This window comes from Oerskovia sp. NPDC060338 (assembly GCF_042726295.1).
GTDB lineage: Bacteria > Actinomycetota > Actinomycetes > Actinomycetales > Cellulomonadaceae > Oerskovia > Oerskovia merdavium.
Map to the genome: position 1 here is coordinate 331,651 of NZ_JBHXCQ010000002.1, position 114,151 is coordinate 445,801.

Sequence of the window (114,151 nt, forward strand, 5' to 3'; positions counted from 1 at the left end):
GGACTCGCAGGTCGTGGCCTACGCCGTGACCCAGACGGGCGGCCAGATCGAGCAGCTCGGCGACATCTTCGCCGACTCGCTGCACGGCATCGCGATCGCCAAGGACGACACCGCGCTCGCGCAGGCCGTCCAGGCCGCGGTCCAGAAGCTCATCGACGACAGCGACTACACCACGATCCTCGACGCCTGGGGCAACGCCTCCGGTGCGGTGACCACGGCCGAGCTCAACCCCGTGGTCTCCTGAGCTGATCCCCTGACAGAACAGAGGTAGCCATGGCCCAGCCGCCCAGCACCCCATCGCCCGACGGACCGCCGAGCGGGGGCTCGTCGAGCCTCGGCACGGCGTCCGCGCCTGCCGACCGGATACCGGAGCGCATCCACGCGGTCCCGGTGCCCCGGCCGGGACGCTGGGCGGCGGCCGTGGTCCTCCTCGTCCTGGCGGCCATGGCCGTCCACGGCCTGGTCACGAACGAGAAGTTCCGGTGGGACGTCGTCTGGCTCTACCTGCGGGACGTGCAGATCATGCGCGGCGTGGGCTGGACCCTGATCCTGACGTTCTCCTCGATGGCCATCGCGGTCGTGCTCGCGGTGATCCTCGCGGTCATGCGTCGCTCGGACAACCCGGTCATGCGGGCGACGAGCTGGTTCTACATCTGGTTCTTCCGCGGTACCCCGATCTACACCCAGCTCGTGTTCTGGGGTCTGATCTCGGTCCTGTACCCCAAGCTGAGCCTGGGCATCCCGTTCGGTCCCGAGTGGTTCGTGTTCGACACCGCGGACCTCATCACCGCAGCGCGCGCCGCGATCCTGGGCCTCGCGCTCAACGAGGCCGCGTACCTCGCGGAGATCGTCCGCGCGGGCCTGGGCTCGGTGGACCCGGGCCAGGCCGAGGCCGCGAAGGCCCTCGGCATGAAGGACGGCAAGATCCTGCGGCGCATCATCCTGCCGCAGGCCATGCGCGTGATCGTCCCGCCGACGGGCAACGAGACCATCTCGATGCTCAAGACCACGTCGCTGGTCCTCGCCGTGCCGTTCAGCCTGGACCTGACGTTCGCGTCGAACGCGATCGCGAACCGCATCTTCCTGCCGATCCCGCTGCTCATGGTCGCGGCGATCTGGTACCTGCTGATCACGAGCATCCTCATGGTCGGCCAGCACTACATCGAGCAGTACTACGGGCGCGGGTTCGGCTCGTCGACGGGCACGAGCCGCCGTCGCAAGCCGGGCAAGGGCCCCACGAAGCCGAGCAAGCAGGAGGCGATAGCGGCGTCGGGCACGACCGCGAACGCCGACCCCTTCCTGGAGGTGACCCCGTGACCGCGGACGCTCTCGACCACCCGTCCGGCGCTGCGACCGCGGCGTCAGGCCCGACGGCGGCACGCGCCGACGCGTCCGTCGCACCCATGGTGGAGATCGACGGGGTGCACAAGATGTTCGGCGACGTGCACGTCCTCAAGGGCGTGGACCTCGAGGTCCCCCGGGGCTCGGTGTGCGTCGTGCTCGGGCCCTCGGGCTCGGGCAAGTCGACGCTGCTGCGCTGCATCAACGAGCTCGAGGACCTCACGGCGGGTCGCATCTACGTCGACGGCGACCTGATCGGGTACCGGGAGGTCGAGAAGAACGGCAAGAAGCGGCTGCACCGCCTGCACCCCAAGGTCATCGCGGCCCAGCGCTCGCGCATCGGCATGGTGTTCCAGCGCTTCAACCTGTTCCCGCACATGACGGCCCTCCAGAACGTCATGGAGGCCCCCGTGCAGGTGCGCGGGCTCTCGCGCGCCCAGGCCAGGGCGCGCGCGGAGGAGCTGCTCGCCCGGGTCGGCCTGTCCGACCGCATGGACCACTATCCCTCCCAGCTCTCGGGCGGCCAGCAGCAGCGCGTCGCGATCGCCCGCGCGCTCGCGATGGACCCCGAGCTCATGCTGTTCGACGAGCCGACGTCCGCGCTCGACCCCGAGCTCGTCGGTGAGGTCCTCGCGGTCATGCGCGACCTCGCCGAGAGCGGCATGACGATGATCGTCGTGACGCACGAGATCGGTTTCGCGCGCGAGGTCGGCGACCACGTGGTGTTCATGGACGACGGGGTGATCGTCGAGCAGGGCGACCCCCGCGAGGTGCTCACGAACCCGCGCGAGGAGCGGACCCGGGAGTTCCTGGCGCACGTGCTGTAGCCGTCCGCGTCTGCCGAGAAGTGAGCAGTGGCCCCTGGATCTCTCGATCCAGGGGCCACTGCCTTCGCACGTCCTCCCTCGGCCCCTCGGGCCGGCCGACCGCGGCGTCCCACCGGTGAGACCCGGTCAGCGTTCGCAGGCGACGCCGTTGCCGTCCCAGTCGAGCGCCGGGTTGAAGCCGTCGTCGCCCTGCTTGAGCGGGGTCTTGCCCTCGCGCTTGGCGGCCTCGCACGTCAGGTAGATGCCGTTGACCTTGCCCGAGTCCCAGCCACCGTCGTTGCCGTTGTTGTTGTCCTGCACGGCGGCCTCACGCTCCGCGATCGCGACCTCGCGGTCGTCGAGCGCGACGTCGCGCGCGTCGAGCTCGGCCTCCTTGGTGGCCGCGGCGGTCTCACGGGCCGTGACGGCCTCGGTCGAGGCCGCGATCCCGGCGAGCTGGGTCTCGAGGTCGGTCCGCTCGGCGTCGAGCTTCTCGCGCTCGGCGGCCATCTGCTCGGTCGTGAGGGCCGCTGCCGCGGTGGCGTCGCCGGCCTCCGACTGGGCCTTGAGCGTCACGCCGAGGCCGATGAGCAGCCCCACGGCGAGGCAGCCCACGCCGATCCCGAGGGGCAGGAGCCAGCGCATGTAGGTGCGCTCCTCGCGCTCCTCGTCGTCGTCGCTCGAGAAGATCGCGAGCGGACCGCGGTCGGAAGCAGGAGGCTGCCCGGCGGAAGCGGCAGGCGTCGCGACGGGGACCGCAGGGCCGCCGGCCTGGGCGGTGCTCGTGGCGGCGCCCCCCGGAGCAGCGGCAGCGCCGACGACCGGCAGGATCATGGTCGAGGAGGGGGCCTCCGCGGGCGCGGGTGCGCTCACGTCACGGCGTGACCGCCTCGTCGGCCCGACCGCGGGGGTCCCGCCCCCCGGGGACGTCGCGGGAAGCGTTCCGGGGTGCATGCCGGCGGGGACGGCGTTCGTGGCCCCGGAGACCGCCGACGCTCCGGGGGCGCCCGCGGTCTGGAAGAGCACAGGGATCCCGCCGCCCGGCGTCTCGCGGGACCAGGCCTCGGCCCCCGAGGCGGGCGGGGCAGGGGGCGGAGGCGGCGTGGGCACGGCTGCGGCAGCGCCGGCCTCCACCCAGAAGACCCAGCCCTGGGGCGCGGCCGGCCAGGCCGGGTCGGGGTGCCAGTCGGACGAAGGGGCGAAACCGGGGGGTACCAACCAGCCGGGCGGCGGGTTGAAATGTACGGCCATGGGAGAGCTCCTTCGACAGTTCCAGCGCGCTCACTATGCTGCAGATCGGCCCGTTGACGCCAATTCCGTGCCCTGTCAGCGGCGCCGGGTACAAAGGAACCGGGTCGAGGAGCGTGCGGCGGCCCCCGATCCGCAGCGAGACGGGCGATCGGCAGCGTGCGTGAGCGATCCCGAGGAGTCGTCGTGTTCCTGATGGACCAGCAGGACCCGTCCGCCGAGGAGCTGCTCGTGTTCTCGGCGAGCGACCTCGTCGCGGCGAGCGAGTGCGAGTACCGCCTGCTGCGCACGCTCGACGAGAAGACGGGGCGTGCGGCCCGTGGCGCGGTCGAGGCGGACGACATGCTCGAACGCACCGCGACCCTGGGCGACGTGCACGAGCAGCAGGTCCTCGCCGGGCTCGTGGACCTCGTGGGTGCGGACGCGGTCCGGGAGATCCCCGTGCCGCGCACCATGCGCCGCGAGGACCTCGTGGCCGCGCACGCCGCGACGCTCGCGGCCCTGCGGGACGGGGTCGAGGTCGTCTACCAGGGCTCGTTCTTCGACGGCCGCTTCCACGGCCGCGCGGACTTCCTGATCCGCACGGACAGCCGGGCGGCTCACGTCTCCCTGCTCCCCGCCGGCCCGACGACGTCGGGCACCCTGAGAGGGCCCGGCGCCCCGGGCGCGGGCGGCCCCGAGTACGCGGTGTACGACGCGAAGCTCGCGCGGCGCGCCAAGGTCCCCGCGCTGCTCCAGCTCGCGGCCTACGCCGACCAGCTCCTGGCCGCAGGCGTCGAGACGTCGCCCGTGCTGCACCTGATCCTGGGGACGCGAGCCGTGACCGACCACCGGCTCGCGGACGTCCTGCCCGTGTTCCGCGAGCGTCGTGCCGAGCTGCTGCACCTGCTGGACACGCACCGCGCGGCCGGGGAGCCGGTCCGCTGGGACGCCCCCGGGCTGCGGCAGTGCGGCACCTGCGGGTACTGCTCCCAGCAGGTCGAGGAGCACGACGACCTGCTCCGCGTCGCGGGCTTGCGCAGCACCCAGCGCGTGCGGCTCCGAGCGGGCGGCATCACGACCATGACCCAGCTCGCGTCGGCCACGGCCCCGCCCCGCGGCCTCGCGGCACGCACGTTCGAGGCGCTGAGGGTCCAGGCCAGGCTCCAGGCCGGTCTGGTCGACGTGCCGCCCGACGGGGGAGCCGTGCCGGGCCTGGGGCCCGGCCCCAGCGGGTCGGTCACGTGGAGCACGCAGGTGGTGCCGGGGGAGGGGGACCCGGAACCTGCCCGGACGGAGCAGCACACGCTCTCCTACGTGGTCGTCGACCCCGCGCCGCTGCGCGACCTGCCCCCGCCGGACCCGGGCGACGTGTTCTTCGACTTCGAGGGGGACCCGCTGTGGTCCGTCACGGACTCGGCGACCGGCGACGTCACGTGGAACATCGACTACCTGTTCGGGCTCGTCGAGCGACCCGGCACGCCCGGGGAGAAGCCGCCCTTCCACGCGTTCTGGGCCCACGACCTCGAGCAGGAGAAGCAGGCGCTCGTCGACTTCGTCGACTACCTGGCCAAGCGACGCGCCCAGCACCCCGGGCTGCACGTCTACCACTACGCGTCCTACGAGAAGACCCACCTGCTGTCGATCGCGGCCCGCCACGGCGTCTACGAGCAGGAGGTCGACGACCTCCTGCGCCAGGGCGTGCTCGTCGACCTCTACTCGACCGTGCGCCACTCGCTCAAGGTCTCGGCGCCGTCGTACTCGATCAAGAAGCTCGAACCGCTCTACATGGGCGACCAGCTCCGCGGCGGCGACGTGACCGACGCCGCCGCGTCGGTCGTGGCGTACGCGACCTGGTGCGCCGCGCGCGACGCGGGCGACGAGGACGAGGCCGCCCGGCTGCTGCGCGGCATCGCGGACTACAACGAGTACGACTGCCTCTCGACCCTGCGGCTGCACGAGTTCCTGCTGGGCCTCGCCGGACGCTCGGCCCCCGCGACGAGCGACGTCCGCACGCCGTCCCCGGTCGGCGACGGGTGGGAGGACGACCTGCCGCCCGTCCTCGAGCTCAGCGACGCCGAGGTGGCCCGCCGGGCCAAGCGTGCGGAGGCCGAGCAGGTCGAGCTCGACGTGCGGGCGCTCGCGGGCGGCGTGGACGGTCGGTCGGGGGACGGGCGGACCGACGACGAGGAGGCCGTCGCGCTCCTGGGCGCCGGGGTCGGGTACTACTGGCGCGAGGCCAAGCCGTTCTGGCAGGAGTACTTCTCGCGGCTCAAGGACCCGGTCGACGAGTGGCAGACCCCCCGGTCGTACTTCCTCGTGGAGCGGGCCGAGGTGATCGAGGACTGGGCCCGGGCGACGCCGCGCAGCAACCCGTCGCGCCGCCTGCGGCTCTACGGTGAGCTGCCCGACGGCACCGAGCTCAAGGCGGGCTACGAGGGCGCGACCGCACTCTTCGAGGGACCGGCTCCCGACGGGATCGAGCCCGCGCGCGGCGCGGTGCGCTGGTCGACGGGGAGCGTGCGCGTGCACGGTGTCGAGCGCGGGAGGCTCGCGAGCGGCCGGGAGGTCGACGTCCTCGACGTGCGGATGCCCGTCCCCAAGGGAGCCGCCACGCACGACGCGCTGCCCATGGCGCTGACGGTCGGGCAGGTGCTGCCTACGCCCCAGCAGGAAGCCTCGATCCGGGCGCTCGCGACGCTCGTCCAGGCGCAGAACCCCGACGGGCCAAAGGCTCCCCTCGGGCTGCCGGACCACCCCGCGCTCGACCTGCTGCGCCGGCGTCCGCCGCGCACGGTGTCCGGCGGCCCGCTGCCCACCCTGGGTGACGGCCCCGAGCGGTACATCGACGCCGTCACGGACGCCGTCCGCGACCTCGACGGGTCCTACCTGGGCGTCCAGGGGCCTCCGGGCACCGGCAAGACGCACCTCGCCTCGAAGGTGATCGGTCGCCTCGCCGCCGAGGGCTGGCGAGTGGGTGTCGTGGCACAGTCGCACGACGTCGTCGAGAACGTCCTCGCGGGCGTCATCACGAAGGGCGGCGTCGCTGCGGACCGCGTGGGCAAGAAGGCCTCGGGTCCCAAGGGGCGGGACGTGTCGAGGGTCGGGCGAGACGCGGGGTCGGGCCTGCCCGACGACGTCGCGGCCGCCGAGCTCCCCGAGGGCTCGCGGCTGGTCCCCTGGCGGCTCGTGGACTCCGCCCAGACCTCTTCGTTCGTCGGCGAAGGGCCCTGCGTGATCGGCGGGACAGCCTGGGACTTCGCGCACGTCGAGCGTTTCGGTGACGGCGAGCTCGACCTGCTCGTGATCGACGAGGCCGGGCAGTTCTCGCTCGCGAACACCGTCGCGGTCTCGCGGGCCGCGCAGCGGCTCCTGCTCCTGGGAGACCCGCAGCAGCTCCCGCAGGTCTCGCAGGGGCAGCACCCCGAGCCGGTCGACCAGTCGGCCCTCGGCTGGCTGACCCGCGCGGGTGGCGGGCACGACGTGCTGCCCCCGGAGTTCGGCTACTTCCTCGCACGGTCGTGGCGCATGCACCCTGCGCTGTGCGACGCGGTGTCCGAGCTCGCGTACGAGGGCCTGCTGCACGCCGAGGCGGCCGCGAGCGAACGGCTGCTCGTGGGGGTCGAGCCCGGTGTGCACGTGGTCGAGGTCGAGCACGCCGGGAACGCGGTGTCCTCGGTCGAGGAGGCCCAGGAGATCGTGCGGCAGGTCCGGGCCCTGATCGGGACCGCCTGGTACCCGGGCGGGCGGGGTGGGGCCGCGCCCGCCGGTGGCGTCCCTGGCGAAGGAGCGTCCGGCGCCGGTGCCCCAGGTGGGGGCCCTGCCGGCTCGCGCCCCCTCGACCAGCACGACTTCGTGGTCGTGGCCCCCTACAACGCACAGGTCTGGACCGTGCGGCACGCGCTCCAGGCCGCGGGGCTGGGGGACGTGCGTGTGGGGACGGTCGACAAGTTCCAGGGCAAGGAGGCGCCCGTCGCGATCGTCTCGATGACCGCCTCGGCGCGCGAGGACGTGCCGCGCGGCATGGAGTTCCTGCTCTCGCGGAACCGGGTCAACGTCGCGGTCTCGCGGGGCCAGTGGTGCGCCGTCGTGGTCCGCTCGCCCCGGCTCACGGACTACCTGCCGCAGCATCCTGAGGAGCTCGCCGAGCTGGGTGCGTTCATCGGGCTGTGCCAGTCGGGGCGCCCGGCCTGAACCCGGCGCGCAGTCGAGTGCATGATCCGGCAGCGACACCCCTGGCGAGTCGCTGCCGAATCACGCACCCAAGGTCTGGACAGGGCCTCAGAAGTCCCCGAACCCGCCGAAGTCCCCACCACCGAAGTCGCCGAACCCACCGAAGTCTCCGCCGAGGTCCCCTCCGGCCTCGGTGAGCTCGCCACCCGTGTCGCCCGCTCCCGGGTCGGCCTCGGTCGCGCCGGGATCGCCCTCGCCTCCCGCCCCACCGTCGCCCGCGAGGTTCGCGGTCGGGTCGCCGAACATCGGGCCGAACATCATGTTGGCGACCGCCGAGCCGATCACGACGCCCGCGATGGTGCCGAGCATGCTCGAGCCGATCATCGACCCCATGCCGGGCCCGCCTTGCCTGCCACCGAACGACCGTTCGAGCGTGCCGGGGTTGCGCATCTCGGCGCGGGTCGCCATGCGGGCGAGCGACTGCGGGTCGTCGGAGGTCGCCCGCTCGGAGGGCGGCAGGTTCTCGCCGAGGTCGGTGAGCACGCGTCGCCGCTGCTCGGGCGTGAGCCGCTCGAACGCCTCGGTGTGCGCCTGCTCGACGGCCTCGGGAGGAGCCGTGCGCAGCAGGTAGCGGTAGCGGTCGATCGCGACGTCGTCCTCGCTGCGCCCCGGACCCGTCGGAGCGGGGGGCGGGGTGCCGTACACGGGGGACTCGTGGCCGTCGTAGGTCGCGTGGCGGCGCGGCGTCCCCTGGTCCTGCGGGGTGCGGCCGAGGAGCCGGTCGAGGAATCCCATGAGCGTGTCCTTCTGGTCGAACCGTCGAGGGCGGGTGCCCTCACCGGTTCAACGTGGTTCGCCGCCCCTCCGTTCCGTCGAGTGCACGATGGGGCAGCGAGTCGCTCCGCGGGTAGCGGTCGGACCGGGCAGTCAGCGGGGGGCGGGCTCCGGCACACAGCCGACCCCGCCCAGGAGCCGGACGTTGAGCGACCGTCCGGCGAGCTCGAGCGCGTGGTACTGCTCGTGCACGCGCACGGTCAGCCCGTCGGCCAGGTCGAGGCCCGTGTGGTGCCACACGCGGCACGCTCCCTCACCCGTCGCGTACTCGACGACGACCTCGACGCCACCGTCGACGGGGCGCACCGCGCGGACCGTGCCGTCGCGCCAGCCCCAGGGCCGGTTGCCCAGCATGCGTGCGTGGACGGGGTGCAGGAGGTGCCCGGTGTCGTACCGGTCGCACACGGTCGGTGCGGGACAGGGGGCGGTCGTCGCCCGGCGTTCCATGACGTGCTGAGCCATGGTGCTCCTTCTCTCCGTGCCCGACGGCGGAGCTCACCCCGCGCGTCGACGCTCACCCGGGCGGGCCCAGGGTGAGGGGCACGAGGAGGAGCGCCGTGTCGCCGGGCTTCTCGCTCTTCCCCCACGGTCGTGGGGGCGGGTCTTCCTCCGGGAGCACCGTGCGCGTCGCGCGGTTGCCGGACCAGCACGCCGGAGGGCGGTTCGCTGGTCCTCTGGACCGTTCTCAGTTCTACCACGGCGGCAGAGACCAGGCACGGAGGTGCCTGGTCCTGGACGCACGAGTGCCCCCGACCGGCGAACCGGTCGGGGGCACTCGTTCAATGATCAGCTACGCCCGGAGGCGAGTGAGATCAGAGCGGGCGGATGTTCTCCGCCTGCGGGCCCTTGGGGCCCTGCGTCACGTCGAACTCGACGCGCTGGTTCTCCTCGAGCGAGCGGAAGCCCTGCGTCTGGATGGCGGAGTAGTGCGCGAACACGTCGGCGCTGCCGTCCTCAGGTGCGATGAAGCCGTAGCCCTTCTCGCCGTTGAACCACTTCACGGTTCCCAATGCCATGGGGATCTCCTTCTAGAGTTTCAAACAGCTCCATGATCTGGAGCCGAACATCACGGTGTTCGTCGTCAACTCTTGGGTAACAAGGTTCGCGGTGGCATGGGGCCGTTGCGCAAGGACAAGCGAGGCACTGCAATCTCACCGGTAACGGTACAGGGGTTACTCCGACTGTGCTACCCCTGTTGCTAACGATTGAAGTACTTGTGTCCACCAACCAGGTCATGACCGAGCAAATCGGGCACGGTCACGAGCGTGTAACCAGCGGCCCGCAGACTGTCCACGATGCCCGGCACGGCCGACACGGTCGAGGCGTGGATGTCGTGCATCAGCAGGATCGCCCCAGGTCGGGCACCTGCGAGAGCCCGCTCGGAGGTCATGGCCGAGTCCTTGTTCTTCCAGTCCTCGGTGTCGACGTCCCACAGGATCGCCGGCTCGTTGCGCTGGGAGAGGACACTCGTCACAGTATCGCTCGTCGCGCCGTAGGGAGGGCGCACGAGGGTCGGTCGGACGCCCGACGCGGCCTCGACCGCGTCCGCGGTCGACTGCAGCTCCTGCGAGATCTGGTCGGTACCGAGCTTCGACAGGTCGGGGTGCGACCACGTGTGGTTCCCGACGGCGTGGCCCTCGGCGACCTCGCGGCGTACCCGGTCCGGGTTCGCCTGGACCGACCGACCGACGAGGAAGAACGTGGCCCTGGCCTGCTTCTCGGCCAGGGTGTCGAGGAGCTGCGACGTGTACCTGCCGGGGCCGTCGTCGAACGTCAGGGCGATGCACCGCAGCACCGAGCAGTCCGGTGCGTCGGGCGACGCGGGGGGTTGAGCGGCCACTGGCGGCTCCTCGGCAGGGGGTGGGGCGATCCCGATGAACGCTGCACCGCTCGCCGCGACCTCGGCAAGCTGCTTGCCGACGGCCGACAGGACGCTCCGCGTCGCGTCCGGCTCGAGGCGCACGGCCAGCTCCCCGTCGGCCCGGGCCGAGACCAGGCCGGGCGAGAAGACCAGGGTCGCTGCGCCGTCGGGCCCGAGACGGACGTCCCGGAACGTGTCCTCCGACGACGGCACGGGCTCGCCGAACCCCAGCCCCTCGGCCGCGAGCGCCGCTCCCGCCCACTCCGCGGCCTGCTTGCGGCCGTCCGCGGTGAGCAGGTCCGACGACCACGTCGTGGTCGCGCGCGGGAGGTCGGTGTAGAACGTCTGGCTGCCCACCTCCCCGTTCGCCCCGCCCGTGAAGGCGTAGGTCGAGGCGTGCACGCCCAGCACGTCGCCCTGCGCGAGCACCAGGTCCCACCCGACGTTGAGCTCGTTGCCCACCGCGCCGGGGTCGATCGCCGACTCGTAGGCCTGCGTCGTCCCGTCGACGAAGCGGCCGAACGCCCGCGCGAGCGAGCGCTCGCCCGGGATCGCGACGGTCGAGACCGAGCGGGCGTCGCCCGTGTCCGCGGTCGACTCCTGGTGGATCTCGAGGTTCTCGACCGAGGTCGGGTCGAGGACCGCCGGCGGGTCCACGCGCTCGGCGGGGACCGGGGTCGCGGTCGGTGACGGGGTCGGCGAGGGCTGTGCCGACGGCTGTGCGGACGCGCGCGTCAGGTAGAACGTGACGCCCGCGGCGGCGACCAGCAGGGAGACGACGACGGCGACGACCCAGACGGCCCGGCTCCGCGGGTGCGCGGGGGAGGGACCGCCCGACGGCAGGCCGCGGGACGGGGAGGCGTGCGGGGACATCAGGCCACCGTGCCACGCCCGAACGGTGCGCGTCGCGCCCGGACGGGCCGATGAGGCGAGCGCCACAGCGTCCGCCTCGACCCCTCGCACGGCCGCCCCAGGTGCTCCACGACCTTCACGCGCCGGGCACCCGGGCCGCGGGGCGTCCGAGACCCGGGGTGCGGCTCCGACCGCTGCGCGCGACGGGTGGTGCCCACCGGCGGGCGCGGGGTAGAACTGGACGATGGTCTCTCCTTCCCAGGTCCCCGGCGTCGTGCTGAACAACGGGGTCACCGTCCCGCAGGTCGGTCTCGGTGTCTTCAAGGTGCCCGACGACGCGACCCAGCAGAACGTCGAGCAGGCGCTCGAGGCGGGCTACCGGCACATCGACACCGCGGCGGGCTACTACAACGAGGCCGGGGTCGGTGCGGCGCTGCGCGCGAGCGGGCTGCACCGCGACGAGATCTTCGTGACGACCAAGCTGCGCAACGGTGACCAGGGGTTCGAGTCGGCGCTGCAGGCGTTCGAGGACTCGCGCGAGGCCCTCGACGTCGAGGTCGTCGACCTGTACCTCATCCACTGGCCCGTCCCCAGCAGGGACCTCTACGTCGAGACCTGGCGGGCGTTCGAGAAGCTCTACGCCGACGGCGCGGCGCGCGCGATCGGCGTGTCCAACTTCCTGCCCGACCACCTCGCGCGGCTCCTCGCCGAGACCGACGTGGTGCCCGCCGTCAACCAGGTCGAGGTCCACCCCACCTACCAGCAGCGGGCCACGCAGGCCGCGACGCTCGCCGCGGGCATCGCGGTGGAGGCCTACTCGCCGCTCGGGCGAGGCGCGGACCTGGACCACCCCGCCGTGGCGGCGGTCGCGGCCGCGCACGGCGTCACTCCTGCGCAGGCGATCCTGCGCTGGCACGTCCAGGGCGGACGGATCGTCATCCCCAAGTCCGTGAACCCCGAGCGGATCGCCGCGAACATCGACGTGTTCGGGTTCGAGCTCTCGGCCGACGAGGTAGCGGCGATCGACGCGCTCGACTCGGACGCCCGCCTGGGCTCCGACCCCGCGACGGCCGCGTTCTCGCAGTACCCGGCCTGAGCGCAGGTCGCAGACCTCTCACCTGCGCCTCTGCCGAATCGAGACGTCCCCGTGACGGTGCCGTAACGCGGGACGGAGTCTCGCGTAACTGTTCCCGCATACGTTCCAGACACTCAGGTCGTCAGGACCCGAGCCCGGAACGTCGGGCGCGTTGTCCGGTTCGCCGTGTGTGACTCTCTGGTTGCAATTGTGCAACTGGGGTTTCGCGCTCGTCCGACCTGTGCCATCGTCAGCACGATATTCAGTGCTGAATATTCAGGTGATCCACCGCGGGTGCGAGGACTCTGAGCACCCGGGTGCGATCTGGCGCACGGAGGTTCGGAATGCAACGCACAGCACGTCGAACGACGGGTGGGCTGGCCCTCGCGCTGGCTGCCACCCTCGCCATCACCGCATGCGGTACTCAGTCTCAGGGGGACAACACAGGATCGACAGAGTCGTCGAGCGAGACCGGCACGGCCGACCTCGCGATCGTGCCATCCGTCCAGATCGACATCGACGGCAACGAGGTCCCGGTCGAGACCTCTGGCGATCCCGCCGACCCGGCCGGTGACGGTACGGCCGAGTGCGCCGAGGGAACCTCGATCGCCATGGCCGGCGCCCTGACCGGCCCCAACGCCGCGCTCGGGCAGAACATCCTCTACGGCGCCAAGGTCGCCGTGGACGCGTTCAACGCCGCGAACGCCGGCTGCCAGGTCACCATCAAGGAGTTCGACACCGAGGGCGACCCGCAGAAGGCCACCCAGGTGGCTCCGCAGATCGTGGGCGACGCGAGCGTCATCGCCCTCCTCGGCCCGGCGTTCTCGGGCGAGACCTCCGCGACGGGCGACGTCTTCAGCCAGGCGGGCCTGCCGTCGCTGTCGGCGTCGGCGACGAACCCCGACATCACCAAGAACGGCTGGAAGACGTTCTTCCGCGGCCTGGCGAACGACGCGGTCCAGGGACCCGCGGTCGCCAAGTACATGGTGGACACGCTCGGTTACGAGAAGGTCTGCGTGGTCCAGGACAACTCGGACTACGGCGTGGGCCTCGCCAAGGAGATCACCGCGGGGCTGGGTGACGCGGCGGACGACTCGTGCTCGGCCGAGGTCAAGGTCGGCGACAAGGACTTCGCCGCGGCGACCCAGCTCATCTCGAGCTCGGACGCCGACGCGGTGTTCTACGCGGGCTACTACGCCGAGGCGGCGCCGTTCGCGCAGCAGCTGCGTGACGCGGGCGTCGAGATCCCGTTCGTGTCCGCGGACGGCACCAACGACCCGCAGTTCGTGACCCAGGCGGGGGCAGCGTCCAAGGGCGCGATCCTGTCGTGCCCCTGCGGCCCGGCGCCCGACGAGTTCGCCTCGGCCTACGAGGCTCTCAACGGCCAGGCTCCCGGCGTCTACTCGGTCGAGGGCTACGACCTGGCGACGATCATGCTCACCGGGATCGCGTCCGGCGTGACGGACCGTGCCGGGATGCTCGACTTCGTGACGAACTACGACGGTGAGGGCCTGGCCCGCACCTACAAGTGGGACGACACGGGCGAGCTCTCGTCGGCCCTGATCTGGATCTACGAGGTCAAGTAGCCGGTCGGCGCCTGCCGGTCCGGAGCGCCGCCCCCGCCTGGTCGAGCACGACCAGGTCGGGGGCGGTGTGCCCTGACGGCAGCCGCCGAGCGGACCGCGGTGCGCCCGCCTCCCCGCGGGGCGGGCGCACCGCGGTCGGCCGACCGCCCTCCCACCGGCTCGAAGGAGCAGCATGTCGATGCTCGTCCACGACGTCCTCGCCGCAGACCCACTCATCGGATTCGACCTCGCGGCACTGGGCCGCAACTTCTGGGCCCTCACCGTCGACGGCCTGACCTACGGCGCGGTCTACGCGCTCGTCGCGGTGGGCTACACGCTCGTCTACGGCGTGCTGCGTCTCATCAACTTCGCCCACTCCGAGATCTTCATGCTCGGCATGTTCGGGCAGTACGCCACGCTCCTCGCGCTCGGGTTCTACCCGAGCGGTGACGCGTTCGACAAGGGCGTCCTGCTGACCGTCCTCTACCTGGGGATCGCGATGATCGGCGGCATGGTGGTCGCGGGAGGGGCCGCCGTCGGGCTCGAACGCGTGGCCTACAGACCGCTGCGCAAACGCGGGGCACCGTCGCTGGTGTTCCTCATCACCGCGATCGGCGCCTCGTTCGTGATCCAGGAGTTCGTGCACTTCGTGCTCCCGGCCCTGACGGGTGGCGAGCTGGGCGGCGTGAACGCCGAGCAGCCCATCCGGCTGGTCGAGCCCGAGGTCCAGTTCCAGATCTTCGGTGCGAACGTCACCAACGTCACGCTCATCATCATCTTCTCGGCGCTGATCCTGGCGCTCGCGACCGACATGTTCATCAACCGGACCAAGTTCGGCCGCGGCATCCGCGCGGTCGCGCAGGACCCGGTGACGGCGACGCTCATGGGCGTCTCGCGCGAGCGCATCATCATGCTGACGTTCCTCATCGGCGGCATCCTGGCCGGGGCCGCGGCCCTGCTCTATACGCTGCGCGTCCCCAACGGGATCATCTACTCGGGTGGCTTCATCCTGGGCATCAAGGCGTTCTCCGCGGCGGTCCTCGGCGGGATCGGCAACCTGCGCGGCGCGCTGCTCGGCGGTCTGCTGCTGGGCGTCATGGAGAACTACGGCCAGGTCGTGTTCGGGACCGAGTGGCGTGACGTCGTCGCGTTCGTCCTGCTGATCGTGGTCCTGATGTTCCGTCCGACCGGCATCCTCGGCGAGTCCTTGGGGAGGGCGCGAGCATGAGCACCAGCACTCCTGCAGAGAACGACGGTGCACCGGTCTCCGGACCGGCAGCACCGGCACGACCCCGCCCCGAGCTCCCGCCCGCGGGGCAGACGCCCGTCGGGCAGCGCCCCCACGGAGGAGCGGGCGACCGGCTGCGCCTGTGGTGGGACGCGCTCGCGCGCCCGGCGCAGTGGGCGTTCGGGGCCCCGTTCGTCCTGTTCATCGCGCTCCTGCCGATCCTCAACATCCCGGTCCTGACCACGGTCGGCACCAACTTCGGGGCCGTCATGGCCCAGTTCGGGATGTACGCGCTCATCGCGATCGGGCTCAACGTCGTGGTCGGCCAGGCGGGCCTGCTCGACCTCGGCTACGTCGGCTTCTACGCGATCGGGGCCTACACGCTCGCGATCCTCACGAGCCCCGACAGCCCGTGGAACGTGACCCAGCCCGAGGGCTGGCTGTCCGACGACTGGGCGTGGCTCGCGGTCCTGCCCGTGGCGGTCGCGATCACGGCCATGTCGGGCCTGGTCCTGGGGTCGCCCACGCTGCGCCTGCGCGGCGACTACCTCGCGATCGTGACGCTCGGCTTCGGTGAGATCGTGCGTCTGCTCGCGGACAACCTCGACGAGATCACGGGCGGTGGTCAGGGCCTCAAGTCGGTCGCCTACCCGCGGCTCGGCGTGACCGAGGAGCTGCCCAACGGCGTGTTCTCGGCGGGCAACGTGGGGAGCACGCTCAACTCGGGCGTGTGGTGGTTCTGGCTGTCGCTCGTCTTCATCATCATCTCGCTGCTGCTCGTGGGGAACCTCGAGCGCTCGCGCGTGGGCCGTGCCTGGGTCGCGATCCGCGAGGACGAGGACGCGGCCGAGATCATGGGCGTCCCCACGTTCAAGTTCAAGCTGTGGGCGTTCGTGATCGGGGCGTCGATCGGTGGCGTCTCGGGCGCGATCTACGCGGGGCAGGTCCAGTTCGTCATCCCGACGAACTTCAACATCATCAACTCGGTGCTGTTCCTGTGCGCCGTGGTGCTCGGTGGCCAGGGCAACAAGCTGGGCGTGATCCTCGGGGCGTTCATCATCGTGTACCTCCCGAACTTCTTCCTGGGGCGCACGTCGCTGTTCGGGATCCCGATCGACGGCAACGCGATCGCGAACTACAAGTACCTGTTCTTCGGGGTCGCGCTCATGGTGCTCATGATCTTCAGGCCGCAGGGGCTCATACCCGTCCGGCAGAAGCTGCTCACGTACGGGCGAGAGCTGTACGTCGCGGCGCGCCGCACGCTCGCCAAGATGCCCGACGGCGGCCCGCAGGCCGCGTACGCGACGTCCGCTCCGGCGTCGGGCACGATGGGCACGGTGGGTACGCCCGGCAGCAGCAGCGGGCCCACCCCCACGGGGCACGGGCCCGACGGGCCCGGCGAGAACGGTGCCACCGGGAACGACACGACCGACGGGGGGAACCGATGAGCAACGAACCCGGAGGCATGGGGGCCGGCGGCGACGTCGGCGACGCGCACCTGTCGCTGTCCGCCGACGCGGGCGAGCCCATGGCCGAGAAGTACCTGCCCGGCGCGGGGCTCGACGAGCCCGTGCTGGTCGACGTGACCGAGGTGCGCCCCGAGCTCGCCGACGCCGCGCTTGTCGACGAGATCGTCGCGGCCGACCGCGAGGTCCTGGCCGAGGTGGGCGAGCCGCTGCTCAAGATGGAGGACGTGTCGGTCGTGTTCGGCGGCCTCACGGCCCTGGACAGCGTCACGTTCGACATCCGGCGCGGGGAGATCCTGGGGCTAATCGGGCCCAACGGCGCCGGGAAGACCACGGCGTTCAACGCCATGACGGGCGTCTACCGGCCCACCAGGGGCCAGGTCCGGTTCGACGGGCAGGTCCTGGGCAAGGCCAAGCGCAACCAGATCACGCGCCTGGGCATCGCCCGGACCTTCCAGAACATCCGGCTCTTCAACGAGATGACGGCCCTGGAGAACGTGGTCGTGGGGACCGACGCCCGGCACCGGACCTCGGTGCCGGGGGCGCTGCTGCGCACCCGGCGGCACCGGCAGGAGGAGCGCGACGCGATCGACCGGTCGATGGCGATCCTCGAGTTCGTCGGGGTCGGGGCGCGCGCCACGGAGAAGGCGCGCAACCTGTCCTACGGCGAGCAGCGACGCCTGGAGATCGCCCGCGCGCTGGCGACCGAACCCAAGCTGCTGTGCCTCGACGAGCCCGCGGCAGGCTTCAACCCGGCGGAGAAGGAGGCCCTCATGGACCTCATCCGTCACATCCGCGACGACGGGTACACGGTCCTGCTCATCGAGCACGACATGCGGCTCGTGCGGGGCGTGACCGACCGGATCGTGGTGCTCGAGTTCGGCAAGGTCATCGCCGACGGTTCGCCCGAGGACGTCACGTCCGACCCCAAGGTCATCGCCGCCTACCTGGGCGTCCCTGACGAGGAGCTGGCTGAGGGAGACGCAGATGCCCCTGCTTGAGATCACGGACATGACGGTCGCCTACGGGCGGATCGAGGCCGTGCGCGGCGTGTCGATCACGGTCGAGGAGGGCGAGCTCGTGACCCTCATCGGGGCCAACGGCGCCGGGAAGACCACGACCATGCGCGCGGTCTCGGGGATCCGGCCGCTGTCGCGCGGGAAGATCGTGTTCGACGGCAAGGACATCACCCGGATGAAACCGCACCTGCGGGTGCTCGAGGGGATCGTGCAGGCCCCCGAGGGGCGCGGGATCTTCCCCGGCATGACGGTCCTGGAGAACCTCGAGATGGGGGCCTACGGGCGCACGTTCGAGAACAAGGCCGTGCACGACGAGACGCTCGCGCGGGTCTTCGAGCTGTTCCCGCGCCTCGAGGACCGCACGTCGCAGGTGGGCGGAACCATGTCGGGGGGCGAGCAGCAGATGCTCGCGATCGGGCGCGCGCTCATGGCCCGGCCGCGGCTCATGCTGCTCGACGAGCCGTCGATGGGGTTGGCGCCCATGGTCATCCAGCAGATCTTCCGGATCGTCTCGGAGATCAACGCGCAGGGCACCACGGTGCTGCTCGTCGAGCAGAACGCGCGGCAGGCGCTCTCGCGCTCGCACCGTGCGTACGTGCTCGAGACGGGTGAGGTCGTGCGTTCCGGGGGCGGGCGTGAGCTCCTCGCGGACCCGAGCATCAAGGAGGCGTACCTCGGCGTCGCGTGAGCACGGGGCTCGGCCCTGTGCACACTGTCCCCAGGTCTGTGGATAACTTTGTGGACAGCCGTGGGGACAACGTGTGGAACACGCTGTGGACGGCCTGTGGACGACGGATCACGGACGGCAGACGGCGGGTGGTCGGTGCGGTGAGCGTCGGCCGCCCGCCGGCGGCCGCGGAGGGGGCCGGCCGCGCCTACGCCTACGCCCCGAGCCTCTCCTTGGCGGCGAGGACCCGCAGCACCGCGGCGTCGACCTTGGCGGCGAAGCCCGGGTCGCTCTGCGCGCGCTGGACGAGCGCGGTCGCCATCTCGGGGATCACGCCCGGGTCGGCCGACGCGAGGACCATGTCGCCGCCTGCGGCGACGGTCAGGACGGCCCGGTCGCCCGGCGACCAGGCCTGGACCTGCTCGGCCTTGGACACGTCGTCGGTGATGACGACGCCCTGGAACCCCAGGTCGCCCCGCAGCAGCCCGTCGACGACGACGGGCGAGAACGCTGCGGGCGCGCTCGGGTCGATCTGGTCGTAGGTCGCGGTCGACATCATGACGAACGCGGCCCCGGCGTCGATCCCCGACCGGAAGGCCTGGACCGACGGGTCGTCGCGCGTGGTCACCGTGTCGGTCACGCCCGCGTCGTCGTCGGTGTTGCCGGCCACGCGTCCGAGGCCGGGGAAGTGCTTGATCGCGACGTCGACGCCGTTCGCCTCCATGCCCGCGCTGAACGCGTTCGCGTGCGAGGACACGGTGTCCACCCCGAACCCGTAGTTCCTGCCGAAGTACCCGATCGGGGCGTTGGACCGCGCGGTCTCGGGGCTCGTGACGACGTCCATGACGGGCGCGAGGTTGAGGTCGACCCCTGCGGCGGCGAGCTCCGCGCCCCACGTGGTCGCCTGCGCCTGCAGGTCGGCGGGCGCGAGCGTGGACTGGTCCATGGCGCTCGGGATGTCGGAGAAGCCGGGGCCGCGCAGGACCTGGACCTTGCCGCCCTCCTGGTCGGTCGAGACGAACAGGGGCGTCCCGTGCGTGGTCTCGTCCGAGACGAGGGCCGTGAACGAGTCGACGAGGTTCTTGACCGGCCCGGTCCCGGCCTGCGTGCGGCCCGCGAGGAACAGGTTGCCCACGTGGTGCGTGCTGATCGCGTCGTAGCTCGCCTGGTCGACCTTCCCGACGTTGACCCCGACCATCAGGAGCTGGCCGACCTTCTGCTCGAGGCTCCACCCGGCGAGCGGGTCGGCGGACGCGTCGGGGGGCTCGGTGGTCTCGCTGGGGGCGGGCGTCGCGGTCGCGGTCGGCGTGGGATGGGCATCGCTGCCCGACGGCGGAGCGCTCGTCGGGGCGTTCGTCGCGCCGCCGGAGGAACAGGCGGCGAGCAGGAGGGCGGTGACGAGAAGGGCGGCGCTCGTGGCGCCTCGACGGGACGACCTCATGCTTCGACCATAGGCCGGTTCCCGGGGCGCCCCTCGGCGACGGGCGCCGCCGGAGGTGTTCCTCTCGTCACGTCCGACTGGACGGACGGGGCCGGGCTGCGGGGTGTCGCGCTCCCCGGGCGCCGACCAGACGGTTGTCGTCGGCCGAGCATGCGGTTGCCGTCCGGTTCTCCCGGGTTCAGGACGACAACCGCATGCTCGGCGACCCGTCAGGACGCGAGGTGCCGGCCCACGGGGTCCGGGGCTGCGATCGGCCGGCCCACGGTCAGGGCGTCGCGCAGGGCGGGGTCGAGGTCCTGGAACACGGCGTCGGCCTGCGTCCCGGTCGAGTCGAGCACCGAGCTGAAGAAGCAGCGTGCCGACGCGGCCAGGATCACGTCGAGGATCTCCCCGTCGTCGAGGCCCAGGTCCCGCAGCTCGGTGAGGTCGGACTCGGTCATGTCGGCGGCGCCTGCCGCGACCTTGTCCGCGAGGTCCATGACCGCGCGGTCGATGGGTGAGAGCTGGACGGTGTCGTGCCCCTCGGCAGCCTCGCGGACCGCCTCGGCGCCGACGTGGTGCTCGGCGAGGATCGATCCGTGGGCGAGCGCGCAGTACGTCGACCGGAGCCGCAGGGCCGCGGCGAGCGTCGCGAGCTCGTAGCGCCGGGGGGACATGGACGCCTTGATCGCGCCGTTGAGCCCGATCCACGCGTCGAGGACCGTGGGCCGGTTGGCCAGCAGCCTCGTCAGGTTGGCGACGTAGCCGCGCGTCGCCCGGTCCTTCTCGAACGCGGCCGCGACGGCGCCGCCGGGCTCGTCCTCGGCGGCTTCTCGGATCCAGCTCATGGCGGACCTCCCTCCCGGGCGGCCGCGTGCTCACGGTCGGAGCACGGTCCCGGGCTGCCCCTCCAGGCTCGCACGGTGCGGTCGGAGCGGGAAGAGGGGGCGCCGCGCCCTGGCGGGTCGCGGCCCACCGATCCCGTGGCGAGCGGCGCCCCACCTCGGACGGTCCGGTCAGCCGGTGACGTGCGCCGCGGGCTCGTAGGCCGCGAGGAACGCCTCGAGCTGCGACGTGATCCCCGTCAGGGAGTAGCCCGTGCGCAGCTCGACCTGCGCGAGCTGACCCGAGGGGTCCTCGGGCAGCACGACGAGCGCCTCCTGCGAGGGGCTGCCCCACGGGAGCCAGTTCTCGACGGGCACAGGACGGTCCACGCGTCGTCGCTACCGGTGGTAGTACGCGGTGAGGTGCCCGCCGATCCGGTGCACCGAGCAGGGGGTGTCGAAGATCCGGGTCAGGACGTCGTCCTGCATGATCTCCTCGACCGTCCCGGCCGCGGCGATCTGCCCGTCGCGCAGCGCCACGATGCGGTCCGAGTACGCGGCCGCGAAGTTGATGTCATGGATGATGAGCACGATCGTCTTGCCGAGCTCGTCCGCGGCCCGGCGGAGCTGGCGCATCATGAGCACCGAGTGCTTCATGTCGAGGTTGTTGAGCGGCTCGTCGAGCAGGACGTAGTCCGTGTCCTGCGCGAGGACCATCGCGACGTACGCGCGCTGCTTCTGCCCGCCCGACAGCTCGTCGAGGAACCGGCCCTGGAGGTCCTCCAGGTTGAGGAACGCGATGGCCTCGTCGATCCTGACGTGGTCCTCGGGGCCCAACCGCCCCTTCGAGTACGGGAAGCGCCCGAACCCGACCAGGTCGCGGACCGTGAGGCGCGCCGTGAAGTGGTTCTCCTGGCGCAGGATCGACATCTTCTTCGCGAGGACGTCCGACTTCGTGGCGTGCACGTCGAGCCCGCCGACGGAGATCTCTCCCGACGACGGCTGGAGCAGCCGCCCGATGATCGTCAGGAGCGTCGACTTGCCCGCCCCGTTCGGGCCCACGAGGGACGTGATGCCGCCCTCGGCGATCGTGCCGGAGACAGGACCCAGGACGCGCTGGTCGAGGTAGTCCTTGGTGACGTTGGCGAACTCGATCACAGAGCGCCCCTTCGCAGGAGGAGGAACAGGAAGACGATGCCGCCGACGAACTCGATGATGACGGTCAGCAGGCCCGCGGCGTAGAAGACGTGCTGCAGGACGAACTGGCCGACCACGAGCGTCGCGAGCCCCAGCAGGAACGCCATGGGCAGCACGAACTGGTGCTTGTGGCTGCCCGTGACCCGGTAGGCGAGCGTCGCCACGACGAAGCCGAAGAAGGTCATGGGTCCCACGAGCGCCGTGGACATCGAGATGAGCAGCGCCACGAGCATGAGCATGATCGTCAGCTCGCGCTTGTGGTCGATCCCCAGGTTCGTCGCGGTGTCGCGGCCCAACGTGAGCGCGTCGAGGCGGTACCGCCGACGCCACACCACGACCCCGACGGCCACGCACACGAGCGCGGCGAACGGCAGGTAGTCCGCGTCGACGTTGCTCATCCGGCCGAAGAGGCGCGTCGAGAGCAGGTCGTAGTCGGTCGGGGACAGGAGGCGCTGGAGGAACGTCGAGACGCTGCTGAACGCCATGCCGAAGACCACGCCCACGAGCAGCAGCACATACAGGTTGCCGAAGCGCCCCGAGAACAACCACCGGTAGAGCAGCGTCGCGAACGCGACCATGAGCAGCGTCTGGGCGACGACCTTGGGCAGGCCCTCGGTCCGGGCCAGGACCTCGCCGCCGAACACGACGACCATGAGGGTCTGCATGAGCGTGTAGAGCGAGTCGAAGCCCATGATCGACGGCGTCAGGATGCGGTTGTTCGTGACCGTGTGGAACAGGACCGTCGCGACGCCCTGCGTGAACGCGGCGATCACCATCGCGCCGAGCATCGTGGCCCGGCGCTCGATCACGAACTCGAACCCGCCACGGATGAACAGCAGCAGGAAGCACGCGCTCGCGACCACGACGACGGCCGAGACCAGGGCGAGGCGCGCACCCGGGGTGAGCGTCCGTCGTCGGGCACGGGACACACGTCCCGACGGCGCCGCCCCGCCCGGCGCGCCCGGCCCGGCGCTCGCGGTGGTCGTCGTGGTGGGCGCGGGGGCGGCCGGCGGAGGGCTAGTACGTGACATGACGACGCTGCCTGAGGACGAGGACGATGAAGCCCACGGCGCCCACGGTGCCGAGTACCACCGAGACCGGGAGCTCCAGAGGGGCGATGACGACGCGACCGATCAGGTCGCAGACCAGGATGAGGGCGACCGACACGAGCGCGACCCACGGGAGGTTCCTGCGCACGTCGTCGCCACGGACCATCGAGACCATGTTCGGGACGATCAGGCCCAGGAACGGCAGGAAGCCGACGACGACGCTCGTGACGCCCGTCGCGACCGCGACCACGAGCGTCCCGAGGAGGACGACGCGCTCGTAGCGCAGGCCCACGTTGGTCGCGAGGTCGCGCCCCAGGCCCGCGACCGTGAGCCGGTCGGCCAGGAAGAACGTCGCGACCGTCGTGCCCGCCACGATCCACAACGGCTCGTACGCGCCGCGCACGATGCTGCTGAACCCGCCCGAGCGCCACGTGTCCATGGCCTGGAGCAGGTCGAACGTCGCCGCCAGGTAGACCGTCACGGCGCTCACGACCGCGCCCAGCATGATGCCGATCAGCGGGACCACGATCGACGACTGGAGCGAGACCCGCCGCACGATCGCCATGAACGCGAGCGTGCCCACGAACGCGAAGAGCGTCGCGACGCCCATGCGCAGCATCATCGAGGCGCCCGGCACGGCGACGAGCATCACGAGGATGCCGAGTCCGGCCCACTGGCTCGTGCCGATCGTCGTGGGCTCGACGAACCTGTTCTGCGTGAGGACCTGCATGATGACGCCCGAGACGCTCATCGCGACGCCCGCGAAGACGAGCGCGAGCGTCCGGGGGACGCGCGAGATGAGGAACATGTTCCAGGCGTCGGCCGTGAACAGGTTGGCGAACGTGATGTCGTACCCGCCGACCATGAGCGAGGCGACGAGCAGGACGGCCACGACGAGGACGAGCGCAGGCAGGGCCAGGCGGCGGGGCACGCTCCCGCGGACGTCGGGGCGTGACCCGACGGCGGAGCGCGGCGCCTCGTGCGTCGCGCCTTCCGGCCTGCCGAGAGGGCGTGCCGGGGTGGCCGACGGTCGGTCGGACTCGGCGGGGGTGCTGGGGGAGAGGTTCATGGGACGTGCCGCCCGGGGCGACCGCGACAGGTCGTGGTCGCCCCGGGCGGGGAGTCGTTCGATCAGGCCGAGAAGGCCGTGGAGATCTGGTCGAACACCTTGGTGTACGCGTGGATGCCCTCGGTGATGTAGAAGTTCGGCTCGAGGTAGATGACCTGGTCGTTCGTCGCGAACGTGGTCTGGGCCCAGGCGGCCTGCGACGCGAAGATCTCCTGAGCGGGCGTGAACTCCTCGTCCGAGGTCGCCGCGTCGCGGTCGAACACGATGACCCAGTCGGGGTTCGCCTGGGCGACCGTCTCCGGGGCCAGGCCCTGGTCCGTGTGGTGCGCGGTCTCGTCGAGCTCGCCCGACTCGACGGCGAACACGTCGGTCAGGTCGAGGGGCTCGAGGATGCGGCTGAGTCGCCCGGCCGCGTTGTCGACCCGGCCGACCGAGGTCGAGGCGAGGAAGACGGACTCGCCGTCGGTGCTCTCGGCAGCCGCGGCAGCGGACTTCTCGAGGTCGGCGACCAGCTTCTCGGCCTCCTCCTCCTTGTCGAAGATCTTGCCGAGCGTCAGGGTCTGGGCCTTGAGGCCCTCGACGTAGCCGCCCTCGGACTCGTCGCCGGGCGCGATGTCGATCGTCGTCGCGATCTTGCTCAGGTCCTCGGTGTAGTCCGCGAAGCGGTACCCGCCGATGATGAGGTCCGGAGCGGCCTCGCTCACGGCCTCGAGGTCCGGCTCGCGGTGGCTGCCGGCGTCCAGGATCTCGGCGTCGTCGGCCCAGGCCTCGAAGCCCGTCGAGGGCAGCAGCGGCTTGGGGGCGACGACGGGCTCGATGCCGAAGGCCAGGAGGGTCTCGAACGCGGTGCTGTCGAGGGCCGCGACGCGCACGGGCTCGACGGGGACCTCGACGTCGCCGTTGTTGGTCGCGACCGTGATCGTGGAGGCGGCGGGCGCCTCCTCGGCCTCGGGGGTGGACGAGCAGCCGGTGAGCGCGAGCGCTGCGGCGATGCCTGCGCCCGTGAGGGCGGTCCACCTGCGGGGGCTGGTCGTGAGCTTCACAGCGATTCTCCTGAGGGTGTCGGTCGGCCGTCACGGGTGCGCACGGTCGACGGCGCGTCGGAAGATCTCTTCCGCCGCGCCGAATGTCAGGTTAGCCTAACCTGAGTTACGAGAAAAGAGCCACATCTGTCTCAGAGGGTGGGTCGTCGGCCGACGGTCGTCGGCCGACGGCCGAGACCGGGACGCCTACTGCTCCCCGTCCGGCACCAGGACCCGCACGCCGCGCCGTTCCAGGACCGTGGTCGTCGTCTCGTCGAGCGTCCGCAGGGTCGACTCGTCGAACCCGTTCCCGACCGAGCGCACCATGAGCGTCGCGGACCCCGATGTCAGGTAGCGCAGCGCCTCGCGCTGCCACGCGGCGTTCCGGTCGCGCGGCACGGCCTGCCCGGCGGCGTCGCGCGCCCCGACGTCGTACGCGTACCCCGACAGGTCCACGGGGAGCTCGCACCCGCGGTCCAGGTCGCGGCTCAGCACGTCGGTCAGGGCCAGCAGGGCGGGCGAGTCCGCCTGGACGCAGCCCTCCTCGGGGAGGGCTGCGCGCAGCTCGGCCGCCGGGAACGGGGTGGGACGAGGTGGGGCGGGTGCGGCCGTCGCGAGCCCCAGGCCCAGGCACGCCCCCGCGGCCACGAGTCCCCGGCCTCCCGCGGGGACGAGCGAGACCGCGGCGGCGACCACGAGCACCAGGGCCGGTGCCGCGAAAGCCGCGTACTGCTGGTAGGCCGACGGCGAGGCCAGCAGCACGGCCGTCTGGACGACGAGGAGGGCGACCCACAGGCGGCCACGGTTCCCGGACCAGGCGGCGACCGCCGCGACGAGCACCGCTGCCAGGACGGCCCAGACTGGGGCGAGGTGCGCCGTCGGGGTCGTGACCCACGTGGTGCTGCCCGTCCCGGCGATCCACGTGAGCCGCTGCTCGACGCCCGTGTCGGTCTCGCGCGGCCGTCCCAGCTGGTCCAGGAAGACCATGCGGAACATGTCCGAGCCCGCTGCGAGCGCGAACGGCGCCAGCACGACCGCGACCGCGCCCACCGCCCCGGCGCTCACGCGCAGCGCGGCCTTCCATCCGGCCGTCACGAGCAACCAGACCACCACGACCAGCAGCGGGACGACGCCCCAGATCTTGACCGTGGCGCCGAGTCCCAGGACCGCGCCGCCCGCCCAGAGCCAGCCCGGGCGTGCCCCCGCCTCCGCGTCCGGCAGGCCGCGCAGCAGCAGGACCACCCCGCCGAGCAGGCACAGCGAGCCGAGCGGCTCGAGCAGCGTGATGCGCTCGGCCCACGCCGCGGCGAACGAGACCGCGTACAGGACCCCGCCCACGACCGCTGCGGTGGTTCCCCAGCGGCCCGCGACGCGCGTCACCAGGACGGCGTTCGCCGCACCGACCACCATGACGCCCACGCGCGCGGCGACCAGGGCGTCGCTGTCGCTCGTCCACGCGGTCAGGGCCGCGAACGGCGTCAGTGCGAGCATCGAGCCGGGCGGGTGCAGGAGCGTGAAGTCGCGGTAGGGCACGAGCCCGTGCACCAGGGCGACGGCCGACGAGAAGTACACGCCGTCGTCGTACCCCTGGTAGTCGCGGACGCCGACCGTCCCGCCCACGAGGCTCCACCGCACCGTGAACGCGAGGACAGCGACCCCGGCAGCGACGATCCAGCCCGTCGCGCGGGTGGGGCGTCGGGCGGGGCGGTGGGTGCGGGGCGCCGGGCTCACTCGTTCGAGTCTGCCCGGCTTCCGCGCGGGGCGCCTGAGGGAGGCGGTCGGGTCGTGGTTCGCGTCCGGGGGAGGGTCCGGGTGCCCGACGACGGTGCTCGCCTCGGGATCTCGGGTCCGGCCGGGGAGCCGGTCGGGTTCAGCGCACGGCGACCGCGGGCTCGGTCCGCGAGGGATCGTCGACCGTCGGAGGGGGAGCGTCGACCGTCCGCGGGGGAGCGGAGGGGCGCGCGCCGCGGCTCGCTCGCAGCGCCCAGAGGATCGCGACGAGGTCCACCCCCTCCTGCATCCAGGCGCCCGCGAGCGCGGGGAGGTGCCCGAGCGCCGCGACCAGCATGAGCGCGACGCTGAGCCCGATGCCGACCCAGATGCTCTGCAGCGCGACCCGGAGCGTGTCCTTGCTGACCCGCACGGCTGCTGCGACGGCCGAGACGTCGTCGCGCAGGACGACCGCGTCGGCCGAGTCGCTCGCGGCCGTGGCGCCGCGCGCTCCCATGGCGATCCCGACGTCGGCCGAGGCCAGGACCGGCGCGTCGTTCACGCCGTCGCCCACCATGACCACGGGGCGCGCGGGGGCGTCCCGGACCGCCTCGACCTTGTCGAGGGGCAAGCACTCGGCACGCACGTCGTCGATGCCCAGGGCCGCGGCGACGTGCTCGGCCGTCGTCCGCTGGTCGCCCGTGAGCATCATGACGTGGTCGACACCCAGGGTCCGGAGCGTGCTCACCGTGGTCGCGGCCTCGGCGCGCACCTCGTCGCGCAGCACCAGTGCCCCGACGGGGATGCCGTCGACCGCGACGTGGACCGCGAGCTCGCCGGGCCGGAGCGCGGCGGGCTCGACCGTGGTGTCCGACTGGGCGGCGACGTACGACCGCTTCCCCACCACGACCTCCCGGCCCGCGACGAGCGCCCGGACACCGTGGGCCGGGACCTCGTGGGCCTCGGTACCCTCGGCCGGCTGGAGCCGACGCTGCCGAGCGCCCTCCACGACGGCGTCGGCCAGGACGTGGCTCGAGTACTGCTCGGCCGACGCAGCCAGCCGCAGCACCTCGTCGGGATCCAGGCTCCCGGTGGTCTCGACGCGTGCGAGCGCGGGACGACCGTGGGTGAGGGTCCCGGTCTTGTCGAACGCCACCGTGCGCGCGCGGTCGAGCTTCTCGAGGGTCTCGCTCGACTTGACGATCACGCCCTCGCGCGCGGCGCGGCTCATCCCGCCCATGAAGGCGACCGGCGCCGCGATGAGCAGCGGGCACGGGGTCGCCACGACGAGTACCTCCGCGAACCGGGTGCCGTCCCCGCTGACCCACCAGGCGAGCCCGGCGATCGCGAGCGCGACGAGGGTGAACGGGACCGCGAAGCGGTCGGCCAGCCGGACGGTCCGTGACCGGCTCGTGGTCGCCTGCTCGACCAGCGAGACGATCTGCTGGTACTGGCTGTCGCGGGCCGACCTGGTCGCGCGCAGCGTGATGGCCTGCTGCCCGTTGATGCCGCCCGAGGGGACCTCGTCACCCCGCTGACGCTCGACCGGCAAGGGCTCGCCCGTGAGCGACGACTCGTCGAGGTCCGCCCGGTCGCTGACGAGCTCGCCGTCGACGGGGACCACCTCGGCCGGGCGGACCACGACCAGGTCTCCGGGGCGCACCTCGTCGACGGGGACGTCGCGCAACGAGCCGTCGCCGAGCACGTGCGCGGTCGCGGGAGCGCGGGACATGAGCGCCGAGAGGTCGCGGCGGGCCCGGTTCGCCGCGTAGTCCTCGAGCGCCTCGCCCCCCGTCAGCATGAGCACCACGACGAGGGCAGCCCAGTACTCACCGACGACGACCGCGGCCGTCACGGCCGTCACGGCGAGGATGTCGATCCCGGCGTGCCCGCGGAGCAGGTCACGGAGCATGCCCACGCCCGTCCAGCCCGCGACGGCCAGTGCGTAGGCCGACACGAGCCACGGGACGGTCGGGGACCAGGGGGTGAGCGAGAGGACCCCGGCGACGGCCGCGACCAGGACCGTGGCCACCACCAGCGGGTAGCGCCCGAGGTTCTTCACTGTGGTCATACCACGATTTCTAGCATTCCTTGCACATTCTTTCCAGCAAGGAAAGCCTCGCCTGAGCCTGTGTGAGGAAAGGCATTCCTTCGCTGGGTGCCCGCATTCCTTCGGACTTCTCGAACGACCTGCGGGTGGCTGCTGGAGGTGTCAGGAGTGGCGAGATGCCAACGATCCTGGGCGGGTGGGTAAGGGTGGTCGAACGATGTTTCGGACCTTCTCGGCGAATGTGGCGATCGTGGCGGGGTGTCGCTCAAGATTGCTCGGCCGGTGTGCGAAGAATGCCGTGGTGCGCGAGGTGTCGCCCGTGGGTGGGCGTCAACCACGCCGGGTCGACGCGGACGAGAGCGGGCACCCCGCGCACGCGAGGGCGGTCCGGCGCTCCGTGCCCGCGAGGGGAGGGGGTGCGCAGCCCGAGCCGCTGGCGCTCGCCGTGCAGCCGAGGGCGGACGTCTCGCCCGACCGCGTCGGGCGGGGCCCCGCTTCCCGCGCGAGCCCGAGGCGGACGAGCTGGGCGACCGCCGCGTCGACGAGTCGCGGGTCGAGGTCCAGGTCGGCCGCCAGGGCGCCGACCGCCACGCCGGCCCTGAGCTGCGCAAGCACGGGCCGCAGGACCTCACGGGGTGCGACGCCCTCACGAAGGTCGGGCGCCGGCCTCGGCGCGGCGGGTACCAGGGCGCTCACCAGACGAGCCGCAGGAGCTGGAAGGTCGCGACCGACAGGACCCACGCGACGCCCAGCTGGACCGCGACGGCCCCCAGGGTCCAGCGCCACCCGAACATCCGCCGCTGCTCGGCGACCGTCGCGAGGCACGGCGTGTAGGCGAGCACGAAGACCATGAAGGCCAGCGCGGCCGCGGGGGCGTGCCCGCCCGACGTCTCGTCGAGCGTGGCCCGGAGCTGTTCGCCGAGCTCGCCCGGTGAGGAGCCCACGGGCTCGTCGACCGCGTACGCCTGCGCGAGCGCGCCCACGGCGACCTCCTTGGCCACGAAGCCCGTGACCAGCGCGCTCGTGGTGCGCCAGTCGCCGTAGCCGGCCGGGGAGAAGACCGGAGCGACCTGGTCGGTCAGGCGCCCGTAGGCCGAGTCGTGCACGGGCACCTCGCCGAACGCGTGCCCGGGCGTCACGGGGACCGCGAGCAGGAGCCAGACGACGACGAGGACGCCCACGATGATCGTGCCCGCACCGCGCAGGAACGCGAGCACGCGACGACCCGTCGTCACGAGCAGCGGGACCGGGCGCGGCACGTGGTAGGCCGGGAGGACGAGCGCGAGCGGCTCGTGTGCCAGGTCGCGGAACAGCGTGCCCCGCAGCGCCAGCGCCCCGACGAGCACCAGCGCGACGCTCAGCACGTACATCGCGAGCACCACGAGCCCGGTGTGCCGCGGGAAGAACGTGCCCGCGAGCAGGACGTACACCGTCAGCCGGGCGGGGCACGAGGTGTACGGAACCAGGAGGCCCGTGAGGAGCCGTTGCCGCACGTTCGGGAGCGTGCGCGTCGCGGCGAGCGCCGGGAGGTTGCACCCGAAACCCACGATCAGGGGCATGATGACGCGCCCGTCGAGGCCGACCGACCGCATGAGGCGGTCCGCCAGGACCGCGACCCGCGCGACGTAGCCAGAGTCCTCGAGCAGCCCGATCGCCAGGAACATCAGGGCCATGAGCGGCGCGAACGCGACGACGACCCCGACGCCCGCGACCACGCCGTCGACCAGGAGCCCCTCGAGCCAGCCGCCGCCCACGCCCACGCCGTCGAGCACCCAGGTCACGAAGCTCGCGACGGGGCCCGTGACGAGGGCCTCGGTCGCGCCCATGATCGGCGCCGCGACCCAGGTCGCGAGCTGGAACAGCGCCCAGAGCGTCAGGACGAAGACCGGCAGGCCCACCCAGGGGTCGAGCAGGAGCGCGTCGATCCGGTCCGCGCGGCTGCGCGTCGCGGTGCGGTGCGCGTCGACCGACTCGACGACGTCGTCGGCCCACCCGAGCAGCGCGTCGATGCGGTCGAGCTCGTCGTCGGGTGCGGTGCGCGGTGCCGCGGTGCAGACAGGCAGACCCAGGACGGGCCGCGGCTGCTCGGCCACCGCGCGGACGGCTGCGGCCAGTCCGTCCGCACCGCGCCCCGTGCGGGGATCGACCTCGACCACGGGCACGCCCAGCCGGGCGGCGAGCCGCCCGGCGTCGACCGCGAGCCCGTCGACCGTCGCGACGTCCGTCATCGTGAGGGCGACGACGACGCGCTCGGTCCGCGTCCCGACCTGGCCGAGCAGGAACAGCGCGCTGTGCAGCTCGGCCGCGTTGGCGACGAGGAGCGTCACGGTCCCGTGCTCGGCCCCGGCCCGCTCGATCTCGGCGACCGTCACCGCCTCGTCGGGCGAGACCGGGGTGAGCGAGTAGGTGCCGGGGAGGTCGACGAGCGCGAGCGGGGTCGCGGGCACCGGGTCGGTGCCGGTGCGCGGCCGCCAGGATCCTCGGGCCAGGTCGACCGTGGTCCCCGGGACGTTCCGGGTGGTCTGCCGTGCGCCGGTGAGGTGGTTGAAGAGGGTCGACTTCCCGGCGTTGGGCGTGCCCACGAGCAGGACCCGCAGGTCGGGGGCGAGGTCCGGGGCCGTGGCTGCACCGCGGCCGGGGCCCTGTCGACCGCGGGGGTGGGCGGCGCCGTCGGGCCCGTCGTGCGTGCGCGGCGCGCCCCCCTCGCAGTGCGGACAGCTCACGGGGCGGTCTCGAACCTGCGGACCGTCGCGGCGTCGAGCGCGATCCGGCGGCGGCCCACGAGCACGACGCGGCCGCCGAAAGGGGTCCGGAGCGCGACGGTCACGTCCGCGCCGGGGCGCAGGCCGAGCTCGCGGAGGCGCACGTCGGACGTGGGGGTGAGCCGCGCGCCCGCGCGCGCCGAGGTCAGGACGACGCGGGTGCCCGGGGGGACCTCGGCAAGGTTCATGCTGCCGACGCTAGTGATGAGGTGAGGCTTGCCTCAGATGCCGGAGGTCCTCGCGCCGCAGGCCGTTGGTCCCGTCAGAGGCTGAGCAGCGCGCCCGTCCCGATCCCCGCGAGCGTGCCGATCACGACCGTCACCACGGCGATGGCCACGGGGTGCGCGGGCGTGCCGTGCAGGCGCTGCCAGAGGCTCGGGGTCGCGGGGGTGGCCGCGGCATGGTGGATCTCGCGGCGGGAGAGACCCGCGGTCACGGGGGCGGGCTCGGTGACGTGCTGCGTGCTCATGGTTCTACCTCCGGGAGTTCTGCTTCTGGGAGGAGAGACGCGCTCGTGCGGTCGGCGTGACGCGGAAGTCGTGGTGAGGAGAGTCACGCGGCCCCCGGTGGCGGAGCCGCCGGGTCCGACGTAAGGGCCGACGGCCCGCCGCCGGCGGGCACTCCGCGCCGGCGGGCCGCACCCACGCTAGGCGCTCGCGGGTGCCCCCGTGCTCCCGCGCACCACGAGGCTCGTCGCGAGGTCCATGCGGGTGTTGGTCACGTCGCCCTCGCGCGCCTTGAGGACGAGCCGCGCAGCCTCCTGGCCCATCTCCTGGAGCGGCTGATGGATGGTCGTCAGCGCGGGGCTCGACCAGCGGGCCACGGGGACGTCGTCGTAGCCGACGATCGAGAGGTCCTCGGGGACACGCAGCCCGTGGCGACGCGCGGCCTCGAGGACGCCGAGCGCCTGGAGGTCCGAGCCCGCGAAGATCGCCGTGGGCGGCTCGGGCAGGCTGAGGAGCTCGTCCGCGCGGTCGGTGCCGCCCTGGGGGTGGAAGTCGCCGAACCGGACCAGGTCCGGGTCCGCGGCGAGCCCCGCCGTGCCGAGCGCCGACCGGTAGCCGTCGAGGCGGGCCAGCGAGCACATCATGTCCTCGGGTCCCGTGATGACGCCGATGCGGCGGTGGCCGAGCTCGATCAGGTGGCGGGTCGCCATGAGGCCGCCCTGCCAGTTCGCGGAGCCGACCGAGGGGACGTCGGGCTCGGGGTCGCCCGCGGGGTCGATGACCGCGAACGGGATGGCCCGGGACCGGAGCTGCTCCTTGACCGCGGACGGGAGCGTCGAGAAGACGAGCACGACGCCGAGCGGGCGGCGGGCCAGGACGCCCTCGATCCACTCGGGGCCCGGGGAGTGCCGGGTGCCGGACTCGGTCAGCACGACGCTCGCGCCGTGCTCGCGCGCGACGTCCTCGACGCCGCGGATGAGCTCCATGGCCCAGATGCTCTCGAGCTCGTGGAACACGATCTCGATGAGCGGGGCCGAGGCGGTGGGGCTCTTGCGGCGCCGGTAGCCGTGGCGGACCAGGAGCGCCTCGACACGGTCGCGCGTCCCGGCCGCGACGTCGGTGCGTCCGTTGAGCACCTTGGACACGGTCGAGAGGGACACCTGGGCCTCGGCGGCCACGGCGGCGAGCGTGACCCGCCCCGGGAGAACTTCGTCGGTCATGCCGGTCAGCGTAGCGCCTCGAGAGAAAGTTTCGAAGGGCTGTCGACCGTGTCTCGGGACCGACTTCCCAGTGTTCTCCCAGTGGATAACGGTTGAGACTCGATGTTGACCCCGGCGGATTCGCGACTTAGAGTCCAGGACAACCGAGTACTTTCGGCGCAGACGCCGAAACTTTCGAAAGGGTTCGATGATGAACACAAGAACGCGGAAGTCGCTCACGGCCGCGGCCGTGGCGTCGGCGCTGGTCCTCCCGCTCGCGGCGTGCGCGAGCGGCGACTCCGGCGGTTCCAGCCGTCCCGAGAACGAGATCCACGTGATGGTCTACGGCGACGCGACCAACAAGGTCGAGCAGCAGATGGTCGACACCTTCAACGCGACCTCCGACGTCAAGGTCGTCCTCGACACCATCCCGGGCGCCGACTACCAGCAGAAGCTCCAGACGATCATCGACACCAACGCGGCGCCGGACGTCTTCTTCAACTGGGGCGGCGGCTCGATCGAGCCCTTCGTCGACGCCGACCTGCTGCTCCCCCTCGACGACTTCATCGCCGAGGACCCCCAGCTCAAGGACGCGTTCCTGCCCGCGGTGTTCAACTCGGCCGTGATCGACGGCAAGTCCTACGGCATCCCCATGCGCGGCACGCAGCCCGTCATGCTGTTCCACAACAAGCAGGTCCTCGCGGACGCCGGCATCGAGGCCCCCGAGACGTGGGACGAGCTGCTCGCAGCGGTCGAGACCCTCAAGGCGCAGGGCGTGACCCCGATCGCGCTCGGCGGCGCCGACCAGTGGCCGACCCTCATGTGGTACCAGTACGCGTTCGACCGCGTCGCGGGCCCCGAGCTGTTCGAGAAGGCGCTCGCGGGCGACACCGACGTGTGGGACTCGGCCGAGAGCCACGAGGCGCTCGACAAGCTGTCCGAGCTCATCGACGCCGGCGCGTTCGGCACCAACTTCGACTCGGTCAAGTTCACCGACGGCGGCTCGCCCGCGCTCCTGCGCACGGGCAAGGCGGCGTTCGAGCTCATGGGCTCGTGGAACTACTCGACCCACTACGACGTGGACCCCGGGTGGACCGACGCCAACCTCGGCTACACGGCCTTCCCCGCGATCGACGGCGGCAAGGGCGACGCGGTCAACATCACGGGCAACACCAACAACTTCTACTCGGTGCTCGCCAAGACCCGCTACCCGGACGCCGTGCGTGACTTCCTGAAGCTCATGTACTCGGACGAGTTCGTCGAGGCGCAGCTCGCGATCGGCAACCTGCCGACCACGACCAACACCGAGCAGTTCCTGGACCAGGCCGCGAGCCCCGAGTACGCCGCCTTCCAGTTCGACCTCGTGAAGAACGCGCCGCACTTCCAGATGTCCTGGGACCAGGCGTACCCCCCGGCTGCCGGCACCCCGCTCAAGATCGCGGTCCAGCAGTTCTTCAGCGGCCAGATCGACGCCGACGGCTTCATCCAGGCGATGAAGTCCCTGCCGGCCTCGCGCTGACCGGGTCCCGGACGGAGATCGTCATGACCACCCGCGCACCCCAGGGGCGCACGCGCCCGGGCGCCGCCGACCTCCAGGTCGGCCGCCCGGGCGTGGTCTGGGCCCTGCCCGCCGCCCTGTTCTTCGGGCTCTTCGCCCTCCTGCCCATGGTCCTCGTGCTCGTGCTGTCGTTCACGCAGTGGAGCGGGCTGGGCAGCCCCGAGTTCGTCGGGACCGAGAACTGGTCCCGCCTCCTCGACGACCCCGTGATGCTCAAGAGCATCGGGCTCTCGCTCGTGCTGACGGCGCTCGGCGTCGTGACCCAGACCCCGGTCGCGATGCTCCTGGGCGTGTGGGCCGCGGGCCACCAGTGGAACCGCGCGGTGCTCTCGGCGATCTTCTTCGTGCCGCTGCTGCTGTCCGCGGCCGCGGTCTCGGTCCTGTGGCGCGCGGTGCTCGACCCGAACTTCGGCGTCCCTGCCCAGATGGAGTGGCTGTTCGGCGACGGCAACCTGTTCGGCAACCAGTCGACCGCGATCGCGGTCCTGGTGTTCGTGAGCCTGTGGCAGTTCACGCCGCTGCACGCCCTGATCTACCAGGGCGCCGCGAAGGCCGTGCCGCCCATGCTCTACGAGGCGGCCGAGATCGACGGCGCCGGGCGCGTGCGCTCGTTCTTCGCGATCACGCTCCCGCAGCTGCGCAACACCATGATCACGTCGGTCATCCTCATGGTCGTCGGCGGTCTGACGACGTTCGACACGGTCCTCATCCTGACCAACGGCGGGCCGGGGACGGACACGACCATCACGGCCTTCTACATGTACCAGAAGGCGTTCCGCGGCTTCGACTTCGGTCTGGCCTCGGCGATCGCCGTGGTCCTGGTCGTCGCGGCGACCGCGATCTCGCTGGTCATGGTCCGCCTGTCCGGGTACGACAAGATGCGCAGCGAGCTGGAGGGCGTGTGATGAGCAACGACCTGAGCGTCACCCCCGCGGAGCAGGTCTCCGGCCCGACGACGTCACCCACCTCGGGTGGTGCGCCCCGCCCGGGCGCGACGAGCGCGGGCGTCCCGCTGCGCCGTCGGGCGGGCAGGGGCAGCCGCAACCGACCCAACTGGGGCGCGGGCGTCGCGGTCACGATCTGGCTCCTGATCGTCGCGATCCCCCTCTACGTGCTCGTGACCGCGTCGTTCCAGACGCAGGCCGGGTACGCCGCGGGCGGCCCCCTGTCCCTGCCGACCACGTTCACGCTCGACAACTTCACGAACGCGTTCGACCAGGGCTTCGGCCGCTACTTCCTCAACACGCTCGTCGTGACGGTCGCCGTGGTCGGGATCGTGGTGCTGCTCGTGCCGCCGCTGTCGTACGCGATCGTGCGCAACCGCTCCCGGGCCACCACGGGCATCTTCCGGATGTTCCTGCTCGGCCTCGCGGTCCCCGCGAGCGCCGTGATCGTCCCGATCTTCTACGTGATCTCGGTCGTGGGCCTGTACGACAACCTGATCGGCGTGATCCTGCCGACAGCGGCGTTCTGCCTGCCGATCTGCACCATCATCCTCAGCGGCTCGATGCGCGACATCACCAACGAGCTCTACGAGGCCATGGCCCTCGACGGCGCGTCGCCCAAGCGGGTGTTCCTGCAGCTCGTGCTCCCGCTGTCCAAGGGTGGCGTCGCGACGATCGTCGTGTACTCGGCGCTCCAGGCCTGGAACGGGTTCCTGTTCCCCCTGATCCTCACGCAGTCCGAGTCGACCAAGGTCATCACGCTCGGCCTCTTCAACTTCCAGACGCAGTACGGCGTCAACATCCCCGGCCTCCTCGCGGCGGTCGTCATGTCGATGATCCCGATCCTGCTCGTGTACCTGTTCGCCCGGCGTGCCCTGGTCCAGGGCCTCATGGGCGTCGGCGGAAAGTAGCTCCACGATGACTCTTCAGACGAACCTGCCGTCCTCCGCCGTGCCCGGCCCCGGCGGGGAGACCCTCCCCGTGTGGTCCGACCCGTCGGTCGACACCGCGACCCGTGTCAAGGCACTCATGGCCGAGATGACGCTGCGCGAGAAGGTCGCCCAGCTCTTCGGGGTGTGGGTCGGCGCGTCGGCCGAGGGCGGCGAGGTCGCCCCGCACCAGCACGACATGGAGGACGGCGTCGACCTCGACGCGATCCTGCCCGACGGGCTGGGACAGCTCACCCGCCCGTTCGGGACCAACCCCGTCGACCCTGCCCTGGGCGCGCTGTCCCTGCTGCGCACCCAGGAGCGCGTGCGGTCCGCGAACCGCTTCGGCATCCCCGCCGTGGCGCACGAGGAGTGCCTCGCGGGCTTCTCGGCCTGGGGCGCGACGGCCTACCCCGTGCCGCTGTCCTGGGGCGCGTCGTTCGACCCCGCGCTCGTGCGCCGCATGGCGACGGCGATCGGGCGCGACATGCGCTCGGTCGGTGTGCACCAGGGCCTGGCCCCCGTGCTCGACGTCGTGCGCGACGCCCGCTGGGGCCGCGTCGAGGAGACCATCGGCGAGGACCCGTACCTCGTGGGCACGGTCGCCACGGCCTATGTCCAGGGCCTCGAGTCCGCGGGCATCGTCGCAACGCTCAAGCACTTCGCGGGGTACTCGGCCTCGCGCGGCGGCCGCAACCACGCGCCCGTCTCGATGGGCTCGCGCGAGCGCGCCGACGTGATCCTGCCGCCGTTCGAGATGGCCGTCCGCGAGGGCGGCGTGCGCTCGGTCATGCACGCCTACACCGACACCGACGGCATCCCGTCGGCCGCCGACCGCGAGCTCCTCACGGGGCTCCTGCGCGACACGTGGGGCTTCGACGGGACCGTCGTCGCCGACTACTTCGGGATCGCGTTCCTCAAGATCATGCACGGCGTGGCCGGCGACTGGGCCGAGGCCGCCGCGGCGGCGCTCGCGGCGGGCGTCGACGTCGAGCTGCCGACCGTCAAGACGTTCGGCGAGCCGCTCGTCGCGGCCCTCGAGGCCGGGACCGTCGACGTCGCGCTCGTGGACCGAGCGCTCGAGCGCGTGCTGCGCCAGAAGGTCGAGCTCGGCCTGCTCGACGCGGGCTGGGATCCCGTCCCCGACGTGCTGCGCGACGTGCCCGCGGACGTGCTCGCGGCCGTCGCCGGCGCGGGTGACGATGTCGCGGTCGCCGCGCTGCGCGGGACCGTCGACCTCGACGGCCCTGCCAACCGGGCGCTGGCCCGCGAGGTCGCCGAGCAGGCCGTGGTCCTGCTCGCGAACGACGGCGTGCTGCCGCTCGGCCCCGACGTGCGCCGGGTCGCGCTCGTGGGTCCCACGGCCGAGGACCCCATGGCCGTGCTCGGCTGCTACTCGTTCCCCGCGCACGTGGGCCTGGCCCACCCCGAGATCCCGCTCGGGATCTCGCTGCCCACGCTCGCCGCGTCGCTGCGCGCCGAGCTGCCGGGCGTCACGCTCGACGTGCTGCCCGCGATCACGCTCGACGGCACGAGCGACCCGTCCTCGACCGGGGCCGTGAGCACGGCCGAGGTCGCGGCGGCCGACGCCGCGGGCATCGCGGCAGCGGTCGAGCTCGCCCGCGAGGCCGACGTCGTCGTGGTCGCCCTGGGCGACCGGGCCGGCCTGTTCGGTCGCGGCACGAGCGGCGAGGGGTGCGACGCCGAGTCGCTGCGCCTGCCCGGCGCGCAGCAGGACCTGCTCGACGCGCTGCTCGCGACGGGCCGCCCCGTGGTCGCGACGATCCTCTCGGGTCGTCCCTACGCGCTCGGCGCGGCCGCGACCCCCGCACCGGGGGAGCCCGGCGCCGCGGCGATCGTCCAGGCGTTCTTCGCGGGCGAGGAGGGGACCCCCGCGGTCGCGGGCGTGCTGTCGGGGCGCGTGGCGCCGTCGGGCCGGCTGCCCGTGAGCGTGCCCGGGACCGAGGGCGCCCAGCCCACGTCCTACCTGGCCGCGACGCTCGCGCAGGCGACCGACGTGTCGAACATCGACCCGACCGCGGCCTTCGCGTTCGGTCACGGGCTCACGTACACGAGCTTCGACTGGTCGGACCTCGCGGTGGGCGTGGCCGAGGCCGCGACCGACGGCGCCTTCGAGGCGTCGTTCGTCGTGCGGAACACGGGCGTGCGCGACGGCGTCGAGGTCGTGCAGCTCTACGTGCACGACCCCGTGGCCTCGGTCGTGCGGCCCGTGCAGCGGCTGATCGGGTACGTGCGCGTGCCGCTCGCCGCGGGCGCCTCGGCGCGCGTGAGCGCGACCGTGCCCGCCGACGTCCTGTCCTTCACGGGGCGCGACGGCCGGCGGATCGTCGAGCCGGGCGCGATCGAGCTGCGGTTCGGGGCGTCGAGCGCCGACGTGCGGCTCGTGGCGCCCGTGCGGCTCGTGGGCGACGTACGCGTGGTCGACCACACGCGCGCGCTGCACGCACCGCTCGTGGTGGGCTGACGTGGCGCCGGACCCGGGGTCGGTCGGACCGTCGACCTCCGTCGCCCCGCCGACCTCGGGTCCGGCCGCCCGGACCTTCGCGAACCCCGTCCTGCCCGGCACGCACCCCGACCCGAGCATCTGCCGGGTCGCCGGGGCCACCCGGGCGGACGGGACCGTCGCGCCCGACGACTACTACCTCGTCACCTCGACCTTCGAGTACTTCCCGGGCCTGCCCGTCTTCCACAGCCACGACCTCGTGACGTGGACGCAGGTGGGCCACGCGATCCACCGGACGGGCCAGGTGGACCTGTCGAGCGTGCCGTCGTCGGGCGGGCTGTACGCCGCGACGATCCGCCACCACGCCGGGACGTTCTTCGTCGTCACGACCCTCGTCCACACCCAGGGGCAGGGCGGGCACCTCCTCGTCACGGCGACCGACCCCGCCGGGCCGTGGTCCGACCCCGTCTGGCTCGAGGGGGACGGGATCGACCCGTCGCTCTTCGTCGACGACTCGACCGGGCGCGTGTGGTTCACCGCGACGCGCCTCGCCGACCCGGGGGAGTGGGAGGGCCAGACCGAGGTCTGGTTGCGCGAGCTCGACCTCGCGGCCGGGGCGCTCGTCGGCCCCGAGCACGTCCTGTGGCGTGGTGCGCTGCACGGCGCGGTCTGGGCCGAGGGCCCGCACCTGTACCGCGTGGGCGACCACTACTACCTGCTGGCCTCCGAGGGCGGGACCGAGCACCGCCACGCGGTGTCGGTCGCGCGGGCCGACGCGGTGACGGGCCCGTACACGGGCAACCCCGCGAACCCGATCCTCACGCACCGCCACCTCGGCCGGGACTTCCCCGTGGTCGGGGTCGGGCACGCCGACCTCGTGGAGACCGCCGCCGGCGAGTGGTGGATGGTCCTGCTCGGCAGCCGCCCCTACGGCGGCTACTTCCCCAACCTGGGACGCGAGACGTTCCTCGCGCCCGTGGTCTGGGAGGACGGGTGGCCGGTGGTCGCGCCGGGCAGGGGCCACGTCGCGGGGAGCTTCCCCCTGCCCGACGTCGGAGCGCAGGTCCAGGAGGCTGGCGCACCTGCCGAGGTGGGCCGGCCCGTCGGGGTGGGCGACGTCGTCGTGCGGGAGACGTTCGACGGTTCGCCGAACGAGGGGCTGGACCTCGCCTGGAACCAGGTGCGGACCGGTGAGCCGTCCTGGTCGCTGACCGAGCGGCCCGGGCACCTGCGGCTCGCGCTGTCGCCCGCGACGCTGTCGGACGTCGCGACCCCCGCGTTCCTGGGGCGCCGCCAGCAGCACACGGACATGGACCTCACGGTGCGCGTCGACGTCGACCCGGCCGGGCCCGACGAGTGGGCCGGGCTCGCGGTGCGCCAGTCCGAGGAGGCATGGATCGCGGCGGTCGTGACGCGGGCGGCGCCCGGTGCGGCCGGGGTGCCCGGCGGGCGCGAGCTGCTCGTCGTCGAACGCGTCGGTGGCGAGGAGAACGTCGTGGGGCGCGCGGCGCTGGGGCCGCTCGGTCTGGCCGAGGGCCCCGCGGACGTGGCGCTGCACGCGGCCGGGCAGGACTACGCGTTCGGTGTCGAGACCCCGGGCGGGTTCGCCCCGGTCGCGACCGTGCACGGCGGGCGGCTCAGCTCGCCCGAGGCCGGCGGGTTCCTGGGCGTGTGGGTCGGTCCGTACGCGACGGCCCGCGGGACGGCGACGGCGACCGTCGCGGACGTCGAGAGCGTGGAGTACCGGGGGCGCTGAGGGGCGCTGACGCCTCGGCGGACCACGGTGTCAGCCGTGCTGTGCCGCGCCGGCCTCGGCTCCGGGGACCTCGATCTCGTGCCAGCGGAACCGGTCGACGACGGCGCCGAAGAACGGGACCTTCACGAGCACCGAGAACAGTGCGAAGCCGACCGCCCCGCCGGTGATGTTGAAGATCAGGTCGTTCACGTCCGCGATGTGCCCCCCACCCAGCAGGTGCGCCGTCACGAGCTGGGTGACCTCGATCGTCAGGCTGAGGACCGCTGCCGCCGCCACGGCCCGACCCCACGAGGCCCGGGGCTTGAGCAGCGGCACGAGGACGCCGACCGGGACGAAGACCAGGACGTTCATGAGCGCGTCGGCGAGCTCGTAGTCCGCGAACGGCACGACGACGAGATGGCTGCCCCAGGGGGTGCTGCTGACGGGCTTGTCCAGGAAGATCGGGAAGACCGTGTTCGCGACGATCCCGGCGACGTAGACGCCGAGCGCGAGGGCGACCGAGGCTCGTGGTACGGAGAACCGCCCGCTGCGGAGCAGAGACCACGAAAACCCCGCGAGCACCGCCGCTGCGAGAGGGATGACGACCGGGAGAACCGGGACCTGCTGGAACACGGACGACCTGCACCTTCTCCGAGACACGCACGGCGGCTCGTGCCGCTGCTGCTGCCACAGTGCCGGTCGTGCGACGAGCTCGGCATCCGCCTGTGGTCGGATCCGAGGCGACAGCGTGTGCGACCGTCGTCACCCGGGCGCAGCACGCCCGCACGCGGCGATCAGCGGGACGGCACGTCGGGCGGGGCGAGCATGCGGCGGAGCCGGACCTTCTTCTCGTTCTCGCGCACGATCCACGCCACGTCCGGGTCGTCCGATCCGCGCAGTGCGGCGAAGCGCGGCAGCCCGGCAGCCGGGTCGCCCGCGACGGCGACGCTCCAGCAGTACCCGAGGGCCTGGCGGAGGGTCCGGACGCCGGTGTCCCGGTGGGCGTCGGACGGGAGCGCGTCGATCGAGGCGGTCGCTACCGCGCAGGCGTCCAGGGCGGTGGCCGCGGTGTCGGGGCTTCGGAGGAGGCGCGGCTCGCAGATCCCAGCGACCGCAGCTCGGCGAACCAGCGGGTCCTGGTCGTCGACCCAGGACGCCACGAGTGCGCGGAGGGTCGCGGGCTCGGCATCACCGATGAGCTGCAGCGCCATCGCGACAGCCTCGCGGACGCGCCAAGATCCCTCGGCCGCGCGGATCCGCAGCCGGTCGGTCAGCTCGGTGCGCTCACCGGAGGGTGCGTCGACGACGAGCCGACCGAGGCCGACCGTCCCGCAGCAGCGCAGGTACTCGTCGGGGCTGTCGGCCAAGGAGAGCACCAGGCCCTCTGGCGCGACGTCGGCGAACGCGCCGATCAGCTCGAGGTTCGCCCGAGGCCCGGGAAGCCCTGAGCGGGCCGTGAGGTAGGCGCACACGGCGGTGGGGTCGTCGTCGAGCGCGAGCAGGGCGGCCCGGTGTTCGTCACGCACGCTCATGACCAGCACGCTAGGGCGTGCACCCCCTGCCGGGGTAGGGCCGTTCGGCCGGGGCTCAGCCGTCGAAGGGCCCGTCCACCTCACGCGCCGCGGGGTGGTCCGGGTTCTCGACCGCCCAGCGAGCGGGTGCCCCCGTCCACGCCCACTCGTCGTCGTCCACGGTGCGTCCGCTGCGGAACCTCTAGCCGGGCGGCCCGTCGCGCTCTCTCCGCCGTGCGACGCTCTGGGCCTGCCCCTCGTGGATGTCGCTCACCCATTCCCAGCCGGGCTTGGCCGACGGGCCGATCCGCGGGTCGTCGGGAGCGGTTCCGTCGCGGAGGGCATCCAGGTACGCCCGGTCCAGGTCGATCCGTGCTTGTACCTGATCGGCTCCGCAGACGGACCCGTGGCCGGGAACGAGGACGGCGACGTCGTCCGCCGCGGCTTCGAGCACCCGGAGCCCCACGAGGTACTCCTCGATCGGGTCGTTGGTCTCTCCGAAGGTGTCCAGCATGGGGACGAAGAGGTCGGAGAGCATGTCGCCCGCGACGAGGACGCCGCGCTCTTCGATCAGCAGCGCGGCATGACCGGGGGCGTGCGCCGGATGCTCGACGATGCGTACCTCCGGGCCGTCCCACGGGATCTGGGCGGTTCCGGCGGGCAGGCCGGCGACGAGGCCGTACCCGTCCAGCGGTGTCTCGTCGGCGATCTCCGGTGGCAGGCCCTCGGCGGCGCGGTCCCTCCAGTCCGGCTGCGACCGCACGTCGTGCAGGACGGCCGCGCAGCGGGCCGTCCCGTACCGGGGAGCGTCGCCGAGCCCAGGATGCCAGAGCACGTGATCCCAGTCGGGATGTGTCGAGAAGCCGGCCACGACCGGCAGGCCCAGCTCGCGCAGGTCGTCGGCCAGGCAGGCCATCTCGGAGCGTGTCAGTCCTGGGTCGACGACCAGGACGCCGGTCCGGCCGTGCACGACGACGGTGTTGTTCTGGAGCAGCTCGCTCTGATGGACCAGCACGCCCTGCGCAACCTGCTTCAGCATGGTGCTTCCTCTCGCTCGTCCGACCTCTGGTCTGACCGTGGTGCGAGGCGGAACTCATCGCCGGGTCGTGCAGTGCTCGCAGGCGACGAGGTCACGGTGACGCGGGCGAGGCCTCACGCAGGAGGGCGAGGTCCCGTCGGACGTAGCGCAGGTGCGCCCACTCCTCCTCCAGGATCACGCGCACACAGTCCCCGACGGTGGGATGCCAGTCGCCACCGCCCCACGGGTCGTCGCGTTCCTCCGCGAGCAGCTCCGGGGTGGCCGTGACCAGGAACTCGGTCACCTGCCCCTGCCGCTCGGCCCGCACCGCGAGGATCTCCTCGTACGCCGGTGGGGTCGTGCGGAAGATCGACATGTCGAAGCCCATCTCGGCGGCGCCCGTGAAGATCTGCCCGATCTCGTGGAACGGCTGCTGCATCCGCAGGATCCCGCCGTGGAGCCAGGCGTCCGTCGCCAGGACGAGGTGCCGCAGGGTCTGGGCCAGGGACCATTCGTCCTCCACGTGGGCGTCCACGAGATCCGGTGGCGTGCCCTCCACCGTCTCCTGCCACGCGGACTGCACGGCGACCCACCCCTCGCGCAGCCCGTCGACGGTCTGCGACTTCTGCAGCTCGCGGCCGGGGAACTGCCGGTTCAGCTCGGCGTCCACGAACGGCACCACGTCGACCCCGTTGACGATCAGGCTGCCGAAGAACAGGTCATGGCTGTCGACGTCGAGCCCGTCCAGGTCGACGCCGCGCATCGTCACGCCGCTGACGTCGGAGAACCGCAGGGTGGCGCCCTTGAAGCTGGCCCTGACGAAGGTCGCGCCCTCGAACTCCTTCGTCCCGGAATAGGTCGTCATCGTTCCACCATGACGGAGGCCGGGCTGTCCTGCCCGGCGACAGCCACGTCATCCCACGACCAGCCGCAACCGGTTCTCCCCGACGCGCACCGTGACCTCCTGGCCCCACGACGCGACGAGCCGGTCCGACTCGACACCGTCGCCGAAGACCACGAGCTGGTCCGACTCGACCGTGAGCCGGAGCTCGCCGCCCGCGTCGAGCAGCCCCTCGGTCAGGTCGGCACCGGTCGCGGGCGACGGCCACGCCTCGCGCACGAACCACGCGAGCGCCGGGTCGGTGGGGCCGGGGAGCCGGCGTCCGCCGCGCTCGCGCGCGATCGACGCGCACCATCCCGTGGCCCCGGCCCCCGTCGCGACGATGACCCCCGACGAGGACTGGCGCTCGTTCCTGACGGACCCACGGCTCCCACCGCGACCGCCCGCGGTGTCGCCCGGACCGTCCGCGGCGATCCGGTAGCGCGCCGACTGGTGCGAGGGGTGACCGACGAAGACCTCGTTGAGCGCGGTGAGGACCTGTCCGTCGTCGAGCGAGGCCCGGACCGTGGTGAGGTCCTCGGTCCGCAGGCCGAGCGCGTGGCCCGGGGCGCCGTCGTCGGGCCTGCCGGCCCCGCGCCCGCCCGTCTCCTGGCGCGCGGTCTCCGCGCGCGTCGCGCGTCCCGCGCGCTGCAGGAGCCCGACGGCCGTCGGGACGTCGAGGCGGACCAGCGCGCCCGCGTTGGTCCCCGGCTCGGGGTCGACACCCAGCACGGGCTGGTCCGTGAGGTACTTGGCGACGTTCGCGACCAGGCCGTCCTGCCCGACCACCACCACGACGTCCTCGGGGGCCACGAGGAACCGGCCGAGGTCGGCGCGCTCGACGTCGGCCCGTCGCCAGCCCTCGGGGATCGCCGCGGCGACCCGTGCGCGGGCCTCGGTCACGGTGTCGTGCCGCTCCTGGACCGCGGCGAGCGTGCGACCGCGCGTGCGGAGGAAGAACTCGGCCTGCCCGCGGGTCGCGTGGCGGTCGAGGAGCTCGTCGAGCTCGGTGCGCCGGTGGACGACGACGGCCCGCAGCTGGAGGGGCACGTCAGGCTCCCCGGGTGGGGGCGGTCGCCCCGGCGGCCGGGCCCGCGCCGAGACCAGGACCCGCCCCCGCTCCCGTGAACGCGGCGAGCGCCCCGCTGAGCAGGTCGGGCGTGATGGTCAGGCTGCCGATCGTGGGCAGGGCTCCGGCGAGGTCGCGCATCGCGACGGCCAGGATGGTCGACCGGTCCATGCCCTCGTAGACGTCCATGACGGTCCGGAACTTCGCGTTGTTCGCCTCGCCGAGCCGGCGGATCTCCTCGGCCTGCGCGGCCGACGTGAGGTCCCGCCGCTCGGCCGCGGCCCTGGCCTCGACGAGGGCGGCAGCAGCCGCTTCCTCGGCCTCGCGACGTGCGTTGGCGCCCTCCTGCGCGACGAGGCGCTCGCGGCGGGTCGCAAGCTCGATCCGGCTCGCGAGCTCGTTCTCCGAGATGGTGCGCTCGCGCTCGACGGCGAGCGCCCGTCGCTCGTACGTCGACCGGTCGGCCTCGGCCTGGACGTGCTCGCGCAGCGGGGTCTGGAGGGCGCGCTCGACGTCGCCGTCGGGGCGGACCGCGAGCACGTGGACCCCCAGGACCTCGATGCCGGTCGACGCGAGCCGGGCGTCCGTCCCCAGCGCCTCGACGAGCTGGGCGCGGACCTGGCTCACGCCCTGCTCGAGCGCGGTCGTCAGCGGCACGGCCGCGAGGTGGTCGATCGCTTGGCTCTGCGCGAGCTGGCCGATGATCGTGGCGACCTGGTCCCGGCCCGTCGTCGTGGCGGCGCCCGTGTCGGGGTCGATCCCGAAGTCGAGGCGCTGCGAGACGACCGCCGGGTCCGCGAACCGGTAGGTCACGTTGACCTGGACCGTGACGTCCTGGTGGTCGCGCGTGGTGGCGTGGAAGAGCACGGGCAGCTCCTGGTCGTCGACCGGCACCTCGCTGAGCACCGAGGTGCCGGGGCGGAACCAGAACGCCTGGCCGATCCCGTGGTGCGCGACCCGCCCCGCACGGAGGTGGATCACGGCGCCCGTGGGGCTGCCGAGGAAGTGTCGCAGCCAGGGGTAGCGCTTGATGGTGGCCATGGGAGGCTCCGTCCGTCGTCTGTGTTTGTGTCACATTGACGATAAGCCTCGGTCGTCTTTAGCGTCAACTTGACGATAAACGGGTAGGGTGGGGGGATGAGCCACCTGGAGCACCCGGAACCCCCGCCCTCCGCCGCCCGGATCCCCGTCACGGTCGACGTCGTCGCGCTCACGGTCCGGGACGCGACGCTCCAGGTGCTCCTCGTGACCCGGCTGCTCGACCCGTACCGCGACCGCCTCGCCCTGCCCGGCGGGTTCGTCCTCGCGGGCGAGACACTGCCGCAGGCCGCAGCCCGTGAGCTCGCCGAGGAGACCGGTGTCGCGGTTCCCGGCCACCTCGAACAGCTGCGCACCTACGGGCCGCTCGACCGGGACCCGCGCGGCCCCGTGCTCTCCGTCGCGCACCTGCTGCTCGCACCCACCTACGGCCTGCCCGCCGCGGGCAGCGACGCCGCGCAGGTCGGCTGGTACCCGGTCGAGGAGGCGCTCGCGGACGGCGCCGGCCTCGCGTTCGACCACCACCGGATCCTGCGGGACGGCGTCGAGCGTGCGCGCGCCAAGCTCGAGTACTCGACGCTCGCGACGGCCTTCTGCGGCCCCGAGTTCACGATCGCCCAGCTCCGCGCCGTCTACGAGGCCGTGTGGGGCACGCGCCTCGATCCCCGCAACTTCCACCGCAAGGCCGTCGGGACCCCGGGGTTCCTCGTCGAGACGGGCGAGTCGACCTCGGGCGGGACCGGGCGACCCGCCGCGCTCTACCGGCTCGCGCCCGAGGCGCGCCGGGCCGCGGTCGCGAACTCCGTCGTCGGGCCGGACGAGACGCCCGCCTCGGTGCCCGCGGTGCTCAACCCGCCCCTCATGCGCCCCGCCGGATGATCGCCTAGGGGGCTCCGGGCTCTGCCGGTCGGTCTGCCGGTTCCCGCGACCCCGCGGAGTAGAGGTCCGCGAGGCGCCGCAGCAGGTCGCGGAGCTCGGGCGGGTCGAGCACCTCGAACGGGAGGTCGACCGTCGCGAGGAAGCCTGCGACGTCGATCAGCGAGTCCGAGCCCGTCTCGAGGACGCATGTGCCGTCGTCGGACCCCGTGAGGACGCCCGCGGTCGGGGTGACCCGCGCCGCGACCTCGGTCGAGGGCGCGAGGAAGCGGATGCGCGGGCGGTGGTGCCAGGCGGTCGAGCCCACGCCCCTCATGACGTGCTGGGCCACGTCGGGCCCGGGCGGCTCGCGCGGCGTGAACCGTGGCCCGCCCGGGGTGCGCGGCGCCATGCGGTCGGCGCGGAACGTCCGCCAGTCCTCGCGCGCGGTGTCCCACGCGAGCAGGTACCAGCGGCGGCCCGTGTAGACGAGGCGGTGCGGCTCGACGTCGCGCCGGGCCGCCAGGCCGTCGCGGCCCGTGTAGTCGAAGCGCAAGCGCTCGCTGCGCGTGATCGCGGTCGAGACCGCGGTGAGGACCGCGGCGTCGACCGTCGGGCCGCCCGCCGCGGCCGACACCGTCGCCCGGCGGAGCGCGTCGACACGGTGGCGCAGCCGCGAGGGGAGCGACTGCTCGAGCTTGGCCAGCGCGCGCACCGACGTCTCCTCGATGCCCGTGACCGACCCGGCGGCCGCGGCCTGCAGCCCGACGGCGACCGCGACGGCCTCGTCGTCGTCGAGCAGGAGCGGCGGCAGCTCGGAGCCCGCCGCGAGGCGGTAGCCGCCCGCGGTCCCGGTGCGCGAGCGCACCTCGTAGCCCAGCAGGCGCAGGCGTTCGACGTCGTTGCGCACCGTGCGCGTCGTGACGTCGAGGCGGGCCGCGAGGTCTGCCCCCGACCACTCGCGCCGCACCTGGAGCAGCGACAGCAACCGCAGCAGCCGAACCGAGGTATCCAACATTCCTCGAGTCTCGCAGGCATTGAGGAACCGCACGTTCCACAAGGGTCTCTAGCGTGGGAGGCATCAGCACGATCCGCTGCTGGACCGCACCGCACGAGGAGCCCGACGATGAGCGACACGACCGGCACGACCCCGCGCACGACCACCGCCCGCACCGCCGCCACGACCCCGCGCGGCCTGACGACCGTGAGCCTCTGGTCCGACGACGTCCCCGCCGCGGTCGCCTGGTACACCGAGGTGTTCGGCGTCGCCCCGTACTTCGTCATGCCGCCCGCGCCGGCCCCGGCCGCGTACGTCGAGTTCCGCGTGGGCGACTACCAGCACGAGCTCGGGATCATCGACCGCAGCTACGCGCCCGCGGGCGCCGCGACCCAGCCCGGCGGGGCGGTCGTCTACTGGCACGTCGACGACGTCGCGGCGACCTACGAGCGACTGCTCGCGCTGGGCGGCACCGAGTACCAGCCCGTGACCCCCCAGGGCGACGGCGGGTTCGTGACCGCGGCCGTCGTGGACCCGTTCGGGAACGTGCTCGGCGTCATGGAGAACCCGCACTACCTCGCGGTCCTGGAGGGACGCGAGGGGTGAGGAGAATCCGCTGCGCGGTGTCCGGATGGCGAGCCGAATCCGCCCGTCCGGCCCGCTCCGCGCAGCCCCCACAGACCCTTTTCGAAGGACCTTCGAACGCCAGATGAACACCAGGTGAACAGTCGTCGAAGACTCGCCGACTTGGTTCATTCCCCCGTCGGGCACCATTCACCATGGAGTACGTGACCGAGACGATCCTGCTCGCGCTCGTGGTAGTGACGGCCCTGGCCTTCGACTTCACGAACGGCTTCCACGACACCGGCAACGCGATGGCCACGTCCATCGCTACACGTGCCCTCAAGCCCAAGACCGCCGTCGCGCTGTCTGCAGTCCTCAACCTCGTCGGGGCGTTCCTGTCCCTGGCCGTGGCGGCGACCATCGCCAAGGGGATCGTCGACGCGAACATCATCACCCTCGAGGTGGTGCTCGCCGGTCTGGTGGGTGGTATCACCTGGAACCTGCTGACCTGGTTGCTGGGTATCCCCTCGAGCTCGTCGCACGCCCTCATCGGCGGTGTCGTGGGCTCGGTCCTGGCCGCGGTCGGGACGAGCGGGGTCCTGTGGACCGGGGTCCTGTCCAAGGTGATGATCCCCGCCCTGCTCGCGCCCGTGATCGCGATCGGGGTGGCTGCCCTCGGCACCTTCCTGGTCGCGCGCATCACCAAGGACCTGCCGCAGGACACGACGAGCCGCGGCTTCCGCTGGGGCCAGATCGGCTCCGCGTCGCTGGTCTCGCTCGCGCACGGCACCAACGACGCGCAGAAGTCGATGGGCATCATCCTGCTCGCGCTCATCGCGGGCGGCGCGGTCCCGGCCGACTCGGGCGTCCCGTTCTGGGTCGTCCTGGCCTGCGCGACCTTCATGGCCCTGGGTACCTACCTGGGCGGCTGGCGCGTCATCCGCACGCTCGGCAAGGGCCTCGTCGAGATCGACTCGCGCCAGGGCATGGCCGCCGAGACGTCCTCGGCCGCGGTCATCCTCCTCTCGAGCCACTTCGGCTTCTCGCTGTCGACGACGCACGTCGCGACGGGCTCGATCCTCGGGTCGGGCGTCGGTATGCCGGGCGCGAAGGTCCGCTGGGGCGTCGCGGGCAAGATGCTCGCCGCCTGGGGCCTGACGCTTCCCGCAGCCGGCCTGGTCGGCGCGTTGTGCTTCTGGCTCCAGGACGTCATCGGTGGCGTCGGCGGCACCGTCGCGGTCTTCACGCTCCTCATCGGCGTCTCGGCAGCGATCTGGATCGCCTCGCGCCGCAAGCCGATCTCCGCGGACAACGTCAACGACGAGTGGGACGGCGAGGAGACGCCGGCCGCCGTGGTCGACGCCGCCGAGACCTTCACCGTCCTCGCCGCCGAGGCGACGGCCGAGGCCGAGGCCACGGTCGCCGCAGCCCCGACCGCCACCCGTCGTGAGGGAGTCCCCGCATGAGCGAGTTCATCCAGTTCGACGCGCTGCTCCAGGTCGTCGTCGCCGGCGCGATCGTGGGCGCGGGTCTCCCCGCTCTGTTCGCGCTGGGCGTCCGCCTGCTGGCGGCCCCTGCTCCGGGCGTGACGGTCGCGGTGGAGGGTGCGCCGTCGGGCACGGACGCCGCAGGCCCGACGACGGCACGCCCCACGGGCGTCCGTCTCGCCGCAGCCGTGCTGTGCTTCGCGACCGTGCTGGCCGCGTGCGCGGTGGGCATCTGGTTCCTGGCCTCCGGCGGGCACTAGCAGCGCCTGAAGCTCCCTGACATGCAGGAGGCCGTCCCGTCGTCATGACGGGGCGGCCTCCTGCGTCGTGGGGTCAGGGCGTGCCGAGGAGGCGGGCCGCGATGTCGAGGAGCTCTTGCTCGGGGACGCCGTCACCCATGAGGCGGACGACCCCGGCGGGGGAGGCGTCGATCGTCACGGTGGTCCCCGTCGTCCCGGAGAGCGAGGGGCCCACCGAGACCGGGAAGTCGGCCGAGAGCTCGGGCGCGTCGCGCCATCCCTCGAGCAGCCCGACGGCCCCCGGGGGGCCCGAGTAGACGTTGAGCATGCGGCCGTCCTCCTGTGCGGGGGCGTCCGAGTAGACCGCGTTCGTCGTGCCGTCGTCCATGTCGACGACGCCCACGAAGAAGAAGCCCTCGGGGAGCAGCTCGGCGTCGAGCTCCTCGGCGGCCTGCCGGACGAGCGCGTCGGCCGCTGTCAGGCTCGGGGCGGCGGGCGGTGCCTCGTCGGGAAGCCCGGTGCTCTGGTGCGTGGGGACCGGCGGTTCCGGGGTCCCGTCGGGTCCCGCGGTGCACCCGGCGAGGGCGGTAACCCCAAGGAGCGTGCCGAGCGCGACGGTCAGGAGCTGCTTCTCTGCGATGCGCACGCCTGATCCTTGCAGAACGCACCCGAGCACGCGGAGATATACCACGTTCGTCACATCATGTCCGTCATATCAGCCCCTCGCACGCCATATCGCGCGCATCTGTGACAGAGGGCACAACGAGTCCGCGTCATGACGGAGGGTTTGCGAGGTCTCCTGGGTAAGAAGTTGGACGACTGTCCACGAAAGACCAGGAGAGAACATGAGTACCCCCTTCAGGGTTCGCAGCCGAGCGGCCTCCCCGCTCCAGCGAACCGTCGCCGCGGCGACGTCCGCGCTCCTCGCCCTGACGGGGGCCGTGGCCCTCGGCGCCGGGCCGCTGGCCACACCCGCCGCCGCGCAGCTCCCGATGTGCCCCGCGCCCGGCGAGATGCCCGGCATCGGGAACGTCCCCGAGTTCACGGACTCGAACATCGCGGTCTACGCGGGCGGGAACTACTCCGCGACCGGCACGGCGGCCGAGTCCGAGGGGCTCCTAGTCGTCATGGGTGATGCCTTGTTCGACAAGGCGGGCGGCGGCATCTACAACGTCGGCTCGGTCGGTGTCGGCTCGCAGATCACACCTCCCGGCGGGACGACCATGCTGGCCGTGGGCGGGAACCTGGTCGTCGGCCCCGTGACGACCATGGAGGTCGGCGCCCAGGTGGCCGGCGGCGGCAACGTCGACGTCGGCGGCACCATCACGAACACGGTCCCGCTCCAGCTCAACGGTGGCACGGCGACAGCAGGCATGGGGGCCGCGGCCGTCGCGCCTCACGTGGACTTCCAGGACGTCATCACCGAGCAGTCCCGGATCCTCGGGGGCGCCGCGGGGACGAGCGGCACGATCGAGCCCTGGGGTGAGCTGCGGTTCGCGGGAGACCCCACGGACGAGCTGCACACGTTCACGGTCGACGGCGCGGCGCTGTCGAGCCTCGACCGGAAGATGTCGGTCTACTTCGACGGTGTCGGAGACTCGGCCCCCATCGTCGTCAACGTGACGGGCAGCGTCGTCGACTTCGACACGCAGTCGGTCGTCCTGGACGGCATCGTGGCCAACAGCCTCGGGTCGCCGGAGTTCGGCAACGCCGCGTCCCGCATCCTGTGGAACTTCGTCGACGCCACCTCCCTCGAGATCGGCGAGAACGACCAGTTCCTGGGCTCGATCCTGGCACCGCACGCCGACACGACGCTCAAGACCAGCACCAATGGGCGCGTCTACGTGGGCAAGGACCTCGCCGTGATCGGGACGGGCGGGATCGAGCAGCACAACTACCCGTGGATCGGTCCGGGGCCCTTCGACTGCCGCGACGCCTCCGGGGCGACGTTCTCCGTCGCCAAGGGCCTGACCGGCAGCGGCAGCACCGCCGTCCCTGCCGGGACCACGTTCGAGGTCGACTACTCCTACGTCCTGGACGGCACGACCGTCACGGGCACCCTCGAGGTCCTCGCGGACGGCACGGCCGTCACAGGACCGCAGGGGCTGCCCGAGGGCACGGTCGTCACGCTCTCCGAGCCGCGCCTGCCCGAGGTTCCCGGCATCGAGTGGGGAACGCCCACGTTCGAGCCGAGCAGCCCGATCACGCTGGGTGAGGGAGGGACCGTAGCCGTCCGCCTGACCAACACCGCGAACCTGGTCGAGGCGCCGGCAGGTGGGTTCTCCGTCGCCAAGGAGCTGCTCGGTTCCGCAGCCGGTCTGGTCCCCGAGGGCACCGAGTTCACGGTCGCCTACACGTACGAGCTCGACGGGCAGCCGCAGCGTGGCACCCTGAAGGTCCTCGCCGACGGAACCTTCGTCGACGGGCCCCAGGACCTTCCCGTCGGGACGGTCGTCACCTTTGCCGAGGTCGACCTTCCAGAGATCCCGGACCTGATCTGGGACGCTCCGGTGTTCAGCCCGGCGTCGATCACGGTCGCGCAGGGAGTCAACTCCCAGGTCTCGCTGACGAACTCTGCGGCACCCGCGGTCCTCGCGGTCGGCGGGTTCTTCGTGAGCAAGGCCGTCGTGGGAGGCGCGGCGGGCAAGGTCCCCGCGGACACCGAGTTCACGGTCTCGTACTCGTACGAGCTGGCGGGCGAACCGACGTCGGGCACGTTGACCGTCCTCGCGGACGGGACCGTCGTGGACGGTCCGCAGAACCTGTTGGTCGGGACGGTCGTCACCTTCTCGGAGGTCGACCTGCCGTCGATCGACGGCGTGGTGTGGGGCGCGCCGGTGTTCAGCCCGGCCTCGGTCACGATCGGCGACGACACCAACACCGAGGTGACCCTGACGAACACCGCGACCGAAGCACCGGCCGGAGGGTTCTCGGTCCAGAAGGCCGTGACCGGTGAGGCGTCCGGGCTGGTCCCTGACGGCACCGAGCTCACGGTGGCGTACTCGTACGAGCTGGACGGGGTGCCCACCACGGGCACGTTGACCGTCCTCGCGGACGGGACCGTCGTGGACGGTCCGCAGAACCTGCCGGTCGGGACGGTCGTCACGTTCTCGGAGGTCGACCTGCCCTCGATCGACGGCGTGGTGTGGGGAGCTCCGGCGTTCAGCCCGGCCTCGGTCACGATCGAGGACGGCGTCACCGCCGAGGTAACCCTGACGAACACCGCGACCGACGAGCCCGCCGGCGGCTTCTCGGTGCGCAAGGTCGTCGAGGGTTCGGCATCGGGAGCGGTGCCCGCGGGCACCGAGCTCACGGTCGCCTACTCCTACGAGCTGGACGGCGTCGCCACCTCGGGCACGGCGACCGTCCTCGCGGACGGCACGCTCGTGGACGGTCCGCAGAACCTGCCGGTCGGAACCGTGGTCACGTTCGGCGAGATCGACCTGCCGTCGATCGACGGCGTGGTGTGGGGAGCGCCGGCGTTCAGCCCGGCCTCGGTCACGATCGAGGGCGGCACGTCCGCCGTGGTCACGGTGACCAACACGGCCGACGTCGTGGCGGCCCAGGTCGGCACCTTCTCGATCGTCAAGAAGATCGAGGGCCCGAACACCGCCAAGGTCCCCGCGGACACCGAGTTCACGGTGACGTTCTCCGGGACCGTGAACGGTGAGCACCAGGAGGGCACGCTGACGGTCCGCGCCGACGGCACGGTCGTCGACGGTCCGGCGAACCTGCCGGCCGGGACGGTCGTCGACCTCGAGGAGACGAGTCTGCCGAAGGTCGACGGTGTCAGCTGGGGGACCCCGGTCTTCACGGTCGACGGCGAGAAGGTCTCGTCGATCACGATCGGTGCCGGTCAGGTGGTCGAGGTGACACTCACCAACACCGCGGGCAGCGGGCTGGCCGTCACCGGGACCGGTGCGCTCGGCATCGCCGCGGCGCCCTGCTGCTGGTCGGGGGAGGCGCCGTGCTCCTGGTGGGTGCGCGCCGTCGTCGGGCCTGAGCGCCCGACAGGCCCCGCGCCTGATCGACCGTCCGAGCGGGCGTGACCTCCGGGTCACGCCCGCTCGGACGTTCCCAGGGCCGTGCGGACCACGGCAGCGAACGCGTCGACGTCCTCGACGGTCGTGTCCCACGAGCACATCCAGCGGACCTCGACACGCTCGTCGCCCGTGACGGGGTCAGGGGCCGCGGTGGCCCAGTCGTAGAACGCGAAGTCCGAGCGCAGGGCCTCGGCCGCGACGCGCGGGAGGACCGCGAACACGGCGTTGGCCTGGGTGGGCTGGGAGAACGCGAGGCCCGACGGCGCAGCGTGCGTGCCGCCGTCGGTCACCTCTCCCTCGCTCGCCACGGGCGAGAGCGCGGCCCGCAGGCGTGCAGCCATCGCGTTGGCGTGCGCCGCGCTGGTGCGCCACAGGTCGTCCTCGAGCAGTGCGGTGAGCTGCGCCGAGACGAAGCGCATCTTGGACGCGAGCTGCATGGTCATCTTGCGGACGTAGTCGACGCCCTGGACCGCGTCGGGGTCCAGGACCACCACGGCCTCGCCGAACAGCAGACCGTTCTTGGTGCCGCCGAACGACACGACATCGACACCCACGTCCGTCGTCGTCTCCCGCAACGACACCCCCAGTGAGGCCGCCGCGTTCGCGAGCCGGGCGCCGTCGAGGTGGACACGCAGGCCTGCGGCGTGCGCGCGGTCGCTGATCGCACGGATCTCGTCGGGCGAGTAGACCGTGCCCAGCTCGGTCGCCTGCGTGATCGAGACGACGAGAGGCTGCGCGCGGTGCTGGTCGCCCAGGTCGCCCACGAACCGGTCGATCGCGCCCGGCGTCAGCTTCCCGTCCGGTGCGGGGACCGTGAGGAGCTTGATCCCGCCGACGCGCTCGGGGGCGCCGTTCTCGTCCTGGTGGACGTGCGCGTGCTCCGACGTGACGACCGCGCCCCAGCGCGGCAGCATCGACGTGAGCGCGACGACGTTCGCGCCCGTCCCGTTGAACACCGGGTACGCCGTGGCCTGCTCGCCGAAGTGACGCCTGACCGACTCCTGGAGACGCTCGGTCCACGGGTCCGCACCGTAGGACCCGGCGTGGCCCACGTTCGCCGCGGTCAGGGCCGCGAGGACCGCCGGGTGAGCAGGGGCGTAGTTGTCGGACGCGAACGAGCGCTGGGTCGAGGGCACCCGGCCAGGGTAAGCCCGCGGCCGAGCGACCCCTCGCGAGCGCGTCAGCCCCGGTGCTCCCCGTCCACGTAGTACCAGCGCCCGCCCTCGCGCACGAACGAGCTGACCTCGTGCAGCGACCCGCGCTCGCGGGTCTCTGCGGAGCGGAAGTGGGCCACGAACTCGACGACGCCCGTCCGGTCGAGCGGTCCGCCCGCGCTCGTCGCCACGACGTCCAGACGGCGCCACGTCACGCCGTTGTCGAGGTCCAGGTCCGCGGGGCGCGTCGAGGGGTGCCAGGTCGCGAGCAGGTAGTCCGCGTCGCCGACCGCGAACGCCGCGTAGCGCGAACGCATCAGGGCCTCGGCCGTCGGGGCCGTCACCGCGTCCGGGCCGCCCGCGGCGACGCCGACGTGGAAGCGTCCGCAGCACGCCCCGTACGTCTCGCCGGACAGGCACGGGCAGCGGGCGTCGTCGGGCAGGGGCCAGGTCGCGGTCACCCGACCATCCTTCCGTAGGGTGTGAGCCGTGCGCACCCTCCGCTGGACCTTCGCGGTCTACCTCGCCGCCGTCCTGGTCGTGACGTGCTGGCCCTCGCCCGAGTCCACCGCGGCCCCGGGCTGGGCGCTCGCGGTCGTCGACGCGTTCCGCGCGGTGGGGCTGCCCATGACCGTCGTGTTCCTCGAGGCCGCGTCGAACGTCGTGATGTTCCTGCCGTTCGGTGTGCTGGGGCTGCTCGTCCTGACCGGGACCGGTGCCCGGGGCGACCTCGCGGCCGGACTCACACGGGGCCTCTGGCGGCGCGCCGGTCTCGTGGTGCTCGCGGGCTTCGTGCTGTCGCTCGCGATCGAGCTGACCCAGCTGCTCATCCCCGGGCGGTACTCGACCGTGCAGGACGTCGTGCTCAACACCACGGGGGCCGCGCTGGGGGCGGCCCTCACGGTCGGGTTCCTCGCGGTGCGCCGCGCGCGGCCCGCCCCCTCGGCGACGTAGTCGCCTCGACGCAGAAGGTGACCCGCGCAGGAGCGGCGCCCACCCCGGAGGATGGGCGCCGCCGTCGGGCCGGTGGTGCTACCGGCAGGTGACCGCCGCGTGCGCTGCAGTGCTCGTGCTCTGCACGCCCGCGCCGTCCACGTTCTTGTAGGCCACGAGCTTGGCCTCCCCGGCGTCGAGCGACGCACCCCGGGTCAGGGTGTGCTCGACCGTGCTGCCCACGGGGATCTTGCTGAACTTGTGCTCACCCGCGGCCGAGGTGACCCGGACGTCGATCGGCACGCTGTCCGTGTTGGTGACCGTGACATGGATGCTCGCGGTCCGACCGTTGCACGCGGCCGTCGCGGTCGACGTGAGCAGGACCGAGGTGCCGCCCGGGCCGGCCGGGATGGTCGATGCCGCGCCGGACTGCTCGAACGTCGGCGTGCCGAACGTCGCGAACCAGTCCTTGGCCTGGTTGAAGTCCTCGGTGAAGGCCCGGGACAGGACCAGCAGCAGGCGGGCCTTGACCGCCGTCAGGTCCTCACCCGCGAGGACCCCGTTGCTGCCCCCGTAGCTCGACCCGGACCCGGTCCGGGTAGTGCTGACGAACCAGACCCCCTTGGACACGGCCTTGCTGCGCTCCGAGCTCATGGCACCCGAGATGCCTCCCGCCCCGGTGCCCGCCGTGACCATGCCCTTGACCCCGGCGTCGGCGAACGCCTTGACGGCCTCGCCGCCGGCCTGCTGGTAGGACATGACGATCTCGACGCGCGGCAGCGCCTTGGGGTCGACCTTCGAGACGTCGAACGGCGTGAACCACGACTCCTGGTCGCAGCTCATGACGCGGGCCGGTGCCCGGCCCAGCGTGATGTTGGCGCCGTCGATCCAGCCCAGGACGCCGTACTCGCGCGTCTGGAACGTGTCGGTGCGGTAGGCGTTGGTCTTGGTGACCTCGCGGGCCGCCTGGATCTCGTCGTTGAGCATGAGGACGGTCCCGAAGCAGTACGTCTGCTGGCTCGCCGCGAGGCGCACGGCGTTGTAGAGGTTCGCGGGCGCGTCGGACCCGAAGACCGCCTTGTCGGCCGGGGTGTCGCCCGCGCCCCACGGGCGCATGGAGCCCGAGGTGATGACGGGCTTGCGCGACTGGACCGTGAGGTCGAGCCAGTACGCGAACTCCTCCTGGGTGTCGGTGCCGGTCGTGACGACCACGGCGTCCGCGGTCTCGAGCTGCTTCTCGACCTCGAGCGTGAGGGCGTGGAACTGCTCCATGGTGTAGCCGGACGATCCGGCGTTGCCGAACTGGACCGCGGTCACGTCGGCGATCTGGTCGATCTCGGGACGGAGCGTGTCGAGCATGTCGGACATGAGGTAGGTGCCCGCGCGGTAGCTGGTGAAGCCGTCGCGCGTGCCGGCCTTGCCGGCCATGGTGCCGCCCGTCGCGACGACCACGACCTTGGGCTTGGACGTCGTGGCCGCGGCGGTCACGGCCTGGTAGCTGGTGGACGTGATGCCCAGCGGGGTCGTGCCGGAGGCGAGGACCAACGGCTGCTGCCCCTGCGCAGCGGCCGTGGTGCGGGACTCGGCGATCGAGTAGGCGACGACGGAGACGAGCGAGACCAGGGCGAGGAGGAGCGCGACGCCGGCCGCGAGGGCGCGGCCGGACAGGGTCAGTGTCAGGGATCTCACGAGAGCCTTTCGGTCAGGGGGACGTCAGGGCTCGGACGCTATGTGGGGCCCGTTTCCTGGGCATTGCCTGTGTGTAGGAAGCACGGTTGTGCTGGTTCGCGAGGGTTGTCAGGTGGAGGCGAGCTGCCGCTCTGCGGGCATATGCTGTCGCGAAGACAGAAAAATCTGGAGGAGTACTCATGCAGTTCAGCAACAAGGTCGCGCTCGTCACGGCCTCCGGCGCAGGCATCGGCGAAGCCGTCGCGAAGCGGCTCGCCGCGCAGGGAGCGGCCGTCGTCGTCTCCGACGTGAACGACGAGGCCGGCGCCCGCGTGGTCGCCGAGATCGAGGCCGCGGGCGGCCGCGCGGCGTACCGCCGCGCGAACGTCGCCGAGCCTGCCGACGTCACCGCCCTGGTCGCGTTCGCCGTGGAGACGTTCGGGGGGCTGCAACTCGCGGTCAACAACGCAGGGGTCGGCACGCGCCCGTTCCGCCTCGACCAGATGCCGCAGGACGGCTGGGACCGCACGCTCGACATCACCCTGCGCGGGACCTTCCTGTCGATGAAGGCCGAGATCGCCCAGATGCTCGTCCACGGCGGCGGCAGCATCGTCAACATCGCCTCGATCGCCGGGCTCAAGGCGTCACCGGGCCTCTCGCCGTACTCGGCCGCCAAGGCCGGCGTCGTCTCGCTCACGCGCGGCACCGCGATCGAGTACGTGACCGACGGCATCCGCATCAACGCGGTCGCGCCGGGTGCGATCGAGACGGCGGCGCTCGCGTCGCTGCCCGAGGAGGCTCGTGCCGGGTACGCGGCCGACGTCCCCATGAAGAGGCTGGGGCAGCCGTCCGAGATCGCCGACGCGGTCGCGTTCCTGCTCTCCGACCAGGCGAGCTTCATCACGGGCGTCGTCCTGCCCGTCGACGGCGGCACGCAGGTCGCGTGACCGACGCACCACGCCCCGCGACAGGGGCCTCCCTCGGGGCGGGGCCGGGTTCCGGCCCCGTCCCGGGGAGCCCCGGGCAGGCTCAGGGCGACGCCCGCGTGCCCGAGTACCGTTCCGAGCTGCTCGACTCGCTGGTCCGTGTCATGGGCCTGTGGACGAGCGGGGACTTCCTCGCCGCGGTCGCGGCGCGCGAGGGGATCAACCTGGACTCCCCGGCGATCGTGGTCCTCACGATCGTGTGGCGGCAGGGGCCGCGGCGCCCGTCGGCGCTCGCGGAGCACCTGTCCACCGGGCCGTCGAACGTCAGCAAGATCCTGCGACGCCTCGACGCGGCGGGCCTCACCGAGCGTCGCGAGGACCCCGACGACGCACGGGCCGCACGCGTCCACCTCACCGCAGCAGGGGCGCGGGTCGCGAGGAAGTTCGTCACGGCAGGGGACCGGCTCGTCGACGAGCTGCTCGACGGGTGGGACCCGCAGGATCGGCTGGCCTTCGCGGGGCTCATGCGCCGGTTCGAGCAGGCGAGCGAGGGGTTCCTCGAACGGTCCTGACGGGTGCCTCGCCGGGACCGGCCGTGCGTGCTCGGTGCGCTCGCCGTTCACGCCCACAGCAGCTGCCACCACGTCTCGTCCGGAGCGTCGGCGCGCTGGACACGGCGGATCCGGTGCGGTGCGTGGACGGAGCCGGTGAGCCCGATCTCGTCGACCACGTACGCCCACAGCAGCTCGCACTCGCAGCCCGGGGCGTGGTGCTCCGTCACGAGCAGGTCGGCCTCGAGGCGCACGATCACGCCCTCCGCGACGAGTCGTTCGTCGCAGCGTCCGGGACCCAGCACGAACCCGTGGACCGTGAGCTCGCCCGGGTGCTCGACCGCCGCGCGCAGCATGGTCCCGAGCGTGGGCGAGCCGTTGGACCGGTCGGCGAGCCGGGGCGCGTCGAGGCGGGCCAGCAGGGCCTCCGCGACCGGTGCGTCGAGGTGCGCGAAGAAGGCCGGCTCGAGCGGGTCGTCGTCCACCTGGACGATCCCCTCGAGGAGCTCGGGGACCGCGTCGTCGAGCAGCCAGCCGTGCGTGTGAGGTCCGTGGACGTGGTGGAAGCCGTCCGGGCCGTTGGCCACGGCGGCCTGACGTCGCCAGGCAGCGCGCAGGGTGCGCAGGCCCAGCGGCGAGACGGGGTGCGGGGGCGAGGCTCGGCGTCGGGGGTGCGAGGACCGGGTGCTGTGGGTCATGCGGGCAGCGTGCTGCAGAACGGCTCGCGCGTGCAGCGGCGAGACGGCCGCCTGTGGAAGGTCCCGGAGGGCCCGGGCTTGTGGATGACCCCCGAGCCCGCAGAATGAACGGGAGACGTCCCCCGAGAACCTGGGCGTCTCGCCGGATCCAGGACGTGATCGTCCGCGCGGCCGCGGCCTCCCGCGTGAACGTGCCCGGCAGAGCAGCCGACGAGAGGAACGCTCGATGAACGCAGTGCGTGCGACCACGGTGCTCGTGACGGGCGGCACCGGCACCCTCGGCACCCCCACCGTGTCCCTCCTGCGGGCCGCCGGGCACGACGTCCGGGTCCTCAGCCGCTCGACCGACCGCTCGACCGTCCCGGGCCTCGTGACGGGCGACCTGACCACGGGCGCGGGCCTGCGCGAGGCGTTCGACGGCGTCGGGGTCGTCCTGCACCTCGCGACCCGTGGGCCGCGGGCCGACGTCGAGATGGGTCGTCACGTCGTGACGGCGGCTCGTGAGGCGAGCGTGGGGCACGTCGTGTTCCAGTCGATCGTGGGCGTCGACCGCATCCCGCTCGGCTACTACCGGGCCAAGGTCGAGGTGGAGTCGATGCTCGCCGGGTCTGGGCTGCCGCACTCGGTCCTGCGGGCCACGCAGTTCCCGCAGCTCGTCGTCGGGCTCTTCACGGCGCAGCGTTTCTCGCCCGTCCTCCTCACGCCCGCTCTCCAGGTCCAGCCGATCGCGGTGCCCGACGTCGCCGCGCGGCTCGTGGAGATCGTCGCCGCCGGGCCCTCGGGCAGGGTCGCCGACATCGGCGGACCCGAGCGCATCACGGGTCGGGAGGCTGCGCGCGCCTGGGCGAGGGCGACGGGGAGCCGGCGCGAGGTCGTGCGCGTGCGGGTGCCCGGCAGGACGTTCGCGGCCTTCGCTGCCGGGCACCACCTGGTCCCCGGCAAGCCCTACGGGACCGGGACGTACGGGCAGTACCTGCTCGAGAGGTACGGCTCGGGGCGGTGACGGGCGGGCGCGGCGGACGGACGGGCGCGCGAACGTGCTCTTCCCCGGCCACGTGCCCGACGGCGCCGCTCACCTGCGGGGTGAGCGGCGCCGTCGGGCAGGGAGCGCCTCACAGCCTCAGGGCTCGCCCTCCCCGAGCGCTCGGACGAGCGCCTCGTGCACGGCCTGTGGCAGCGCGTCGGGGTAGCCGAGCCAGGCGAGCTCGCGCGACCACGTGATCGCGTCGAGCGCGAGGACCGCGTGGAGCAACCCGGGCGGGACGTCGTCGTCGAGCACGAGGTCCGTGACGACGCGCGGGCGGCCCGAGCGCAACGATCCCGGCCGGATCCCGTCGAGGATCATGAGCTGGTAGGTCGACGTGACCTTGCGCGGGTCCTCGGTCGCGGCGAGGTTCGCCGCGACGGCTCCGGACGAGACGCCCAGGCGCAGGGGCGAGAGGTCGTCGAACCCGTCGAGGACGACCTCGTCGATCGCGGCGTCGAGCAGGTCCTGGACGCCGCCGAACATCGCCTCCAGCCCCGCGGCGCTCAGCGAGCCGGCACGGGCGACGGCCTTGATCGTCAGCCGGTCGGTCCCTTCGTCCGCGGCCGCCCGGAGGACGGCGTCGAGGACGGGACGCCGGGGTGACCGGAGCGACGCGGTGTGCAGGGCAGGGGACAGCGTCGAGCGCACCGGGACCGTGAGGCCCGCGAGGCGGGCCGTGTCGGCGCAGATCCTTGCCCAGGCCTTCTCGTCGAGCGGGTAGGCGCCCGTGTGCGTGCCGAACCAGATCGCGTCGACGGCCAGGGCGGCGACCCACAGGCGGGGATCCTGCACGGGGACGTCGACCACGGGGCACGCAGCGAGGAGCCGCGCGCTGCGGTCCCGGACCGTCTCCGGTCCGGTCGAGGGTCGGTCGGCGGGGTGGTTCATGGCACGTCCAGGCGGTAGGGGAGCGAGCGGTCTCAGTGCTCGACGGTCGGGGCGGCGCGGGGCGAGGGGATGACACGCCAGGCGACGGCCGCGGCCGCCAGCAGCAGGAACGCGGCCACGCCCGAGGTGAGCTGCATGGCGTGCGTGAACGCCTCCTGGGCGTGCACGAGCGTCTCGCCCGCGCCGGGCGCGGTGCTCGACCCGAGCGCGCGCGAGGCGGAGGCGAGCGAGTCGGTGACCTGTGCCTCGACCTCGGCCGGCAAGGTGCCCGTGAGGTCGAGGTTCGCGCGGTAGAAGACGGTCTGGAGCGACCCGAGGAGTGCGATCCCCAGGGCGACGCCCAGCTCGTAGGCGGTCTCCGAGATGGACGACGCCGCGCCTGCGCGCTCGCTCGGGACCGAGGCCATGACGGCGTCCGTGGTGAGGGTCGAGCCGATCCCCAGTCCCAGCCCGACGAGCACGAGCGACAGCGCGATCCACAGGTAGTCGGGCGAGCCCTCGGCGAACGCGAGGGCGACCAGGCCGATCCCCGCCGCGCCCATCCCGGCGCCGATCGCCCGGCCTCGAGCGGGCCGTAGCCCCGCACGAGCTGGAGGTACTGGGAGAAGAAGAACAGCAGGCCGCTGAGCGCGAACGAGGCCACCAGGTTCGTGACGACCGCCCCGGAGAACGCGGCGTTGCGGAACAGCCCGACGTCGACGAGCGGTGTGGTCAGGCTGCGCTGGCGCCGGACGAACACCACGCCCGAGGCGATGCCGACCAGTGCGGCCACGGCGACGTCCCAGCCCCAGCCGTGCCCGGCGAGCTGCTTGACCGCGAAGACCACGGGGACGATCGACAGCATCGACAGCACCGCGGAGAGCGGGTCGAACGGTCCGGGCCGGGGGTTGCGCGACTCGGGGATCAGGAACGCGCCCGCGGCGACGAGGACCACCATGACGGGGACGTTGATGAGGAAGACCGATCCCCACCAGAAGTGCTCGAGGAGGTACCCGCCGACGAGCGGTCCGACCGCCGCGCCGCCCATGGCGCCCGCCGACCAGACCGCGATCGCGGTGGTGCGCTGGCGCGCGTCCTCGAAGACGTTGCGGATGATCGAGAGGGTCGAGGGCATGAGGGTCGCCGCGGTGAGGCCCAGCAGGGCCCGGGCGAGGATGAGCGTCTCGGCCGTGGGGGCGAACGCCGCGAGGACGGACGCGGCGGCGAAGCCCACGCTGCCGATCATCAGGAGGCGCTTGCGCCCTACCCTGTCGGCGACGTTGCCCATGGTCACGAGCAGGCCGGCCAGGGCGAACGAGTAGATGTCGCCGATCCAGAGCAGCTGGGTCGCGCTCGGGTCGAGGTCCGCCGTCAGGGCGGGCACGGCGAGCGAGAGGACGGTGCCGTCGATCGCGAGCAGCACGACGGCCAGGGTCAGGACCGCCAGCGCCGCCCAGTCACGTCTCGTGGCACGCCGGACGGAGGTCGGGTGCGACAGGTCGGTGGGGGAGATCGCGTTCATCCGCGTCACTATACCGACCGGACGGTCGGTTAAGTCAACCGATTGGTCGGCACGCGTTGTCGTGGAAGGATCGGCGGCATGGACCGGGCGGCACACACACGCGACACGGCACGCACCAAGCGGGCGATCCTCGACGGGGCGGCCAGGGCGCTGCGCCAGGACGGGGCGACCGTGTCGCTCACGGCGATCGCGAAGGAGGCAGGGGTCTCCAAGGGGGGCCTCCTCCACCACTACACGAGCAAGGAGGCGCTCGTCCTCGCGCTCGCCCAGGACGCGATCGAGCAGTTCCGCGACCGCGTGGAGAGATGCGTCGACCTGTCCGAGAACGTCCCCGGCAAGCTGCTGCGCGGGTACGTCCGGGCCGTGTGCGACGAGGTCGCCGAACCGCAGGCCGGTCGCGAGCACGCGAGCCTCTGGGGCGCGCTGACCCTGCTCCCCGAGGTGGTCCGGCTCGCCGAGGCCGACGACGAACGGTGGCGGGCAGCCTTCCACGACGACGGCCTGCACCCCGACCGGGTGCTCGTCGTCTCGCGCGCGGCCGACGGGCTCGCGGGCGCGCCCCACTACGGCGCCGTCCCCGGCCCCGAGGAGATCGAGCACACGCGCGAGCTGCTCCTGCGGATGACCCTGACGAACGGGCCCTTGTAGAACCCGACCGCACGCCCGACGGCGCCGCTCACCTCCGAGGAGAGCGGCGCCGTCGGGCGTGCGGTCGGGCAGGGCGCGTCAGCCGACGCGCTCCCACGGGCCCCACGCGGAACCGTCGGGCTGCTGGTTCCTGGTCCACCAGCGGGCCTCGTACGTCACGCCCTCGAACGTCGCGCGCTCGCCCGCGACGTACACCCGCGTCGCGGCCCACGGGCTCGTGCCCGTCCCGTCGGCCGCGGCCGCCTCCTGCCACGGGCCGTACGCCGAGGCGCCCGGCTCCTGGCCCGAAGTCCACCACGACGCGACGTACGCGGTGCCGTCGTGCAGGACGACGTCACCGGCCGTGTAGACGGCCGCCGCACTCCAGGCCGACGTGGCCGCGTCCGGCGCGAGCTCGGCCGCGACGGGGGCCAGGAGGCGGCCGTCGAGGTCGAACATGGCCTGGTTCTCCCACGCGTTGCCCGACGACGCGTCGGCCGGGTCCCACCCGTTGCCCTCGACCGACGTCCATGCCGGCTCCCAGTACACGACCCCCAGGCCGCGTCCGCCCGGGGCCGACGCGACGACGTCCTGGACCGCACGCAGCGCCGCGGCCTGTCCCGCGGGGGTCGCGGGGTAGCCGGGGACCAGGTCGTCCTCGGTCGCGATGACGTTCTCCCACGCGGGCGAGCCGTCCTCGAGCGTGAACGGGTAGGCGGTCTCGACGACCATGACGTCACGGTCGTAGCGGTCGGACAGCGTCCCGACCGCTTCCTGCAGGTCGCCCAGGCTGCCGTGCCAGTAGCCGTAGTAGCTCAGGCCGATCACGTCGAAGTCGACCCCGCGCTCGGTGACCTCGTCGAACCACCAGGTCAGGCCGCCGATCCCGTTGTTGATGTTCGTCAGGTGCAGGATCACCTGCGCCTCGGGGGTCACGTCGCGCACGGCGCGGGAGCCCGCGCTCAGGAAGGCTGCGAGCGAGTCCCACTGCGCGGTGTCGTACCCGTCGCCCGGGACCACGTCCCACGTCTGCCCGTAGGGCCACATCATGCCGGGGTTGATCTCGTTGCCGACCTGCACGTAGTCCGTGGTCACGCCCGCGTCCCGCAGCGCGGTCAGCACGTCGCGCGTGTGGTCGTAGACGTCCCGCGCCAGCTCGCTGGTCGTCCCGCCGACCCACGCGGCCGGGGTGCCCTGCGCGCCCGGGTCCGTCCAGCGGTCGGAGTAGTGGAAGTCGATCATGACGTCCATGCCCGCGGCCTCGATGCGCCGGGCGCTCTCCACGACGTGGGTGATCTCGTTGTACCCGTCCGCCGGGTCGACCCACACCTTGAGGCGGCCCAGGTTCATCCCGGCGTCGGCGAGGATCTCGACCGGGTCGCCCGGTGTGCCGTCGGTGCTCGCGTACGTGGCGCCGAAGTCCTCGTTCTTGGCGATGCCCGACAGGTCGCCGCCGCGCACGTCGCGCAGCACGCGCCCCCGCTCGAGCGTCACGTCGTCGACCGAGGCCCACGCGCCGCCCGGACCGTCCGTCACGACCGCGACCGTGCAGTCGCCGCCCGTCACGTACGCCGAGACCGACAGGCGCACCCACCGGTCGTCCTGCTCCGTGACGGGGGTCGTGGTCGCGTCGTCGACCCCGCAGCCCGTGAGCTCGAGCCGCGTCGCGTCGAGCGCGCCGCCCGACTTCACCCAGGCGCTCGCGGTCCACCAGCCCGTGGCGAGGCCCTCGACGGTCTGGGCCGTCGTGACGTCGTAGGCGTCACCGGCCCAGTGCGTCAACCGGCCCGACGACGAGCCGTGCCCCGCCTCCTCGACCTTCGCCCCGCCGTCGTGCCCCGAGGCGCTCGTGACCGTCCAGCCCGTGAGCCCGGCCTCGAAGCCGGGGTTCACCAGCGTGCCCGCCGCTGCGGGTGCGGCGACCGCGGGCGTGACGCCCGCGAGCGCGAGCGCGGTCACCAGGACCCCCAGGGTGCTCTTCCTCGTCGATCTCATCCGTCCTCCTTGACGTGGTGCCTTGATGGGTGGAGCAGGTGGTGCAAGACCCTGCGGGTGGTCGGGCGACCAGGGGCGTGGTCGCCCGACCACCCGCAGGAGAGCGGGGGCCGGTCAGGCCAGGGGAGTCCGTAGCGCGCGCACGGCCCCCGGGGCCACGGGCGCGGCTCCCGGCGTGGCCTCGCCCGTCACGAGGTCCGTGGTCCCGTCGGTGAGCGAGGGGAGCTGGACCTCGTGCGCGGTGTGGTTGATCGCGACGACGTACTCGGCGTCCTCGCCGCGGCGGCGCACCACCTCGAAGCCCTCCGGCAGGCCCGACGGCGTCAGGCCCGCGTCCGCGTAGACGGCACCCAGGAGCGTGCCCAGCGCGGCGACGTCGAGGCGCGTCGAGACGTACCAGCCCGTGCCCTCGCCCAGCGAGTGTCGCGTGATCGCGGGGGCGCCCGGGGCCGGGCCGTCGACGTACGTGCCCACGACCTGCGCGCCCTCGAGCACGATGTCGTCGGCCCACACGTCGCCGGGGAGCGTGCCGGTCAACGCCGGTGCGACCTCGCCGCCGTCGAGCGCGACGCTCAGGGACTCGCCCTCCCGCAGGGGGAGGAACTCCTCGACCGTGAGCCCGAGCGCGCGGCGCAGCGGGGCCACGAAGCCGCCCGGGTGCACGGCGTCGTGCTCGTCGACCGCGGCCGAGAAGTACGAGACCAGGAGCGTGCCACCGCCCTCGACGTAGCGCGTGAGGTTCTCGGCCGACTCCTCGGTCAGCAGGTACGACGCCGGCGCGACGACCAGGCGGTACCCCGACAGGTCCTGCCCCGGGTGCGCGAAGTCCACCTGGACGCCGTCACGCCAGAACCGGTCGTAGAACGCGTCGATGCGCTCACGGTGCTGCGCGTCCACGCTCGGGCGCCACTCGAGGTCCTGCGCCCAGAACGACTCGGGGTCCCACAGGATCGCGACGTCGGCGTGCACGCGCGAACCGCGCACCTCGCCGACCGCACCGAGCTCGGCGCCCAGCGCGACGACCTCGCGCCACACCCGGCTGCCCGTGCCCGCGTGCGGCAGCATCGCCGAGTGGAACTTCTCGGCGCCCGAGCGCGAGGCCCGCCACTGGAAGAACATGATCGCGTCGGCGCCGCGGCCCAGGTGCGAGAACGCGTTGCGCGCCATCTCGCCCGGACGCTTCGCGACGTTGCGCGGCTGCCAGTTCACGCCCGACGTCGAGTGCTCGAGCAGCATCCACGGCTTGCCGCCCGCGACCGATCGCGTCAGGTCCGCGGCGAGCGCGAGCCCCACCTCGTTGCGCGGGTCGCCCGCCCGCAGGTAGTGGTCGTTCGAGACGATGTCGACCTCGCGCGCCCAGGCCCACAGGTCGGTCGACGGGCACTCGCCCGCCATGAAGTTGGTCGTGACGGGCACCGACGAGTGGGCGCGGATCGCGTCGCGCTCGGCGACGAAGCACGCCAGCAGGGCGTCGTTCGTGAAGCGCGCGAAGTCCAGGCGCTGCGCGGGGTTGACGACCGAGGCCGCGACGGCCGGCACGCCCACGTGCTCCCACTCGCCGTAGACCTGGCCCCAGAACCGGGTGCCCCACGCGGCGTTCAGGCCGTCGAGGTCGCCGTAGCGCTCACGCAGCCACTCGCGGAAGGCGGTGGCGCTCGCGGGCGAGTAGTCGTCCGAGACGGGCGCGCCGTACTCGTTGTGCACGTGCCACAGGGCGAGCGCGGGGTGCGAGGCGTAGCGCTTCGCGAGCTCGGTCGTGATGCGGACGCACGCGCGGCGGTAGTCGGGCGAGCTGGGCGAGACCATGCCGCGCGAGCCGAACCCCAGGACCGTCCCGTCGCGGGTCACGACGCGCGACTCGGGGTAGGCGTGGAAGAACCACGCGGGCGGCGACGCCGTGGGGGTGCCGAGGTCGACGCGGATGCCGTGCGCGTGGAGCAGGTCGAACAGGCGGTCGAGCCAGCCGAGGTCGAACTCTCCTTCGCGCGGCTCCATGAGCGCCCAGCTGAACATCCCGATGCTCACGAGGTTCACCCCGGCCTCGCGCATCAGGGTGACGTCCTGCTCCCAGACCTCCTCCGGCCACTGCTCGGGGTTGTAGTCACCGCCGTAGCAGATCGCGTCGACGCCAGGCAGCCAGCCGTCGTAGACGGGGCCGACCGGGCGGGGCTTGGCGGAAGTCATGCGCTCTCCTCGAAACACGTCGCTGTGCACGATCACAGGTGTGATCGACCGTGCAACACCTAGGTAACAGCATGAAACATGATGTTGACAAGACCATGCAGGGCGTGAGTACTGTGACCGTGCACAGCCCCACACTGTCGTGAGTCGCCCTGGCCCAAGCCCTGGCGAGAAGCGCGATGGTTCCTTGACGAGGAGGACCTCATGCGCCTGTCCACAGGCACGAAGGCAGCGGCGATCATCGCCTCCGCCGCACTACTGATGACCGCTTGCAGCTCGGGTGGCGGGTCGGACGCTCCGGCCGCCGACGGGCCCGTCGAGCTGACCTTCTGGACCTGGGCGCCGAACGTCGACAAGGTCGTCGAGACCTGGAACGCCGCGAACCCGGACATCCATGTCACGGTCAACAAGCAGGACGGTGGCGACCCCGCCATCACCAAGCTGCTGACCGCGGTCAAGGCCGGCAGCGGTGCGCCGGACATCATGCAGACCGAGTACCAGAAGATCCCCACGTTGGTCTCCGCCGACGCGCTCGCCGACATCTCGGGCGAGGTCGCGGACCTGGCGGACCAGTTCCCCGAGGGCGTCTGGAACGACGTGACGCTCGGCTCCGACGCGGTCTACGCCGTGCCGCAGGACTCGGGCCCCATGCAGTTCTACTACCGCGCGGACATCTTCGAGCAGCTCGGTCTGACCGTCCCCACGACGTGGGACGAGTACGCCGCGACCGCCGCCGCCCTGCAGGCCGCCGACCCGACCAAGTACCTCGGCACGTTCTCCGCGACCGACGCGGGCTGGTTCACGGGCCTCTCGCAGCAGGCCGGCGCCTCGTGGTGGGGCATCGACGGCGACGCGTGGACCGTCGCGGTCGACGACGAGGCGACGCTCAAGGTCGCTGACTACTGGGGCGGTCTCGTCGAGTCCGGCGTGATCGACAACAAGCCCATGTACACCCCCGAGTGGAACGCCGCGCTCAACAACGGCACGCAGATCGGCTGGCTCTCGGCCATCTGGGCGCCGGGTGTCCTCGAGGGCAACGCCCCCGACACCGCTGGCCTGTGGAAGATGGCCCCCATGCCGCAGTGGGACGCCGCCAAGCCCGCGACGGGCAACTGGGGCGGTTCCGCGACGGCCGTGACGAGCCAGTCGAAGCACCCCGCCGAGGCCGCGCAGTTCATCGAGTGGCTCAACGCCTCGCAGGAGGGGGTCGACCTCCTCGTCGAGCAGACCGGGATCTACCCCGCGAACATCCCGGCGTCGGCCGAGGCGCTCTCCGAGCCGCCGACGTTCTTCGCGAACCAGCCCGACTTCTACGAGATCGCGGCCCAGACGGCCAAGACCGCGGGCAGCTTCACATACGGCCCGAACGTCAACGTCACCTACTCGGCGTACAACGACGAGTTCGGCAAGGCCACCGAGGCGAAGTCGCAGGCCGCCTTCACGGCCGCGGTCGAGGCCATGCAGAAGGTCACGCTCGAGGACCTGAAGAGCTCCGGCTTCAACGTCAAGGAATAGGCCCGACGGCGGTCGCCCGGTTCGTCCGGGCGGCCGCCCTCCCGTCGCTCACCCGAGCGGCGACCCCCGCGGAGCCCGGCGACGGGCGCCCGCACCCCACCTGTTGCACCCGTGCTTCGGCACCCGCCTGCTCTCGACCGGCGGAGACCTCCTGAGGAGAGATCGTGACCACGACCACGCCAGTGCGGCCGAGCGCGCCGCCCGCGGCGCGACGCCGCCGACCGGGCGCGTCCCGGCGCCAGGCAGCCCCCTGGGGCTTCCTCGCCCCGGCGATCGTGCTGTTCGTCCTCTTCCTCGCGCTGCCCATCGCGTACGCGGTCTACCTGAGCTTCCGGACCGAGAAGGTCAGCGGGCTCGGGCTCGGGTCCGGCGCGCGGACCGAGGTGTGGAACGGGTTCGCGAACTACGCGGCGTCGCTCGCCGACCCCGAGTTCCTCGCGTCCGTGGGGCGCGTCGCGCTCTACGGCGTGATCGTCGTGCCGACCATGCTCGGGCTCGCGCTGCTCTTCGCGCTGCTGCTCGACTCGCGCCGGTCGCGGGCCACCAAGTTCTCGAGGATCTCGATCTTCCTGCCCTACGCCGTGCCCGCGGTCATCTCGTCGCTCCTCTGGGGCTTCCTCTACCTGCCGGGCGTGAGCCCCTTCTACTACGTGTTCGACCGGCTCGGCTGGGACGTCCCGTCGCTGTTCTCCTCGGACCTCGTGATCTTCGCGGTCGCGAACATCGCGGTGTGGGGCGGCGTCGGCTTCAACATGGTCGTCATCTACACCTCGCTCCGGGCGATCCCGTCGGAGCTGTACGAGGCCGCCGAGCTCGACGGCTGCAACCAGATCGGGATGGCGTGGCGGATCAAGATCCCCATCGTCGTCCCGTCGATCATCATGACGTTCGTCTTCTCGATGATCGCGACCCTGCAGGTGTTCGCCGAGCCGACGACCCTCAAGCCCCTGAGCAACACGATCTCCAGCACGTGGACCCCGCTCATGAAGGTGTACCGCGACGCCTTCATCCGCGGTGACCTGTACTCGGCCGCCGCGACCTCGGTCATCATCGCCGTCGCGACGTTCGTCCTCTCGTTCGGGTTCCTGCGCCTGGTGCAGAGCCGTGCCTTCGGTCAGGAGAAGTGACCATGACTACCGACGCCGCAGAGACCGCCCTGGTCGCCGAGACCTTCGACTCGCGCCCCGGGGCGGTCGTCAAGAAGTCGCGCAAGGCCCCGCGGACGGGGCACCGCTCAGCGGGCGACCGCCCCAGCGGCGCGGCGACAGCGATCCTGCTCGTGGGCGCGCTGTACTGCCTGCTCCCCGTGCTGTGGGTCGTCGTGGCCTCGACCAAGTCGGGCAGCGAGCTGTTCTCGACGTTCACGTTCGCGCCCTCGTCGCACTTCCTGGACAACGTGTCGGACCTCAACGCCTACCGGGGCGGGCTGTTCTGGCGGTGGATGGCCAACACGGCCCTCTACGCGGGCATCGGCGGGCTGCTCTCGGTCGTCGTCTCCGCGATGGCGGGCTACGCGCTCGCGAAGTACCGCTTCCGGGGCAAGACCGCGGTCTTCAACATGCTGCTCGCGGGCGTGCTCGTGCCCGGTGTGGTGCTCGCGATCCCGCAGTATCTGCTCCTGGCCCAGGCCGGCCTGACCAACACGTACTGGGCCGTGCTCCTGCCGAGCATCATCAGCCCGTACGGGATCTACCTCGCACGCATCTACGCGGGGGCGTCGATCCCCGACGAGATCGTCGAGGCCGCGCGGACCGACGGCGCCGGTGAGCTCCGGACGTTCGCGCAGGTCGCGATGCCCATGATGGCGCCCGGCCTGGTGACGGTGTTCCTCTTCCAGTTCGTCGCGATCTGGAACAACTTCATGCTGCCGTACATCATGCTCGGCGACGACAAGCTCTTCCCGCTCACGGTGGGCCTGTCGGGTCTGCTGAACCAGGGTGCGTCGCAGCCCGCGCTGTACACGCTCGTGATCACGGGCGCGCTGCTGTCGATCGTCCCGCTCGTGGCCCTGTTCCTCCTGCTGCAGCGCTACTGGCAGGTCGACCTCGCCGCCGGCGCGGTCAAGGCCTGAGGATGTCCCTAGACTCACGTGTCGTGGAGCAGTCCGGGAACGACGTCGTACCCCAGCCCGTCGACGCCGTGCGTGAGGACGGTCGCGGAGCCGCGCACGACGCTGCGCCGGGGGCTGTGCGCGACGCCGCGCCCGGGGCCGGCCCGCAGCCTGCACGCGAGAGGCGAGCGGCGCCGTCGGGCAACGGGGCGAAGCGTCGCCCCACGATCCGCGACGTCGCCGAGGTCGCGGGCGTCTCGCGCGGCACCGTGTCGCGCGTGATCAACGGCGGGCACTGGGTCTCTCCCGACGCGCTCGCGGCGGTCAACGAGGCGATCCGCACCACGGGGTACGCCGCGAACCAGCACGCGCGCAGCCTCGTGACGGGGCGGTCGAACTCGATCGCGTTCCTGCTCACCGAGCCGCAGCACCTGCTGTTCGAGGACCCCAACTTCTCGATCCTGCTGCGTGGCGCGGCCGAGGAGCTCGCGAAGCGCGAGATGCCGCTGCTGCTCATGGTCGCGGGAACTCCCGAGGAGCGTCGCCGCATCGGCGGGTACGTCGCGGCGGGGCACGTCGACGGCGTCCTGCTCATCAGCTCGCACCAGGGCAACCCGATGCTCGCCGAGCTGCTCAAGCAGAAGGTTCCGACGGTCGCCTGTGGTGTGCCGCTCGGGTACGAGGGGCGCGTCGGGTACGTGGCGGCCGACGACCGGGCCGGGGCGCGCACCATGACGCAGCACCTGCTCGACTCGGGGCGCACCCGGATCGCGACGATCACCGGGCCGCTCGACACGCCCGGTGGGACGCTGCGGCTCGACGGGTACCGCGACGCGCTGGGCGACCGGTTCGACGAGTCGCTGGTCGCGCACGGCGACTACTCGCGTGAGCGGGGTCGGCTCGCGATGGCCGAGCTGCTCGAACGGCGCCCCGACCTCGACGCGGTCTTCGTGGCGTCCGACCTCATGGCTGCGGGGGCGCTCGTCGCGCTCCAGGCCTCGGGGCGGAGCGTCCCGGGGGACGTGGCCGTGGGCGGGTTCGACGACTCGGGGGTCGCGGCTTCGCTCCACCCGGCGCTGACGACCATGCGACAGCCGTTCGAGCGCATCAGCGCTGAGATGGTGCGGCTGCTGCTCGAGGTCGTCGAGGGGCAGGAGCCTGCGGCGATCACGCTGCCGACGTCGCTCGTGGTGCGGGACTCGGCCTAGGCGAGTTCCGAGGTCGGGGTGCCCGGGGTGATTTGTCCTTGTGTGTCCTGTCTGGCAGGGTGGGCACCGGTCACGAGCGACCGGTGATACGCCCTCCGCGTGCCGGTCCGGCAACCGCGTTCCCGCGCACGGTGCCTCTGAGGAAGACCCGCCCGACCCGGCATCCGGGCCTTCGGGAAGTGCGAGGTCGAGGTCACGTTCGTCGTGGCCTCGACCCTTGCCCGGAAGCGCCTGCTGCGCCTGCTGCGCCTGCTGTGCCGCTGCCCCACTGCCCCGCTGCGCCGGGTCGCCCCGTTGCCCTCGCCGCCTGAGCCGCCCTCGCTGTGCGCAGCGCGGTCCGCGGTCCGCGGTCCGCGGTCTGAGATCGGCAGCTCAGGTCGCCGACTGCCTGCGGTGAGCGTGTTGTCCACAGATCCCCGGCCTTCGCTCCGCGTGCCGTCCTGAGCCGCCATCCTGTCCGTGAGGCATTCGGACCAGGGGGCGCTCCGACTCGTGGCATTCGGTCGGCCGTCGAGACAGGGGCATCGCCTGGAGGCGTTGCGCCTGCGCGTGGGAGCGGTCGGCGGACGGTGGGCGGCGAAGCCGAACCGGGGGGAGGGGCGGGTGTGTTTTCTCTGTAGCCCCAACAATCGTGGTGGCTACAGAAAAAGCACACCCGCCCCCGGAGGCCCGTGAGGGTGGCCGGGCCCCGCGGATCAGCGACACACGAGGGGAAGCGGATGGACTGGAGCAGTCCCGTCTCGGCGGTCGTGCCCGGGCTCGAAGGGCCGGTCCTGCGTGCGCTCTGGAACCGTCAGGGCGAGCTCACGGGTGGGCAGGTGCATCGCGTCGCGCACGCCGGATCACCGGAAGGCGTCCGCCGCGCCCTCGCGCGGCTCGAGCGGCAAGGGATCGTCCAGCGGCGGGCCGTCGGGTCGACGAACTACTACCGGGTCAACCGTGACCACCTCTGCTGGCCCGGGATCGAGGCGCTCTTCGACGCGCTGCACCCCTGGTGCGACCTACGCCGACGCATCGACGAGCTGCTCCACGAGGTCGTCCGGGACGACGGTCTCCGTCGGTCGGTCGGCGTCGCGGTCGTCGGGTCCGCCGCTCGCGGCGACGGCACCGCGGCCGACGACCTGGACCTCCTCGTCGTGGTCCCTGACGACCTCCCGACGTGGATCGCCCACGAGCTCGCCGACCAGCTGCGTCGCGACGCAGGAACCTGGACCGGCAACGACGTGGACGTCCACCTCCGCACGATCGCGTGGCTCGACGCCGAGCGCGACCGCCCCAGGGCCCTCGAACGGTGGGCGCACGACGCCGAACAGGTGCTCGGGCCACCCGTGCACGAGCACCTGCCCCTCGTCGTCCTCCCCGACTGACTGCTGGCGGGCAGGCACCGCAGCCTCGCGTCCCCGCGACCGAGCCCAGCCCGCTCCGTAGCCGCCCGCGCGGAGCTGAGCCTCGCCGCACCCGACGGCGGAGGGTGAGCCCCGCCGTCGGGCGACGGACCTCAGCAGGTCAGGTTCTCGCCCGTCGTGGTGCCCAGGAGCTCTGCGAAGCGGCGGAACAGCGCGACCCGGTTCGCGACCTGGCGCGGGTTGCCGCCCTCGCACTCGAGCGGGCCGTTGATCGCCCGGATCGTCTCGCGAAAGCCGTGGTCACCGACGATCGCCTCGTGGCACGTCATGGTGCCCTCTCCCGGCTGCGTGTTCCAGTACCAGAGAGCGGTCTTCCAGGCCACGGTCGCGTCGGTCTCGACCAGGAACGGATCGTTCAGCAGGTCGATGCCCAGGGCGTCGCCCGCCGCCTTGTAGTTGAAGTTCCACGAGAGCTGGATGGGCCCCTTGCCGTAGTACGCGTCCTGTCCCGCAGGGCAGCCGTACGGCTGCGACGGGTCGCAGTAGTGCGAGTACACGGTCGTGTCGAGCTCCCTCACGTGCAGCAGTCCCGTGCTCTCGTGGCTCACGTTCGCGAGGAACGCCGCAGCCTCACGCGCTGCGATCACCGGCCCGCCCGACGTCGCGAACTCCGGGTACGCCGCGGTCGCCGCGACCAGACCCTCGTACGTGTAGAACGGGTTGCGGTCCGGGAACATCTCCTCGAACTGCGCCTCCGTCACCACGAAGCCCGTCGCGATGCCGCCCGTCGAACCTGTCTCAGCCATGAGCCACCCTCTCGTCACCGGTCCCGACAGGCCGCTGGGTCGAGGCTCGACGACGAGCGGTCGACGGCCGGTCGGCGTTCAGCGGTCACCCTAGGGGACGGTCATCGGCTCCTCGGCATCGGTGTGCAGAGCGCTCCGGGACAGGTCGTCCGGCGTGGTGCTGCCCGCGTCCGCGGCCGGCTCCCCGCCCGCGTCGGCAGCCGACTCTCCGCCCGTCGCGCGGTAGACGAGAGCCGCGAGGAGCCCTGCCGACCAGCCGAGGACGAGCGGCCAGAAGAGGCTCGCCTGGACCGAGGACAGTGCCAGGTTGACCGTCGTCGAGCGCAGCTCGCCCACCGCGAAGGCCATGACCGAACGAGTCGCGGCGGCCACCGAGGCCGCCGCGATCGCGACGAACCAGACCGCGAGCACCAGGCTCCAGCGGCTCGCACGCGGAGGCAGCCGCCGGGTCGCGAGCCACGTGCCCCCTGCGACGACGAGCCCCACGAGCACCCCCAGACCCATCTCGAGCGGCTCGACCACGGGCCTGCCCGTCGTGAAGCGCCAGGCCATCGCGCCCGAGGTGACCTCGGCCAGCAGGTCGACCGGGCCGCGAGCGCTGCGGTGCCACACGAGCCACGACCCCGCGGCGCCGACGCCCGCCCAGACGAGCGCCCCCGCGCCGCCCGCGACGAGCACCGTCGGGTACGCACGGGCTCGCAACGGCTTGCGCGCGCGACGCGTGGCCGGGAGCGAGGACGCGTCGCGCCGGCTCGTCAGGCTCAGTGTGCCGACGACGACGAGCCCGACGAGCCACCCCGCGCCCAGCCCCCACGAGCTGCCGTCGAACGACGCCGTGAGCAGCAGGAACGCGGGGTTGTCGGGGGAGGGGAACGTGACGTCCGCGACGACGTCGGCGACCGCGCCCGCGACCCCGCCCACGACGACCCCGAACCAGGTCCCGAGGAGCACGGCCCACGTGCCGGTGCCGCGAGGAAGGCGTCGCGTCGCGAGATAGGTCATCGCGACGACCACCGCGCCGGCGAGCAGCCCCGCAAGGACCGTCTGCCCCTCGAACGGCGCGTCCGCCGAGCGGTTCAGCAGCGCGCTCCCGACCCACAGGACCGACGTGAGGAGGCCGGCGACGAGGACGACAGGTTCTCGGCGTGACGTCATCGGCATCCCGCGAGGGTAACGGACGCAGATGGCCCGCGCGGTTGCCGGTCGGGCCGCCCGCCCGGATCGTGGGAGACATGCATCTTGAGCGTGGCACCTCCCGCTTCCCGGTCGACGTCCTCGTGCGGTCCCTGGCGATCGGCACCGCTGCGGGGAGCCGTGCCTCGCTGGGAGTCGCGCTGCCCCTGCTCACCTCCTCGGCCACGGGCCGGGGGGCCACCGTGGCCAAGGTGGTCGCGGGGCTCGGGATCGTCGGTGAGGTCCTGGGCGACAAGCTGCCGGGCGCCGGGTCGCGCCTCGAACCGCCAGGACCCGTGATCCGCATGACGTCCGGTGCGATCGGGGCCCTCGTGCTCGCCCGCCGGGCCGAGGCCGGTGTGCTCCTGCCCGTGCTCCTGGGTGCGGCGGGAGGCGCGGCCGGGACCTGGGGCGGCGCGGCGTGGCGGGCCGCGTGGGTCGGGAAGGGCCCGGACTGGCCCGCGGCCGTCGCGGAGGACGCTGTCGCGCTCTCGCTCGCGGGGTTCGCGGTGCGGCGCTGAGCCGCTCCACCCCCTGCTCGCCCGACGGCGGAGCCCACCTTCCTCGGGGAAGGTGAGCTCCGCCGTCGGGCAGCAGGGCGGGGGCTCAGCAAGTGAGGTTGGACCCCGTGGTCGTGCCGAGGATCTGCGCGAAGCGCTGGAACGCCGCGATGCGGCTCTGCACCTGCGCGGGGTTGCCGCCGTTGCACTCGAGCGTGCCGTTGATCGAGCGGATCGTCTCGCCGAAGCCTGCGCCGTTGACGATGGCCTGGTGACCCGACATGGTGCCCGGGCCCGACTGCGTGTTCCAGTACCAGAGGCCCGTCTTCCAGGCCACGGCCGGGTCGGTCTCGACCAGGTACGGGTTGTTCAGCAGGTCGATGCCCAGGGCGTCACCGGCGGCCTTGTAGTTGTAGTTCCACGAGAGCTGGATGGGGCCTTTGCCGTAGTACGCGGACTGGCCCGCGGGGCAGCCGTAGGACTGGCTCGGGTCGCAGTAGTGCGGGTAGTTCGCGGTGTTGATCTCCTTGACGTAGACCAGGGCGCCCGTCTCGTGGTTCACGTTGGCGAGGAAGGCCGCGGCCTCGCGCTTGGCGACCTCGGTGCCGCCCGACGTGGCGAACTGCGGGTACGCGCTCAGGGCGTTGACCAGGCCCTGGTAGGTGTAGAACGGGTTCCGGTTGGGGAACATCTGGTTGAACTGGGCCTCGGTCACGACGAAGCCGGTCTGGTTGCCGCCGCCGTTGTCACCACCCGTGGTGCCGCCGGTCTCTCCCGTGCCGCCGCCGTTGTCACCACCCGTGGTGCCGCCGGTCTCTCCCGTGCCGCCGCCGGTCGAGCCGCCGCACGTGCCCTGGTCGCGCCAGACTCCCCGCTGGCCCGTGGTGCCGGGCGTCTCGCCCTGCGTCCACCAGCCTGCCTTCCAGTTGTGGCCGCCGGTCGAGACGACCGCGCCGCCCGTGTAGACCGCGGACGCGCTCCACGGCGCGGCGCACGGCTCGGCCGCGGAGGCGCGGGGGGCGAGGACCGTGGCGGTGACCGACAGCGCCGCGAGGGCCGTCGTGAGGAGCAGGGCGAGCAGGGCCAGCGTCGTCGCTGGCCGTCGGATCGTGTGCGTGGTGCGCATGTTCGTACCTCTCGTCGATGACAGGGGACGACTGCGAGCCTGGCGGGGGATTTGTCCGATGGTCAACGCACGTAGGGGGTACTACGTAGGTGGGGGCCGGTCGTGGCGTGGCTCGGCTGAGCGTCCCGGTCCGGGAGCAGGGGTGCGGACCGGACGCGCTCGGGCGCCTGGGGGCGGGGGTGTTTTCTGTGTAGCCGCCACAATTGTGGTGGCTGCGCAGAAAACACCCCTCTGGGTAGTCGCACCCTGCAGGCGCGGCGACATGGCCTCGTCGTGCAGCAACTGCCTGTGTGCATCTATTGTACATGTGCACTTGGTGCACTACGTTCGTGGCATGGCCTCCGACAAGAACGCACCGCACCGCACCGACGGGCTGCCGAGCCTGGCCTCGGCCCGCGCCGCCCTCGAGGCCGCGGCCGGACTCGCTCCCGAGGAGGCCGTCGCGGCTCTCGCCGAGGCGCGCGTCCAGCTCGACGCCGCGCTCGACGAGGCCATGGCTCAGGCCCTGCTCGCCGGTCACTCGCTCCGCTCGGTCGCGGCGGACGCGGGAGTCGCACCCAACACCGTCCCGCCCCGCGTCGCCCGCACCGCGGCGCTCGGCTCCTACCGCGGACCCGACGACCGCGTGACGGCAGAGGGAGTGACCAGGGCGCGCTACGACGTCGAGCAGGGGAAGCACGTGAGTGCCGCTCCCGAGGCGACCACGCCGCTCCGCTTCCGCCGCCGCACCTGATCCACTCCCTCTCGCGCACCATCAGCCGCACCGCCCCACGACCCGAGGAGTACTCCATGGCCGACGCCACCTCCACCCACCTGTCGATGCTCCTCGACCGGTCGGGCTCCATGCAGTCGATCAAGGCCGCGACGATCGCGGGCTTCGACGAGTTCATGCTCGAGCAGCGCGGTGTCACGGGGCGCTGCACCGTGACGCTCGCGCAGTTCGACAGCGAGTACGAGGAGGTCTACGCCGACCGGGACGTCGCCACCGTCCCGTCGCTCGACCTCCAGCCCCGAGGCACGACGGCTCTGCTCGACTCGATCGCGCGCCTCGTCCACTCGACGAGCGTGCGGATCGCGCAGCTGCCCGAGGACCAGCGGCCTGCGACCGTGATCGTCGGGATCATGACCGACGGCCACGAGAACGCCTCGAAGGAGTACACGCACGCCGCGATCAGGGCGCTCGTGACGGAGCGCGAGACCGTGTTCGGCTGGACGTTCCTCTACATGGGGGCCAACCAGGACGCGATCGAGGTCGGAGAGTCGATCGGTGTCGCCCGCGAGCGGTCGCTGACCTACGAGGGCGTCTCGGCAGGGGCCGCGTACGGGGCCGCGTCGGCGAGCATGGCCCGCCTGCGCACCGGGGTCGCCGACGGCGCCGCGCCGGCCGTGGCCCGCGACACGTTCGCGGGGTTCACGACCGCCGAGCGCGACCTGGCTGCGGGGAACGGCTCGCCCGCCGGGCGTGTGCGCACGGCCCGGCCGGCGCCCGCGGTGGCGCGCCCGGCCGCACCGCCCGCGGTGCCGACCGCACGGCTCACCGAGAGCGAGCTCGTCGCGTGGCTCACGCAGTGGCGCGACACCACGTCGGCCACGAGCATCGGCGACCGCGCGACCTACGGTGGCCGCAAGCTCATCGACGCCCAGGTCGCGGGCCACGACGTGTTCCTCAACGCCGACACGTCGCGCGGCGCGGTCGAGCAGCTCCTCGCGCACGCGGCGCGGGGCCCGCTCGTGTGGTCGGCCATCACGAACCGGAACGGGGTCGTCAACAAGATCACGTTCCAGTCCGACGGCGCCCGCACCCCCGGCTGGTACTGCTACCTCACGGCCGCGCAGGCGGGGGAGGGGCGGCTGTGAGGTGACGGTGCGGTGTTGCGGCCGTGAGCGACGTCCGTGGCAGGTCACGGCCGACCTCGTCGGGTAGTCTTCCCGATCGTTCGGGCTGAAGACCATCACGCCCGTCGACGAGGCAGGGGGCTTCGATGGAGGATCCGCGGACGGCACCGAAAGCTGGGGCGGTCAGGCGGCACGTTCGCTGGGCCGTGCCGCTCGTGCTCGCACCGATCGCCTACGTCGGCTGCATGGCGGGCATCGCTGCCCTCGACCGGGGAGAACAGACGGACAGCTCGACCTTGCTCGTCATGCTCCTGCTCCTCCTGGGCGCCGTCGTCGCGCCGATCTCCCTCGTCGTCCTTGCGGTCGTCAAGGCCTCCGCGACGTATCGCGATCACCGGCGCAGCACGGGACGGTTCCGCGCGGCCGAGCTCATCGACATCCGACGGCGCGACGCGTCCGCGCGCGGGTGGCGGGACGCCCAGGCGCTGCGCCAGCAGCTCCTCGCGGGAGAAGTACCTGCGACCCTGGCCGTCTGGGACGTCGTCCCGTACGCGAACGAGGAGTACTTCTGCGACGTCCCCATCGGCTATGCCCGGTACTACGGCACGGACGTCAGCTACTCGCAGACATCGGGCTTCTTCTACGGTCGACCCTTGTTCGTCGCCGCAGGCCTGGCCGTGACCGCGCTCTCCAACGGCGCTCAGCGCACTGCCGCCCGGAACAAGGCTCGGCAGCAATGGCGTGAGCAGTGCATCAGCAGGCTCGTCGTGAGCAATCACCGACTTCTCGTGCAGACGCGAGGCCGGTGGCTCTCGTTCGACTACGCGTCGATGACAGCCGTCTTCCCGGAACCCACGAGCTGGGGGCTCGTCTGCCAGTTCTCCGAGGCGGAACCGCTCCTGCTCACCGGAGATCATGCACCCTTCGTGGCCGTCATGACGCTCTACCGGACCCACGGTGAACGTGCGCTGCGCGAGCACCCCAGCCTGGCGCTGCTCACCGTAGGCGGCTGAGGGGCGCAGTGTCGGGGGACGGACGGTCCGCCCCCGGTGCGGGCCACCGTCGCCCGATTTGCGCACAACCACGGGGTTCTAGTACAAATGCCCCAGGTCAAGAGTGACCGGCGAAACGCCCTCCGCGTGCCGGTCCGGCAACCGCGCTCTCTGCGCACGGTGCTCCAGGAGGAAGACCCGCCCGCTGCCGATCGGTAGCGGGAAGCGCAGGGTCGTCGACCAGCCCGGACTTCGGTGCTGGTCGGCCCCCTTCCTCGACGAAGGAAGAAGCATGATCGAACCGTTCATCAACCCGAACCCCGCCCCCGACCAGGTCAGCCCCCAGACCGCCTGCACGGCCCAGGTCACCCTCCGGCAGGTCCTGCTGGAGGACGCATGCGAGGCGATCGTCGGGGACGACGCCTTCCCCATCCAGTGCTTCCGGCACCCGGTTGCACAGACCCCGTTCGATCGGGCCGAAGGCTGCGGCATCGTCCCCTCGGTGCTCTGCGTGGTGTGCCGGCGCAACGCCCGCGAGCTCCGGCGAGGGGTCACGACCGGGTTCACCGCGCCGTGCGTCACCTGCCACGAGGTCTTCGCGATGCTCGAGCGGGCAGCCGCCGACATGACCGGGGCCTTCGACCGCGTCGTGCGCCACATTCCGAAGGGCAACACCGTCGTCACGACACCGCAGACCGCTCGAAGGTGGCACGGGATGTTCACCGAGGTGGTCGCGCGAGGGGCTCGGCCGTTCCAGCTCGACACGGGCTTGATCGGGCGCATCGATCCCGTCGGTCAGTCCGTGCACCCCGCCGTCCAGCGCGACGGCCTCGCACCGCTCGACCCCCAGTTCGTGTACGTCCGGCTCGCCGAGTGGGAAGCCCTCGTGCCCCGGGACCTGCGCTCCGTCTCCGACCGCCTGCGCGCAGGGATCGAGGTCCAACCCGGCAGGGTCGAGGCCGTCGTCGTCCGTGAGAAGCCCACCTCCTGGTTCGACGACGTCGTCGCCGTCGCGCTCATCCACGAAGCCATGCGAACGGGTGAAAAGCCGTGACCAGGGCGACGTGTCCGCCCGCGGGGCGTGACGCCGTCGGGCAGGTCCGGTACACCAGAGCCATGCCGCCCCGCACCTTCCCGACCGAACCCGCCTACCCGCCCGACGGGGGCGCCGAGCGCACCCTCCACGAAGCGCTCCTGGCGCAGCTGCCCGACGACGCCGTGGTCTTCCACGGCCTGCGCCTCCAGGAGGAGGAGCAGGAGTACGAGATAGACCTTCTCGTCGCCTGGCCGGGGTTCGGGATCGCCGCGATCGAGGTCAAGGGCGGGCACATCGAACGGCGTGACGGCACCTGGTACCAGGGGAACGGGGACCAGCGGCACCGCATCGACCCGGTCGGGCAGGTGCAGGGGGCGCGGCACGCACTCCAGGCGCTGCTGCGGCACCGCGGCCTGCTCGCCGCCGAGTCCCGGACCGCGCACCTCGTCGCGTTCCCGCACCAGTACGTCGGACCCGACTGGGCGGCGCTCGATCTGCCCCGCGACATGATCGTCGACCGAGGGGACCTCGAACGCGGGCATGGGCTCGCCGAACGGGTGCGCAACGCGATCACCCGGCACGGCCAAGGGCACGGGCCGCTCGCCGACACCGATCTCGAGGAGGTCGTCGAGGCGCTCGCGGGCGGCTTCCCCAGCCAGGCGGAGCACCTCGCCGCGGCCGCAGCGCACGAGGACAGGCTCGAGCAGATGACGCGCGACCAGGGCCGCATCCTCGACCTTCTGCGCGAGGCCCGGCGGCTGCGCGTCGTGGGCGGAGCGGGTTCCGGCAAGACGTGGCTCGCGCTCGAACAGGCCCGACGGCGGGCGCGCGCCGGGGAGTCCGTCGCCCTCCTGTGCTACTCGCGCGGGCTCGGACGGTACTTCGAACGGGTCGTCGCGACCTGGCCCGTGCGCGAACGCCCCACCTACGTGGGTCTCTTCCACGACCTGCCGCGCGCCTGGGGCGCCGCAGCAGGCGCGGACGACGACGGCGACTACTGGGAACGGCACCTTCCGCTCGCCCTCGGAGAGCTCGCGGCCCAGCGGTCACCGGCCGACCTGTTCGACGCGGTCGTCGTCGACGAGGCCCAGGACTTCGGCGACCTCTGGTGGCCCTCGCTCATGAGGTGCCTGCGTGACCCCGACAAGAGCGGCCTCTACGTCTTCATGGACGACGCCCAACGCGTCTTCCCCCGCGAGGGGCACGTGCCGATCGAGCTGGTCCAGGTCACCCTCGACGAGAACCTGCGCTCGACCAAGCAGATCGCCCAGGTCTTCGGCGCCCTGTCCGAGGACCTGCTCCGTCCACGCGGCATGGACGGACCACCCGTGCGCCTGGTCGACGTCCTTGCGGAGCAGGCCGTCGCTGCCGCTGACGACGCCGTCGACGCCCTGCTCGACGAAGGCTGGGCCCCCGGAGCCGTCACGCTCCTCGCGACCGGGCGCCGGCACCCCGCCCAGGTCAACGAGGTCGCGCTAGGCGGGCACGCCGCCTACTGGGACGCGTTCTTCGCCGAGGAGGACGTCTTCTACGGGCACGTGCTCGGGTTCAAGGGACTCGAGCGCCCCGTCGTCGTGCTCGCCGTCAACGGCGTCCGTGACGTCGCCCGGGCGCGCGAGATGCTCTACACCGGGCTGTCCCGGGCACGGTCGCTGCTCGTCGTCGTTGGGCCGCGCGAGTGGATCGAACAGGTCGGCGGGGAAGCGGTGCGGCGGAGGTTGGGAAAGGCGGTGAGGTGGGAGGTGGCCGGGTGATGCCGGCGGCAACCCGCCCCGCACCCTAGGACGGCTCGAGCTCCGCGTCGTCGCACGTCTCCGACAGCACCGGCGCGTTCAGGCGGACGACGGACGTCTGCTCGGACGACACGACGAGCTCGGCCCCGGCGTCGTCGGTCGACGACACCTCGACCGCCCCGCCGTCCGCGAACACGGTCTGCCCCAGGGCGGCGAACCCGTGCTGCGCGAGGACGGGGTCCAGGGCTGTGCGGACCGCCGCGAAGTCGTCGCCCTCGACGTACAGGTACTGCGCCGAGCCGGCGGCCGGCAGGACCAGGGTGCACGCCGAGCCCTCCTCGGAGAGGCCGGCCGTCCCGCTCGACTCCCACGGCGTGGCCGGGTCGAGGGACGACAGCGCCGCGAGGACGTCGTCGCGCACCACCGTGTACGTGTCGAGCGCCTCGGCGGGGCTCGCACCCGGCGTGCTCGCGGTCGGAGCCGCGGCGGGAGAGCTGCTGCACCCTGCGACGAGCTGCCCGACGGCGGCCACCACCAGCAGCACCCCGCCGGCACGCAGCCGCTTCCTCGACGATCCGGCGTCTCTCACGCGGTGCCCCCTCGCTGGGTCGGTCGACGCGCAGGTGCGCGGCGTCGTCGAACCTAGCAGCGACGGGGCGTCGACCGGGTGAGGTCGCATGGGGACCGCTGCCCATGGCCTGCCCGCCGCGTGGTCGATAGCGTGGGTCGGCGATGCCCGGGACCAAGGCGGTCCCGCAGCCACGAGGGGGGACATGCGCACCATGTTCGGCGCCGACGTTGAGGCGCTCGCAGGGCTCGGCAGCAGCTTCGTGGAGAGCGCCGAGACGCTCGAGACGGCCCGGCGGCAGGTCGACGGGATCGTCGCCACCACGGGCTGGGTGGGGCCCGACGCCGAGGAGTTCCGGCAGGACTGGTCCCGGCGTCTGGCTCCCGCGCTCGCTTCCTGCCTCGGTGCGCTCCGCGACAACGCCGAGGTGCTCCGGCGGAACGCCGAGGACCAGGCCCGCACCAGCGCGGCCGACGGCGGGTCGGTCCTCGACCGGGGCGGTGAACCGGGGGCTGGCGGCGACCGCTCCGGCGACGGGGGGAAGGACCGGCCGGGAAACCCGGACCTCTCGGGCCACGGCCCGTGGGTCGACGTCCCGCCCACGATCCCGCTCGGCGACGCGGCGCTCGACCCGAACATGATCAACCAGCAGGGCCTCGGCGACTGCTGGCTCCTCGCGGGCCTGGGCGCGGTCGCCCGCGACGACCCCCAGTTCATCCGCGACCACATGAAGCTCAACGCCGACGGGACGTGGACCGTGACGATGTACAAGGACGGCGACCCCGTCGAGATCACGGTCGAGCCCGAGGTCGCGCAGGACGGCGTCATGGACCCGAGCGGGAACCCGAGCTGGGCGTCGATCTACGAGAAGGCGGCCGCCGAGTACTGGGGCGGGAGCTACGACGACATCGACGGCGGCTACTCGAGCGATGCGTTCGCGGCCATCACCGGTGCGACCCCCTCCAAGACCGGCGAGGGGAACCTCTCCGACCTCAAGGACCGTCTCGCCGACGGCCCGGTCGCGCTCGGGACCGAGGACGAGCCGTCGTGGTGGCCGTTCGGCGACGAGGTCGACGACTCCCGGGTCGTGCCCAACCATGCGTACATCGTGGACAAGGTCGAGGAGCGCGACGGCGAGCTCAAGGTCCACGTCATCAACCCGTGGGGACCCGGCGCTCACCTGCAGAACGACGGGTCCGACAAGGTCGGCGACATGTGGCTCACGGAGAAGCAGTACAAGGAGAACTTCGACACCGTCTACGCCGTCCCCTCCACCCGATAGGACCCACCTGTGACAACGGTCAGGAATGCTCGGCAGGGCTCGCAACCCACCTTCGGGGTGCTGCGGGTCGGGATCATGCGCGTCGGCCTCGTCGACGGCACGCCCCTCGCGCAGCTCGCGCTGCGCACCCCCTCGGACGAGGCCGTCGTCGTGCTCGACGAGGGGGACGCGTTCGAGCTCGACGGCGTCGGGACGCTGCACCTCGACGAGATCCGGGCGAGCGAAGGCACGGTCCGTGGCGAGGTCACGCTGCGGTTCGAGGAGATCGACGACGCCGACTGACCGGACAGTCGTCCCCAGAGGCCGGTGTCGGCGGCGGCTGGGAAGGTGGAACGCGGGAGGCCCCGCACCCGGCGGGGCCGGGAAGGCAGAGATGACCTCACCGACGCAGCCCCGCACGTACCCGCACGGGGTGCCGTGCTGGGTGGACACCGAGCAGCCCGACGTCGACGCCGCCACCGCGTTCTACGGCGCCCTGTTCGGGTGGACGTTCACCGACAAGATGCCGCCCGACGCGCCGGGGCGCTACGTCGTCGCCTCGCTCGACGGGCAGGACGTCGCGGCGATCGCCTCCCCGCCGGACGGCAGTGACGGGACGCCCGAGTGGATCACCTACGTCGCGGTCGACGACGTCGGCGCCACCGCCGGGGCGGTCGCCGCTGACGGTGGCGTGCTGCTCTCCGGGCCTGAGACGGTGGGCCCGCCCGGGCGCATGGCCTCGGTCCAGGACCCGCAAGGTGCGCGGTTCCGGCTGTGGCAGGCGGGCACGCGCCTCGGGGCGCAACGCGTCAACGAGCCGGGCACCTGGAACTTCAGCAACCTCCTCACGCCCGACCCCGACCGGGCCCTCGACTTCTACGGACCGCTGCTCGGCTGGGAGCTCGACCCCGCGCTCGGCGCCGGTATGTTCCGCGTCCCGGGGTACGGCGACCACCTCGCGCACACCATCGACCCCGGGATCTTCGAACGGCAGGAGTTCGCGCCGCCAGGGTTCGCCGACGTCGCGGCCGGGATCGCGCGCGTCGAGGGGCCGGCTCGGTGGGACGTGGCGTTCTCCGTCGCGGACCGTGACGAGAGCGCGGCAGCGGCCGAGCGGGCCGGTGGGGTCGTGCTGTCGACGAGCGAGAACGAGTGGACGCGCGAGGCCGTGGTGCGCGACCCGCAGGGGGCGCAGCTCACGCTGTCGCAGTTCGCGCCGCAGGAGTGGGGGTAAGCGGACCGACAGGGGCAGGACCAGAGGTCACGCGACCTCGTCGGCCGTCTCGTCACGGCGACGCCTTCTTGGCTTTCGCTCCGGCATGTCGTCAATGTCGCGTGGGAACAGCGACTTCGCGGTGCGCGCGATGAGCTGAGTGAGCGTAGCGTCCACCGCGCCGCCGACGACTCCACCAACGATGGGCAGCACCTTGGCCAGCGTGATCGCTGCCCGTTGCGTCCCGTACTTGGCGACGAGAAAGAACCCCGCCTTCTTGTTGACCTGCCTGAGAACGCTGATGGGGATCGCCTTGATGGCTTCCATCGCGAACTGCTGTCCGACCTTGGCGCCGAACGCACTGAGCACCTGCTGTGCGGTCGAGCCCGCAGACACGAGAGTGACCATCGTGAGGATGTGCGGATCGTGCAGGTCGTAGCCGCGCAGATAGGCGATGCCGCCGGCAAGACGCGCATTGATGATCAGCGCACCGGCCATGTTGGCGGGGATCGTGACCGGCATGGCGACAAGCCCACCCAGGCCGGTGACGAAGCCGTTCGCGCCTGCAGCCTGCGTCGACTCGATGACGAGGCGCTTGATGACGCGTTCGACCTCCTCGACGTCCTCGTCCGGGTTTCTCTGCCTCTTCTTGCTCGGGTCGTACCGTTCCTTCTGGACACGAGCCAGACGCGACTCCGCCCACTCGACGGATCCGGACACCGGACCCACTCCGTCGGCGACGACCGAACCGACCAGCGCGGTCAGCCGAGCTGCGACCCTCTCTACCCGGGAATCGGTGGCGTCATCGGGGTCGTTCGGTGCGTTCTCGGTCGCGGTCGCCGACACGGTGCCTCCATGGTCGCTGGGTGAGTCTGCGAGCCTGAATGTACGGTCCTTTGGCACTGGGTAGGAGGGCCAAGCGGGTGAAATTGGCACGCGTGGATGGAATTCGAATGGCGAATGGCGCGAAGTAGCACTAGTACCGGGTCCCGAACCGTTCCAGCGCCTCCGCGAGCTCGCGCCATCCTGCGCTCCGGTGGCCGCCGACGTCCGCACGCTGCCGCACGGCGTGCGCGTCCTCGCGAAGCCGCCGCACGAGCCCAGGATCGCCGCGACCTGGCGGCCCTGCTGCTCCCGGTTGTCGCGACGCGCAGCCTCGTCGTGATGGCTCGACCGTTTGGCCAACGTGACCTGCAGGAACTCGGCCTGCGAACCGAGGTCGTCGAGCCGGGCGGCTACCGACCCTGACTACGGCCAACGGTGATAGCCGGTAGAAATCACCCCTCGGCCAACTCGCGCAGAATTGCCGAGGAGCCGCGCGAGTTTACCTGAACGATCGGCAGCCCGCCACGATGTTCCTTGATAAAATCTGTTGCCGCGTGCTTTGCGGAGGCAGCGACCATGACGAAAACATCAGCGTGCGCGCTGAGCGCCGCCAATTGCTGGCTTCCGTCGTGCTCAGAAGTCGTACGGACATCGATACCTGGAACGAGACGACGCAGAATCTGTGCAGCGCGCGTAATCGCAGACTCTGTTAGCGAATAAAGGACGACGACGGCATCCTCCAGGTACCGGTAGGGGGCCGCAGGGTTAGCGTCTGAGTCCTGGACCTCAAAGTCGTCCGGCAGGGCGGTTGCCAACTCCTCAGCCACCAGGCGAAGCCCCTCGATGTCGGCGAGACTGAGACCGGATTTCACCGGCCGTAGCACGACAAGTGCGTGGTAGAACAGTCGACTCTTTGCATCGAGAGCAAGAGCTCGCGGACTCGTGGTGGCGGCCTGCAGAACATCGACTGTCCAACTGGCGGTCACGGCCGAGGTCGCCGCCTCGACAATGAGCTCCGTCCACTCCAGCGCGGAGGTCAGGACAGCGGCCGCGGGTCCGGTCGCTGCCAAGTACTCAAGGAGTGCGACGGTCTGCACCCGGACGCCCAAGGAACCCTTCTCACTAACGGCGAATCCAGCGAGCACTCGTTCGCATAGTTCGGCGCCGTTCGGATCCGCGAACAGCGATGAATGCGCCGCCATGAATGCGCCGCCCTGGTCACCAAGTTGAGCCAACGCCTCATCGTCCAAGGAGGTCAGGCGGTCGGCGGCGGTGGAATAGTCGAGCGTCGCCCATTCAGAGGTGAGATTGAAGTCGATTGCTGCGTCCCTGAGGTTGCCCGCTTCCAATGCGTCGAACCAACCGTGCCACCCGAGGTTTCGCTGCGGATTAAGAAACCCTTCAAACCACATCAGGTCGGCGCGTACAACGGCATCGTCCTTGGGCGGCGTCTCTCGGAGGCCGGAGGCCCCGACGAAGGCCGCAACTTCCGGGGCGAGTTGTGGATCCTCCACCTCCCGGAAGCAGGCGAGCAGAAGGGCGGCCCGCATCGGTGTCGCTGTCCCGGCAAGAACTGTCGTCACCGCAGCGGCGAACTCGCCCTCGTCGATGAGTCGGTGAATTTCGTCGTCCGGCCCGAAGGGCGTCGCGGGTGCGGGTTCCGCGTCCTCAGGCGGAGGCGCCGCGCCCGACTCCGCAACGACCGCGGGCGCGGGCGCGAACAACTGTCGGAGGGACTCGGCTAAGGCAGGCGACAAGGTCTCGGCTTCACCGGCCAAACGCTCGAGCGTCGGAGACGGGGCGTGCCGCAGCAATCCAAGCATGAACTCGACCACTACTGCGGGTCGTGTCGCGGTTGGGGCACCTGTCGCAAGTGCGCGGAGGTGCGAAGGGATTTGTGTGGCCGCTTCCAGAAGGGCCGATGCGTCGCCGGAGTTGTCCGCGGACGCAAGGTAGCGGTCGTAGACAGCGGTCTGGAGCAGACGTGTGATCCCGATCGGTCGACGCAGTTGAAGCACGTGCTCCAGGTCCTGGTCGGTGAAGATCGCAGCAGTGTCGCCTAGCCCCGCGTAGACCCGGATGCGGAGGAAGGCAAGATTCGAATGGTCGAGATCAGCGGAGGCTTTGAGTTCGCGAAGACAAGCGAGTGCAATCCGCCGGTCCCGGGCGGCGATCGCGTGGCCGAGATCGTCGATAACCTCGATGGTGGTGCGCGGGGTGTCGAACTCCGAGCGAGGGCGATTCCAGACCAGTTTGGAGAGAACGAGCAGCGTCTGACGCACCTCGTCGCGGGCCGCGCCGTTGCCGCGCGGGAGCACCTCAAACCGCAATGGGGGGACGCCGTCGGCCGCCAACGCCGTGTCGAATGGATCATGCGGGTAAAGACGTCCTCTGCTCCTAGGGAGGTCGCTGAAGGTCGGACCTACCCAGGCGTCGATGAGCGTGAGCAACTCTTTCTGCTCCCGCATCGTGGGGGCAAAGGCGTACCAGTACAACTTTCCCGCAGTCACCCGCGGAAGGAACGCGATCTTCTTGCGTTTGATGGCATCGAGCCAACTCTCGATCGACATCTCTTGTTCGGGTTGAAGGCGGGCGGGGTCGACATCGTTACCCTCGCCAAAGAACTCCTCAGTCACCACGGCTGACACTACTCTCGTACAGAGCGTTGTAGGTGATTCGCGCTTCGGCGATGTTGTGGGGGTCGCGGGTCAGTGTGACGCCTTCAGCGTTGACCGTCTGCCCGAAGTAGGTGAAGTTCATGGAGCCCTGTAGGTGGAACCGGTCGCCAAGGATGCCCTTGTCGTGCAGGTGGGGATGAATTCTCACCGTGGGCTTGGCGCCCAGACCGCCGATATTCTCGAGTCGTTGCCGCGCGACGACGTTGCTCTCGACATCGCGCGTGAGGACTCGGACGTCGCAGCCTCTGCGGGCCAGTTCTATCAGAACCTCGGTGAAGCGGATCTTGCGGGACGGGAGGCCGAGCAGGACGGTTTTGAACTGGCCCGCGGTGTTGTCGATGACCTCGATGTCCGAGATCCAGGGCGATAGCACCCAGAGTTGCCCGGACGGCACCAGTAGTTCGGTGACGAGGAGATTCTGCATCAGGTCATTGAGCGCGCGGGTGTATCCGCGACCTGAGGTCGTAATCCTTCTCATGCTGAGATCTCCGCGAGTTCCAAGGCGACCACCACGTCGCCGTTTGCCCGATGGTCGATCTCCACCACGCGTGGGTACACATTGAGGTACTCCGTCACCACCGGTGCTGTACTCAGGTCGACGAGCAGGTCTGCTAGGTCCCGTGCCTGTCCCGGGGTCGCGAGGAGCTGTGTCGAGCCCCGCTGGGCCAGAACCTTTCGGACCTGCGCTCCAGACCCAGCGGTCAGCGGAAGGGGTGACTCGCCGGCCGAAGCGACCGAGCGCAACACCTCGGGGGCGGCTGGTAGGTTTTCAGCGAAGGGATTCCAAGCATGGAGCTGATCGGCCCGGAGTTGCCACCCACGGGGCCAGAGCAGACTCTGCACGGCGTCCATGCGCTGACGGTCGGTTCCGCCGCCCGCGAGAACGAGTCCTACGTCCAGTTCGGATCGGGTACGCATCAGATAGGCCCAGGTTCGGGGAGGGATCTCGACACCGAGACGTCGTTCCTCCGCCTTCCACTCCGTCGTCATCGTTGCCAAGGTGGTGTCGGTTGCCGAAGTCGAACCCGGCCGCAGGATGCGGCTCGCGAGCGAGGACACCACCGACTGTTCAGCTCCATAGATCCCCGATTGGCGAAGGGCATCCCGGATCCGTCCGAGCGCCGCAACACGCGTTGCTTGGTCGGGCGCCGAGCGAAAGTCGTTGACGAGACCGGACCAGGTGGTGTCCGTGCTGGTCAGTTCGATCACGCGTTGGAGATGACTGTCGACAAGCTCGGTGATGCTGGGCTGGGTCGCTCGCAAAATGAGCCGGAGCAAGCGACGCGGATCGGGGCGAACGCGTGCGGCCAGCGCCTCGATGAAGCCGCCGCCACCGATTGATGACTCGGTCAACCAGATCTCGTCTGTCCTCGGTTGATTGTCCGAGTCGTATCCGGGCTCGATATCGACGATCACGCTCTCGGGGTCGTGCTCGGGGCAGATTTGGCGAGCTGCTGCGAGCGTCGCGTGACCGATCGTGGAAAGTGTCCGCTCCCGAAGCCACCGGTTGAATGCCACGGGCTCTGGATCCCAGTACTGCGGTGCCAAGGCGTCGAGACGAGCCACGATGGCTGGGTTCTTTAGTGCTTCCTTCAGCCGCGCGCCCATGTTCGATAGCGTGGCCAAGTCTGGTTCGACGGCATCTGAACTCCTAAACATTGCATCCAGGGTTTCGTCGAGCCTGTCGTCGAGCGAGTCATGCACGGCGTCGTAAGCCTCTGCAAGGGTGATCCTGTCGCGGACGGCGGTGGTCAGGAGCATCGCCTCAAGGCATTGATGGAGCCAGTCGATGCGGAAATGGCTGAGCCAAGCTAGAAGCGCCGTGTCGACGAGCAGGACGTGTTTGAACCAAGCGCTACGCAGTCCAGGCAGGAGGCTCTCTGCCACCGTGATGTCATGCGGGAGCGCAACGCGAATCCGTAGACCGTCAACGTCGAATGTTGCGCCCAACGCCGCTACTTCGCCCTGCAGGGTGAAGCGGGAGCGAACACGCTGTTCGGTGCCGTCTGTCATGTTCAGTGTGGCGTCGGCGCTCACTGCCGCGCGGTGGACGTTCACGTGAGCGTTCTGTGCGTGGAGGTAAAAGCGGGCGTCCTCGATGAGGCGCCCCACGGGATCGGCGGTCGGTACGCGGATAATCAAACCGGCTCCGGTCTCGATAAACTGCGATCGCCACTGCATCGTCGCGTTGGAGGAGTCCTTGACCGAGTCAGGCGGCAGTTCGACGAGGGCCCGATCGGGGCGCACGACCGTCGTCACCGTCGGGGTGCCGTCAACTTCGATCGTGCATGGTTCCTCGACTCCGAAGACCGGCAAGATACTCGTCAGTTCAAGTACAGCGTTGGAGACGCCCAGCGGGACCGGGATCCAGTGCCGGTGATCGAGGTTCCGGGTCGCGAAACGGCGAGAGACCCGACCAGGCGCGTACTCGCGCAGCATTTGGCCGAGCCCCATTGGCTGGAGTTCACGTTCGGTCTCCCGGTCCGTCTGCGGCGGAATACTCACGTAGGTCTCGGGCAACGCAAGTTCGCTGAACAGGTTCACCGGAAAGAAGTCGGGCAGTGGGTTGCCGCCCATAAGGTCGCAGAACTCGTTGACCGAACTGGGGCCCGCGACCGCCCAGTTATAGAGGAGACGGCGACGCAACGTGGGGATGGCCGCTAGCAGCAATGGTCGCGGCGGGTGCCAGAGGACCTCATTTGTCTCGGCATCGGTCAGGCCGAGCGCGTTCTGCACCCACGTGTGCAGGCTGCGCTGACGGTCGGGGTTGCGGAGAGCAGCGGTCAGGATCTGGACAGCTTTAAGTTGGGTCTCACGGCCGGGTTGAGCAAAGTTGTCGGCTGGTTTCTTCCCGAGGGCGGTCCAGGCGCTCGTCGTCTTCGGGGTGTTCTGATGGCGAAGTTGGCTTGTCAGCCAGTCGACCATCGCGATCGTAGCCTGCATTCGCAGAACAGCACGGTTGCGAATCGGGAGAATCAGATCCGGCAGCACGGGATCGAAGAGGCTGTCCCACGCCTCGTACGTGGTTCGGTCGCGCCCGTAGTCGGACAGCACCACGGCGGTGTAAGGACGCATGGCGCGCTTGCGACCGGCGCGGCCCTTGCGCTGGAGGAACGCCGCTACCCCTCGCGGCGCTTTGTGCTGGATGACCACCCCGACGTCAGGGTCATCAAAACCGACCTCGAGAGACGCGGTGGCGACGATCAACTGACTGTCCGCGGTGACACCGGAGTCCTGCGAGGTTGTCCTGGTAACGCGGAGTCCCTCGCCGATGGTGGCGTACTTGTGCCCGATCACGTTCGGTAGGTCCCAGAGTTGACCGGCACGACGCTGCTGCGTCAGATCGCCGCCGGAAGGACGGGCGCGCAACGAAGCGAGGGGAGGTTTAATGGACCTGGGCTTACCCCACGAGTACCGCTGGCCTTCGGCATCCAGGAGATAGGAGAACAATCGGTTGGTGACATCAAGGTCGTCGGTGAAGACGAATGCCTTCGTCCCGTACACCCCCGATGAGACACGGCTTGTTGGTTCATCCTGAGTGCGGGGGAGCAGCATCGAGGTCTGGATTGTGGTCGAAAGCACCGACGCGCCACTGGTGGGGTCACTCCGGAGCGCCAGCAGGTACTCCGCCCCTTCGTACTCCAACTCCTCGGGATCGGGAGTGATACTTGTGACTTGCTCGTCGGCAACACCGGTCAGGTCGGCCATGTGCCGGATCGGATTGGACAGCGTCGCTGACAAACCGACGAATGTAATGGGTGCCTGAACGCTGTGGTGCCAGCGTCGGAGCACCATCGCGGCCTGCGCGCCGGTCGTCCCGTCGTAGGTGTGGATCTCGTCCAGAAGCATCATTCGAGGCCTGCGGCCGGCAGATGCATCGATGCCGAGGGGCCGCGACAGGTTTAGATCAGACAGGCCCCGATTGAGCATCTCCGTGGTCACAAACAGGAGATCGGGCGGAGAACTCTGCATCCTCCGGCGCGTGAGCACGATCTGGTCCTGGCCAAAGGAGCGCTGGCAGGTGCTGCAAGCCAGGCGTTCGACGCCACTGTCGATGTCTTCGTTTGGCCAGATCAACTCACCTCCACACGGCGAGTACCCGTTGCCCGGGCAACGCATCTGGGGTGACGCCATGCCATGTGCGCGCTTTACCCATCCACGGTGAGGCGACCGCACGTTCTTCGCGTTTGTGGGCGTGCTCCCGTAGAGCGCCCCGATTGTCATCGATCGCCCAAGCGTCTGCTTCCACAGGGTGTCGAGTCGGCATGCGTGCGCGAACGCCGTGTCCAACTGGTCCTTGAGGAGTTCCGTCCGGGGGTAGACAGCCAGCGCGCGAGTCCAGGCCGAGGCGTCGGTGATTCCTGCCAGGTAGCTGAATGCTGGTAGGTAGAACGCGTTGGTCTTTCCACTTCCAGTGCCGGCGCCCACCACCGTTGCGGTGGTGGTCTGACCCTGCAGCGCCGTCAGGACGTGGCGGGTGGCGCGGACCTGGAACCCGCCCAGCAGGTCGTGTTTCCCGTCGCGCTGCGTCATCACCTCGATGACGCGGCGATGTGCGTCAGTCGCTCCTTCGACACCGTCGAGGACCGTGTCCCAGAGGTGGTCCCGCTTGGGGTAGAAGCGCGGCCGTCGCGCATACCGGAAGTCCGAGATCAGAGTGGTACCCGATTGCCAGGCCTGGTCTAGGAAGTACTGTCGGAGTCGGGCCACCAGACGGATCGTCTCGCCGTTGCGGGTTCGCCACCGTGCGGGCGAGAAGTTGGAGTCGTGCACCAGGAGCGCGCACGAGGTCATCTCCTCGATGACGTCGTCCGCGGTCAGGTCCCACTCCTGGCTGCGTGCGAGCTCGCCGTCCACGACCTTGCGTAATTCGGTGGTACTTAAGCCACCGTCGACCACGCCCCAGCACAGGAGCGGATCCTCGAGCGACTCCAGTCGGTCGAGAATCCTGATGAGGAGATCGGGATTCATCGCAGCCGCACCCGGAACCGGTCAATGATGCCCAGCCCGGCGAGCTTCTCCAGACGCGCGGGTGTGAACCAAGCAAGTGGCATTCCGGGTTGCTCCTGGGATCCGACGATGCCGTCGGAGATGTCGGCGTCGACAACCTCGCCGAGTTTGTCGCCGCAGCGGTGGATGGCCGCGATGGCGTCGCGGAACTTCTCCACGTCCCCTTCGTTCGGGATCGCCCTGCTCCTGATCGCAAGCAGGCGACCTCGCGCACGCTCTAGTTCGTCCCGAACTTCCTCCACATCCACGCCACCTTGGGCGAGGGCATCCACCAGGTCACTGTTGATGGCCGGAGGGGGCTGGTTCACATGGGTTTGCCAGGCGCCAGCGACGAGGGCCCGAAGTTCGCGGACGTACTTCTCGGCGGAGCGGACCCGGTCTTTGGCGAGGTTGAGGTCCTGTTCGAGCGTGAGGGTGGGCAGTTCCGCGGCCAGTGCACGGAGGCTCTCGGCCACCTGGGCAGCTTCCTGGTCGCGGTCGAACGGCAACTCCAGGTCAAGTTGCTGCACCTCCGCGAGGCCGATGTTGAGCGCCGGTGAATCGGCCACGGTACGACCGAGGCGGCCGCTCAGTTCTGCGAACTGTCCGATGCGCACCATCACCTGGTGCTCACTATTGGCCACGTCGGCGTTCAAGCGCAGGTCCTGGATCGTTCTGCGTAGGTTCATGCCTCGTCCTCCGGGTGTGAAGCAGGTGCGGCAACGCCTGCAATCGTGTCGGCCATCGCGATGAGATCCCCGATCAACTGATCGCGAGCGTCAGCGTATTCGCGTTCGACGTCGGACGCAGTGCCGTTCTGAAGGCTGATCTGGAGGAGCGTGACGCTGTGCGTCGCCAACTTCAACCAGGCGTTGACGCGGCGGGCCGGCCCGTCCCAATCAGCATTGAGAACCTGGAACCGCTCATCGGTGCTTAACCGGTCCCAGTTGCTCAGGTCCGCGAAAGCCGTCTCCACCCTGCGCTGATCGCCGGGTTTCACGGCCTTGGCGGCTGCCCGCAGATCGGCTGGGCTGATCCCGCCGGGCAGTGCGCCTGCCGTAGAACGCTCATTGACCAAAGCCAACAGTTCTGCGGCCACGTCGACGATGTCGCCACCGAGATCGGACAGATCGGGAACTAGGTTCACGGCTTCCTGGTGCAGGGAATCGATCGATGCGATCCGGGCTTCGAGGATCGAGACAGAGGACCTGACTAGTTCGGGGGTGGATCCGGGCCACGCCACGCCCGTTGCCCCATTTCGGACGACTTTGGTCACCTTGCTGAGGTCGAGCGCCAGGGGTTTGCCGGAGCCCTGACTGTAGGACGCGTGTCGGAGCAGTCGTTGTTGCAGTTGTGCCCGGCTGACTCTGTGCACGGTACCGCCAGTGGCGGCGCCGTCCACGAGAAAGGCGTGCAGCGAACGCAGGGCAGGCCTCGGATCTGGGTCCGGCCGCGAAGGCACGGATGCGAACAAGGCGCGGACCTTGCTGGCTGCATCCGACTTAAACGCGTCGGAGATTCCGAGGGCACGGGCAATCGTCAGAAGTGTCTCCACCAGTCGGACCAGTTCGAGATCCTCGTCGGCGCGCTCGGGTGGCAACAGCCTCGCGCTGACCATGCTTGCCCACCGCTCGACCCTTATCTCCGCGAGCCGCTGCAACCTCTCACCGTCTGGAACTTCTACCCAGGAGCCCTTGTGGTGAGCCCAGGCCAGGGCTCGCAGGGCGCGCATGTCGTCCGCGTTTGACTGGTCGATCGGCAGGACAGCGGAGGCTAGCCTGGCTTGGTTAAACTCAACCATCCTGGCCTCGAAGCCTGGCGCAAGAGCCTTGTCGTTGCCCCAGAGACTGTCGCCGCCGAAGCCGTCCTCGAAGCCGAGTCGTGAGCGGACTGCGTTAAATACGATGTTGCGGAGATCGTTGATATCACCCTGGCGATACTCCTGAGCCTGTGTGGCGAGCCAACGGTCCGTGGCCCTCACCAGACTCGGCTCGACCAGTGTGGTCAGCGGTGCCGGTACCCGAGTTACTCCCGGCGCCGGCTCCAAAGAATGGGACTTCGGCAGCGGAACCGACAAGGTGCTTGCAGGGGCGGCTTTCGCCTCCCCGAGGCCGACAACGGGCGCGATGTCGAAGGCGGCGTGGACTGTTTGGGCGAGGTTCTCGGCCCCGGTCCCCGATCCCCAGAACCGCACCAGGCGGACCCGGCGATCGTTGAGTTCCTCATCTCCCGGTGGTCGCAACTTGACCTGGTCCTCGATGTTCGCCAAGCGATCCTCGACACCGGTTCTGAAGTCGGTTGCGAAGCCCTCGCTCGGGAAGCGTCCGTGCTCGATCTCTGCCTGATCGCGATGCAAAACCGGCCGTAGGACGCGTGTGAGGACATTGCGAGCTACGAAACGCCCGTCGGCCGACTGGCTCTTGATGGATCGGTCGAGCGCTACCGCGTTGAAGGGGAAGAGTCCGTAGCCGTCGACCTCCCCGAAGGAGGCGTGGCACGCGGCGCTGACAGGGCACTGTTCGCAGGCATTCGCCAGTTCGTCACCGCGTTCGTTCGCGGCGCCTAGTTCCGCTGATCCGACACGGACGGCATTGAGGTATCGGCTTGCGAACCTGCCCGGGTTGAACGGGGCATCAATCCCGTCCGGAAGGTCCAGGTCGAAGGCGCGGTAGGTCCGGGTGTACACCGTCTCCGGCATCTGATTGATAAAGTATCCCGTGGTTACCGCCATCACGACGCGCATAGGGCAGAGTCTCTGCGTCTCGGTGGAGATGAGGGTGATGGCGTCGATCAAGCCCCCCTGGATCCCCTGGAAGATCGAGAAGTCTTCGATAAGCACCTGAAGTTCGAGGCCTTGCTTGTCCATTTCGACGCGGACGTCCGTCAGGATCTGCTTGAGGTCGTCGCCGCCTACGCCAAAGACCTCGCTCACGGACGGGCCGAGTTGCTCGTTGATCATCGTCGCGGCGAGTTCGCGAAAAGCCGGCGCGCTGGTCAATGCGCCCGCCACTTCGCGTGCCGCCTGACCCGCCCTGTTCACGTCGTCTACAGAGAGTTTCAAGTCGTCGGCCGTGAACCCGAACGCGTCCTCTTTGTCTTCGGCGCCCTTGCCCGTCAATTTCTCCCGAACGAGCCGCGCAATGGGACCGTTCTGGTCGAGGAGACGCTTCCGGAAGACATCGTCGCCGAAGAGTGCCGGGAGGCCTCCGGGTGAGGCGAGATAAGCGCGACTCTCGATCTCCTCGACTGAGCCTTCGGATCGTTTCCCACGAGTTTCAATGTTGACGGCCAGGGCATTGCGCAGCCTCAGTTGCGCAGTCTTCTCGTCCGCTGCTGCATCGACTGCCGTCGAGACCTTGGCGCGTAGTTCGTCGGCCCGATCGCCGGTCGCATGCTCGAGAATCAACTCCAGAATGTTGCGCAGGGACATTCGCGCCTTTGGAACAAAGACCTGACGGACGGTGTCCTTTTTGTCCAGATGAAGGCGCAGCCAACGCACAAGATGGGACTTGCCCGTTCCGGAGGTGCCGAGGATCGCAATGATCGGTTGATCGGCCGGTTGTTCCTGGACTGCGCGCAGCAATACCTGCTCGTCGACGACAATGCCCCCGTGAGTACTGTCGACCCGGTCGCGCTGCGTGATAGGGATCGTGCTGTGAGTGGCCAAGAAGACGCCATTGGACGTCCTCTCCGCCTCGGTGGGAATGATGGCCGATGCCTCGTTCGCGTTCCAGCACGTTGCTGGGAGGGTGCCGCGCCAACTCACGCTATACCTCCGGACTTGACAATCGCGTGCGTTTGGCGCGCCGCGTCGAACCGGGACAAGCGGATGCCTTGCGCATCCGGGAGCGTCTCGAATGTCACTCGCCCACGCTCCTCGAGAATGCGCAACGACTGTCCCACAGAACTATCCGTGCACTCCGCTTCGATGCCCGGGTCGGGGTCGGCGCCGAGTATTGAGACGAGACCAGCGCGCATTGGTCCGCCATGCAGGACCGGCAGTGCTTGCCCGATCCGCGCCAATAGGTCGTGAATTCCGATGCGCTCCTCCGGCATGTTCGCCAGGGCGTCGTCCACTGCGGTCACCGGAAGTGGCACCACGCCGGCCCTATCCTTCATGACGGACGGTGTGGCAAGCCCAAGAGCCAGGATCCACCGGGATGCCGCCACCCAGCGAGTGTCGTTGACGATCGCCCAGGTCTCCCGATCGTTCGTGCCGAACTGTCCGGACTGCAGGGTCTGCAGGTTCGCCGTCCAGGATAGGGGTTGGCCCAGAGCATCCTGCGCCATCACCCAGGTCAATGCACGGTTAAGGTCGCGGGCGCCACTCGTGTGACCGTCGCCGGGCTGAGTTATCCAGACATCTCCGTCCCGACCGAGGTCGAAAACCCGTGTTTGGAGCATCCGCCGGAACTGAGTGACGTTGAACGGACCCTTCGGGGCCGGGACCCGTGCGCCGAGTTGCAGGCTTCCGTCGGTGTTTGTATCAAGTACGTTGATGGCCCGCAGTGACGAAATGGTGTTTCTTAGGCCACCCGCGGCCTCAGTGCCCGCGTTCATGCCCTCCGGCTTGAACGCAGCCACGAGGTCTTCCTCGCTGGATGAACGGCGGGCGTCGAGGAGGTGGTTCACAATTGCCCGACCGAGGCCCGGTAGCGTCCGGGGCGGGTTAAGTACTGCCATCAAATGCTCCTGAGAAAGTAAGAGAGCGACCAGTGCGGGACGCGAATGTTCTTGACGATCTGATCCGGGTACTCGGGATCGGGGGTGCTTTCTGGCAGCACGACGATCCGGAGGGCACCGGTCGTCCCGGCGAGCCAACTCAACCGTGGCGGGTCGGTGGGACCCAGGAGTACCAGCGTCGGAACCGCGAACTGGACGGGGGGACCCATGACGATCGGATCGATCGCGACGAGTCCCTCCGATGCCGAGCGACTTGCATTGGTCACCGCCGGTAGATTCACGAGGCTGGTCGACGCGAGTATCCCTCGGACCCCATGTGTGACGGCTTTGGTGACAAGTTCCGCCAAGTGGAGCCGGAGATCTCCCTCGGGGTAGGTGACTACCAGGGACCGACTCCCGTTGGCCATCGCGTCCAATGCCGGACTCACCGGTCGACTCAGATCGGGAAGGGACGCCTCCGACACGATAGGTCGCGCAGCCCGGCAAGACGGCTCCGAGACATGGCCGGCAGCGGGACATCCCGAGCATGCAGGTGCGACGACTTGGTGCGCATGCATCGGGCCAATATCTTGATATTCGTACTCCTCGCTCAGGATCGAGCCCCAGCAGTCCTCCAACTTGAACATGCGCTCGATGCGATCGCGCGAACCCACCTCCGAGTCCCGGATCTCTTTGCGTACCTTGTCGATCGCAGCGACGACGGCGGCTTCGTTGACGTTCGCCACTTCTGGCCGGATGCGCACAGTGGCGTGTTTGACGTACTCGGCCCAGGCTGCATCCGTCCGCGCCTTCCAGGCGGTCTCAAGTTCGTCAACACCGCGCTCCAGCGCAGGTGGGGGAGTGTCCGCGATGTCGAGAACGCCGGCACGCTGTAGAAGGACCAACGTGTTGCGGTTCCAGAGTTGATTGCTGTCCGACGGGTACTCGAGCCAGGGAGGGACAGTGCTCGTGTCCAGCACCAACGCGCGCCGGGCGGGATCGTCCGCTACGCGGGCTGTTCGCATAGCCTCCCAACGTCCCCAACTCTTCGTGTCACCGAGAACGGTGGCGTTCTCGATGTTGCGACCCTCCTGGGCATCCGTGGTGCTCGGCATCCATACCGACAGCGCAGCGTGTCCGTCCCGGCCCCCGCGTCCGACTTCTTGGTAGAAGCGGTCGACCGAGGCTGGCACACACGCATGGAGCACCGTGCGAACATCGCTCTGATCCACCCCCAGGCCGAATGCGCTGGTTCCGACGACGACGTCGACGGAGGTCGGCCCGTCGTCACCGGACCATGCGCGCAAGATGTTCAGTCGCTCTTGCGCCTGGACGTCGCCGTGGAAGACCGCCGTCCGGGCAAATCCTGCTTGCCGGAGTCGTTCGGCGATCACCTCGGCCGACTCCTTCTTCGTTGTGTAGACAATGGCCGGCCGCGGGAGATGGTGCAATGCCTCCACCACTCGGTCGAGTCGCTGGTCGACTGAGACCGGCGGGGTATACAGATAGCGGATCTCCGTGCGTAGGAACGTTGAGCCGACGAATAGAGATGTGCCTGACCCGGCAAATAACTGATCGTTCAGCAGTAGGCCTTGCTGCGACAAGGTCGCGGTTAGCAGTGAAACGCGCGGCGGAGCGACACCCTGTGCTTTCGCGACGTCCCTCAGTTCCGCGATCAGGGATGCGACGACTTGGAACTCTGGGCGGAAACTCAAGCCCCATGAGCGAACAAGGTGCGCCTCGTCGATTACGATGTGGCTCAATGTGCCCCTGGAAGCGAGGTGTCGCAGTGATTGGGCGAGACCGGTGACCAGGGCCTCAGGGGAGGTGAAAAGGACCTTCTGCGATCCGTCGCGTAGACGTTCCTTGATCGCCTCCTTTTCCACGGCGGACCTGTCCCCGAAGTAGGCCAGTTCGTTCGGCAGCCCTTGGCGGGGAAAGCGTTTGCGCAGTTGTCGCTCCTGGTCGAGGGCAAGTGCGATAGTCGGCACCACGACGACTGTCACCCCTTTGCCTGCCAGGAGTCCGGGGGTGATGCCTACTAGTGATTTGCCGGTCCCGGTCGGGAGCACTACGTGAAGGGTGTCCGCCGGATCGGCGAGAGAGGCCGCACGGACGGCGCTCGCTTGGCTGCGCGAGCGGTACGCGTCGATGCCCGCAACTGCGGCGACTGCAGGGTCCACCGGTACCCCCTTGTCGTGGCGCGCCGAGGTGGACACTACTCCCGCAGGACCGTGGAAGTCGTCGGGACTGGTGCAGGCCAACTCGATCCAGCGAGCGTCGCCGAGTAGCCAGTTGGGCGCCCAGTCTTGACCCAGTGACACCCGGTGCTCTTGCAGGCCAAATCTACTGACCTCCAGGTAGGCCCTGCGTAGGGGGTCGACCGAAATGCCCCGCTCATCGAGTGGCAGAACCATGAAGTGATTCGACTGCCCGGAGGTGCCGCGCCGGTGACGGAGGATTTGCCCTACCAATGCGGCGATGTCGCCGCCGATGTCCGCACCGGGTTTCTCCGATAGCCAGGCATCCACGAGTCGCCGATACGGCCCCCGGAGGATTGCACGATGATCGGCGACGCCGGCCAGGGTCGCCGTCGCGAGGTCCCACTGGTCAGTCATGGGTCAACTCATCAGCGATCGTCCGGACAGCACGACCAAGCCGGTGCTGTCGAGTCGGAGGGTAGGAGTTGCCACCGCGGCGGACATAGCGCCGGCGATCACTTGCTCGCGATGGAGCTCTTCCTCCAGAAGCCTCAACTCCGATCCCGAACTGCGCGCGGCTCGCAGTCGTAACTGCGAGAGCCGCGTTGCGGCATCCCGGGCCGCGATCGCGGAAGCCCGGTCAATGGCAGTGCGGACGTCGTCCCGGTCGCGGACGAATCGTTGCGCAGCCGCCTCTGCTGTGCGCCATGACCGGCCCCAGCTTGCGGCAGGAATAAGCTCGTACGCGTGCTCGATCCGGGCCCGGTTGAGTGCGTAATCCCCGCCTTCACTCCTGGGGCCCGGTTTCGCGTAAGGAGCAGCGAGGGCACTGAGATGTACCTCGGTCGTCAACTCACGCGCCTCGGCCGTCGTCCACACGCTCACGATGATTGGCGGGAAGATGCCGTCGGCGCGGCGGGTGAGTGCGAGTTGGTCGACGCCCGCGTGGACGATGGCCAAGTCGCTCCGTGGATCCTTCTGGGTGGGTACTTCGAGCGGATTCGCCTCGACGGCATAGTCGAACCGATAGACGGGGGTGTCGTCACGCTCCCAATCGGGCAGCCAGCGCCACATGCCGAATGCGCGCCCTCGGTCGTCGTGCCAGAGGAAGTCGCTGACCGCGTCGATGAACTCATTGCCATAGCGGTAGAGATGAACGTCCTCGCCCTCCAGAGCAACGTGGCGCACGAACGTCCCTCGATGTCCCTTGATCGGTAGGAAGTCACGGATCAGTCGCGATGCAGGAATCAGCGGGATCTGTGCCTGTCTGCCGGGCAGGCGGCCGATTACCTCGTAACCGCCCAGGCCGGCGACGGGGTTACCCGTCGTCTCGAACCGGAGGTTTCCCGCAGCGCTGTTTGCTGCCAGGAGGTCATCGCTCACCTTCGCGAAGGCCGGGGCCCTGGATTCGACCTCCGCGATCTGCGCGTACACCGACCGGTCATCGGTGCTGGCCTCCAAACTGTCGAGAGCATCCTGCTCTCGGACCCGCTCGATCTCTGCGCTGAGCAACTCCTGGACGCGAATTACAGCCACGTCAACACCGTCAAGCCCCCGCTCGAGAAGGATGCGCCACGCCTCGTCCGTGGCGTTTTCCACGGCTTGTTGGAGGCTCGCCACCGAACTGTCGAAGATGCCGAAGCCCTCGGCAAGTATGTGCGTCCACGCGCCAGCGTAGGAATTGTCCCGGTCTCCAGAGACGACGTGGGACCGCCACTGTTCGGATCCGTCCGGTGACCAGCGATCGCAGCGCCCGATGCGTTGCTCCAGCCGATTCGCTCCTCCCGGAAGGCCGAGGTGCACCAGGACGTCGGCGAACTGCAGGTTCCGGCCCTCCTCGGCCGAGGAGTCAGCGACCAGGATCGCAGTCGTGCGGATGCTCTCGAAGGTCCGCACGGCGCGCTCGGTCTGCTCGCTAGCATCGGTGCTCAGGTGGCGGAACACGGACATGGCGCCGACCACGCCCTCCAATTCCTCGGCTACTTCCTCCGCTAGTTCTGAGGTCGGGCAGAATACGACTGCACGTTCCTTCGATGTCATGAGATCGCTCAGCGCTTCGGCGAACGGGCGGCTCACCGTCACCCGGCGATCGGCAAAGCTCAGATCCTGCTCGATGCGCCATAGCGCTGACCGCTCGTCGTCCGTAACCGCACCGGCGGCCCGGTGGGCGGACCAGACGCGCAGCGCACTTGGATCGAAGGTCAAGGAGACCGCCTCGGCGAAGGCGCGCCCGGTCGCGGTCATTGCTGATGTGTCACCCTCTGCCGTCGCTAAGGCATGCTCCCGCCATCGGTCAAGCGCTTCGGTGACCTCGCCGTCCGTTGAAGACTCGAGAAGGATAGGCTCCGGAGTTCGGCGGCCTGAGACCCTGTAGGTCCCTTCCAAGGCGGTGGTTCGGCGCGTCCGAAGCATGCGGCGATGAACGCGATATACCTCGGCAACGTGCGTGCGCAGGGCCCGGATCAGCGTTGCGGTCTGGTCCTTATCCTGTTCGGCGACGGCTTCCCGTGTGCGGGCGACGATCGTGGCGAGTTCCTTGTCGTCCGGAAACTCAGCCTGAACTTCCGTCAAGCGCCCGTTGAGCAGGACGCCGGGCAGGCCGGGCTGCAGACCGAGGAACACCCGGCCTAGCCCGGCGCGGGCCCCCAGACGGGAGCGTAGCTGCACCGCGGTGGTGTCGGCGTACACCGCAGGGTCCAGCAACTTCAGCATCGCCAGGAACGCGTCTTCGTTGTGCAGCGCGGGCGTCGCGGACAGCATCAATAACCTAGGACTCGCCAGGGCCACCTCGCGGAGGCGCTCGAAACGCGCCAACAGTACGGGATCGGTGCTGGTCGACATCCGGGCGAGGTTGTGCGCCTCGTCGACCACTACGAGGTCGGATTCCGCCCAGGAGTTCGGCTCGTCGTCCCTGCTAAACCGGACCCGGGCCCGAGTGAAGTCGTGCACGCGGAACTTTCGGGTCAGTTCACGCTTCCACGGCTCGAGGAGGAACGGCGGCAAAATCAGTTGAACGCGCAGTTCCGGCTTATCCAACAGCATCTGCCGGATGACGATGCCTGCCTCGATGGTCTTTCCGAGCCCGACCTCGTCGGCGAGGAGGTAGCGCTGGACCGGGTCCTGCAGGACCCGCCATGCGGTTTCCACCTGGTGACGGTGCAGTTCGATGCAACTCGACAGCACTGCACGCATGCCGTGGGTTGCCGAGCGTTGCTGAAGGATGCTGCGCAGGAACGGAAGACGCAGTTCGGTGAGCATCGGCGACTCAAGCATGCCCGCTTCGCCAAACCCCACCGGATCGGCCAGCGGCTTGTCCCAGCGCACGTGGAGTCGCTCCTCTGGAACGAATCCCTCCCATTCGTGACCCCGCACGTAGATGTCATTGTGTTCGCTGGTCTCGATGATGCGCCCGGAGCGCCAACGCTCGTTCTCGTCCTGCCAGAAGACACGCAACTCGGGCGACAGGGGTAGTCGGCTGAGGCTGGCCCGCAACACCGCCTCGCGGTAGCGGTCCGACGGCGCCTGCCCGGGCGCATCGAAGTACTCGAGGACGAGCTTGTCGCCCTCCCTGGCTAGGAGTTTGCCGGGGCCGAAACGGTTGCCCGAGGACAGCAAGAGGTCGCCACGACTCAAGGACCTGGTACGCCGTCCGGTCAAACTAGTGGGCGCGGTGTTCGCCGGCTTCCGCGGTTGACGAGGCTGTGGCACCTTGCCGTCAGCGTTCCGTGATCCGCGGCAACGCGGAAACTGCGAGCAACCCCAGAAGGTGTGCCCGGCACTGCGTCCGCGGGAGGCAAAATGCATCAGCATCACGGAACCGCACAGTGGACAGAGCACCTCAGCTGTCATGCCCGTCCCCGATCCGGCCGATCCCAGGCGTACCGCTGAAGGTTGCGGAGTTGCCAATCTTGAACGCCACGCGCATTCTCCTTGCCGGTGCCGCCGCCCCAACCCGGACAGGCGCCCGCCCGACCCTTGTGCAACGATGTGCCGATTCTGAGACCCCAACTCAGCGGCTCGGCCATCGTAGCGAGCAGTTGCGCCGGTGGACGCACCGTGGCGGGTGAATTGGCGGAGATCGCGTGACTTGATCTGGCTGACTGGCGGTGGTGGGCCTTGGCCCGACACGCCGAGCGGGTGCTTGACGGTGAAGCAAGCGGTGCGGCCGAGAGTATCGAGTCCGTGACGCTCGCCGACGACGAGCAGGCGCTGGCGTAGCAACTGGTGGCGCAGGCGACGGTGGCGGGGATCAGAATGGTCGGCCCTGACGGGCTGTTGACCGGGTTGACGAAGCGGGCGCTGGAGACTAAGGGCCCGCCGCGCGCATCAGTCGCTCGGCGGTGCACCGCACCACCGGGTAGTCCAGCCGGATTTTGGTATGGACCTGGTACGTCGTAGTTGTCCTCGTGAACGGTTGCATTCGCCGTCGCGGTGGCCGCGTCTCTGAGCGACCTGGCCGACGGTGGCCGCGTGCGGTGAGCGTAGTAAGCATGGGGGCAACCTGCAGGTCCCCGCAGATCGGCTCGACCCCGAACGCGTAATCGTGGGCGGTCAAGCTCCGGCGAAGAAGGCCGCTGGGGACCTCAAGATCGCGCTCGAGCGCCGCAGATCCCGGTCCTCGCGCTCCAGATCGGCCAGACGCTGCCCATCGCCGACCGTGGTCCCGGGCCGGTCGCCAGCCCCGACCCTGGCCTGGTTGACCCAGCTAGGCAGCATCTCGGGGTTGATCCCCAGTTGCTCATCGACCCTGCTCATCGCGCCGATCCGACCGGATCACGCCGCGGACCGACCGTCAACCGGACCGCTCGATCCCGAAGGTTGTTCGGGTACTCCTTCGACGCTCCCATGACATTCATCCTCTCGAGGAAGGAGAGCATCCATCAGACCCGAGGCGAGACAAACGTGGCAACGGGGTAGCCCAAATCGCGCCAGTATTGCTACGCCACGCTCCGGCGTTGCCAGGTCCACCGCACGAGCGCGTAGATGGCGAGCGGCAGAGCGGTCGCCCACAGGAGTTTCCCAACAATCTGCCCCAGCATGGTGTCCACCGTCAGCGGGAAGCCCGCGATTGTCAGGAAGACGAAGGTGTCGAGAGGGGCTGAAATGAGGTTCGAGGTGAAGGCGGCGCGTATGAAGCCTCGGCGACGAACCGCCACAAAGATGCAGAGGTCGACGAGTTCGGCGACAACAAACGCCGCCACCGAGGCGATCGCAATCTCGGGCGTTGACATGAACCAAGACAAGATCGCCGCTACACCGATCGCGCCGAGTGACCAGCGACGCCCGCCCTGCTTGTGGACGAAGTCTCGTGCGAGCAGTGCCGCGCCTGCCGCATAGGTCCCCGCCGGGGCGAGGAGGCCGAACCCAACCGGCACTAGGCCCATGTGAGACGTGACAACGTTCGCAGTCACCACGGCGCCGATGAACGCGGCCAAAGCCAGCATGAGGCCAAGCCCGAGGCGCCGCACCGGCAACGCATCAGTCGCGAGTTCTGCTGAAGAATCGCCGACCGAGTTCGACTTGAGTCGGGCCGTCATCTCGTGCTCCGAACTCACTGGCCGTGGCGAGTTCATGCTGTGCCCCGATAGGTACTTCCCGAGGTACACGTCTCCTGGACCGTTACGGCTGACAGCAGGCGGGGCAGTTGCTCCGCCAGTCGGTCCCAGATCCAGATTGCGAGGATCTCGCTCGTAGGGTTCTCCAGCCCAGGAATCTCGTTGAGGTACCGGTGGTCGAGGGCGTCGTCGAGTTCCTGCCAGACGGCCTTGATGTCGCCGAAGTCGATGACCCATCCCAGATCCGCATGAATAGGTCCAGAGGCCTCGATCCGCACTCTGTACGAGTGTCCGTGGAGGCGGAAGCACTTGTGCTCGGCGGGAACGCTCGGGAGGCGGTGGGCCGCCTCGAAGGTGAACTCCTTGAAGAGTTCCATAGTCATCGAATCCCTAGGTACTTGTGGGTCTGCATACTGAGGCTCCAGGTCGGGTTCTGCATGCAGTACTTGACAGCGGACTTCGTGTTCTCACCGATGTCAGGCCCGTCCATTGGCTGAAGTCGGAACGTCTTGAAGTCGAGGTGCGCGTACTTGGTCGGTTCCGCACCGGATTGCGGATACACGAGCTTCAACTCGCTTCCTGCGGTGACAAGCAGCGGCGCGCCGGCCTTCGGACTCACGCATAGCCAGTCGATTCCGGTCGGGGGCACTTGGGTGCCGTTGGTCTCGACGGCAACGTAGAACCCCTCGGCGTGGAATGCGTCGACCGCCGCCTGATCGAGTTGGAGAAGGGGCTCGCCCCCCGTGCATACGACCATCGGCTGACCGCCAGCGTCGCGGGGCCAGAGACTCGCAACGGCCAACGCGAGTTCCGTGGCCGAGGCGAACTTGCCGCCGTCTGGCCCGTCGGTCCCCACGAAGTCGGTGTCACAGAACTTGCAGATTGCCCGGCTGCGATCTTCCTCGCGACCGGTCCAGAGGTTGCACGAGGTGAAGCGGCAGAACACTGCGGGTCTTCCGGCGTGAGTACCTTCGCCCTGCAGGGTATAGAAGATCTCCTTGACCTTGTAGGTCACGACGCTCTCCTCACGACTGGTACTCCAGCGGATCGGTGGTGCCGGCCTCTGCAAACCCCCTGAGACGCAGCAAGCAGGAGTCGCAGTGGCCGCACGGGCGACCCTGGCGATCGGGGTCGTAGCACGACGATGTCAGGCTATAGTCGACGCCCAGGCGGAGACCGGCCTCGACAGTCTGAGCCTTCGTCAGATTGATGAGCGGCGTATGGATCGTGAGCCTCGAACCCTCGACGCCAGCCCGTGTTGCCAAATTGGCCATACTCTCGTATGCGTGGATGTACTCCGGGCGGCAGTCCGGGTAGCCGGAGTAGTCCAGCGCGCTTACGCCGATGAAGATGTCGCTTGCCCCGACTGTCTCCGCGTATGCCAGGGCGAACGAGAGGAAGACGGTGTTCCGGGCCGGCACGTAGGTCACGGGGATGTCCGCGTCGAGATTGTCGGCAGAGTCGTGCTTTGGGACGTCGATGTCACCGGTGAGAGCCGATCCACCGAAGACGCGGAGGTCGATGTCGGCGATCACGTGTCGAGCGACGCCCTGGGCGCGTGCGACACGGTCCGCGGCGGCGAGTTCGATGACGTGGCGCTGGCCGTACCGGAACGAGAGTGCATACGGCGTGTACCCCTCGTCCTTGGCCATCGCCAGGACGGTTGTCGAGTCGAGCCCTCCGGAGAGCAGTACGATCGCTGGCTTGTGCATGACGGCTCCTCTGTTCACTGCAGTTACGATAGCCTACGTCAGCAAGATTACTGCAGCGCGGAGTGCACGCGTTGGAGGAGCAGTTTCCAAGTCCACGGGAGGCCTGTAGTGCGGGAGTTGTCGATCGTCGTCACCTGCACTGGCCGTAAGGCACTACCCATCGACCCTGAACTGAGGGTGCGCGACCTGCCGGCGGAGGGTACGGCACTGCGGTCCGACCTCTGGCGTGCCCGCTTGCGTACGTCACGCGCTCCTCGGCGGCCCCTGCGCGAGTTGTACCAGGGCGAGGCGTGGCAGCGCTCGATGGAGCTCGCGTATCACGCTCGAATGGCAGGCTATTCGCCGACGACCTACGTGGCGAGTGCGGGCATTGGTCTCCGAGTCCTCGACTACGAGGCCCCGTCCTACTCGGCGACTTTCTCGAGCGGGCATGACGATTCGGTGGCGCCCGACGATGCTAGCCGTAGCACCTGGTGGAAGGCGCTAGCCGACCTTCCCTATGCACTCTCAATTCCCGATTTGCCTGTAGCCCCGACACTTGTTGTGTTGTCGGCTGCCTATGCGTCTCCACTTGCTCCAGAGTTGGCAGTACTGGCCGCGCGAGGCGCTGAGGTGCTCGTCGTTGGCGGCGGTCACGCAGTTGGTGGCACCGCACAGTTGCCCGCAAACCGGGACCTGCGGGCCGCCCTTGGCGGAAGCGCGATGAGCCTCAACCAGCGAATGGCTGCTGCATGGCTCGAAAAGTTGAACGGCAGGGCACTAACGGACACACGGCTCTTTTCAGAGTGGACGGCGTGGGAGCGGGTTGTACAGCGCCCCGAGGCATGGGGTCGTCAGACTCTTACCGACGACCTTGTTATTCGCAAAATCGAGACACTGCTCTCGGTCGACGAACAGATCTCGGCGTCGAGAGCACTGCGAATTCTGCGCGACAGTGGATTCGCCTGCGAGCAGAAGCGCTTCGCTCGCCTCTTCGGCTTCGCGACGGAGCGGTAGTGATGGCTGCAGACGGAAGACTGATCGAACGGCGTGCGCTGCGTGTCCATCAAAACGACGCGGTGCCACTCTACGTGTTTACCCTCGCGGCCGAGGAAATTAGGGAGGTTGCTGACGTTGCAAGAATCTCGCGTGATGAAGCTGGCAAGCTGATCGGCTACCAGCGGCCTGAGACGCGACAGCACGTAAGACAGATCCTCGACTACCTCAACTCTGATGACGTGCTGTTCCCGAACGCGCTGATCCTGGCGCTTCCTGACACAGTCCGTTTCCGCTCATCGCGGGGACCGGGAGCCTCTGACGGGCTCGCGACGGCGGGGACCCTGGAGATAGCGTTGCCAAGTGACAAGAACGCCCCGCGGCCCGCGTGGATCGTGGACGGCCAGCAACGTAGCCTTGCGCTTGCCCAGACCCGAAATCAGAAACTACCCATTCTGGTCGCAGGCTTTGTTGCGCCTAGTCTGGAATTACAGCGCGATCAGTTCCTGCGTGTTAACACTGTGAAGCCCTTGCCAAGCAATTTGGTAACTGAACTGCTTCCTGAAATCGTTGCAGCACCCTCGCCACGGATGTCAGCGCGAAAACTGCCTTCGGCGCTCGTTGACGTACTCAATCAGGATCCATCGTCGCCGTTCCATGGCCTGATCAAGCGAGCGTCGACGGAACCGGGCGATACTCAGACACGAGTTAAGGACACTAGTCTCATCGAGGCTCTGCGTGAGTCTCTCGAAGCCCCGTCGGGAGCACTCTTCCCTTTTCGCAATTACGCAACCGGGACGACGGACACAGAAGGCATCATACGACTCCTAATCGCTTACTGGAGTGCTGTAAGAGACCTGTTCCCCGACGCGTGGGGTTTGGCCCCCGCAGACTCCCGCCTCATGGGAGGGGTTGGCATCCGTTCAATGTCCCGCCTCATGGACCGTGTCGTCGCTCATATTGACCCCACATCCGATGACGCAGAGATTGCGGTGCGTCGCGAACTCAGTCGGATCGCGCCGCACTGCCGTTGGACCGAAGGGGAGTGGGAGGAGTTGGGTCTCCATTGGAACGAGTTGCAGAATGTCCCCCGCCACATCACGAACCTCTCAAACTACCTTGTCCGCAAGTATGTCGAAGCACGGAGCAAGGTGCGATGAAATTCTACTTTCCAGATAGTCAGGACCTTGTTTCGCCAACGTATGACTTCATTCACGATGAATACAGTCCATTTCGTGTGCGACAGCGCGATGATCTGTATGCCCACGAGGTGCTCGACGAACGCCCATATGACGGGATGCTCGTGTCGAAAGCGATTGTTGACGGCTCGGTCAGGGGCTCCGGAAAGTATAGCGAGGCTCAGCGCAATCGTCTGTATCGTCTCGGTGTTCAGCGGTTCTTTCGACTTCCGGATAATGTCGTCACTCTCGGCGATTGTGGGGCATTCAACTATGTCGACGAGGAAGAACCGCCCTACACCGTTGAAGAAGTGCTCGATTTCTACGTTGGGTGCGGCTTTCGAGCCGGCGTAAGTGTTGACCACGTGATCCTCGCGTATGACCGGAATGCCGTAGAGGCGACCGCGGATCCAGAATGGAAGAGGCGTCAAGCGGTCTCTTTACGTTTCGGAGAGAAGTTCCTTGACGCAAGTAGGTCGTATGAAAGCTCGGTGTTTCAACCGGTCGGCGCGGCCCAAGGTTGGTCACCCGCGAGCTACGCTCGGTCTGTCGCAGAACTGCAAGAAATGGGCTATCAGCGAATCGCGCTCGGAGGGATGGTGCCGCTGAAGACTCAAGATATTCTGGATTGCCTAAACGAAATTGATGCGGTGCGTTTAGATACAACAGAGTTCCATCTCCTTGGGGTCACCCGAGTCGATTCAATGGACGAGTTCGCACTGCACGGTGTTACCAGTTTTGACAGCACTAGCCCGTTCCGGCAGGCCTTTATGGACGACCGCAAGAACTACCACACTGAGAAGACCGCGTACGTGGCGATCCGCGTGCCCCAAGTCGATGGCAACCCTGCCCTCAAGCGCGCCATCCTCGCCGGCAAGGTGTCAGGGCGCGACGCCCTAGGCGCCGAACGGGAGACTCTTGATGCGCTCCGTGGACTAGATGCGGGCACTCGCACTGTCGAAGAAGCGCTGAAGGCACTTGCTGAGTACGAGATGGTGAGTCGATCCAAGAAGAGTTACATCGATCAGTACGCCCGAACATTGGGGGAGGCGCCCTGGCGGAACTGTTCTTGTTCGTTGTGTGGTGAGCACGGCATAGAGATTATCATCTTCAGAGGGACCGAGCGAAATAAGCGTCGCGGTTTCCATAACCTATCGGTGCTCGAGCGCAAGATGCGCACGTTGCAATACCGATGATTCAAGGAGTGCTCTTGAGCGACCAACATGTTCTGCGCTTGCCCGCGATTGAGATCTCCCAAGGGTCACGTCGCATCTATACGTTCGCCGTGGACGGCAAGGTCATCCACGACTTCGCCGCAGTCTCGCGCGTGCATCGCGACGAGAGCGGCTTGGATGGATATCAACGACCTGAAGTACTGACTCACGTCCGCGCAATCCGCCGGTACCTTGAGTCTGATGGTGCGATGCTACCCAACGCGATCGTTTTTGCTTTCGACGACCGAGTGTCCTTCCGTGCGACCGGGCCCAGTAACGGCCATGCAGTCGTGGGTGAACTGAATATCCCGGTTGATCGTTCGCTCTCGGAGGGGCAACGGCCAGCCTTGATCGTGGATGGTCAGCAGCGTTCAGCTGCAATTCGTGATTCGGAACTCGATGTGTTCCCGGTTGCGGCGGTCGGGTTTATTGCCAGCGGTCTCGAGGACCAGCGTGCGCAGTTCATATTGGTCAACAATACCAAGCCGCTGCCAAAGGGGCTGATCCACGAACTCCTTCCGGACACCACTGGTGAACTTCCGGTCGCCTATGCGCGACGTAAGTTGCCTGCGCAACTCATGATGCGATTGAACACGGATGGCGACAGTCCTTTCCAAGGCCGAATCTCGATGCCGACTGCGCCGGACGGCTACATCAAGGATAATAGCGTCCTGAGGATGATCGAGAATAGTCTCTATGAGGGGGCCCTCTATCAATATCGTGATCCCGTGACGGGAGGTGGGGACATCGAGACCATGGTTACCCACCTAAAGATCTTTTGGCAGCAAGTCGTGTTGCTTTGGGAAGATGACTGGTGCTTGCCACCGCGACGATCTCGTTTGACGCACGGCGTTGGTATTCGTTCAATGGGATATGTTATGGATGAATTGACCGAAGGCAAGGCGGTCGACGAGTTGAAGAATGATTTTGCGTTCCGCTCTGCCCTTCAGCGCCTCACTCACGTTGTGGCCTGGTCTGAGGGAAATTGGGGTTTCGCTGACGATGACACGCCACGCTGGAACTCACTGCAGAATTCTCCTAATGACGTCCGCCGACTTACAACATTCCTGCTAGGGGTTTGTCGTCAAAGGGTGGCGGAGTTGGCTCTGCAGTTTCCCGGGGAATCGAACGCGAATTCCTGATGCCGATCGGCGTTGCGCGTTATTAGCGACGCGAGGTGATGCGGGCCCGTTCTTAGCGTGTCTGTGGGAAACGATTTCCCGGTTTGTCGATCTGATATCCGACCGGGGTCATGTTGTCGCCGGCGTCGGCTCGGTTTAGCGGTAAGAGCTGTCACGGCCTTTCTGGAATCATGGAGGTTGTTACGTCGCGCGCGAACTCGAGTTTGGTGTCGCGTTAGTTGGCTCTTCACAATCCGGGGTGTAGTTGTGGTCTGAAGCCGCCGGTCTCGAGCAGTGCGCGGGCGATGTAGTGAGTCAGGTTCCGAAAGCCCAGGG

Annotated in this window: 95 protein-coding genes, 1 pseudogene and 3 riboswitches (1 of these 99 cut by a window edge); of the genes and pseudogenes, 43 read left to right on the top strand and 53 right to left on the bottom strand. The window is 70.2% G+C overall.

All coding sequences use genetic code 11. The features are described 5' to 3' along the window. From ACFWGN_RS03550 to ACFWGN_RS03560, 3 genes are all read left to right on the top strand, one after another. On the top strand, positions 1-244 hold the 3' portion of the coding sequence (locus ACFWGN_RS03550; RefSeq protein ID WP_377615695.1) for an ABC transporter substrate-binding protein. It extends 680 nt beyond the left edge of the window; the window shows 244 of its 924 coding nt (coding positions 681-924); its start codon lies off the left edge, out of view; it ends in the stop codon at positions 242-244. A gap of 29 nt (positions 245-273) precedes the next feature. Beyond that, on the top strand, positions 274-1,317 hold the full coding sequence (locus tag ACFWGN_RS03555; RefSeq protein ID WP_191803777.1) for an amino acid ABC transporter permease: 1,044 nt from the start codon (positions 274-276) through the stop codon (positions 1,315-1,317). 86 nt (positions 1,318-1,403) lie between these two features. Beyond that, entirely contained in the window at positions 1,404-2,168 is a 765-nt protein-coding gene (locus ACFWGN_RS03560) for an amino acid ABC transporter ATP-binding protein (RefSeq protein WP_191803857.1), read from the top strand. Between the two features lie 126 nt (positions 2,169-2,294). On the opposite strand, the gene ACFWGN_RS03565 is transcribed toward ACFWGN_RS03560, so the two are convergent. Next, complete coding sequence (locus tag ACFWGN_RS03565; protein ID WP_377615696.1) at positions 2,295-3,398, bottom strand: excalibur calcium-binding domain-containing protein; 1,104 nt, start codon at positions 3,396-3,398, stop codon at positions 2,295-2,297. Between the two features lie 192 nt (positions 3,399-3,590). Between ACFWGN_RS03565 and ACFWGN_RS03570 the strand changes: the two genes are divergently transcribed. Then, positions 3,591-7,568: a TM0106 family RecB-like putative nuclease gene (locus tag ACFWGN_RS03570; RefSeq protein ID WP_377615794.1), complete on the top strand. Its 3,978-nt coding sequence runs from the start codon at positions 3,591-3,593 to the stop codon at positions 7,566-7,568. Between the two features lie 87 nt (positions 7,569-7,655). Here the strand turns inward: ACFWGN_RS03570 and ACFWGN_RS03575 are convergent, their stop codons facing one another. From ACFWGN_RS03575 to ACFWGN_RS03590, 4 genes are all read right to left on the bottom strand, one after another. Further along, positions 7,656-8,342, bottom strand: a complete 687-nt coding sequence (locus ACFWGN_RS03575) for a hypothetical protein (protein WP_377615697.1) — start codon at positions 8,340-8,342, stop codon at positions 7,656-7,658. A 132-nt stretch (positions 8,343-8,474) separates the two neighbouring features. Next, positions 8,475-8,843, bottom strand: coding sequence for a hypothetical protein (locus ACFWGN_RS03580; RefSeq protein WP_377615698.1), 369 nt, complete (start codon positions 8,841-8,843; stop codon positions 8,475-8,477). 107 nt (positions 8,844-8,950) lie between these two features. Further along, positions 8,951-9,062, bottom strand: a riboswitch (SAM riboswitch). A 131-nt stretch (positions 9,063-9,193) separates the two neighbouring features. Beyond that, entirely contained in the window at positions 9,194-9,397 is a 204-nt protein-coding gene (locus ACFWGN_RS03585) for a cold-shock protein (RefSeq protein WP_030152390.1), read from the bottom strand. Between the two features lie 182 nt (positions 9,398-9,579). Further along, positions 9,580-11,115, bottom strand: a complete 1,536-nt coding sequence (locus ACFWGN_RS03590; protein ID WP_377615699.1) for a polysaccharide deacetylase family protein — start codon at positions 11,113-11,115, stop codon at positions 9,580-9,582. A gap of 223 nt (positions 11,116-11,338) precedes the next feature. Here ACFWGN_RS03590 and ACFWGN_RS03595 point away from each other — a divergent pair, with 223 nt between their 5' ends. From ACFWGN_RS03595 to ACFWGN_RS03620, 6 genes are all read left to right on the top strand, one after another. Then, positions 11,339-12,190: an aldo/keto reductase gene (locus tag ACFWGN_RS03595; protein WP_377615700.1), complete on the top strand. Its 852-nt coding sequence runs from the start codon at positions 11,339-11,341 to the stop codon at positions 12,188-12,190. A gap of 473 nt (positions 12,191-12,663) precedes the next feature. Next, positions 12,664-13,755, top strand: coding sequence for a branched-chain amino acid ABC transporter substrate-binding protein (locus ACFWGN_RS03600; RefSeq protein WP_377615701.1), 1,092 nt, complete (start codon positions 12,664-12,666; stop codon positions 13,753-13,755). A 172-nt stretch (positions 13,756-13,927) separates the two neighbouring features. After that, on the top strand, positions 13,928-14,962 hold the full coding sequence (locus ACFWGN_RS03605) for a branched-chain amino acid ABC transporter permease (protein WP_377615702.1): 1,035 nt from the start codon (positions 13,928-13,930) through the stop codon (positions 14,960-14,962). Continuing rightward, positions 14,959-16,410: a branched-chain amino acid ABC transporter permease gene (locus tag ACFWGN_RS03610; protein ID WP_377615703.1), complete on the top strand. Its 1,452-nt coding sequence runs from the start codon at positions 14,959-14,961 to the stop codon at positions 16,408-16,410. The genes ACFWGN_RS03605 and ACFWGN_RS03610 overlap by 4 nt, the downstream gene beginning before the upstream one ends. Next, the gene (locus tag ACFWGN_RS03615; protein WP_225220318.1) at positions 16,407-17,429 is read left to right on the top strand and encodes an ABC transporter ATP-binding protein; all 1,023 of its coding nucleotides are present in this window, start codon (positions 16,407-16,409) and stop codon (positions 17,427-17,429) included. The genes ACFWGN_RS03610 and ACFWGN_RS03615 overlap by 4 nt, the downstream gene beginning before the upstream one ends. Further along, the gene (locus tag ACFWGN_RS03620; protein WP_056653240.1) at positions 17,416-18,135 is read left to right on the top strand and encodes an ABC transporter ATP-binding protein; all 720 of its coding nucleotides are present in this window, start codon (positions 17,416-17,418) and stop codon (positions 18,133-18,135) included. The genes ACFWGN_RS03615 and ACFWGN_RS03620 overlap by 14 nt, the downstream gene beginning before the upstream one ends. A 193-nt stretch (positions 18,136-18,328) precedes the next feature. Here ACFWGN_RS03620 and ACFWGN_RS03625 read toward each other — a convergent pair whose 3' ends face one another. The 14 genes from ACFWGN_RS03625 to ACFWGN_RS03690 form a co-directional block, all read right to left on the bottom strand. Further along, positions 18,329-19,555, bottom strand: coding sequence for a glycoside hydrolase family 3 N-terminal domain-containing protein (locus ACFWGN_RS03625; protein WP_377615704.1), 1,227 nt, complete (start codon positions 19,553-19,555; stop codon positions 18,329-18,331). Positions 19,556-19,764: 209 nt separating this feature from the next. Then, positions 19,765-20,382 (bottom strand): carboxymuconolactone decarboxylase family protein, encoded by a 618-nt coding sequence (locus ACFWGN_RS03630; RefSeq protein ID WP_377615705.1) that lies wholly within the window; start codon positions 20,380-20,382, stop codon positions 19,765-19,767. A 168-nt stretch (positions 20,383-20,550) separates the two neighbouring features. Continuing rightward, complete coding sequence (locus ACFWGN_RS03635; RefSeq protein ID WP_377615706.1) at positions 20,551-20,748, bottom strand: hypothetical protein; 198 nt, start codon at positions 20,746-20,748, stop codon at positions 20,551-20,553. A gap of 9 nt (positions 20,749-20,757) precedes the next feature. Beyond that, on the bottom strand, positions 20,758-21,516 hold the full coding sequence (locus tag ACFWGN_RS03640) for an ABC transporter ATP-binding protein (RefSeq protein WP_377615707.1): 759 nt from the start codon (positions 21,514-21,516) through the stop codon (positions 20,758-20,760). Further along, on the bottom strand, positions 21,513-22,586 hold the full coding sequence (locus ACFWGN_RS03645; RefSeq protein ID WP_377615708.1) for an iron chelate uptake ABC transporter family permease subunit: 1,074 nt from the start codon (positions 22,584-22,586) through the stop codon (positions 21,513-21,515). Before ACFWGN_RS03645 ends, ACFWGN_RS03640 begins: the two co-directional genes overlap by 4 nt. Continuing rightward, a complete protein-coding gene (locus ACFWGN_RS03650) occupies positions 22,573-23,673 on the bottom strand; it encodes an ABC transporter permease (protein WP_377615709.1) in 1,101 nt (366 codons plus the stop codon). The genes ACFWGN_RS03645 and ACFWGN_RS03650 overlap by 14 nt, the downstream gene beginning before the upstream one ends. A 62-nt stretch (positions 23,674-23,735) precedes the next feature. Continuing rightward, positions 23,736-24,716 (bottom strand): ABC transporter substrate-binding protein, encoded by a 981-nt coding sequence (locus tag ACFWGN_RS03655; protein ID WP_377615711.1) that lies wholly within the window; start codon positions 24,714-24,716, stop codon positions 23,736-23,738. 186 nt (positions 24,717-24,902) lie between these two features. Next, positions 24,903-26,426 (bottom strand): glycosyltransferase 87 family protein, encoded by a 1,524-nt coding sequence (locus ACFWGN_RS03660; RefSeq protein WP_377615712.1) that lies wholly within the window; start codon positions 26,424-26,426, stop codon positions 24,903-24,905. 139 nt (positions 26,427-26,565) lie between these two features. After that, positions 26,566-28,476, bottom strand: coding sequence for a heavy metal translocating P-type ATPase (locus tag ACFWGN_RS03665; RefSeq protein WP_377615713.1), 1,911 nt, complete (start codon positions 28,474-28,476; stop codon positions 26,566-26,568). Positions 28,477-28,785: 309 nt separating this feature from the next. After that, positions 28,786-29,070, bottom strand: coding sequence for a hypothetical protein (locus ACFWGN_RS03670; RefSeq protein ID WP_377615714.1), 285 nt, complete (start codon positions 29,068-29,070; stop codon positions 28,786-28,788). A gap of 77 nt (positions 29,071-29,147) precedes the next feature. Continuing rightward, entirely contained in the window at positions 29,148-31,178 is a 2,031-nt protein-coding gene (locus ACFWGN_RS03675; RefSeq protein ID WP_377615715.1) for a ferrous iron transporter B, read from the bottom strand. Continuing rightward, on the bottom strand, positions 31,175-31,405 hold the full coding sequence (locus ACFWGN_RS03680) for a FeoA family protein (RefSeq protein WP_191803806.1): 231 nt from the start codon (positions 31,403-31,405) through the stop codon (positions 31,175-31,177). The genes ACFWGN_RS03675 and ACFWGN_RS03680 overlap by 4 nt, the downstream gene beginning before the upstream one ends. A gap of 74 nt (positions 31,406-31,479) precedes the next feature. Next, on the bottom strand, positions 31,480-31,686 hold the full coding sequence (locus ACFWGN_RS03685; protein ID WP_377615716.1) for a hypothetical protein: 207 nt from the start codon (positions 31,684-31,686) through the stop codon (positions 31,480-31,482). Positions 31,687-31,863: 177 nt separating this feature from the next. Further along, on the bottom strand, positions 31,864-32,883 hold the full coding sequence (locus tag ACFWGN_RS03690) for a LacI family DNA-binding transcriptional regulator (RefSeq protein ID WP_377615718.1): 1,020 nt from the start codon (positions 32,881-32,883) through the stop codon (positions 31,864-31,866). 190 nt (positions 32,884-33,073) lie between these two features. On the opposite strand from ACFWGN_RS03690, the gene ACFWGN_RS03695 reads away from it, so the two are divergent. From ACFWGN_RS03695 to ACFWGN_RS03715, 5 genes are read left to right on the top strand one after another with little or no spacing between them, the layout of a single operon-like run. Then, complete coding sequence (locus ACFWGN_RS03695; protein ID WP_377615719.1) at positions 33,074-34,381, top strand: ABC transporter substrate-binding protein; 1,308 nt, start codon at positions 33,074-33,076, stop codon at positions 34,379-34,381. A gap of 23 nt (positions 34,382-34,404) precedes the next feature. Further along, on the top strand, positions 34,405-35,325 hold the full coding sequence (locus ACFWGN_RS03700) for a carbohydrate ABC transporter permease (protein ID WP_056764327.1): 921 nt from the start codon (positions 34,405-34,407) through the stop codon (positions 35,323-35,325). Next, the gene (locus ACFWGN_RS03705; RefSeq protein WP_377615720.1) at positions 35,325-36,275 is read left to right on the top strand and encodes a carbohydrate ABC transporter permease; all 951 of its coding nucleotides are present in this window, start codon (positions 35,325-35,327) and stop codon (positions 36,273-36,275) included. Before ACFWGN_RS03700 ends, ACFWGN_RS03705 begins: the two co-directional genes overlap by 1 nt. Before the next feature lie 7 nt (positions 36,276-36,282). Further along, on the top strand, positions 36,283-38,778 hold the full coding sequence (locus ACFWGN_RS03710; protein WP_377615721.1) for a beta-glucosidase: 2,496 nt from the start codon (positions 36,283-36,285) through the stop codon (positions 38,776-38,778). Between the two features lies 1 nt (position 38,779). Then, positions 38,780-40,513: a glycoside hydrolase family 43 protein gene (locus tag ACFWGN_RS03715; protein WP_377615722.1), complete on the top strand. Its 1,734-nt coding sequence runs from the start codon at positions 38,780-38,782 to the stop codon at positions 40,511-40,513. A gap of 30 nt (positions 40,514-40,543) precedes the next feature. Here ACFWGN_RS03715 and ACFWGN_RS03720 read toward each other — a convergent pair whose 3' ends face one another. From ACFWGN_RS03720 to ACFWGN_RS03745, 6 genes are all read right to left on the bottom strand, one after another. Next, positions 40,544-41,125 carry a VanZ family protein gene (locus ACFWGN_RS03720; RefSeq protein ID WP_377615723.1) on the bottom strand — a complete coding sequence of 194 codons (582 nt, stop codon included), beginning with the start codon at positions 41,123-41,125 and terminating at the stop codon, positions 40,544-40,546. 161 nt (positions 41,126-41,286) lie between these two features. Further along, positions 41,287-42,024, bottom strand: coding sequence for a HEAT repeat domain-containing protein (locus ACFWGN_RS03725; RefSeq protein ID WP_377615724.1), 738 nt, complete (start codon positions 42,022-42,024; stop codon positions 41,287-41,289). Between the two features lie 181 nt (positions 42,025-42,205). Beyond that, the gene (locus ACFWGN_RS03730) at positions 42,206-43,042 is read right to left on the bottom strand and encodes an MBL fold metallo-hydrolase (protein ID WP_377615725.1); all 837 of its coding nucleotides are present in this window, start codon (positions 43,040-43,042) and stop codon (positions 42,206-42,208) included. Positions 43,043-43,133: 91 nt separating this feature from the next. After that, entirely contained in the window at positions 43,134-43,886 is a 753-nt protein-coding gene (locus tag ACFWGN_RS03735; protein WP_377615726.1) for a DinB family protein, read from the bottom strand. Between the two features lie 48 nt (positions 43,887-43,934). Then, the gene (locus ACFWGN_RS03740) at positions 43,935-44,951 is read right to left on the bottom strand and encodes a hypothetical protein (RefSeq protein ID WP_377615727.1); all 1,017 of its coding nucleotides are present in this window, start codon (positions 44,949-44,951) and stop codon (positions 43,935-43,937) included. Position 44,952: 1 nt separating this feature from the next. Then, a complete protein-coding gene (locus ACFWGN_RS03745) occupies positions 44,953-46,011 on the bottom strand; it encodes an SPFH domain-containing protein (protein WP_377615728.1) in 1,059 nt (352 codons plus the stop codon). Between the two features lie 96 nt (positions 46,012-46,107). Here ACFWGN_RS03745 and ACFWGN_RS03750 point away from each other — a divergent pair, with 96 nt between their 5' ends. Further along, positions 46,108-46,887 (top strand): NUDIX domain-containing protein, encoded by a 780-nt coding sequence (locus ACFWGN_RS03750; RefSeq protein ID WP_377615729.1) that lies wholly within the window; start codon positions 46,108-46,110, stop codon positions 46,885-46,887. Positions 46,888-46,891: 4 nt separating this feature from the next. Here ACFWGN_RS03750 and ACFWGN_RS03755 read toward each other — a convergent pair whose 3' ends face one another. Beyond that, positions 46,892-47,881, bottom strand: a complete 990-nt coding sequence (locus ACFWGN_RS03755) for a helix-turn-helix transcriptional regulator (RefSeq protein WP_377615730.1) — start codon at positions 47,879-47,881, stop codon at positions 46,892-46,894. A gap of 108 nt (positions 47,882-47,989) precedes the next feature. Between ACFWGN_RS03755 and ACFWGN_RS03760 the strand changes: the two genes are divergently transcribed. From ACFWGN_RS03760 to ACFWGN_RS03770, 3 genes are all read left to right on the top strand, one after another. Further along, positions 47,990-48,466 (top strand): VOC family protein, encoded by a 477-nt coding sequence (locus ACFWGN_RS03760; protein ID WP_377615731.1) that lies wholly within the window; start codon positions 47,990-47,992, stop codon positions 48,464-48,466. A 173-nt stretch (positions 48,467-48,639) separates the two neighbouring features. After that, the gene (locus tag ACFWGN_RS03765) at positions 48,640-49,890 is read left to right on the top strand and encodes an anion permease (protein ID WP_377615732.1); all 1,251 of its coding nucleotides are present in this window, start codon (positions 48,640-48,642) and stop codon (positions 49,888-49,890) included. Next, positions 49,887-50,171, top strand: coding sequence for a hypothetical protein (locus ACFWGN_RS03770; RefSeq protein WP_377615733.1), 285 nt, complete (start codon positions 49,887-49,889; stop codon positions 50,169-50,171). Before ACFWGN_RS03765 ends, ACFWGN_RS03770 begins: the two co-directional genes overlap by 4 nt. 73 nt (positions 50,172-50,244) lie before the next feature. On the opposite strand, the gene ACFWGN_RS03775 is transcribed toward ACFWGN_RS03770, so the two are convergent. After that, positions 50,245-50,796 (bottom strand): hypothetical protein, encoded by a 552-nt coding sequence (locus ACFWGN_RS03775; protein WP_377615734.1) that lies wholly within the window; start codon positions 50,794-50,796, stop codon positions 50,245-50,247. Positions 50,797-50,995: 199 nt separating this feature from the next. On the opposite strand from ACFWGN_RS03775, the gene ACFWGN_RS03780 reads away from it, so the two are divergent. Further along, a complete protein-coding gene (locus ACFWGN_RS03780; protein WP_377615735.1) occupies positions 50,996-54,199 on the top strand; it encodes a DUF5979 domain-containing protein in 3,204 nt (1,067 codons plus the stop codon). Between the two features lie 8 nt (positions 54,200-54,207). Here the strand turns inward: ACFWGN_RS03780 and ACFWGN_RS03785 are convergent, their stop codons facing one another. Beyond that, the gene (locus ACFWGN_RS03785; RefSeq protein ID WP_377615736.1) at positions 54,208-55,329 is read right to left on the bottom strand and encodes a threonine aldolase family protein; all 1,122 of its coding nucleotides are present in this window, start codon (positions 55,327-55,329) and stop codon (positions 54,208-54,210) included. Positions 55,330-55,373: 44 nt separating this feature from the next. Continuing rightward, positions 55,374-55,808, bottom strand: a complete 435-nt coding sequence (locus ACFWGN_RS03790) for a YchJ family protein (RefSeq protein WP_377615737.1) — start codon at positions 55,806-55,808, stop codon at positions 55,374-55,376. Positions 55,809-55,836: 28 nt separating this feature from the next. Here ACFWGN_RS03790 and ACFWGN_RS03795 point away from each other — a divergent pair, with 28 nt between their 5' ends. Beyond that, on the top strand, positions 55,837-56,301 hold the full coding sequence (locus ACFWGN_RS03795) for a VanZ family protein (protein ID WP_377615738.1): 465 nt from the start codon (positions 55,837-55,839) through the stop codon (positions 56,299-56,301). Positions 56,302-56,379: 78 nt separating this feature from the next. On the opposite strand, the gene ACFWGN_RS03800 is transcribed toward ACFWGN_RS03795, so the two are convergent. Further along, the gene (locus tag ACFWGN_RS03800; protein ID WP_377615739.1) at positions 56,380-57,969 is read right to left on the bottom strand and encodes an asparaginase; all 1,590 of its coding nucleotides are present in this window, start codon (positions 57,967-57,969) and stop codon (positions 56,380-56,382) included. 179 nt (positions 57,970-58,148) lie between these two features. On the opposite strand from ACFWGN_RS03800, the gene ACFWGN_RS03805 reads away from it, so the two are divergent. Together ACFWGN_RS03805 and ACFWGN_RS03810 are read left to right on the top strand one after the other, a co-directional pair. After that, on the top strand, positions 58,149-58,895 hold the full coding sequence (locus tag ACFWGN_RS03805; protein WP_377615740.1) for an SDR family NAD(P)-dependent oxidoreductase: 747 nt from the start codon (positions 58,149-58,151) through the stop codon (positions 58,893-58,895). Then, entirely contained in the window at positions 58,892-59,446 is a 555-nt protein-coding gene (locus tag ACFWGN_RS03810) for a MarR family winged helix-turn-helix transcriptional regulator (protein ID WP_377615742.1), read from the top strand. Before ACFWGN_RS03805 ends, ACFWGN_RS03810 begins: the two co-directional genes overlap by 4 nt. Before the next feature lie 47 nt (positions 59,447-59,493). On the opposite strand, the gene ACFWGN_RS03815 is transcribed toward ACFWGN_RS03810, so the two are convergent. Beyond that, entirely contained in the window at positions 59,494-60,123 is a 630-nt protein-coding gene (locus tag ACFWGN_RS03815; RefSeq protein ID WP_377615743.1) for a hypothetical protein, read from the bottom strand. Positions 60,124-60,349: 226 nt separating this feature from the next. Between ACFWGN_RS03815 and ACFWGN_RS03820 the strand changes: the two genes are divergently transcribed. Continuing rightward, on the top strand, positions 60,350-61,126 hold the full coding sequence (locus tag ACFWGN_RS03820; protein WP_377615744.1) for an SDR family oxidoreductase: 777 nt from the start codon (positions 60,350-60,352) through the stop codon (positions 61,124-61,126). 117 nt (positions 61,127-61,243) lie between these two features. On the opposite strand, the gene ACFWGN_RS03825 is transcribed toward ACFWGN_RS03820, so the two are convergent. Beyond that, complete coding sequence (locus ACFWGN_RS03825) at positions 61,244-62,038, bottom strand: hypothetical protein (RefSeq protein WP_377615745.1); 795 nt, start codon at positions 62,036-62,038, stop codon at positions 61,244-61,246. 32 nt (positions 62,039-62,070) lie between these two features. After that, positions 62,071-63,539, bottom strand: a pseudogene (locus ACFWGN_RS03830) (MFS transporter). Between the two features lie 78 nt (positions 63,540-63,617). Here ACFWGN_RS03830 and ACFWGN_RS03835 point away from each other — a divergent pair. Beyond that, entirely contained in the window at positions 63,618-64,187 is a 570-nt protein-coding gene (locus ACFWGN_RS03835; RefSeq protein WP_377615746.1) for a TetR/AcrR family transcriptional regulator, read from the top strand. A gap of 78 nt (positions 64,188-64,265) precedes the next feature. On the opposite strand, the gene ACFWGN_RS03840 is transcribed toward ACFWGN_RS03835, so the two are convergent. Together ACFWGN_RS03840 and ACFWGN_RS03845 are read right to left on the bottom strand one after the other, a co-directional pair. Further along, on the bottom strand, positions 64,266-66,161 hold the full coding sequence (locus ACFWGN_RS03840) for a glycosyl hydrolase 53 family protein (protein ID WP_377615747.1): 1,896 nt from the start codon (positions 66,159-66,161) through the stop codon (positions 64,266-64,268). Between the two features lie 114 nt (positions 66,162-66,275). After that, positions 66,276-68,345, bottom strand: coding sequence for a beta-galactosidase (locus ACFWGN_RS03845; protein WP_377615748.1), 2,070 nt, complete (start codon positions 68,343-68,345; stop codon positions 66,276-66,278). Between the two features lie 201 nt (positions 68,346-68,546). On the opposite strand from ACFWGN_RS03845, the gene ACFWGN_RS03850 reads away from it, so the two are divergent. The 5 genes from ACFWGN_RS03850 to ACFWGN_RS03870 all read left to right on the top strand — a co-directional run bounded on the left by ACFWGN_RS03850 (position 68,547) and on the right by ACFWGN_RS03870 (position 74,482). Continuing rightward, complete coding sequence (locus ACFWGN_RS03850) at positions 68,547-69,857, top strand: extracellular solute-binding protein (RefSeq protein WP_377615749.1); 1,311 nt, start codon at positions 68,547-68,549, stop codon at positions 69,855-69,857. A 164-nt stretch (positions 69,858-70,021) separates the two neighbouring features. Beyond that, entirely contained in the window at positions 70,022-70,984 is a 963-nt protein-coding gene (locus ACFWGN_RS03855) for a carbohydrate ABC transporter permease (protein ID WP_082609058.1), read from the top strand. Between the two features lie 2 nt (positions 70,985-70,986). Next, the gene (locus ACFWGN_RS03860; RefSeq protein WP_191804342.1) at positions 70,987-71,928 is read left to right on the top strand and encodes a carbohydrate ABC transporter permease; all 942 of its coding nucleotides are present in this window, start codon (positions 70,987-70,989) and stop codon (positions 71,926-71,928) included. A gap of 2 nt (positions 71,929-71,930) precedes the next feature. Continuing rightward, complete coding sequence (locus ACFWGN_RS03865) at positions 71,931-73,115, top strand: LacI family DNA-binding transcriptional regulator (RefSeq protein ID WP_377615750.1); 1,185 nt, start codon at positions 71,931-71,933, stop codon at positions 73,113-73,115. 68 nt (positions 73,116-73,183) lie between these two features. Next, a riboswitch (SAM riboswitch) is annotated at positions 73,184-73,303 on the top strand. A 531-nt stretch (positions 73,304-73,834) separates the two neighbouring features. After that, the gene (locus ACFWGN_RS03870) at positions 73,835-74,482 is read left to right on the top strand and encodes a nucleotidyltransferase domain-containing protein (RefSeq protein WP_377615751.1); all 648 of its coding nucleotides are present in this window, start codon (positions 73,835-73,837) and stop codon (positions 74,480-74,482) included. A gap of 131 nt (positions 74,483-74,613) precedes the next feature. Here the strand turns inward: ACFWGN_RS03870 and ACFWGN_RS03875 are convergent, their stop codons facing one another. Together ACFWGN_RS03875 and ACFWGN_RS03880 are read right to left on the bottom strand one after the other, a co-directional pair. Then, entirely contained in the window at positions 74,614-75,267 is a 654-nt protein-coding gene (locus ACFWGN_RS03875; RefSeq protein ID WP_377615752.1) for a chitinase, read from the bottom strand. A gap of 90 nt (positions 75,268-75,357) precedes the next feature. Then, positions 75,358-76,428, bottom strand: coding sequence for a hypothetical protein (locus ACFWGN_RS03880; protein WP_377615753.1), 1,071 nt, complete (start codon positions 76,426-76,428; stop codon positions 75,358-75,360). Between the two features lie 71 nt (positions 76,429-76,499). Here ACFWGN_RS03880 and ACFWGN_RS03885 point away from each other — a divergent pair, with 71 nt between their 5' ends. After that, positions 76,500-76,961: a hypothetical protein gene (locus ACFWGN_RS03885; protein ID WP_377615754.1), complete on the top strand. Its 462-nt coding sequence runs from the start codon at positions 76,500-76,502 to the stop codon at positions 76,959-76,961. Between the two features lie 85 nt (positions 76,962-77,046). Here ACFWGN_RS03885 and ACFWGN_RS03890 read toward each other — a convergent pair whose 3' ends face one another. Beyond that, positions 77,047-78,066, bottom strand: coding sequence for a glycoside hydrolase family 19 protein (locus ACFWGN_RS03890; protein WP_377615755.1), 1,020 nt, complete (start codon positions 78,064-78,066; stop codon positions 77,047-77,049). A 334-nt stretch (positions 78,067-78,400) separates the two neighbouring features. On the opposite strand from ACFWGN_RS03890, the gene ACFWGN_RS03895 reads away from it, so the two are divergent. The 5 genes from ACFWGN_RS03895 to ACFWGN_RS03915 all read left to right on the top strand — a co-directional run bounded on the left by ACFWGN_RS03895 (position 78,401) and on the right by ACFWGN_RS03915 (position 83,684). Beyond that, entirely contained in the window at positions 78,401-78,799 is a 399-nt protein-coding gene (locus ACFWGN_RS03895; protein ID WP_068709938.1) for a hypothetical protein, read from the top strand. A 56-nt stretch (positions 78,800-78,855) separates the two neighbouring features. Further along, positions 78,856-79,923, top strand: a complete 1,068-nt coding sequence (locus ACFWGN_RS03900) for a hypothetical protein (protein WP_377615756.1) — start codon at positions 78,856-78,858, stop codon at positions 79,921-79,923. A 194-nt stretch (positions 79,924-80,117) separates the two neighbouring features. Continuing rightward, entirely contained in the window at positions 80,118-80,915 is a 798-nt protein-coding gene (locus tag ACFWGN_RS03905) for a hypothetical protein (protein ID WP_377615757.1), read from the top strand. A 95-nt stretch (positions 80,916-81,010) separates the two neighbouring features. Beyond that, positions 81,011-81,128, top strand: a riboswitch (SAM riboswitch). Between the two features lie 58 nt (positions 81,129-81,186). Beyond that, a complete protein-coding gene (locus tag ACFWGN_RS03910; protein WP_377615758.1) occupies positions 81,187-81,948 on the top strand; it encodes a hypothetical protein in 762 nt (253 codons plus the stop codon). A 62-nt stretch (positions 81,949-82,010) separates the two neighbouring features. Continuing rightward, positions 82,011-83,684 carry an NERD domain-containing protein gene (locus ACFWGN_RS03915; RefSeq protein ID WP_377615759.1) on the top strand — a complete coding sequence of 558 codons (1,674 nt, stop codon included), beginning with the start codon at positions 82,011-82,013 and terminating at the stop codon, positions 83,682-83,684. A 25-nt stretch (positions 83,685-83,709) separates the two neighbouring features. Here the strand turns inward: ACFWGN_RS03915 and ACFWGN_RS03920 are convergent, their stop codons facing one another. After that, positions 83,710-84,252 (bottom strand): hypothetical protein, encoded by a 543-nt coding sequence (locus tag ACFWGN_RS03920; RefSeq protein WP_157516473.1) that lies wholly within the window; start codon positions 84,250-84,252, stop codon positions 83,710-83,712. Positions 84,253-84,436: 184 nt separating this feature from the next. Between ACFWGN_RS03920 and ACFWGN_RS03925 the strand changes: the two genes are divergently transcribed. The 3 genes from ACFWGN_RS03925 to ACFWGN_RS03935 all read left to right on the top strand — a co-directional run bounded on the left by ACFWGN_RS03925 (position 84,437) and on the right by ACFWGN_RS03935 (position 86,726). Next, positions 84,437-85,513: a C2 family cysteine protease gene (locus ACFWGN_RS03925; RefSeq protein ID WP_377615760.1), complete on the top strand. Its 1,077-nt coding sequence runs from the start codon at positions 84,437-84,439 to the stop codon at positions 85,511-85,513. 9 nt (positions 85,514-85,522) lie between these two features. Next, on the top strand, positions 85,523-85,795 hold the full coding sequence (locus tag ACFWGN_RS03930) for a hypothetical protein (RefSeq protein WP_157257679.1): 273 nt from the start codon (positions 85,523-85,525) through the stop codon (positions 85,793-85,795). 91 nt (positions 85,796-85,886) lie between these two features. Next, positions 85,887-86,726 carry a VOC family protein gene (locus ACFWGN_RS03935; RefSeq protein ID WP_377615761.1) on the top strand — a complete coding sequence of 280 codons (840 nt, stop codon included), beginning with the start codon at positions 85,887-85,889 and terminating at the stop codon, positions 86,724-86,726. Between the two features lie 27 nt (positions 86,727-86,753). Here the strand turns inward: ACFWGN_RS03935 and ACFWGN_RS03940 are convergent, their stop codons facing one another. The 14 genes from ACFWGN_RS03940 to queC all read right to left on the bottom strand — a co-directional run bounded on the left by ACFWGN_RS03940 (position 86,754) and on the right by queC (position 109,345). Further along, positions 86,754-87,551, bottom strand: coding sequence for an EcsC family protein (locus ACFWGN_RS03940; RefSeq protein ID WP_377615762.1), 798 nt, complete (start codon positions 87,549-87,551; stop codon positions 86,754-86,756). Positions 87,552-87,982: 431 nt separating this feature from the next. After that, the gene (gene dpdD / locus ACFWGN_RS03945; protein ID WP_377615763.1) at positions 87,983-90,166 is read right to left on the bottom strand and encodes a protein DpdD; all 2,184 of its coding nucleotides are present in this window, start codon (positions 90,164-90,166) and stop codon (positions 87,983-87,985) included. After that, positions 90,159-90,686 carry a phospholipase D-like domain-containing protein DpdK gene (gene dpdK, locus ACFWGN_RS03950; protein WP_377615764.1) on the bottom strand — a complete coding sequence of 176 codons (528 nt, stop codon included), beginning with the start codon at positions 90,684-90,686 and terminating at the stop codon, positions 90,159-90,161. Before dpdK ends, dpdD begins: the two co-directional genes overlap by 8 nt. Beyond that, complete coding sequence (gene dpdJ, locus ACFWGN_RS03955) at positions 90,683-95,179, bottom strand: protein DpdJ (protein ID WP_377615765.1); 4,497 nt, start codon at positions 95,177-95,179, stop codon at positions 90,683-90,685. The genes dpdK and dpdJ overlap by 4 nt, the downstream gene beginning before the upstream one ends. After that, entirely contained in the window at positions 95,176-95,886 is a 711-nt protein-coding gene (locus tag ACFWGN_RS03960) for a hypothetical protein (protein WP_377615766.1), read from the bottom strand. The genes dpdJ and ACFWGN_RS03960 overlap by 4 nt, the downstream gene beginning before the upstream one ends. Further along, positions 95,883-98,963: a protein DpdH gene (gene dpdH, locus ACFWGN_RS03965; protein WP_377615767.1), complete on the bottom strand. Its 3,081-nt coding sequence runs from the start codon at positions 98,961-98,963 to the stop codon at positions 95,883-95,885. The genes ACFWGN_RS03960 and dpdH overlap by 4 nt, the downstream gene beginning before the upstream one ends. Further along, on the bottom strand, positions 98,960-99,880 hold the full coding sequence (gene dpdG / locus ACFWGN_RS03970; protein ID WP_377615768.1) for a protein DpdG: 921 nt from the start codon (positions 99,878-99,880) through the stop codon (positions 98,960-98,962). Before dpdG ends, dpdH begins: the two co-directional genes overlap by 4 nt. Continuing rightward, positions 99,880-102,477 carry a protein DpdF gene (gene dpdF, locus ACFWGN_RS03975; RefSeq protein WP_377615769.1) on the bottom strand — a complete coding sequence of 866 codons (2,598 nt, stop codon included), beginning with the start codon at positions 102,475-102,477 and terminating at the stop codon, positions 99,880-99,882. Before dpdF ends, dpdG begins: the two co-directional genes overlap by 1 nt. Positions 102,478-102,480: 3 nt before the next feature. Beyond that, positions 102,481-105,675 (bottom strand): protein DpdE, encoded by a 3,195-nt coding sequence (gene dpdE / locus ACFWGN_RS03980; protein WP_377615770.1) that lies wholly within the window; start codon positions 105,673-105,675, stop codon positions 102,481-102,483. A gap of 936 nt (positions 105,676-106,611) precedes the next feature. After that, positions 106,612-106,815, bottom strand: a complete 204-nt coding sequence (locus ACFWGN_RS03985) for a transposase (protein ID WP_377615771.1) — start codon at positions 106,813-106,815, stop codon at positions 106,612-106,614. Between the two features lie 182 nt (positions 106,816-106,997). After that, positions 106,998-107,597: a VUT family protein gene (locus ACFWGN_RS03990; RefSeq protein ID WP_377615772.1), complete on the bottom strand. Its 600-nt coding sequence runs from the start codon at positions 107,595-107,597 to the stop codon at positions 106,998-107,000. Between the two features lie 32 nt (positions 107,598-107,629). Further along, positions 107,630-107,998 (bottom strand): 6-carboxytetrahydropterin synthase QueD, encoded by a 369-nt coding sequence (gene queD / locus ACFWGN_RS03995; RefSeq protein ID WP_377615773.1) that lies wholly within the window; start codon positions 107,996-107,998, stop codon positions 107,630-107,632. Further along, positions 107,995-108,630, bottom strand: a complete 636-nt coding sequence (gene queE / locus ACFWGN_RS04000; RefSeq protein WP_377615774.1) for a 7-carboxy-7-deazaguanine synthase — start codon at positions 108,628-108,630, stop codon at positions 107,995-107,997. The genes queD and queE overlap by 4 nt, the downstream gene beginning before the upstream one ends. 10 nt (positions 108,631-108,640) lie before the next feature. Continuing rightward, entirely contained in the window at positions 108,641-109,345 is a 705-nt protein-coding gene (gene queC / locus ACFWGN_RS04005; RefSeq protein ID WP_377615775.1) for a 7-cyano-7-deazaguanine synthase QueC, read from the bottom strand. A gap of 309 nt (positions 109,346-109,654) precedes the next feature. Here queC and ACFWGN_RS04010 point away from each other — a divergent pair, with 309 nt between their 5' ends. From ACFWGN_RS04010 to dbpB (ACFWGN_RS04025), 4 genes are read left to right on the top strand one after another with little or no spacing between them, the layout of a single operon-like run. Then, complete coding sequence (locus ACFWGN_RS04010; protein WP_377615776.1) at positions 109,655-110,323, top strand: hypothetical protein; 669 nt, start codon at positions 109,655-109,657, stop codon at positions 110,321-110,323. Between the two features lie 2 nt (positions 110,324-110,325). Beyond that, positions 110,326-111,462, top strand: coding sequence for a DGQHR domain-containing protein DpdB (gene dbpB, locus ACFWGN_RS04015; protein ID WP_377615777.1), 1,137 nt, complete (start codon positions 110,326-110,328; stop codon positions 111,460-111,462). Continuing rightward, positions 111,459-112,676 carry a tRNA-guanine transglycosylase DpdA gene (dpdA, locus tag ACFWGN_RS04020; RefSeq protein ID WP_377615779.1) on the top strand — a complete coding sequence of 406 codons (1,218 nt, stop codon included), beginning with the start codon at positions 111,459-111,461 and terminating at the stop codon, positions 112,674-112,676. The genes dbpB (ACFWGN_RS04015) and dpdA overlap by 4 nt, the downstream gene beginning before the upstream one ends. Positions 112,677-112,690: 14 nt before the next feature. Beyond that, on the top strand, positions 112,691-113,836 hold the full coding sequence (gene dbpB / locus ACFWGN_RS04025; protein WP_377615780.1) for a DGQHR domain-containing protein DpdB: 1,146 nt from the start codon (positions 112,691-112,693) through the stop codon (positions 113,834-113,836). Positions 113,837-114,151: the final 315 nt, after the last annotated feature.

Bases quoted from the DNA above. Each gene is read 5' to 3' on its own strand.
- ACFWGN_RS03555 (WP_191803777.1), top strand. From the start codon at position 274: ATGGCCCAGCCGCCCAGCACCCCATCGCCCGACGGACCGCCGAGCGGG.
- ACFWGN_RS03560 (WP_191803857.1), top strand. From the start codon at position 1,404: ATGGTGGAGATCGACGGGGTGCACAAGATGTTCGGCGACGTGCACGTC.
- ACFWGN_RS03565 (WP_377615696.1), bottom strand. From the start codon at position 3,398: ATGGCCGTACATTTCAACCCGCCGCCCGGCTGGTTGGTACCCCCCGGT.
- ACFWGN_RS03570 (WP_377615794.1), top strand. From the start codon at position 3,591: ATGGACCAGCAGGACCCGTCCGCCGAGGAGCTGCTCGTGTTCTCGGCG.
- ACFWGN_RS03575 (WP_377615697.1), bottom strand. From the start codon at position 8,342: ATGGGATTCCTCGACCGGCTCCTCGGCCGCACCCCGCAGGACCAGGGG.
- ACFWGN_RS03580 (WP_377615698.1), bottom strand. From the start codon at position 8,843: ATGGCTCAGCACGTCATGGAACGCCGGGCGACGACCGCCCCCTGTCCC.
- ACFWGN_RS03585 (WP_030152390.1), bottom strand. From the start codon at position 9,397: ATGGCATTGGGAACCGTGAAGTGGTTCAACGGCGAGAAGGGCTACGGC.
- ACFWGN_RS03590 (WP_377615699.1), bottom strand. From the start codon at position 11,115: ATGTCCCCGCACGCCTCCCCGTCCCGCGGCCTGCCGTCGGGCGGTCCC.
- ACFWGN_RS03595 (WP_377615700.1), top strand. From the start codon at position 11,339: ATGGTCTCTCCTTCCCAGGTCCCCGGCGTCGTGCTGAACAACGGGGTC.
- ACFWGN_RS03605 (WP_377615702.1), top strand. From the start codon at position 13,928: ATGTCGATGCTCGTCCACGACGTCCTCGCCGCAGACCCACTCATCGGA.
- ACFWGN_RS03610 (WP_377615703.1), top strand. From the start codon at position 14,959: ATGAGCACCAGCACTCCTGCAGAGAACGACGGTGCACCGGTCTCCGGA.
- ACFWGN_RS03615 (WP_225220318.1), top strand. From the start codon at position 16,407: ATGAGCAACGAACCCGGAGGCATGGGGGCCGGCGGCGACGTCGGCGAC.
- ACFWGN_RS03620 (WP_056653240.1), top strand. From the start codon at position 17,416: ATGCCCCTGCTTGAGATCACGGACATGACGGTCGCCTACGGGCGGATC.
- ACFWGN_RS03625 (WP_377615704.1), bottom strand. From the start codon at position 19,555: ATGAGGTCGTCCCGTCGAGGCGCCACGAGCGCCGCCCTTCTCGTCACC.
- ACFWGN_RS03630 (WP_377615705.1), bottom strand. From the start codon at position 20,382: ATGAGCTGGATCCGAGAAGCCGCCGAGGACGAGCCCGGCGGCGCCGTC.
- ACFWGN_RS03645 (WP_377615708.1), bottom strand. From the start codon at position 22,586: ATGTCACGTACTAGCCCTCCGCCGGCCGCCCCCGCGCCCACCACGACG.
- ACFWGN_RS03650 (WP_377615709.1), bottom strand. From the start codon at position 23,673: ATGAACCTCTCCCCCAGCACCCCCGCCGAGTCCGACCGACCGTCGGCC.
- ACFWGN_RS03665 (WP_377615713.1), bottom strand. From the start codon at position 28,476: ATGACCACAGTGAAGAACCTCGGGCGCTACCCGCTGGTGGTGGCCACG.
- ACFWGN_RS03680 (WP_191803806.1), bottom strand. From the start codon at position 31,405: ATGAACCTTGCCGAGGTCCCCCCGGGCACCCGCGTCGTCCTGACCTCG.
- ACFWGN_RS03685 (WP_377615716.1), bottom strand. From the start codon at position 31,686: ATGAGCACGCAGCACGTCACCGAGCCCGCCCCCGTGACCGCGGGTCTC.
- ACFWGN_RS03690 (WP_377615718.1), bottom strand. From the start codon at position 32,883: ATGACCGACGAAGTTCTCCCGGGGCGGGTCACGCTCGCCGCCGTGGCC.
- ACFWGN_RS03695 (WP_377615719.1), top strand. From the start codon at position 33,074: ATGAACACAAGAACGCGGAAGTCGCTCACGGCCGCGGCCGTGGCGTCG.
- ACFWGN_RS03700 (WP_056764327.1), top strand. From the start codon at position 34,405: ATGACCACCCGCGCACCCCAGGGGCGCACGCGCCCGGGCGCCGCCGAC.
- ACFWGN_RS03705 (WP_377615720.1), top strand. From the start codon at position 35,325: ATGAGCAACGACCTGAGCGTCACCCCCGCGGAGCAGGTCTCCGGCCCG.
- ACFWGN_RS03710 (WP_377615721.1), top strand. From the start codon at position 36,283: ATGACTCTTCAGACGAACCTGCCGTCCTCCGCCGTGCCCGGCCCCGGC.
- ACFWGN_RS03725 (WP_377615724.1), bottom strand. From the start codon at position 42,024: ATGAGCGTGCGTGACGAACACCGGGCCGCCCTGCTCGCGCTCGACGAC.
- ACFWGN_RS03730 (WP_377615725.1), bottom strand. From the start codon at position 43,042: ATGCTGAAGCAGGTTGCGCAGGGCGTGCTGGTCCATCAGAGCGAGCTG.
- ACFWGN_RS03735 (WP_377615726.1), bottom strand. From the start codon at position 43,886: ATGACGACCTATTCCGGGACGAAGGAGTTCGAGGGCGCGACCTTCGTC.
- ACFWGN_RS03745 (WP_377615728.1), bottom strand. From the start codon at position 46,011: ATGGCCACCATCAAGCGCTACCCCTGGCTGCGACACTTCCTCGGCAGC.
- ACFWGN_RS03750 (WP_377615729.1), top strand. From the start codon at position 46,108: ATGAGCCACCTGGAGCACCCGGAACCCCCGCCCTCCGCCGCCCGGATC.
- ACFWGN_RS03755 (WP_377615730.1), bottom strand. From the start codon at position 47,881: ATGTTGGATACCTCGGTTCGGCTGCTGCGGTTGCTGTCGCTGCTCCAG.
- ACFWGN_RS03760 (WP_377615731.1), top strand. From the start codon at position 47,990: ATGAGCGACACGACCGGCACGACCCCGCGCACGACCACCGCCCGCACC.
- ACFWGN_RS03765 (WP_377615732.1), top strand. From the start codon at position 48,640: ATGGAGTACGTGACCGAGACGATCCTGCTCGCGCTCGTGGTAGTGACG.
- ACFWGN_RS03770 (WP_377615733.1), top strand. From the start codon at position 49,887: ATGAGCGAGTTCATCCAGTTCGACGCGCTGCTCCAGGTCGTCGTCGCC.
- ACFWGN_RS03780 (WP_377615735.1), top strand. From the start codon at position 50,996: ATGAGTACCCCCTTCAGGGTTCGCAGCCGAGCGGCCTCCCCGCTCCAG.
- ACFWGN_RS03805 (WP_377615740.1), top strand. From the start codon at position 58,149: ATGCAGTTCAGCAACAAGGTCGCGCTCGTCACGGCCTCCGGCGCAGGC.
- ACFWGN_RS03815 (WP_377615743.1), bottom strand. From the start codon at position 60,123: ATGACCCACAGCACCCGGTCCTCGCACCCCCGACGCCGAGCCTCGCCC.
- ACFWGN_RS03820 (WP_377615744.1), top strand. From the start codon at position 60,350: ATGAACGCAGTGCGTGCGACCACGGTGCTCGTGACGGGCGGCACCGGC.
- ACFWGN_RS03825 (WP_377615745.1), bottom strand. From the start codon at position 62,038: ATGAACCACCCCGCCGACCGACCCTCGACCGGACCGGAGACGGTCCGG.
- ACFWGN_RS03835 (WP_377615746.1), top strand. From the start codon at position 63,618: ATGGACCGGGCGGCACACACACGCGACACGGCACGCACCAAGCGGGCG.
- ACFWGN_RS03840 (WP_377615747.1), bottom strand. From the start codon at position 66,161: ATGAGATCGACGAGGAAGAGCACCCTGGGGGTCCTGGTGACCGCGCTC.
- ACFWGN_RS03845 (WP_377615748.1), bottom strand. From the start codon at position 68,345: ATGACTTCCGCCAAGCCCCGCCCGGTCGGCCCCGTCTACGACGGCTGG.
- ACFWGN_RS03850 (WP_377615749.1), top strand. From the start codon at position 68,547: ATGCGCCTGTCCACAGGCACGAAGGCAGCGGCGATCATCGCCTCCGCC.
- ACFWGN_RS03860 (WP_191804342.1), top strand. From the start codon at position 70,987: ATGACTACCGACGCCGCAGAGACCGCCCTGGTCGCCGAGACCTTCGAC.
- ACFWGN_RS03865 (WP_377615750.1), top strand. From the start codon at position 71,931: ATGTCCCTAGACTCACGTGTCGTGGAGCAGTCCGGGAACGACGTCGTA.
- ACFWGN_RS03870 (WP_377615751.1), top strand. From the start codon at position 73,835: ATGGACTGGAGCAGTCCCGTCTCGGCGGTCGTGCCCGGGCTCGAAGGG.
- ACFWGN_RS03875 (WP_377615752.1), bottom strand. From the start codon at position 75,267: ATGGCTGAGACAGGTTCGACGGGCGGCATCGCGACGGGCTTCGTGGTG.
- ACFWGN_RS03880 (WP_377615753.1), bottom strand. From the start codon at position 76,428: ATGCCGATGACGTCACGCCGAGAACCTGTCGTCCTCGTCGCCGGCCTC.
- ACFWGN_RS03885 (WP_377615754.1), top strand. From the start codon at position 76,500: ATGCATCTTGAGCGTGGCACCTCCCGCTTCCCGGTCGACGTCCTCGTG.
- ACFWGN_RS03890 (WP_377615755.1), bottom strand. From the start codon at position 78,066: ATGCGCACCACGCACACGATCCGACGGCCAGCGACGACGCTGGCCCTG.
- ACFWGN_RS03895 (WP_068709938.1), top strand. From the start codon at position 78,401: ATGGCCTCCGACAAGAACGCACCGCACCGCACCGACGGGCTGCCGAGC.
- ACFWGN_RS03900 (WP_377615756.1), top strand. From the start codon at position 78,856: ATGGCCGACGCCACCTCCACCCACCTGTCGATGCTCCTCGACCGGTCG.
- ACFWGN_RS03910 (WP_377615758.1), top strand. From the start codon at position 81,187: ATGATCGAACCGTTCATCAACCCGAACCCCGCCCCCGACCAGGTCAGC.
- ACFWGN_RS03915 (WP_377615759.1), top strand. From the start codon at position 82,011: ATGCCGCCCCGCACCTTCCCGACCGAACCCGCCTACCCGCCCGACGGG.
- ACFWGN_RS03925 (WP_377615760.1), top strand. From the start codon at position 84,437: ATGCGCACCATGTTCGGCGCCGACGTTGAGGCGCTCGCAGGGCTCGGC.
- ACFWGN_RS03935 (WP_377615761.1), top strand. From the start codon at position 85,887: ATGACCTCACCGACGCAGCCCCGCACGTACCCGCACGGGGTGCCGTGC.
- dpdK (WP_377615764.1), bottom strand. From the start codon at position 90,686: ATGAGAAGGATTACGACCTCAGGTCGCGGATACACCCGCGCGCTCAAT.
- dpdJ (WP_377615765.1), bottom strand. From the start codon at position 95,179: ATGAATCCCGATCTCCTCATCAGGATTCTCGACCGACTGGAGTCGCTC.
- ACFWGN_RS03960 (WP_377615766.1), bottom strand. From the start codon at position 95,886: ATGAACCTACGCAGAACGATCCAGGACCTGCGCTTGAACGCCGACGTG.
- dpdG (WP_377615768.1), bottom strand. From the start codon at position 99,880: ATGGCAGTACTTAACCCGCCCCGGACGCTACCGGGCCTCGGTCGGGCA.
- dpdF (WP_377615769.1), bottom strand. From the start codon at position 102,477: ATGACTGACCAGTGGGACCTCGCGACGGCGACCCTGGCCGGCGTCGCC.
- ACFWGN_RS03985 (WP_377615771.1), bottom strand. From the start codon at position 106,815: ATGAGCAGGGTCGATGAGCAACTGGGGATCAACCCCGAGATGCTGCCT.
- ACFWGN_RS03990 (WP_377615772.1), bottom strand. From the start codon at position 107,597: ATGACGGCCCGACTCAAGTCGAACTCGGTCGGCGATTCTTCAGCAGAA.
- queD (WP_377615773.1), bottom strand. From the start codon at position 107,998: ATGACTATGGAACTCTTCAAGGAGTTCACCTTCGAGGCGGCCCACCGC.
- ACFWGN_RS04010 (WP_377615776.1), top strand. From the start codon at position 109,655: ATGGCAGGCTATTCGCCGACGACCTACGTGGCGAGTGCGGGCATTGGT.
- dbpB (WP_377615777.1), top strand. From the start codon at position 110,326: ATGGCTGCAGACGGAAGACTGATCGAACGGCGTGCGCTGCGTGTCCAT.
- dpdA (WP_377615779.1), top strand. From the start codon at position 111,459: ATGAAATTCTACTTTCCAGATAGTCAGGACCTTGTTTCGCCAACGTAT.